Raw genomic sequence first — 115,343 nt, forward strand, 5'->3', positions numbered from 1 at the left:
TCTAAATTACTTTTGTTGGTCCGCAGCTTGGTGAGCCGCTCTGACCGCGCTTTCCTTAAAATAGATGCGGTTAGCTGTCCCATAATAGACATCGTTCAACTCATGCTCAGTGAACAGTCCACTCTCTGCCAACCAAGTTGCTAAATGGCCATATGAATTAAAGGTGGCAGACCATGGTGAGTCAGTCCCCCAAATAAGGCGCTTACTCCCTAAAACTTCTTTGGCCAGTGCCACTGCTCGCTGACTTTTTTCATATGGCAACGCCGTTTCGTCTAGGATATCCTGAATGGCTGACAAGTCCATTGCAATATTTGGCTGTGGTACGAAGAGTCGCAACGTATTTTCCAAAAAATTCAACTGATCGTCATTTGGAAAGGATAGGTGGCAAACAACAAAGTCCAACTGTGGGTACCGGGAAGACAAGATTGCAATCGCTTCTGGCTGGTGACTAATCTGATCAGCACTGCCGTAATCGACTGTCACAGTAAAGCCAGGATAATTGGCCAAGTAATGAAAAATTTGCCCCAGTCTTATATCCGTATCCAAACGGAACGGTGTTGTTTGGTGGTAGCCATGAAGGCCGCCATCCTGGCTAATTTCTAATTTAATAGCTCGAAAACCGAGGTCCTCAACATGCCGTCGAACAATGGCTAGAGCATTTTGAACAAACGGATCAACGGCAAAGGCGCCAATAAAACGCTCCGGGTAACGCTTTACTGTCTGATAGGTGTAATAATTTTGGTAGCCGTTTAAGCTCCCCTGCAGCAAAACCGCCTTTTCGATACCGTGATCATCCATAACTTTTAAAAAAGAATCAGCAGTCAAATTAGTGTCACCCCAACCATCAGGAATCAACTTAATCTTGGTCCCATCATCCCAGATAGCTTCACCATTTCCCAAGGCATTTAGCCGTCCCCTCCCATTAAAACCAGCAATTTCTTGAACTAAGTGCACGTGTCCATCTATTTTCTTCATCGTGATTATTCCTTCCCTGCAATTTACATTAAAGCCAGTATAACGCAATTTACCGGCAAACAAATCAGAGCAAACGGTTTTGCCAGCAAACAAGGAGAACTATTATCGATCAGCAATGCAGAGAATAATAATGGTCAAAAATATTAGCGTGCTTGCTTTTAAAAACACACCATCCATCAACAATCAGCATTAGCCAGATAACCATGACGAAATAAGCCACCAGTGGTTTTATTCATTAAGATAAGACAAAGAAAACAAAAAAAGGACCAACACAGCCATTGTTAGTCCTTTCGATATTGGATGGGCAGCTGTTCAAAACTACGTTTCTCCTGATAGATAACATCAGGCTGGACATCCTGATTGACGACCGTCCCAGCAGCAATAATTGCCCCTGAACCGATTATCACACCCTTTAAAATAGTCACGTTTGATCCAATCCAAACGCCATCACCAATCATCACCGGTGCTGTCTTAAAAATATTTGGCTGCACGCCATCATAGTTTTTACCAAAAGCATGGTTATGATCATAAATTTTAACATTTTCACCAATCAAGACGTTGTCACCAATTGTAATCAACTCTCTTGCATTATACGAGGGAGACTAATTCACTTCCGATATGATCTACTAATGATTTTAACTAGCCACAAATCTGTCTCCAGAGTAAATAATGGCGTCATTTAATTCGTCAGCCTCCTTTTTCTGGGCGTTACCATCTGCGGCTTTAGTATCCAAACTGCCTCAATAGTGCATGATTAGCTTACCGCTAAAACCAAAAGCGGATAACTTTCCTTCCTAATTTAATTCAAGTCATAACTTTACCTATACACAAAGAAGAGCAAACGGAAAAACCGTTTGCTCTTCTTTTAAACTGCTTTAAATTAACGAAAAAAATCGAAGTTTTAATCAACTACACTTCTGATCATAAAGACTAATACTGTTTAAATATCAACTCTAATGACCTCTACTACCTGGTATCTGGCAAAGTTCAAATTAAAAATAATAATTTTATACTGAATTAAAACAAGTGCTTAAAAAATTTACCAATACTATCGAATACTGCTGAAACCGTATGGCCAATTGCAGCCAGCGCATGGCCAATAGACTTTCCAACCGCACTAAATCCCTTAGCAATCGAATTGCCAATGTTGTTCAAAAATTTACCGACATGACCGACCGCTGAATTATCATGAGTATTCTTCGAATTATCATTTGAAGAATGATTTCCCTTCCCATCAGACGCTTTCGGTGCTTTTGAATTAGAAGTTGCTTCTTTTGTAGCATTATTAGTTTGTCCAGCAGTTGCTATGCTAGTAGCTGCTGACTGTGCTGCAGAAGTAGAATTTTTTCCAATTGGATTGTTAGCCACTATTGTTGACGCTTGGGAAGAAGAACGCCGAAGAATGGCTGAATCAACAGCCAAATTAGATTCATTAACATAGGTAGCAACATTACTATTACCACTAGTTATGGTACCGCCATTATCTGACGGCGCCGGTGTTGTTGTTGTCCCACCACCATTATTAGTGATTCCGCCATTATCTGACGGTACTGTTGGCGTTGTTGTTCCACCACCGTTATTAGTGGTGCCGCCGTTATCTGACGGTACCGTTGGCGTTGTTGTTCCACCACCGTTATTAGTGGTGCCGCCGTTATCTGACGGTACCGTTGGCGTTGTTGTTCCACCGCCGTTATTAGTGGTACCGCCGTTATCTGACGGTGCCGTTGGTGTTGTTCCACCACCATTATTAGTGGTGCCACCGTTATCTGACGGTGCCGTTGGCGTTGTTGTCCCACCACCGTTATTAGTGGTGCCGCCGTTATCTGACGGTGCCGTTGGCGTTGTTGTTCCACCACCGTTATTAGTGGTTCCGCCATTATCTGACGGTGCCGTTGGCGTTGTTGTCCCACCACCGTTATTAGTGGTGCCGCCGTTATCTGACGGTGCCGTTGGCGTTGTTGTTCCACCACCGTTATTAGTGGTTTCGCCATTATCTGACGGTTCCGTTGGCGTTGTTGTTCCACCACCGTTATTAGTGGTGCCGCCGTTATCTGACGGTACCGTTGGCGTTGTTGTCCCACCACCATTAGACAAATTTCGAAGCAAAACACCTTCTGCTGTAAATTCGTAAAGTTGACCATCAATAGTTTGTAGGCCAGTCAGTGCATTTCCAGATCCAGGAGCAAAATAGTATTTCTGGTTATTAACCGTCTGCCAAGCTCCCTTAATTTGAGCACCTCCTGGTGAACTAAAGTATTGAATATTACCATCGATTGTATATAAACCAATCACAGGTAAACTATTATACTTCAAAATGAACTTTTGATTGCCGGCCGAATCAGTAATGTAATACCCATCAACAGTACTAGTTAGTGTATTTTGTAATACGATACTTTGGCCCGTTTGACCACTATATCTCAAATTTCCATTCGAATCTAACCAAGTATGGTTCTGCAATTCAATCCCATTCGACAAAAAGAAATACTTAATACCATTGATTTCTTGTTCGCCCGTCACCATATATCCATCGGTATTGAAATAATACCAATTACCGTCACGATCTTGAATAAAGCTATCCTTTGCTTGATAACCACTTAGTGAATAATAAACAATACCACCAGCAACTTTGTTAAATCCCGAAAATGATTCCTGATTAAGCAACTGTTTCGGTAAGAACGCTGTGCCAGTTTGACTGATATTCAAATATTGGTTGCTAGACCAATCTTTTAAGGTGAAATAAGCACCACGACCTAGAATATTTGTACCATTCAAATATTTGGCTGACCATTGTGTTATTTTTTGGCTACCATCAATTGGAACACCGGTGGAGATTTGATTTTTTTCAAATAATTCAGGATAACGATTTTTTAAATCAGATAGGAAGGCCCCTCCGTATTTGGATTGATAATCAGAACCACTACTTTTGGTATTCGTAATATAAACCAAATTATTAAAAGTAGAATCAGTCAAAGGATTACCGTATTCATCAGTCCTAGTAACTGTTGTCGCTTCCTGTCCTGGCAAATTATAGACCTGGTTAGGCACCCAATCAGCCATTGCCTGTAAGCCTACCTGATGCAATGCTTCAATAGCCGAACGCAGTTGTTCAGCTGTACCGTATTTGGTGGGGTTTAGTGTGCCATCAGCATTGTCAAATCCCAAATCATAACGATCACTAAATGCATAACCATTTTTTACAATCGAGTCTAAGAAGCTTGCATCAGTACTTGAACGGTATTGAGGTGCAAATTCAAAACTAGTAATCCCCCAAGATTTGAATAAGTCAGCATTTGCCGCAATTTTAGCATTAGCAAATTCATCAATTTTTGTAGGCAGTGCTTGAAAGTTTGAAAAGCCTTCATAAACAACATTTGAATCTAATGCAGCATTTGAATGAAATGTTTTTCCATCAGTTGATGCTGACGTATCCGAACTAGTTCGAGCATCTTGATCAGCTGCTGCACCAACTGGCACCCAGACCGCCAAGTAGCCAGAAACTTGTGGGTCGCTGACACCGTAAATCCAAGATGAATCAAATACTAAATCACCATTTTCATTCGTCATCATAGTTGGTGCACTATCATCAGAATTATAAATTTGCAAACCATCTTTGGTTGAAAGCAAAGATGCTCGGAACAATTGATTTTTATGAGCGGCGCCCATATGCAAAACTACTTGTTCATTTTGCCCTAATTGAAGGTCCGGGTTGTTACTTATAATCACCCCCATACCATCCGTATGATTCGTGCTATCCTGATCAGTCTCATTAAGTAATCCCTGACCGAAACGAACGGTAGTTAAAACATCATTATGATTAATTGGCTGTTTAGTCAATGTGTCTACTACACCAACAGACGTTGTTTGACCACCCGCAACATACTTAATGCGATCCTTCAAAAGAGTCGTAATCGCATTATAATATGGTGTTTGTTCAGCCATGTACTGACCATCTTCTTGATATAAATCACCATAATAAACCCGCGGAACCGTGTCTTTATTTGTTAATAACATTGCATAACTAGCTGGAATGTTATACAAGGCATATTTTTTAACGGTTGACTCTTGATCTGCACGAAAAACTTCAAAAGCAGCTTTTAACTGACTGTCCGTTGGCATTAAACCGTTCGAGCCTGGATACAAGTCATTAATAATTTGAGCAATAATTGTCTGTGATTGACTATCATGTGACCGAACAAATGAATAATTCGGAATTGCTTGATTTTCCGTATTATCAACCTTGCGATTAACGTTGTACCATGCTAAGAAGCGATCCATTCCAGCACGATTGTTTGGGTCTTTGGACAATGAAAATAGCAGTTGAACTTGAGACTTAAAGTCCATTGTTAATTGGTTACTACCCTGTTCGCCAACATAATTGAAATCATCATAACTCCAATCTTCCATAATCGAAAGATGCTTATTTGCTGACTGATCACTTTGATTAGTACCATAGACACTTTTCATGTAGTCGGCTGCAATCTGTAATAAATCAGCATCTACATTATCAACAGCATCAATCCGAATGCTATCGAAGTTGGCGTTACTATTATTGGCTGTAATTGTGCCAAAATTCATTAAATAATGTAACCAATTTAATTGTTCAGCTTGGACAACTGGATTGGAATTATCAATATCATTTGCTAGTAAAAACTCATAGCCACCATTGGGATTGGCTCCTTCTGAATTAACAGCAGAAGTTTCGGGTGTCTCATTTGTTTTACTGTTTACTCTAGAAGAATCCACATTATTTTGATTGGTTGGATTGCGATTCAAGTAACGATAATCAGAATTTGTATCCGGTGTTATATTGCTATTTTGATAAGCTAAGGTTCCGCCTTGAAAACCGGTACTGGGCATTTCACTGATTATATTCCAATTGGGCTGAGTAATAATAAACTGAGAAACTAGTTGTTTCAGCCAGTCCGTTGACTGATCACTACTAATTTTTTGCTCAATGGCTACCTGAATTTGATTAGCAGCCTGATTTAGCTCTTCTTGCGAATTTTTTAAAACGTTGACTGGATCACCCTGACCAATATGATTGCTTAACATAAAATTAATATAAGCTGCCTCAGTCTTAGCATCCGGCCACCAAGTCATCAATAGTGGACGACGATCATTGGTAGTTGATGATACCCATGTTTTTCCTTCTTGCAAAATATCTTTTGGTTGATACCACGCATTAGCAGTGATAAACCCATCAGTATTATCAATATCCTGGCGGTCAATTGCCGCAATTTGATTATGAACTGAAAATTCATTATTTTGTGAATTCAAGCCAATTGCAAATTGTTGTTGATTAGCAATAGTGGCATGACCATCAATTGCATCAAAAATATATTCAACACCATTAATCAAAACAGCAGAATCGCCACCTTTTTTCATAACGCCTGATGGTGCAAAATAGTAAGTTTTTCCATCAATGTTCTGTAATCCAGTTACATTCTTACCGGTTTGATCAAAATAATAAGTCGATCCATCATAATTGGTCACAAAGCCATTCTTAACTAATTTGAATTGCTGATCAAATCCAAATAACAAACCATCTACGTTTTGTGTCCCCGTAATAGCATTTCCTGAATTAGCTGCAAAATAATATGTGTCAGAACCAATCGTCTTTAATGTTCCCTTGACTTGCGCAGTGGTAGTTGGATCAAAGTATTGCAAATGCCCGTCAATCGTTTGTAATCCAACTACTGATTGACCAGTGGCATTTACAACAAAATGCTGCCGACCATCACTATCAGTTATATAGTGTCCATCTGTCCCGCCAGTCCAAACAGTTTTATTGATTGCATCCGTTACTGATTGAGTATTTGTTGTCTGCTGGGTATTGATATCATCAGCATGGGCAACGTTAGTGCCAATCGTTACAGCAATACTTCCTGCTAATGCAGCGACCCAAATCTTACCAGATTTGTACATTTTCTTTCTCATTTTAACCTCTTACATAAGTAAATATTTATTTTTAACTAATACCAACCAACAAAGTAAACATAATTACATAAAAAGGCTAGATTATCGTTGATTAAAAAAAATCTGAAAAACCGATAATCTAGCCTCAACAGTATTCAAAGAGCTTTGCAGTTTGTGATTTATTAATGAATATAAATTATTTTGAATAACTTATAGACCAACTGGCTGACTCATTTGTTCTCTAGTTCGCTCACCACTATTAGCATCATAATATGACCAGGTCTTATCTCCATTTTGGACCCATGCCCCTTTAATCTGGATTCCCTTTTCATCAAAATACAGTATCTGATTGTTAACTGTCTGTTGGCCGGTTAATCGAGCACCTGTTTTTTGATCATAATAAGACCAGGTATGATCTTGATTTTCAACCCAGTTTCCCTTCACTTGAATACCATTTAAATCAAAATAATACGTTTTATTATCGATTGTTTGCACACCAGTCAAGCGCTTACCTGTATCTAAGTCATAATACGAATTCGTACCATCAGGATTTTGGACCCAACTATTGAACTTAATTGAGCCAATCGATTGAGCATTTTCAACTTTTTCACCACTAGCCAAGGAATAGTATGACCACGTATGATCCTGATTTTCAGCCCAGTTTCCCTTAATTTGGATACCGTTTTGATTAAAATACAGAGATTGATTGTTGATTTCTTGACTGCCGGTCACTCGTTCACCATTCAAAGCATCATAATATGACCAAGAGCCATCACTATTTTCAACCCATGCTCCTCGAGCCTGAATGCCATCAGCATTGAAATGATAATATCGCTGATTGATCACCTGATCACCAGTTAAACGATTACCATTATTAGCATCATAGTATGACCAGGTGTTATCATCATTCTTGACCCAATTTCCTTTCACCTGAATGCCATCGTCATTAAAGTATACATGTTGCTGGTTAATCACTTGCTGACCAGTTAGTCGTACTCCTGTATTTGCGTCATAATAAGACCAGGTAGAATCGGCATTTTCAACCCAACGGCCTTTAACTTGGACGCCGTTATCTGTAAATAACAAGTGTTGATTGTCAATGATTTGAGCACCAGTTAATTTTTGACCATTGTTAGTGCCATAATATGACCAAGTTAAATCAGGATTTTGAATCCAGAAATTAAGATGTTGATTATCCATTGTTTGGCTAGTAGCTAAACACTCACCACTATTAATGTCGTAATATGACCAAGTATGGTCGCCATTATCAACCCAATTTCCTTTAACTTGAACACCATTTTTATCAAAATAAAGATGTTGACCATTAACAGTTTGTGCCCCTGTCAACCGATCACCACTATTTTCATCGTAGTATGACCAGGTTCCATCACCATTGCCGACCCAGGCACCTTTTATTTGAATACCATTATCATTAAAGTATAAATGTTGATGATTAATCAATTGCGCTCCAGTAACCCGTTGACCATTGGTAGCGTAATATGACCATGTTTTATCAGAATTTTCAACCCAACCCTCTAGGCGCTGCTGCAAATCAACTGGCACAGACTGAATTAACTGACCACTTTTTGCATCATAGTACGACCGATAGCCATCTACACGATTAACCCATTGCCCTTTAATTTGAACCCCATTTTCGTCAAAATATAATTCTTGCCCATCAATTTTTTGCTGGCCAAGCAAACGATCACCAGTGTTTTTATCATAGTAAGACCAAGTTTCATCAGGATTTTCTGCAAATCCTCCCTTAACTTGAATGCCATCATGGTTAAAGTAAACTTTCTGGCCATTGATTACCTGATTACCGGTCAATCGGTTGCCTGTCTTCACATCATTGTAAGACCAGGTCCCATCACCGTTGTCAATCCAACCAGTGGTTGTATAAATCAGAGATTTTGGTAATTGACTACCATTATTTTCTAACTTAATGTAATTTCCTGTACTCCAATCTTTCAAAACATAGCCCATTCCACGACCCAAAAGATTGGTACCGTTCATATATTTAGCTGACCATTCTTTAATTGGTTGATCAGATGGAATAGCCTCTCGAGTCGCTGTTTTAGTTTGAATATAGGCTGACCCGTTTGAATATTCTTTCTCATAATATTCATATTCTTTCGATGTAAATACATTGGGATATTTTTCTTTAATTAATTGAAGGTACTCACCACCATATTTTTTTTGATATTCCCCCCCTCCCAAAGAGTTCACAACGTATAGTTGTGTTGCAAATGGAACATCTACATCATTACCAAATACTCCGGAGCGATTAGTAGACACAACCTCTTTACCTGGTAAGTCATAAATTTGATTGTAAACAACATCAGCCATAACTTGAATATCACTTTGATGCAAAGCTTTCAAGGCTTGACGCAAATCTTCATCAGTGCCGTACTTCGTAGGCGCATTAAAACCTAAGTCATACCTATCCATTACTGCATAACCGTTTTCAATTGTAGAATCTAAAAAACTATGATCCGAACTAGAACGGTATTGTGGTGCCATTTCAAAACTTGTCACACCCCAAGCAGTAAATTGTCCAGTATTTTTAGCAATCACTACATTTGCCATTTCATCATGACTCGTAGGCATTGGCTGGAAATTTGAAAATCCTTCAAAAATGACATTAGAATCAAGAGCATCATTTGAGTGCAAAACTTTTCCATCAGTATTTTCAGCCGTTGATGGGGCAGTCCTAGCATCCTGCTTTGAACTTGCACCCACAGGAACCCACACAGCAAGGTAGCCAGAAACCTGTGGGTTCAAAGTCCCAACAATTTTTGTATTAGCTTGACCATTAATATCTTGATTTGAAAAGGTCAAGATTCCATTGTCATCCGTATATACAACTGGTGTGTTCTCATCACTATCGTAAGTTTGAACGCCATCACTTGTCGTCAAAATTAATGGACGATAAGCCTGATTTTTATGAGCAATACCCATATCTAAGGTAACTGTTTGGCCATCAGCAACATTCACCGATGGATCATTACCAATAATGACACCGACACCTTCCGTACGAGTTTCACTATCACCTGCATCTTGAGCTGAAGATGCTCCCTTACCAAATCGAACGCTCTTTAATAGTCCATTACTATCAACGCTCATCGTTTGGCCACCGCCAACATACTGCTTTCGAGCCAATAATAATGAATTTATAGCCTCATAATAAAGACTTTTTTGCTGCATATATTGATGATCATCTTGGTATAAATCACCATAATAGACACGAGGAACAGTTCCCTTATTAGTTAATAACAAGGCATAAGTACTTGGAATATTATAGCTATTATATTTTTTATTAACTGAACGTTGATCTTGGTAATAGAGATCTAATCCTTTTTGCAATTGATCATCAGTAAAACTCGTCCACGAAGCTCCAGTGGCTTCATGAATTGCTGATCCAACATCATCTTGAATCCCTTTATCATGGGAATGCACAAATGAATAATTTGGAATATCACCATCACCGAAATAATTCAAACGATCTGCAATAAGCACATTAGAATCTTTATCTTTAATTAAATTCGACAAAGATGCATTTTTACCAGGCGCATTCAACAATGATACGTTAACAGAGTCTCGCATAGTTGATTCAACTAATGCTTCACTTTGATTAGCTGTTGGACCAGAATCGACTCCAGCTTCAACTAAGGAAAGATGTTTATTAGCAACACTTTCGCTTGATGTTAAATTGAATGCTTGACGTAAGTAATCATAAGTTCGTTGATTAGCATCATTATTTACAAAATAGATAGCATCTAGTCGAATACTATCAAAATTAGAATCATTATCCAAACCATTAGTCGTAATAGAACCGAAATTCATCAAATAGTAAAGCCAATTAAGATTTTCAGCCTGAACAGCAGGATTGGAATTATCAATATCGTTAGCTAACAAAAAATCCATAAAATTTCCTGGTATACGATAATTGGAGTTACTTGTTGGTGTTAAAACACTATTACCGTATTTCAAGTAGCCATTTTGGAACCATTGATCTCCACCTTGCCCAGGGTATTCTGAATCAGAATTCCAAATAAATTGCTGCTTAACAAATGAAGGATGACTATCATCGCCACCAAATAGCAACGTATTTAACCAGTCTGTACTACCTTCTGACTTAATTCGCTTTTCAATGGCAATTTGTGCCTGAAAAGCGGCTTGATTTAAAATCGCCTGGTCCGTAAAAAGGCTATATTGAACCGTACTTGATAGCAAATTATTATTTTGCATGAATGTTAGATAATTAACTTCAACATTTTTATTAGGCCACCAATTCATAATGAAAGGACGGTATTCCCCCTCATTTGATGCTCGCCAGTTTTCACCATTATCTAAAATATACTTTGGTCGGTACCAAGTATCAGCCGTTAAAAAGCCATCAACTGTATTTGTATAATCTTTTGTATCGGTGCTATTAACTGCATTTTGCTGACTAGCCTCAGTTTTCGAGACACTATCGCTATTCGTAAACAAATAGGTTCCAATACCGCTATCATTAAAATAATAAGTAGCCCCATTTGTAACCACTTGTTTACTTTTTGCTTGTTCTCCCGTTGTTGGATCAAAATAAGTTAATTGTCCGTTGGTGCTAACCAAACCGCGTTTTGGACTATCATCTTGCTTTTGAGCAACACTGTCAACTGTACTAATGAGGTTGCCCTTTCCAGCATCAAAATAGTAGTTAACCCCGCCTAAATAGACTGATCCACCTTTCAGCTGAGCTCCCGTTATTTCATCAAAATATTGAATGTTTCCATTAATATTTTGCAGACCCCGAGCATAGCCGCCTGTACTAAGCTTATAAGCCCAAACAGTATTTCCATTCACACTGTCTTGGCAATAGGTACCACCATTTTGCGCAGTGATTTGATGTCCCTCACCTGAACCCGCATCAAAATAGTAAGCAACACCACTAATGTTTATAATTTTGCCTTTAACCTGCGTACCATCATCAAAATTAAAATACCGAAGTTGTCCTTGACTATCCTTATATAAGCCCATTATTGGAGCATTATTGACAAAGTATTTCCATGATTGTCCACTATCAGCAGTCACATATGTTCCATTAACCGGGAAATCTTTAACAAAACTAGCCTCCGATTGCGAAATTTCATCTGCCGACGGGTTAATTGAATTACCAGAACCAGCAGTTAAAAAAGCAGCGATTGCCACACCAGCAAAGAGCCAATTTTTTCCGGATTTATACATCTTTTTTCTCATCATTTAACCTTATACCCTCGCAGTTCACGAATAATTTCTTAACAAAAATCATTTTTTCACTTGTGACAAAGATATCATAACAAGGCATTAAAAATTTTTCTATAAAAAGCGCTATTTATTAATATAAAAAATTTTAAATTAATTTAATTTAAGTTTTATATTCATTTAATATACAATTTGTTGCTAAAATGCAATAAATTATTTCAAAAAGTTTATTCTATTCTAACTATTTAAGGGGTATTTTTCTTTTTCTGCACAAAAAAAGCCAAAACCGCTTTCGGCCTTGGCTTTTACATATTATCTATTTAAGGAGCTAGCGGGATTTGAACCCGCACACCGCCATAAGACGGCTCGACGGATTTCGAGTCCGCTGCAGTACCAGATTGTGCCATAGCTCCAAAATAATAGTGACATGAAGGTTGGTCCATGCCACTACGAGTATTTGTTTGTTTCAGATGATGCTTAAAGGCTTACTTACGACGCTTAGCAGCCTTTTCACGCTCAGCAGTGTTCAAGATGGCCTTACGGATTCGAACGTTTTCTGGCGTTACTTCAACGTATTCGTCATCATTCAAGAATTCCATTGATGCTTCCAAGTTCATCTCACGTGGAGTTTTGATTGAAGCAGTTTGGTCCTTGTTTGAAGAACGAACGTTTGATTGTGGCTTCATCTTTGTCACGTTGACAGAGATGTCGTTATCACGAGCATTCATACCGACAACCATTCCTTCATAGACGTCAACACCGGCGCCAACAAACATTTGACCACGATCTTCAACACCCATGATGGCGTAGTTAGTTGTTTGCCCTTGGTTGATTGAGACCAAGGCACCATTACGACGGCCTGGTTCCCAATTCTTAACCATTGGACGGTATTCAGCAAATGTGTGGTTATAGATACCATAACCGTGAGTAGCTGTCATAAATTCAGTGGCGTAACCAATCAAACCACGTGAAGGTGCCATATAAGTCAAACGAGTTTGACCATTTCCGACAGCTTCCATATTTTGCATTTCACCCTTACGTTGGTTCAATGAGTCGATCACAGTTGATGAATATTCATCTGGTGTGTCGATCTGGATTGATTCGTAAGGTTCAGTGGTTTGACCATCTTCCTCACGGAAAATAACTTGTGGACGTGAAGCTTGCAATTCGAAGCCTTCACGACGCATGTTTTCAATCAAGATGGAAAGGTGCAATTCACCACGTCCTGAAACCAGCCAGGCACCAGCCTGGTCAGTGTCTTCAACACGCAAAGAAACATCAGTATGCAATTCGCGCAACAAACGATCTTCGATTTGGCGAGCAGTCACGAACTTCCCTTCACGACCAGCAAAGGGGCTGTCGTTTTGACGGAAAGTCATTTGTAATGTTGGTTCATCGATACGAAGCAATGGCAATTCATCGTGATGAGCTGGGTCAACAACTGTTTCACCGACTGAGATGTCTTCCATACCAGAAACGGCGATCAAATCACCGGCCTTTGCTTCTTGGATTTCAACTTGATCCAAAGCGATGAAACCAGAAAGCTTTGTAACACGGAAGTTTTGCGATGTACCGTCAAGCTTCAAAACATCAACGTTGTCACCAACTTTGATTGTTCCACGCTTAACACGACCGATACCAATACGACCAACGAAGTCATTATAGTCCAACATGGCAACTTGGAATTGCAATGGTTCGTCTGAGTTATCAACTGGAGCAGGAATCGTTTCGAAAACCGTCTTAAAGATTGGTTCCATTGTATGTTCTTGCTTTGAAACATCTGGATCAAATGAAGATGTTCCGTTCATTGCTGAAGCAAAGATAACCGGGAAGTCCAAGTCATCTTCATCAGCACCCAATTCAATGAACAAGTCCAAAACTTCATCAACGACTTCTTCGGGGCGGGCACCTGGTCGGTCAACCTTGTTAACAATCACGATTGGTGTCAAGTGTTGTTCAAAGGCCTTCTTCAAAACGAACCGAGTCTGAGGCATGGTTCCTTCAAAGGCATCAACGACGAGCAAAACCCCGTCAACCATTCCCATGATTCGTTCAACTTCTCCACCGAAATCGGCGTGGCCAGGGGTATCCAAGATGTTGATCTGCTTGTCGCCAACGCGAACGGCAGTGTTCTTAGACAAGATCGTGATTCCACGTTCTTTTTCAATATCGTTGGTATCCATCACACGGTCACCCAAAGATTCTTCCTTACGGGCGTCCAATGTGTCAGACTGCTTTAACAGTTCGTTGACCAACGTCGTCTTTCCGTGATCGACGTGGGCAATAATAGCGATATTACGAATATCTTCGCGAAGATTTGCCAATTTTATGTGCTCCTTTATCTTTGCTACTCACAAGAAAGACTAGGGATTGTCTCCCTAGTCTTTCACTATCTTGACTGACTCGCGATACGTCTTGGTTGTAGCGATTAATACTGTGTTTGATGATAGCATATTTAGCGGCCTTCCGTCAAGTGATTTGACCACGTAACGAAGCGTTTCGGCTAAGACCCGACCGGCTGCTAAATCCCATGGAGATAGCTTAGAGAAATACCCTGTTGCCTGTTGTAGCAACAAACGACTAAAGGAAATCCCAGCCGAACCCAAAACCCTATAAGCTAAGGCTTCAGAGGCAATGGTTGCATAGGGTTTTTCCCCGCAAATTAGGCGGCGACCGGATACAATCAAAATCGATTCTGCTAGTCCCAGGTCTGCTACCGGTGCTAATTTTTGGTCATTAACGAAGGCACCAATTGTCGGACCGCCATGGAAGACCTGATTGGTCATCACTTTGGCAATCCAGCCCAGTTTTGGCTCACCGTCAATATAAAGGGCCACCATAATGGCAAAATCAGTCTTTTCATGGACAAAATTCAGTGTGCCATCAATAGGGTCGATAAACCAGACATGACCAGCCATGGTTTCAGGTCGTTGCAGGTCCCCCTCTTCAGCCACAAATTGAGCATCGGAATCGATTGACCGAATATGGTCAAGCAACCATGCCTGGTTGGTGGTATCCAGGTTAGTAACGAGGTTGCGAAAATCGCCCTCTTTTTCACCAACGTGTAAATCTTGGTTCTTAGTTTCTCTGGCATCACGACCCAGTTCGACCAACCAGCGTCGCACTGTTTGATCAACCTGGATTAATTGATTGTTCGTCCACTCAGTCATTGACCAAAACCCGCCTAACTGGTTTTTCAGTCAGCTTCAGCGTCTGATAGATTGACCGACCAGTTTGTTGTTCAAAATCACGGTCAAAAGCCTTTTGTTCTGATTTTGATGGAATAACCGTCAAAAACTGGCGGTAAGCCGTTAAGAGGTATTCACGATCACAACCACCCTCATAAACCTGCAAAACGGCGTCAATCAAATTTGAAACCGCGATGATATCGTCCTGATTCCAATTGCCGTCAATTGGAAGCTGGTATTGCTCTGCCATAGAAAATCCTTTCAAATGCAAGATGAACATATCATCTACATTCTAACAAGCTTTCACTCCCCTTGCCAGCAAAGACGACTGATTTAACAAGCAACTTCCAAGCCCAACCAACGAAAAAAAAGGAAAGTCGAAGAGCAAAAGCCCGTTATCAACTGATTTCTGCTATACTAAAAGTTGATAAATTGTAAGTAGGAGTTAACCAACATGACAATTCGTTTCACCATGGACAAAATTACGCGAGACGGTGATCCCGTTCTACGTGACCAGGCTAAGGAAGTTCCTTTCCCGCTCAGTCCTGAGCACCAACAACTCGCCAAAGATATGATGACTTACTTAGAAGTCTCACAAGACGAGGAAGAAAATGAAAAGTACGGTCTGCGCCCTGGCGTTGGCCTGGCTGCTCCACAAGTGGGGGAATCTTTGCAAATGACGGCCATCTTGATCCCATCTGCCGACCCAGCCGAAGATGTCGAAGACAAGCCATTCTTCAAAGGTGTTGTTTTTAACCCGGTCATTGTGTCTGAAACAGTTGGACGAGCTGCATTAGAAACCGGGGAAGGCTGCCTCTCAGTTGACGAGGATGTTCCTGGCTTTGTCCCCAGGTCAAAGAAGATTACCGTTCGCTACCAAGACGAATCTGGTCAAACTTTGACAAAGACACTGCGCAACTACCCTGCCATCGTCTTCCAGCATGAAATTGACCACTTACATGGTAAATTGTACTACGACCACATCAATCGTCAAGATCCATGGCACGTGGACGATTCAACAAAATACCTATAAAAGTAATGATCAATCAAAAAAGCCGACTCATCTGAGCCGGCTTTTTTGATTGATCAAATTAAGACTAAAGATAGCTTAACTGCTTTTAAATTGTCTTATTTATCAAAAATTGATTTCTTCTTAGAAACCTTAGACCCCGAAGCATTAGCAAAGGCCTCTAGGGCAGCTTTCTGGTCCTTATTCAGTTTTGTTGGAACCACAACGTTGACCACAACGAATTGGTCGCCATAGCCGTTACCATGCAAACGGGCAACGCCCTTGCCCCCTAAGCGGAAACGACGTCCATTTTGCGTTCCAGCTGGAATCTTCAACTTAACTTCACCGTGAACGGTCTTAACGGGAATTTCAGCCCCCAAGGCCGCCGTGATAAAGTCAATATCTTGTTGAAGATAGATATCCGAGCCATCACGTTCAAAACCGTCCTTTGAAGCCGCAACGGAGAAGACCACGTACAAATCACCCTGCGGACCACCATTAACGCCGTCTTCACCTTGGCCAGACAAACGCATCTGCTGACCACTTTCAACGCCGGCAGGCACCTTTACCTTAACTTCGTGTTGTGAACGATCAGCCTGTGAACGCGTATACTTAACGTTCTTTTCAGTTCCAAAAACGGCTTCCTCAAAGGTCAAATGCATCCGATACTGGAGGTCGCGACCTTTCCGTGGTGCATTTGGATCCTGAAATCCACCACCAAACATCTGAGAGAAGATATCACCCAAATCAGAAAAGTCACCAAAACCACCTTGGGCACCACCAAAGCCGCCTTGACCTCCAAAGCCACCCTGGGCCCCAGCAGCACCATATTGGTCATACTGCTGGCGCTTTTGTGGATCACCGAGTATCTCAAAGGCTTCTTGCACTTCCTTATACTTATCTTCTGCCCCTGGTTCATGGTTCAAATCAGGGTGGTACTTCTTTGAAAGTTTGCGGTATGCTTTTTTAATTTCATCTTGACTAGCTGTTTTAGAAACTCCAAGACGGTCGTAAAATTCAGTATTATTCACAAGCGGACTCCTTTGATTCAAATATGTACGGACCAAGCCATAGCCGGTCCATTTTATCAGTTTTCACTGGCAAAGAAAAGATTACTTCTTGTCATCTGGGTTAACTTCTTCGAAGTCACCATCAACTGTGTTGTCATCCTTTTGAGCACCTTCGGCACCACCCTGTGCTTCCTGGGCTTGTTGTGCTTGCTGGTACAACTTTGTTGCTAATTCAGTAGCTACCTTTTGCAAGTCGTCTGTCTTGGCCTTCAAATCAGTCAAGTCAGCGTCTTCAGCAGCAGCAGCTTCCTTAGCCTTCTTCAAGGCATCCAAGGCCTCTTGTGTTGGCTTTTTATCATCATCTGACAACTTGTCGCCAACTTCTTCCAAGGTCTTTTCAGTCTGGAAAATCAATTGGTCAGCGTTGTTACGCGTTTCAACCGCTTCCTTTTTCTTGTTGTCGGCTTCTTCGTTTGCCTTGGCGTCGTTCATCATCTTTTCGATTTCTTCGTCAGACAAACCACCGGCAGCTTGGATGGTGATCTTTTGTTCCTTTTGCGTTCCCAAATCCTTAGCAGAAACATTAACGATACCGTTACGATCAATGTCAAAGGTCACTTCGATTTGTGGGACGCCACGCTTTGCGGCAGGAATGTCAGACAATTGGAACCGACCCAAAGTCTTGTTGTCAGCAGCCATTGAACGTTCCCCTTGCAAAACGTGAATATCAACAGCTGGCTGATTGTCTTCTGCAGTTGAAAAGACTTGTGACTTTGAAGTTGGAATAGTCGTGTTACGATCAATCAACTTTGTGAAGACACCACCCATGGTTTCAATACCAAGTGACAAAGGTGTAACATCCAACAAAACAACGTCCTTAACATCCCCAGTAATCACACCACCTTGAACAGCGGCACCCAAGGCAACGGCTTCATCAGGGTTGATTGAGTGGTTTGGTTCCTTGCCAGTCATCTTCTTCACTGACTCTTGGACAGCAGGAATACGAGTTGAACCACCATTCAAAATCACTTCATCGATGTCATTAAAGGACAATCCCGCATCCTTCAAGGCGTTCATTACAGGAGCTTCGGCCTTCTTAACCAAATCAGCTGTCAATTCGTTAAACTTTGCCCGAGTCAAAGAAGTTTGCAAGTGCAAAGGTCCCTGGTCACCAGAAGCGATAAATGGCAAGTCAATTTGTGCTTCAGTTGCTGAAGACAAAGTCTTCTTAGCAGTTTCAGCGGCATCCTTCAATCGTTGCAAGGCCAACTTGTCTTGCTTCAAGTCGATGCCGTTTTCCTTCTTAAATTCGTCAGCCAAGTAATCGATAATCTTGGCATCGAAGTCATCACCACCAAGGTGTGTGTCACCGTTTGTTGACAAAACTTCAAAGACACCATCACCTAATTCAAGGACAGAAACATCAAATGTTCCGCCACCAAGGTCATAAACCAAGATTTTTTCATCCTTGTCTAACTTATCCATTCCATAAGCTAATGAGGCGGCTGTTGGCTCGTTGATGATTCGTTCAACTTCCAAACCAGCAATCTTACCAGCATCCTTGGTAGCTTGACGTTGGGCATCGTTAAAGTATGCAGGAACTGTAATAACAGCCTTGTCAACTTTTTCACCCAAGTAGTCTTCTGCATAGCCCTTGATATACTGCAAAATCATGGCTGAGATTTCTTGTGGTGTGTAGTCCTTACCATCAACGGTTACCTTGTAACCTTCTTCGCCCATGTGAGACTTAATTGATGAAATAGTGTCCGGATTTGTGATTGCTTGACGCTTTGCAACATCACCAACCTGGGTTTCCCCATTCTTAAAGGACACAACTGAAGGTGTCGTCCGACCACCATCAGGGTTCGTAATAATTTTTGGCTTGCCACCTTCCAAAACGGCAACAGCTGAGTTAGTAGTTCCTAAATCAATTCCGATAATTTTTGACATAGTATATCGACCCTTCCTATTTTTTAAATCATATTCTTAAACTTTTTAAGGTGTGGTGCCAAAGGGCTGAGTCACCAGATATTTACTGTTTAATATTATTGTGCAACCGCGACCATTGCTGGACGAATTACTCGATCTTGAAGGACATAGCCCTTTTGCAAGACTGTCGCCACTTGATCGGCCTTAATCTTACCTTCTGCTGGCACGGATTGAACACCCTGCATCGTATTTGGATCAAAGTCATCACCTACTTGACCGACTTCTTGAATGCCGTTGGTTGTCAACGCCTGCTTCAAAGTCTTTAAAGTGATTTCAACTCCCTTGTGAATTTGTGCCACCTGGTCGTCATCTCCCACTTCAACAGCAAGGGCGCGCTCCAAGTTATCAACCACTGGCAAGATGGCTTCGGCTAATTTCTGACCATCATACTTGCGAATATTTTGAATTTCGCGAGCATTACGACTTTGGATGTTTTGAATTTCAGCCTGAGCGCGAAGTAATTCATCATCCTTTTTCTCAAGGGCTGCTTGCAAATCAGCTAATGGATCCACTGCTGGTTCCTCTTCTGATTTTGCTTGCGACTCTTCTGATTTGTCCTTTGCTTCTTCTTGAGTTTGGTCAGCGTCAGCAAACTCCTTTGCCTCTGTTGCTTCCTCAAAATCAGCTTGCTTCAAATCTTTTTCATCTTCAGACTTCGCCACGGGCGTTCCTCCTTTTGGTTAAACATATTCAAGTAATTTTGTATCTAATGCCTTGGCAAAGGTTGATAGTAACCTAGCAACCTTGGCATATGGCATCCGAATCGGACCTACTAATGCAATCACCCCGCCAGCATCGCCACCGACCGAAAACGGTGCGGCAAGAATAGCGTAGTCCTGCAAAAGAGATGTTGGCAACTCTTGACCCAAGCGAATCGTCACCGATTGTTTTTGTGTCACAGCCAATTGGCGCACCACCTCAGGCGAGTCAAACAACTCCAAGACCGACCGGGCTTCCTTCAGGTTCAAGTAGGCATCATCGGCAACCTCTAAGAGATTGAACCGACCACCAATGTGGACCTGCTCTTCAACTGACCGAGCCAAAACTTCGCCAAAGAGCTGCAGGAAGGCCGCTGGACTTTCAACATTCCGTGAAAGCGTAACCGGTAATTCCTCTGAGTTCATTAACGAAAGGACCTCTTGAACTGGTCTGCCGACCATTTGTGCATTGATATAGGCCACCATATCCGTTAAGGACGAGACGCTCATTTCCTTTGGTAGGCGAAAAGTTTGTGAAGTCACCTTGCCATCAGAAGTTGCCAGGACAGCCAAAACCTGCTGGCGTTCCAATTGAATCAACTGGAAGGACGAGATTTTTAGGTTAATGGCCTTTGGCTTTAGCACCAAGGCTGTTAGCCCCGTCATCTTTGCCAATTGTCGAGCTGTTTGGCCAAGTAAATCATCCAATTCGTGGAAATTACCACGAATTTGTTGGGCAATTAGCGCAACATCTTGTTTTGAAACTTGGTCGGCCACCATTAAGTGATCAAGGTAGTAACGGTAACCAGCCTTCGATGGAATTCGACCAGCGGAGGTATGAAGCTTCTTAATCAAATCAGCTTCCTCTAAAAAGCTCATCTCATTGCGAATCGTTGCTGGTGAAAATTCCAAGTTCAACTGGTCATGTAAGGTCTTAGACCCGACCGCTCGGGCGGTCTGGGTATATTCATAAATAATCGCCGCCAAAATTAATTGCTGTCGATCAGTTAGCATTAACCCAAACCTCCCTGCAATTTTGTTTAGCACTCAAAACTCTTAACTGCTAACAACTATATTATACAAAATATCAGAAAAAATGCAAACCCTTTTTAGCACTCTTTGTAAAAGAGTGCTAATTTTAGATAAAATCCCCTTCTATCAGGCTTACCAACAAATACTGTTATAGCAAAAAAAGCAGATTAAAATTAATCTGCTTTTTCTTGAAAGTATTCACGTGTATTTTGTTGATCAATCAGCAACTGATCAATTAAGCCTTCGGCGGAGTTGAACTTCACTTCATTTCGCAACTTTGCATACCACTGAACCTTCACCGGTTCCCCGTAAACTTCATCAGCAAAGTCAAAGAGGTTAATTTCCACCGTCACCGGCCGGTTTGGTTCAAAGGTTACATTACGGCCAATAGAGGCCATGCCGTCAACCCAGCGACCATCAACATAGGCGCTGACAGCATAGACACCGATACCAGGAAGAAATTCAACTTCTGGCGTCCAGATATTAATCGTTGGGAAGCCCAAGGTCCGTCCCCGTGCATCCCCATGAACAATCAGCCCGGTCGTCTCGTGGACACGGCCAAGACTTTTTGTTACGGCAGGCATGTCACCTGCTGCTAAGTCCAATCGAATCTGGCGCGAGGCCACCTTAGCAGCCGATTGGCCGAGAGTCTTTTTGGCAACGGTCAGAACATTAAAGCGACCAGCGGCAAATTCAGGCAAGTGAGCCATGTCAGCTTGGTATTCCTTCCTGCCATAGCGATGGTCAAAGCCCGCAACCACCGTATGAACCTGGAGGGGCAAGAGGATTTCTTTAATAAATTCTTCTGGATGAAGGGCCGAAAGGTGTGATGTCAATTGGAGGCAGTACACCCGATCAACGCCCAGCTTTCCAAGCAGCTGAACCTTCTGGTCCAATGGTGTTAAATCGTGCCAGGGTTGAGGCAGCTTTTTAAACACCAATCCCGGATAGGGACTATAGGTCAAAACGGCCAGTGGTAGTCCGTTTTCGTGCGCCACCCGCGCAGCTTCCTGGATTACCTTTTGGTGACCCAAATGGACCCCGTCAAAAAAGCCCATTGCCAGTACTTGCTTGCTAGTCAACTGGGGCAATTCTTTTAGTGGATAATGCAAAGATATTAATTCAGTCATGGGCATATTATAGCAGAGTTTTTACCAATACAATCACTTTGCTTCTTTCAATTTTGGGCAAAGAAGTAACGCGACCGCCAAACATTTTGGTCAGTATCAAAAGCGTAGACTGCCAGCAACCGGTCTTGGTCATATACTTGATAGTAACCAACATCATTTTGTGGCCAAGCACTGGCCGGAATTTTTTGACCATTCTTAACCGCAAAGATCTCCTCTTGGGTCAGCAACTTCTTTGGCCAAGTCAAAACGGACTCAAGTGAATGCACTTGGTTTAAAATTTCAGGATAGTCCATCGCCAATAAGTCATCAAGCAAAACAGCCTGATCGATGGTAAAACCAGACCCAGCTGTCCGCTTCAAAGCCGTCATCGCCGCTGGCAATCCTAATTTTTGACCAAGGTCATAGGCCAAAGTCCGAATATAAGTTCCCTTTGAAACTTGAGCTAAGAAGTCCATTTGCTGGTAAGGTTGCCCCTCAACCCAGGTTAACGGACTAGTCTGGTCGAAGCGGTAAATCGTCGCCTCCCGCTTAGGCAGCTCAACCTTTTCTCCCGCTCGCGCATATTCATAGAGGCGCTTCCCGTTGACCTTGACCGCCGAATAAATTGGTGGAATCTGGATAATGTCCCCGGTCAAATCAGCTCGAGCGGTGTTGAGCTGACTCTGGTCAATGGCCGCTGTCAAAGGCTGCTGCACAACAACCGCCCCATCAGCATCCTGGCTCTCCGTTGCATAGCCAAAGGTAACCGTACCCGTATAGGTTTTTGGCCGACTTTGCAAAAGGTCAATTAACTTGGTTGCCTTCCCTAAGGCGACCACCAAAACGCCCTCGACGTTTGGATCCAAGGTCCCCGCGTGGCCAATTTTTTTCTGTCCGGTTATCCGCCGTAATCTCGCAACCACACCAAAGGAGGTCATTTCCTTTGGCTTATTGACGACCAGCAGACCGGATAGTTCGGGGTGTTTTTCTATTGCCATCATTGTGGCCTCCATTTGTGCAATTAAAAAACCGACCAAAGCACGAAATGATTTGAACCCCAAAATTTATCCAAATTTCGAGGTTCATCAGCAAAAGTGTCTTTTTAGTCGGTTCTTATTTTACCGATTTGCCCGGACCTTTTCAATGTAGTCCCGCAATTTTGCAAAGCCAATTTCTAATTGGTCTTGAGCCGTTGCATAAGAAATCCGGATATAAGCGTTCGCCTCTTTAAAGTGCGAGAATGCTACTCCAGGAATGACTGCAACCTTGCCTTCTGCGGCTAATTTTTCAGCAAAAGTCCATCCATCCGTGCCAAAATCGGCCGGTATCTTAGCAAAGAGGTAAAAGGCTCCTTCAGGATCAACAACATCAAAACCAAGATCCTCTAAGGCCTGCTTGGCAAAGTCGCGCCGGTCTTGGTAACTTTCCTTCATATAATCCAACTCTGCTCGCGTCATCTGCAAGGCTGCTTCTGCTCCATCTTCAATAAAGGTTGGTACAGAGTAGGTCAAAGAGCCATGAACCTTTTGAATATATTGCATCACACTCGCCGGACCCAAAATAAAGCCAAAGCGGTACCCCGTCATGGCGTGCGACTTGGAAAGACCGTTAACCACTAGTGTTTGTTCTGGCAACAACTTACCAATCGAGTAATGATCACGACCATAAGTTAATTCAGAATAAATTTCATCAGAAATGACCCAAATTTGATGCTTCTTAAAACAAGCAGCCAGTTCCCCCAACTCTTCCTTTGAGTAAGTAACACCAGTTGGATTATTTGGATAGTTCAAGAGAATGGCACGAACTGGGACCGTTACTTGGGCCAACGCTTCATCAACAAGTGCTGGCGTCAATTTAAATTTATTTTTGGCTGTATCAATCGGTACCGCAACACCATCGGCCAGGCTCAACGAAGCAAAGTAAGAACCATAGGCTGGCTCTGGAATCAGCAATCCCTCACCTTTAGCAAGCAATGTTTTAAAGATTGCTTGCATGGCTTCCGTTACACCAACAGTCACGACAACATTATCAATACTTGGATAATCAAGGTCGTAACGATCCTTCATATAATCGAGAATTGCCTTACGGACCGCAGGTTCTCCCTGGGAATTGCCATAATGAGAACGATTGTTATTAATGGCGGTAATCGTGGCCTCCTTGACAACAGCTGGTGTATCAAAACCCGGCTCTCCAAAGGTCAAAAAGGTTAAGTCCTCAATTCCTGAAACTTGTTGTTGGAAGCCCAACAATTTATCGGGGGCGATTGAAACAACCGCCTGGTTGACTGGTAAAAGTGGTTCTGTCATTTTCCTGGTTCCTTTCGTCTTGCTGGTGAAAGCAGCCATTCGCATGGCATCCATCGCACACTTCAGTTTACACGAAAATGAATTTTTTTGAAAGTTTTTATGGCATTTTTATGAGATTTTTACTCATTTATCCTTTATAACTTAACACAAAAAGGAACTTGTCAATCAAGTTCCTCTTTGGTGTTTATATTTCGCCATGGTAGGGTCCGTCTCATCGATGGCAAAAACTGATTTTTTAATGAAAACCAAGGACTAATCCGCCAAGGCCTCCATATCTTCTGACAACGCCTCAGCAGTTGCTTGGGCTGCCCGTTGTTTGTCTACATATTTTTTTAGGCGCTGAAGACCTTCTTGCAATTGTGCCATATCGGCCGCGTAAGAAATCCGGATAAACTTCTGTGCTTCTTCAAAGAAGGAGAAACCGGCGCCGGGAATGACTGAAACCTTGGCCTGATGAGCTAAGTCTGTCGCGAAGGCCCAGCCATTTACACCCAAATCAGCTGGCAACTTGGCAAAGAGGTAAAAGGCTCCCATTGGCGCAACCAGTTCGAAGCCTAAATCTTCTAAGAACTTCTTAGCGTAGTCACGACGCCTTTGGTATTCAACCTTCATAAAGCTCAAGTCTTCCTTTGGAATTTGCAAGGCAGCAACCGCGCCGTCTTGGATAAAGGTTGGCACAGCAAAGACCAAGGGACCGTGCACCTTTTGAATTTGCTGGATTAATGTGCTTGGCCCCAGGATAAAGCCGAGTCGATAACCCGTCATGGCGTGCGACTTCGACAAACCGTTTACAACGATCGTTTGGTCAGGTAAGAGCTTGCCCATTGAATAGTGATCACCCTCATAAGTCAATTCTGAATAAATTTCGTCTGAAATCACCCAGAGGTCATGACTCTTGAAAGCTTCTGCTAGCTCTTCCAGCTCTGATTTTGTGTAAGTAACCCCGGTTGGATTATTAGGATAGTTAAAGAGAATGGCATGCACATCCTCTTTCGTCTGAGCCATTGTTTCGTCAATCAAGGCGGGTGTCAATTTATAAGCGGTCTTAGCCGTGTCAATTGGAACAGCCGTGCCACCGGCCAAACTCAAAGCCGAGAAATAAGACCCATAGGCTGGGTCTGGAATCAAGAGGCCCTGACCAGGTGCAAGCAAGGTCTTAAAGATTGATTGCATCGCCTCTGTGACCCCAACAGTCACAATCACGTTATCAATACTTGGGTAATGAAGGTCATAGCGATCGGCCATATAGTCTAAGATAGCTGAGCGGAGCTTTGGCTCTCCCTGTGAATCACCATAGTGGGACCGGTCTTCCTCGATGGCTTGAATCGTTGCTTTCTTTACCGGCGCGGGCGTCGCAAAACCAGGTTCTCCAAAGGTTAACGAGACCAACCCTTCAATATTAGCAACAGAGTGTTGGAAGTCTAATAACTTGTCGGGTGTCAAGCTTAAAACAGCATTGTTTAATGGTTTTGGCATGGTGAAATCCTTTCAACTAATTCATTTTCCAAGTGGACCAACAACGGTCTTTCTTCTTAGTTTCTTAGTCTACACAAAGTGCTTGGCTTTTCATAGGTGATAAACATGAAACTATTGTAAGTTATCATGATTTTTAATCACTTTCTACTAGTCAGCGTAACAAAAGTGCATACAAAGAAAATAAAATTGCCTGTACTGGCGGATGCAAACATATTTTTTTAGCGTAGCATGCCCGCTGAAGTTGATTTTGCAAAGCAAACAAAAAAGGACCCGCTCATCGCAAGTCCTTTTTCAATCAAGTTTCCTTGACCTTAATCCTTCTTATGCAAGCCGCGAATCAACTCTTCAATATGGTCACCATACTGAATTGAGTTATCCAAGACGAAATGCAATTCCGGAATTTTATAAACAGTTAACCGCGCGCCTAATTCACGGCGAATCAAGCCTGAGGCGGCTTCTAAGCCAGCTTGAGCCTTTTTCCGATCCGAGGCGTAGTCTGACAAAATTGAGTAGTAAATCGTGGCGATTTGCAGGTCACCGGATACTTCCACAGAAGTTACCGTTACATCCTGAACTCGCGGATCATTCACTCGCTTTAAAATCAGGTCAGTCACGTCTTTTTGAATTTCCTGGGCCAAACGCCCAGCGCGTTGTGCATTTGCCATCAAGACCTCCCATCAGTAAAGCTTACTTAGGCTTTACTTCTTCCATGATGTAAGCTTCGACTGCATCACCCGGTTGAATATCGTTGAACTTGTTGACAGTGAAACCAAATTCATAACCGAACTTCACTTCGTTAACCGCATCCTTACCACGTTGCAAAGAAGCTAATTGACCATCGTACATAACCGTACCATTGCGGATAATGCGAACCTTTGAATCCTTGGTGATCTTACCTTCCTCAACACTGGCACCAGCAATGGTACCAACCTTAGAAAACTTGAAGAGCTCCTTAACAACGATTTGGCCAATAACCTTTTCTTCATAGACGGGTTCAAGTTGGCCCTTCATTGCGGCCGTCACATCATCAATGGCGTCATAGATAACTGAGTAGAAACGCATATCAATTTTGTCGTTATTAGCCTGCGACTTAGCAAACGGTGTTGGTCGAACATTGAAGCCTAAAATAATGGCACCAGAAGCTTCCGCCAAAGAAACATCGGATTCGTTGATTGCACCAACAGCAGAATGAACAACATCTACTCGAACGCCATCAACTTCAATCTTCTTCAATGAACCAGTCAAGGCTTCAACAGAGCCCTGGACATCGGCCTTCACAATCACTGGCACTGTCTTCATGGCCTTTTCAGCCATCGTGTTAAACAAAGTATCCAATGTAACAACAGAACCGGCATTACGGACTTCTTCACGAGCACGCTTTGCACGTTCTTCACCAGCGGCACGGGCAGTCTTTTCATCCGCCATGACGATAAAGCGGTCACCAGCCAAAGGCACTTCGTTCAAACCAGTGATTTGAACAGGTGTTGCTGGCTTAGCAGCAGCAATGTCTTGTCCCTTTTCGTTGGTCATCGTTCGAACACGACCATAGGTGTTTCCAACAACGATTGGATCACCCACATGGAGCGTTCCTTGTTGAATCAAAACAGTGGAAACAGGACCGCGGCCCTTATCCAAACGAGCTTCGATAACCGAACCACGAGCAGGTTGTGTTGGGTCAGCCTTCAATTCCAAAACATCAGCTTCCAACAAAATCATTTCCAGCAATTGGTCAACGTTTTGACCAAACTTAGCTGAAATCTGAACGAAGATGGTATCGCCACCATACTCTTCAGGAACCAAATCATAGGCCATCAACTCGTTCATGACTTGATCAGGGTTAGCCCCTTCCTTATCAATCTTGTTAACAGCAACAATCACCGGCGTACCAGCTGCCTTAGCATGGTTAATCGCTTCGATTGTCTGTGGTTGCACACCATCATCAGCAGCAACAACCAAAACCGTGATATCCGTCACGTTGGCACCACGAGCACGCATTTCCGTAAAGGCCGCGTGACCAGGAGTATCCAAGAAGGTAATTAACTTATCGTTCAAACGCGCTTGGTAGGCACCAATATGCTGCGTGATTCCGCCAGCTTCGCCAGCAGTCACGTTGGTCTTACGCAAGTAATCCAACAAAGTCGTCTTACCGTGATCAACGTGTCCCATGATGGTCACGACCGGCGCACGCGGTTCTAAGGCCTCTTCGTTAATCGTTTCATCATCGAAGAAGCGGTCGATGTCAGCTACATCCTCTTCTTCTTTTTGCTGAGCTTCAATGCCGTAATCAGCTGCCAAAACTTCAATGGTATCTTCATCCAATGATTGGTTTTGGTTCGTCACAACACCTAGTAAGAACAACTTCTTAATAATTTCAGTAGCGTCACGGTGCAAAAGCTTAGCCAAGTCCTGTACGTTCATACCGACCTTGTATTCCAAAACTGCTGGCAATGGTTGTTCCTTACGAACGGTCACTGGCTTCTTTGGTGCTTGCTTAGCAGCAATTCGACGAGCCTTCTTTGAGCCATGTGGCTTATCATTACGGCGTGGTGTTTGTTGACCAGTACCGTTAGTATTGCGCTTGCGCGTGTTATTTCGAGCAGAATTATTGCCTGAAGCAAGCGAACCACCAAAGCGGCCTTGGCCTGAATTGGCTTCCGTCTTAGCACCTGCAGCCGCTGGCTTCTTTGCTTCAACTGCAGGCTTTTTTGCTTCAACTGGTTTCTTAGCAGCTGGCTTTTTCTTTGCCTGTTGCTTTGCTTCTTGGACCTTCTTGTTTTCAGAAACGTATTCCTTCAAACTGTCATCTTTTTGAGCAGAATAGTTAATCTGCCCTTCCCGTGGCTTGGTTGACCATGACTTCTTTTCACGAATCATTGGCCGACCGGTATTATTGCTGCGGTTTTTGTTATTATTGCGACGATTTCCGCCCTGACCCTGCTGGCCATTACTTGGGCGATTGTTATTGTTGCTGCGGCGGTGTTGCTGACCACCTTCTTGTGTCTTTGGACGAGGCTGGTTTGAATTTTGCAGCTTAGCTTCATCTGATAATTTAGCGGCATGCCGACGCTGAGAAGCAGGCAATTCTTTTCGTTCTGGTACTGCCTGTTTGCGGGTCGGCCGGTTGGATCCTGAAAACTTTTTTTCTTCTGCCATTAATTCCGCTCCTTTTCTTCGAGTAATTGTTTGATTTTTTTCGCAAAGCCATTATTGGTAATCGCCATAATCGACCGATTTAAGCCAATTGCTTGGCTTAATTCATCCTTGGTGAAATCTTCAACCAAGGTCACCTGATAAAAGCTGGTTTTGTCCCGAAATTTCTTTTGCTGGCTGACACCACCATCTTTTGGGAAAAAGGCAACCTTCGCCTTTTGTCCTTGAATCGCAGTTAACGTGTCGTTGGTCCCGTAAACAAGACTTTTAGACATACGCGCCAAACCAAGTAAGTGTAAGACTTGTTCTTCTTCACTTTTCATTTTCAAATAACTCTTTTCGGGCTTGCTGATGGTCAACATAAGCAAAGAGTTCTTCATAAAAAGCCGGATCAATTGGCATTGAAAAGGCCTTTTCAAAGACGCGCTTTTCCTTTGCTTCCTTAGCAACCTCACGGTTTAAGGAAATATAGGCACCGCGACCGTTTTGTTTACCAGAGGGATCTAAGAAGACCTCCCCTTCCTTATTTTTAACGACCCGGACCAGGTCCTTTTTGGCAAACATTTCGCCAGTCACGATATCTTTTCTTAAGGGAACCTTCCGTGTTTTCATGAAAGAACCTCCTCTAATACTTAGTCTTCTTGGTCTGTTGCTGCCTGGTTGTCATCTGCTAGTTCAACAAGTGCCTGGTCAGCAATATCAGCCGTTTGGTTTGCTTCTGCCTTTTCAACTGCTAAGTCGCCGGCTTCACTTTCAGCTTTAATATCAATCTTAAAGCCAGTCAAACGGGCGGCCAAACGAGCGTTTTGCCCCTTCTTACCAATGGCCAATGACAATTGGTCGTCTGGTACAATCACAGTGACAGATTGCTCGTTGTTGGCATCAAAAATCACGTCCGTTACTTCGGCTGGGTTCAATGCATTGGCAATGTACTGGGCCTCGTCTTCCACCCACTCCACGATATCCATATGCTCGCCGCCCAATTCAGTCACAACGGCTTGCACACGAGCACCACGTTGTCCAACTAAGGCACCAACAGGGTCCAAATCAGCATCGTGCGTGTAAACAGCAATTTTTGAGCGATCACCTGCTTCACGGGCAATGGAAACAATTTCTACTGTACCATCATAAACTTCTGGTACTTCTTGTTCAAACAAACGTTTGACCAAATCAGGAGCCGTCCGTGAAACAAAGATTTGTGGTCCCTTCAAGGAATTATCAACCTTGTTTACCAAAACCTTGATGCGATCACGCATGCGGTAGGTTTCATTTGGCATTTGGTCACCCTGCGTCATCACGGCTTCCTGCTTACCTGGCAACATCACATACAAGAAACGGCTGTCTTGACGCTCAACCTCACCAGTGATGATTTCATCTTGATAATCTTGGTACTTATCATAAATTGCTTGACGAGTTGCCTCGCGCATTTTCTGCACGATCACCTGCTTAGCTGCCTGGGCAGCCATCCGGCCGAAATCCTTTGGTGTCACATCGAAACGAATTTCATCACCTGGTTCGTAGGCCTTGTTAATTTCCAAGGCTTCTGTCAAAGGGATTTCAGTATCGGGGTCGACCAAGTCGTCATCCAAAACAACCAGCTTGACCTGCTTAATGGTCATTTGGCCCTTCTTATCATCAAAAGTTGCTTCAACATTTTGAGCCGCGTTGTACTGTTTCTTGTAAGCGGCCTTCAAAGCATTTTCCAAAGCTTCTACAACAACCGCGCGGTCGATTCCACGTTCTTGTTCTAAGGCATCTAAGGCTTGTACTAATTCTTTACTCATTTGCTTTCTCCACTTTCAATTAGTTTAAAATTGAACGGCCACAATGGCTTTGGCAATTTCATCAAAGGTAACATCCAACTTTGCTTGATCACTTTGTAGTGACAAACCGTTTTCATTTAAATCAGTGATTTGACCGGTCCATTGCTTTTGACCATCCTTGGCCGCAAATAAAGCAACGGTCACTGCTAAATCGCCATCCTTCGCCCAGGCAAAGTGCCAAGGTTCAGCCAGGCTGCGGTCCATCCCAGGAGAAGCAATGTCTAACATATACTCACCCGGAACCGGATCAACTGCTACATCATCCAAGGCTTCGTTGACCAGCTGAGTAAACTCAGTAATCTGCGCCATGGAAATGTTTTGGTGGTCTGGTAAATCAACTAATACTTCGACTGTTTTTTGTCCACCAACCTTCTTGATGTTTAAATCCCAGAGCAAAAGTCCCTGTTTTTCAATGATCGGATTTAAAATTTCAAGCAAGGCTTGATTCTTTGCCTGTGCCATCCAAACTCCTTTTTAGTTTTCTGCCATAAAAAATGAGCCGGTCAAATCCCCCTGACCCGCTCATTTACAACCTCTATGTAAATTAACTTACCCATATCATAGCTGATTTTATTAGAAAAAGCAAGGCAGACACAAAAAAACCACAGCAAAGCTGTGGTTGAAAGGGTATTAAATTCTTACCAAGAAGCCTTACGAACACCAGGAATCTGGCCCTTGTGTGCTAATTGACGGAAGTTCAAACGTGACATACCAAATTCACGCATGTAACCGTGTGGGCGACCATCAATTTGGTCACGGTTGTGAAGACGAACAGGTGATGAATCCTTTGGCAAAGCTGCCAATCCGATGTAATCACCAGCAGCCTTCAAAGCAGCACGCTTGTCAGCGTACTTTGCTACCAAAGCTTCACGTTGCTTTGCCTTTGCAATCTTTGATTTCTTAGCCATTACTTGATCTCCTTGAATGTTACCACTTTACGAAGTTTTGGTGAGTACTTCTTCAACTCCAAACGGTCAGGCGTATTACGACGGTTCTTTGACGTCAAGTAAATACGCTCCCCAGTTTCATCATTGCCTAATACAACATGAATACGCATATTCCCTGCTCCTCGAATGTTAGATTTTTTTATAAAAATTATTTGCTTGTCAATACAAAATAATATTATACATAGAATTTAGACGGCTGTAAAGCCCATTTCTTAGATTTATCGAAATAATTCTAAGCTTAGAATTGACCTTGCAATGGTGGGACCACTTGCTTTTTACGGGAAACAACTCCTGGCAAGTCAATCACATCATTTTCAAGCTTGGCACCAAAGGCAGCCTCGATGGCTTCTGGAGCATCTCCAACATAAAGACCCTTTGAGTTTGAGTTCAAAATATCTGTAATTACAAACAAGAAGTCCTCATAGCCAGCAGCCTTGATTGCCTTTTCTAGGCCTTCCTTACGAGCCAAAACGTCGTCAATATCAACCGTATTAACCTGGCCAATGCGAAATTCATGTGAACCCATGGTAAAGGACTTGGCATCCCCTTCCAACAATTCTTCATCTGTCCGCGTTGACAAATCGGTACCAGCCTTCAACATCGCCAAACCATAGCCATCCAAGTCTTCGATACCAGCAATCTTAGCAAGTTCTGGCAAGGCCTTACGATCAACATCCGTTGTCGTTGGGCTCTTCAACAGTAAAGTATCTGAAATCAAACCAGAGGCCAACATTCCGGCGACCTTAGCAGGAATCGTTAAACCAGCTTGCAAGTATTCATAGTACAAAATTGTTGAAACAGAACCCCATGGCTTAGCCGTGATATACAACGGGGTGGCATTTTCAAAAGCAAACTTGTGATGATCGTAGATACCATAAACCTGGACGTCAGCCAAATTATCAACTGACTGTGCCGCTTCGTTGTGGTCAACCAAAACAACCTCTGCTGTTTGGGCCTTGTCAATAATTGGCAAAGCCGTCAAGCCAAAGTAATCCAACGCAAATTGCGTTTCGGCGTTAGGCTTTCCTTGCGCAACGGCTTGGGTTTCCAAACCTTGCTGTGCCAACAAATCAGCAGCACCCATTGCAGAAGCAACGGTGTCAGTATCTGGGTTCTTATGTCCAAAAACTTGAATCTTTGCCATGTCTTTTCACTCCTCTAGTGCCAATTCTTTTGGCAACTGTCAATACTTAGATTGTAACCCGAATGGGTTACATTTGACTAGTCATTTTCCTTTAAATTCAAAGGGAAAATAGCTGTCGCTTGCCCATCGCTCTTCACATCCAATAAAGCCTGACCATTGCTAGTCCGACTCGCTAATGAATGATCAGCTAATTGGATATCAAAGTCCTTTAAGTGGTCGGTTTCAATCCGCAAAGCCCCCTGGTTCGGATCAACAGCTGTCGCAGCAGCAATTTCATAAGAAACGGTCTTCCGTGGACTAAGCACTTGCAAGCCCTTGTTAGCTCGGTGGCCAAGGGTTATGTCGTCTAACAAGCTATACTTAAAGGTTCCCTGATTTGTTACCAAGGCCAAAAACTTATCTTGTGGTGCCAAGGCTAATACCGTAACCACGGTATCACCCTCGGTTAACTTGATGGCCTTCACCCCGGCGGTCCGAGCACCAACGACTGGCACATCGGCCAATTCAAAGCGCAGGGCCAAGCCAGTCTTTGCCAACACTAAGGCTTCTTTCTGATTGGTGACCAGCGCTGCTGTGACTACCCGTGCCGCTTCTGTTTTCAGTTTCATCACAGTTGCTGATTTCTTCTTGTAGGACTTTGGCACAAGGTCCTTAAGTAAACTCTGCTTGATAAAGCCATCATTGGAAGCAAGTAAGAAGGCTTGGTTGCTATCCGTTTCTGCAACCACATAGGCCTGGATAATACTTTCCTGGCTATCCCAGTTCGACAGCGCCTGCGAGAAGTGTTCTCCTGGTTCCTTCCACTTGTACTCCGCCAACTCATAAATTGGTCGGTAAATCAGGTTCCCAAAGTTCGTAAACATCAGCAAATGTTGGGTTGTGTTGGCCGTTTGATTCAAGACAACGGCGTCATCTTCGGCTAAGCCGTTTTCGGCAGCAGAGGCCTTGTAAGAACGCAATGATGACCGCTTCGCATAACCATTCTTTGAAACCAAGATGCGGACATCTTCATCTGGTACCGTCACTGCTGTGTCGATTACCAACGATTGGATTTCTTCTTCGATTTCCGTCAAGCGTGGGCTGGCATATTCCTTGGTGATGGCCTTCAATTCAGTGCGGATCACATCATGAAGCGCTTCTTCTTCATTCAGGATCTTTTCCAACATAGCAATCTTTTCAGCTAATGCCTTGTGTTCCTCTTCTAGCTGGGTCACATCAGTATTAGTCAACCGATATAACTGCAAAGCCACAATCGCTTCAGCCTGTTCCTTGGTGAATTGGTACTCCTTCACCAAGTTCTCCGTCGCATCCTTGCGGTTCTTCGAAGAGCGAATCGTTGCCACGACTTCATCGAGGATGGACAACATTCGAATCAGCCCCTCCACAATGTGTTGGCGGGCCTTGGCCTTTTTCAAGTCATAGGCTGACCGCTTGCGAACAACTTCTTTACGGAAGTCCAAAAAAGCGGTCAAACCGTCCTTCAAAGTCACTAAAACAGGACGTTGGTCATGAATGGCGACCATGTTGAAATTATACGAAATCTGCAAGTCCGTCTTCTTAAAGAGGTAGGTCAAGATTCCATCGGCCGAAGCATCCTTGGCCAACTCGATCACAATTGACATCCCCTCGCGGTCAGATTCGTCACGAACTTCAATAATGCCGGCAACTTCTTTGTTGGCACGAATCGCATCAATCTTAGCGACCAAGTTCGATTTCACGACTTCATACGGCAACTCCGTCACTTCAATCTTTTTCTTGCCACCCTTTAGACTAGAAACTGCCGTCTTCGCCCGGACAACAACCCGCCCTCGACCGGTCTTATAAGCCTGCTTAATGCCGTCGATTCCTTGAATAATCCCACCCGTTGGGAAATCAGGTCCCTTAACGTATCGCATCAAAGCTGACAATGGCGCATCGGGATGATCGAGCAAGTAAACCAACGCTTGGTTGATTTCCTTTAAGTTATGAGGGGGAATATCGGTCGCATAACCAGCCGAAATGCCAGTTGCTCCGTTGACGAAGAGATTTGGTACTCGAGATGGGAGTACCGTCGGTTCGTAGGTCGTATCATCAAAATTTAAGACCATTTCAACCGTATCCTGAGCTAAGTCTTTCAGAATTTCACCGGATAACTTCGTTAACCGCGACTCGGTATACCGCATCGCAGCGGCTGGGTCATTATCAACTGACCCGTTATTTCCGTTCATATCAATTAATGGTTCGCGGACCTTCCAATCCTGGGACAAGCGAACCATGGCCTCATAGATTGAGGAATCCCCGTGGGGGTGGAAGTTTCCCATCACGTTTCCGACTGATTTAGCCGACTTACGATATGGGTGGTCATAGGTATTTGAATCCTGGTCCATGGCGTACAAAATCCGTCGTTGAACCGGTTTGAGACCATCACGGATATCCGGAAGGGCACGTTCCTGGATGATATATTTTGAATATCGGCCAAAGCGCTCACCCATCACGGCTTCCAATGAAAGCTCAGTAATGCGGTCTGCCATACTGACAATCCCCACCTTTCTAAATTAGTTATTAAAACAAGTCTAAGTTCTCAACATGGTCTGCTGTTTTGCTTGCTTGGTCACCAGCCTTTTTTTTAGCTGCTTTTCCCTTAGCAACAATCACCTGGTCATTTTGTTCATCATCGGTACGATTATGACCAGCAATTGCCTGTTCGAAGACTTGGGCATTTGCTTCGTCACCACCGGCAACGTTATCCAAAATTGAGCCGTCTTCTTCCAGAGTAAACTGAACGTTGCTTTCAATCCATTGGCGCCGAGGGTCAACCTTATCACCCATCAACGTTGTGACCCGCTTTTCAGCCAAAACAGCGTCATCAATCTTAACCCGAATCAGTGTCCGCGATTCAGGGTCCATCGTTGTTTCCCAGAGTAATGGTGCATTCATTTCGCCCAAGCCCTTAAAACGAGTTAATTCGTACTTCACCTTAGCGGCTGCTGTGATTGTTGCCAATTCATCATTGGTCCACGCAAAAGAATCTTCCTTCTTGCCACGGTACTTCACTCGGTAAAGTGGTGGTAAGGCAATGTAGACACGCCCGGCCTCAATCAAAGGCCGCATGTACTTATAAAAGAAAGTCAGCAACAGGGTTTGAATGTGGGCCCCATCATCATCGGCATCGGTCATAATAATAATCTTATCAAAGGCCGCATTTTTAATATTAAAATCAGGGCCGACTCCGCCACCAATTGCATAAATCAGAGTCGAAAGTTCCTCATTTTTTAAGATGTCCGCCAATTTCGCCTTTTGGGTGTTTAAGACCTTACCACGCAAGGGCAAAATTGCCTGGAACTTACGATCCCGGCCTTGCTTAGCAGAGCCACCGGCCGAATCACCCTCAACTAAAAACAGTTCGTTCTTATCAGCGTTCTTTGACTGGGCTGGTGCTAACTTACCAGACAATAAACGGTCACGCTTACCTTTGGACTTACCTGTCCGGGATTCCTCACGGGCCTTACGAGCAGCTTCACGGGCTTCGCGAGCACGGAGTGCCTTACGGACAATCTTTTGACCAAAGTCACCGTTTTCCAGCAAAAAGCGCGACAGGGTTTCATTAACCACCCCATCCACAGCTGCCCGGGCCTCGGTTGTTCCTAATTTATCCTTTGTCTGTCCTTCAAATTGCAAAATTTCTTCTGGGACACGCAAAGAAATCACGGCCGACAATCCTTCTCTGACGTCTGAGCCTTCAAGGTTCTTATCCTTTTCCTTTAAGAGGTTAACCCGGCGGGCATACTCATTAAAGGCCTTAGTCCAGGCCGACCGAAAACCAACCTCGTGGGTTCCACCGTCCTGTGTCCGCACATTGTTAACAAAGGACAGCAGGGTTTCAGAGTAGCCATCATTATATTGGGCAGCAACGTCGACCAAAATACCATCAGCTGTTCCCTCAAAGGTCATCACTGGACCTAAGCCCTCTTTTTCCTCATTTAAAAACTGAACAAAAGACTGCAGACCATGGTCATAGTGGTAAACTTCTTCGCGAACGGGCGTTACCCGCTTATCGGTCAGGGTAAACTTGACCCCTGACATCAAAAAGGCCGACTCTCGTAGGCGTTCAGCCAAAGTATCAAACTTAAAGACAGTGGTTGAAAAAATGCTTGCGTCCGGTTTAAACGTCACCGTTGTCCCGGTATGGTCCTTAGTGGGGCCTAAATCAATCAGGGTGCCAACTGGGTGGCCCCCATTTTCAAAACTTTCTTCAAAGCGGTGGCCATCGCGAACGATTGTCACCTTCAGATGTTCCGACAAGGCGTTCACAACAGAGGAACCAACACCGTGCAGGCCACCAGAAGTGGCATAACCACCCTGGCCAAACTTTCCACCAGCATGGAGAACCGTCAAAATCACTTCGGGCGTTGGTTTTCCAGAAGAGTGCATTCCAACCGGCATGCCACGGCCAAAATCACGAACAGTAATGGCATTATTTTCTTCAATTGTCACCGCAATATCGTTTCCGAAGTTCCCTAGGGCCTCATCAACGGCGTTGTCAACAATTTCATACACCAAATGATGGAGTCCACGTCCATCAGTCGATCCGATATACATACCGGGGCGTTTCCGAACTGCCTCCAATCCTTCTAAAATTTTAATTGAATCTGAGTCGTAGTGTGTTTGCTTTGCCACGGTCTTCTTCCTTCTCGTCATTTCGTCTAAGATAATGTATTCTGTTCAGTTAAAACAAGTAATGCTATTATCTTAGACAATCAATAATTATCATAGATTAAAATTTACAAACTGACAATAGGAAAAAAGAAAAGTTCTAAAGCCTAAAAACCAACCAAATCCCACCCGTCCTTTTCCCCTAGGGTTTCTCAGAAAAATTTAACCAGGAAAAATAAAATCCTATGGTAAAATATAACGTGCTGTTTCTTTTTAGAAAAAAGGAGTTTTAAAAACTATGTTAAAAATCGCTTTCATCCTGGTCTTGGCCTATCTCTTAGGGTCAATGGTTCCAGGATATTGGTTAGGTAAGGTCTTTTACCATAAAGACATCCGAACCGAGGGCTCTGGTAACATCGGGACCACCAATGCCTTTCGAATTCTGGGCCCCGTTCCGGGAACGATTGTCTTATGTTTAGACATTCTTAAGGGCGCTTTGGCAGCGTCTTTGCCAGCACTCTTTGGCTGGCAGCACGTCAATGTGATGCTTGTTGGCCTTTTTGCTATCTTGGGACATACCTTCTCAATTTGGATTGGCTTCAAGGGTGGCAAGGCCGTGGCGGTGTCAGCCGGTGTCTTATCCGTTTATAATCCCCCACTCTTTTTGATGGTTTGTACCATCTTTGTTACCTGCCTAATTCTCTTCTCCATGGTTTCGGTGGCCTCCATGGTCGGCTTTACCTTCGCCACTTGCATGTCCGTCTTTTACTATCACGATTGGATTTTATCGATTGTCGCCATCACCTTAACGATTTTTGTCTTCTACCGCCACCGTAAAAACATCGGTCGCATCTTTACGGGAACAGAATCAACGATTCCCTTCGGCCTGGTTTACTGGTTAAAGGCCCGTTAAAAATCAGTTTCCCTTAGAACTAAAAGGACGCCCTGCTCAGTACATCAAGACTGGCAGGACGTCCTTTTAACGTCTAATCATTTAACTGATAAGTAGCTGAATCACAATAGCCATTGACTAAGAACCAGCGGCCTCGAAAACCAACCATAGCAACTAGCAGCACTTCAATGGATTGTTCGCTTCACATCATAAACCGAGTGATCTGCTAACAAAGCATCGATTATGCCATTCAATTGAGCTAAGTTCGCTACTCCAATTGATGCTTGAACCTGCACCATGCCCCCCTTGGTTACATGTCCGTTGATTTCTTTGATAAAGCGAGTCTTGGCATTCAAAGACCGCAAAATGGCATTCAAAATACCCGGTTCATTTTCGGCATGAATGGTTAAATCAGCAGTGTAATCTGGTCGTTGACCATTGACATCTGCCCAAATAACATCCACCAATCGCTGACCCTTTTGCTGAGCTGCATGAATGTTTGGACAATCAAAACGATGGACGGCAATGCCCCGCCCTTGGGAGATATAGCCCATCACGGGATCCCCCGGCACTGGTGTACAGCAACCAGACAAACGAACTAAAAGGTTATCAACTCCGGCAATGACCACGTCGGACTGCTTATCGCGGTCACGACTTTTTTGCTTCGGCACCTGAGGTTCCTTTTTAATAGCCTGGCCATCTTCCAATAAGCTTTTTTGCAGTTCTTCGGCATCCGCCGCCTCACGTTCTTCACGAACATGACGGGTCAGTTCCTTGGCAACTGCTAATCTTGAAATATCACCATAGCCAACAGCGGCCAACAAATCTTCACGAGTACCGGCCTGCATCGTTTCCGCCACGGCCGCAATTTGTTCATCGGTTACGAAATCAACTGGGTTAAAGTGCATTTCAAAAAGTGCACGTGAGATGGCTTCAAGGCCATTTTCAATATTATCGGCTCGGTCTTGCGACTTCAAGAAGTGCTTAATCTTGTGTCGCGCCTTACGCGTTGAAACCAAATCCAACCAGTCTCTTGAAGGACTCGCATTAGGGCCGGTCAAGATTTCCATAATGTCGCCATTTTGAATTTTGTAGTCCAATGGCACAATGCGGCCATTGGCCTTGGCCCCGGTCGTTTTAGTTCCCAAATTAGAGTGAATAGCAAAGGCCATGTCCAAAGGGCCGGCACCTTTTGGCAATTCATAAACATCGCCTGCGGGTGAAAAGGCATAAACCCGGTCAACGAAGAGATCGGCTTGAACCGAATCCATAAAGTCCTGGGCATCCGTTGCCGATTCCTGCAATTCCAAAATCCCCTGAATCACGTTCAAAGCCCGTTCGCTTTGGTCCTTGACATCGGCTGATTGGTTAGAAGTTCCGCCATGTTGCTTATAAGCCCAGTGGGCCGCAACCCCGAATTCAGCGACTTGGTGCATCGCATGGGTTCTGATTTGCACTTCCAAAGGTCTGCCAGAAGGACCAATCACCGTTGTATGCAACGACTGGTAGCCATTTGGCTTTGGCAAGGCAATATAATCCTTGAAACGTCCTGGAATTGGTGTCCAATGCGCATGAATGGCACCCAAAACGGCATAGGTATCAGGAATTGAGTTAGTTAAAACTCGAATAGCTGAAAGGTCATAAATTTCGCCAAAAGACTTATGTTTGTCAACTAATTTGCGATAAATTGAATAAATATGCTTTGGCCGTCCATAAACGACAACATTTTGCAAACCAAGGTCATGAATACTGTCTTCAATCTTATCAACAGCGATTTGGATGGCCTTTAACCGTTCCTCACGCTTCATATCCATTTGACCAGCAATTTGATGGTAGGCGTCTGGTTCCAAAACTGCCAAGGAAAGGTCTTCCAATTCCCATTTAATTGCCGAAATTCCAAGTCGGTCAGCCAAAGGCGCATAAATTGAAAGCGTCTCATGGGCAATCCGGCGTTGCTTATCAGGGCGCAAAGCATCGAGGGTGCGCATATTGTGCAACCGATCGGCTAATTTGACGATAATGACCCGAATATCCTTTGCCATTGCTAAAAGTAACTTGCGATGGTTTTCGGCAAGTTGAACCTTGGAATCCTGGTACTTAATTTTTGAAATTTTGGTCACACCATCGACAATACGGCCGACAACAGGATCAAAGTGCTCCGTCACATCTTCCAAACTAACTGGTGTGTCTTCTACAATATCATGCAAAAAACCAGCCACAATTGTTGCTTCATCCATCTTTAACTCGGCCAAAATACCAGCAACTTGGATTGGATGAATAATGTAAGGTTCGCCAGAATGACGCCTTTGTTGGGCATGCAAATTCTTAGCCCAATCATAGGCCGCTTGCACCTTGACAACCTGGTCATCCGGCATGTAAGCCCTGACCATTTCCATGACATCATTGGCAGTGTATTCCTTGTACTTGGTCATTGAAAAAGACCTTCCTTTAAATCAAGATTACCCAGCAGCGGCCTGAGTTAGCTAAATGAAAAAAAGAACAATAGCTGTCCTTCTTTTTGGAAACGTGTTTAGGTATTCCCTATTATAAAATACTTTAACCTGGCAAACAAGCCTTTAGCCAGGAATCCAAACGATTGACCTGCTTGCTACCACCAATTAAAATCAGCATCATAATCATGGCCCATAAAGCCAATGAAAACAGCACTTGTCGCTACTCGACGGTCCCCATTCCACTAATTTTCGAACATTTAAAATAGCAGTATCTTTACATTTTTCACGAAATCGTCATCTGCCTTTCGTGCAAGTCTTTTTAAAAAGGAGTAAACTACTAGATTAGCGGATTATCAATTTTGACAGTCAAGGAGGTAATATATGACTGAATCTGATCGAGAAACACCTGATCAAGCGATTAACTGGCAACGAAATATTTGGATTGTTTGGCTCGCCGTTTTTATGACCGGCGTCGCTTTTTCTGAAGTCTTGCCATTTATGCCCTTGTACATCGATACATTGGGCCACTTTTCCAAATCAGAATTAACTTTTTACTCCGGTGCGGCTTTTGCCATCAACTTTTTAGTGACCGCTGTCGTCTCACCCATTTGGGGGCGTGTCGCCGATAAAAAAGGCCGCAAATTAATGATGATGCGGGCCGCCCTTGGCCTGGCAATTTCTCTCTTTTTAATGGGTTTTGCCCAAAACGTCTTTGAACTACTGGCTTTGCGAGCTTTACAGGGGGCATTAGGTGGCTTTGTGTCAAATGCCAACGCCCTCATTGCCACCCAGACACCTAAGGAAAAAGTAGGTCGTTCATTAGGAATTATCGTCACTGGCTTTACTGGTGGCCAGTTAATTGGTCCACTTTTCGGTGGTGCCATGGCTTCGGTCGTTTCTTACCAAACGCTCTTCCATATTACTGGTTTGATTCTGTTAATCGTTTTCTTCTTTATTTGGTTCTTGGTCGAAGAACGGCCAGTTGCTACAGGTCAAGAAGAAAATCCTGTCATCAAGGTTAGTTGGAAGACACTCCCCAAAAAAACACTCTTGGTCTCCCTGTTCTTGACCACCATGTTGATTCAAACCGTCAATATGTCGATTAACCCTATCGTGTCCCTCTTTGTTCGCGAAGTCGTGCACAACCAGGGCAGCGTCACCTTTATCGCTGGAATCGTGGCCGCTATGCCTGGTTTGGCCACAGTGATCTTTGCCCCAGTCTTTGGTCGCTTGGGTGATAAAATTGGGACCAAGTACCTGATTCAAGCCGGTTTCGTCATGGCCGTCTTCGCTTTTATCCCAACAGCTTTCGTTACTTCCGTCATCGGATTAATCCTCCTACGTTTTGCGGTTGGCATTTCGGATTCGACAATGTTACCCGCCATTCAAACATTGTTAACCAAGAATTCACCGGCCGGCATGGTTTCTCGGATTTTCTCCTATAACCAATCCTTCCAAGCAGTTGGATCCGTAATGGGTCCAATGCTAGGAGCTGCTATCGCCAACATCTTTGATTACCGTGCCATCTTTATTGTTTCAGCGGGCATCGTTGCCATTAACGGCTTGCTTTTCTTCTTTAATGTCAACCGCAAGTATGACTTAAATTAACTTTTTTCAACCAGCAAAAAAGGCTGCCGAACCATTTTCGATTCAGTAGCCTTTTTATTGTCCTTCATTTTATTCTTGAAAATCAGCTGGGACAACCATCATTTCACTAGTAAACCGACCCATCGGCTGATAGTTGTGACGGTTTTTGAAAGCTAACGGTACCGTTTTAATTAAAACGACCTTCTGATTTTTTTCGGTCAAAAAGATTTGTCCAGGACCGACAACCTGACCTTTCGTGTGTTTACCGATTCGCCAGGGGTGCAGTTTTTGACCGTGTTTGACTTGGTAATCACCAGACTTACCCTCAGTGACCATTACCCCATAAAGGATTTCAGTTGGATACTGATTACTTTTGCCCATCGCTATTCTCGCTTTCATACGGGACTACCTTGGCGCCCATTTCAAAGCGAGTTAAATCAATAGCTTTATCGGGGTGCAAGTGTAAGTCAAAGTCTGTATTTTTTGCTGCCATCGCCAATTTAGCCGTTTCATGCTGGCCCTTAATAGCAGCTAGGTATTGGCGGTCAGCTTCATTTAGCTGCCCAACCCAAGCTCGCACAATCATCCGGCCCAATGGAATGCCCAAAGCCTTAGTCAGGTAAGCAATATGTCCGTATGGCATTGGCCGCAGCCAAGTATCCACGCGTAAGTCAGGCAAAGGAATTTTGCTGACCCAAGCATCCAAGTCGACGCGCCAAATAATTTGATACAGACCTGGACTCGCTAATACCAATCCATCCAGAAGAGCCGGATCAATCGCTTGGTCGAGAATGCGAACTTCACCAGGTCGGTGCTGCGTTACGACCAATGGGTGCTTTTCTTCGCCATCATAGAAGAAATTCAAGCTAAACTCTGATTGATGCTTCTCGGGTCCGCTCGGATGATGCTTTTCTTTCGGGAAAACAATCACGTGTTGACCCATTGCCTGCAATGCTTCAATCAATTTTTTACGATTACCTGGAACCAAAATAGCATGAGGTTGTTCCTTATCAACCACCGACATGACATCCGAAACTTCAAGAGGTTCCAAATACTGTTTATCTGACAGGTGTGGCAACAGAGTTGGATCCGCCGCATTGTTGTTCATGATAATCGTTTGATAATCCAATCGATGCAACTCGGACAGCGTCACGCTGGTCATATAACCAGCTGATGCCCCGTCCCCCATGCGAAAGGCCCCTGGCCCAATAATCAAAACCGACTGGGCGCAAATTGGTTCGGACTCATTTTCTTCTTCAAAGGTGGCAAAGAATTGCCGTGCATGCTCGGGAAATTCACCAGCAGATGGCTCCAAGGCCTTATAAGTTGGCTGGATATTATTTTGTCGCGCTAAGGTACGAATTGCTTGAAAATCAGTTTGCCAAAAACGGGCAATCAGGCCATCCGAAAGGCCAAATTTCTTCGCTCGTCGTAGTGCATCGGCATCAATTTTATCCTGGTCAACCGACCGCTCAATGTCGATTAGACGATTCAGTTGGTAAAAGTAAAACTCATCAATATTAGTTAATTCAGCCAGTTCATCGACTTCATAACCACGACGTAAGGCCTCAATTAAGAGCAAAACTCGGTTATCTTGCGGATGAATCAACTGTTGAATCAGTTCATCATCCGAGACATCGGCCATATATTTTGGGGAAAACGACCGGTTATTGAAGTGGGCCGAACGAATGGCCTTTTCCATCGCTTCCACAAATGTTCGACCAAATCCCAAAGCCGATCCAACTGATTTTTGCACTGAATTCAATTGACGATTAACTTTAATGCCCATCGCTTCCAGGTCACCAAAGGAGAAAACCGGCAACTTAACGACAATATGGTCCATCACCGGCTCCATAATAGCCGTTTTTTCATGGAAGGCATTTGGCAAATAGACCTCGGTAATTTTCTTGCCCATGGCCAGCTGCGCTGCTACCAGCATCACAGGATAACCAGTCATCACAGCCATCCGGTTCGCCAAATGATCAAGATAAGGCGAAACCTTAATTACATAAATTTCACCCGTCTTTTCATCAAGAGCAAACTGAACGTGTAACACACCACGAAGGCCAATTAAGTCAGCAATCGCAAAGGCTTGAATTCGCATTTGCTGCAAAATTTGATCGGAGACCGTCAAAACCGGCGCAACTGAGAGTGAGTCGGCCGTATGAATGCCAATTGGATCCATATCTTCAGAGGCTCCGACCTGAAGACAGTTACCATCACGGTCACGAACAACCAAGACAGAGACTTCTTTGAGACCATTAATTGCCTTAGCAATCAGCACCTCGTTAGTTAATGATTGACCCATGACCCGGTTAACAACGCGGTCAAAGTCATCCAAGCGCTCAACAATTTGTCTCGTCGTGCCCTGAACTGGGTTGTGTGCCCGAATGACCAAAGGCAATTCCAAATCGCGCAACATTTCATTCGCTTCTTCTTGGTTTTGCACCACGGCCGAGGCGGTAACACTTAGGCCTATTTCCTCAATTCGGTCAAAGAGTAAAGCCCCATCGTTAACCTCGTGCAGTTCGCTAGCCGCTAAACCAAGCGTTTGTGGCAAAACACCATCTGCTTCACGCCACTCAGAAACAACCTGGTCCCATAAACGCAACGCCCGCACACCACCAAAAAGCGGCATCACACCATCAATCTTTTGAGACTTAATAATTTTCTTTACGTTTTGGACAGTCAAAGTCCGCAAAAATCCGGTAGCCGCTGGTGATTCCAGGGCCAACGAATAGGGATTATCATCCAAAACTGTCACTGTATAACCAAGGCCATTTAAAATTGGCAAAACTTGGTAAATTGCGGCATCACTTTCGCCTTGGAGGCCAAAGTCTGTTTCGCCACCACCGATAAAAAGTACTTTTTTAACCGGCGTTTCAACTATTTTTTTGTACATAATCTGCTACCGTTTCAAAAAAGTCCGCAAAGATTCCGTTTGCTTCAAGAGGACCAGGTGCCCCATCCGGAAAGAATTGCACAGAAAAGGCTGGATTGTCGCGCAAACGAATTCCTTGGATTGATCCATCAACCAGATCGCGGTGGGTCACAAAGAGTTTCTTGCCATCTAGTGAATGCTCATCAATCACATAGCCACGCCCCTGCCGGGCATAAAAAAGCTGTTGCGAGATAATTTCTTGGATCGGATGATTCATACCATGGTATTCAGCCGGTAAGGCTTGAATTTCAGCCCCATTGGCCAATGCCAGGAGCTCGTGTCCAAGACCAAGACCTAACAAAGGCATTTTCGTCTGTAAGACTCGAATCAAAGTCAGGACCGAATCAGGCAAATCCTCGGGATTACCAGGACCAGTTGATAAAATAATACCATCGGGGTCCAGTGTCAACACTTCATCAACCGTTGTTGTATAGGGCAGGACCGTCACATTGGCATCGTAGTCACCAAGGACTCGCAGAATCCCGTGTTTTAAACCAAAATCAATCACAATAATGTGAAAACCATGGCCAGGGTTGGCATAGGCCTTCGGGGTAGCCGTGCTTTGAACCTGCTTGTTTGTCAACACGGTGGCCACCAACTGGTCAACTGCGTGGTCATCGACAACATCAACGATTGTCGCTTTTTGCGGGCCCGTTTCGCGAAGGTGGCGGATTAACTTACGCGTATCGACCTCATACAGTCCCGGAATATTATGATGCTGCAAAAAGCGGTCCAGGTTCATCCGCCGCTGCCGATTAGTGGATACTTCCGCCAAATCGTGAACAACTACACCACGAATTTTGGGTGTAGTCGACTCATAGGCCTCCGCATGAATGCCATCGGCGCCAACAACTGGCATCGCAAAGACAATCATTTGCCCATCATAAATTGGATTTGTAATTGTTTCCTGATAGCCGGAGGTAGCGGTATCAAAAATAATCTCGCCAAAGGTTGTCGCTGGTGCGCCAAAGCCTTGGCCAGAGAAAACCGTTCCATCCTCTAAAATTAGGTGCCGTTCCATACTTTTTCTCTCATTATCTACTATTTTCGAAAAAATCAGGTTCTCTCCAGCCCTGATTTTCAAAGGCACGACGAACTAACTTGTCCTAATGGACAATTTCAACCGAGTCTTCCCCATCAAATTCCTTGACTTTTACCTTAATTTTTTCATTTTGGGCAGTTGGGATGTTTTTACCAACGAAATCAGCCCGGATTGGCAATTCGCGGTGACCGCGGTCAACCAAAACTGCCAAAGCAATCGCCTGAGGACGTCCAATTTGAATCAAAGCATCCAAAGCAGCCCGAGTGGTCCGACCGGTAAAGAGCACGTCATCAACCAAGACAATGTTTTGATTGGCAATGTTGAGTTTTTCAGCTGGGTCCAAGCCCAAATCATCACCACTGTCCAGGTGATCATCACGGTAATTGGTGACATCAATCGCCATCACAGGAATTTGAACCTGTTCCAGTTGTTCCAAGCGGTCAGCAATCCGGTGGGCCAAGTACTCGCCACGAGTCTTAATCCCCACTAAAATGAGATTTTGACCACCCTTATTCCGTTCCAAAATTTCGTAAGTGATGCGAGTCAATGCTCGTTGCATCGAATCCTGGTCTAACACTACTTTATTTGCCATGTTTCGTCCTTTCTGTCGGGCCTATTAACACGATTAACTGATTTTTTCACCGATTATAAACCTTGGTTTTCACGCAATTCTTGCAATACCTGGTCAAACAGAGCCGGTAGTGCTGAATCAAATCGGAGTTCTTCTTGTGTCTTTGGTTGGGTCAGCACAAGCGTTTTTGCGTGAAGAAGCTGACCTGGTAATTTGATATTAAAAATCTTGTCCTGGTGACCATAAACACTATCGCCAACAACGGGATGACCAATGTAAGCCAGGTGCACCCGAATTTGATGCGTTCGACCGGTCTCTAATGCTAATTCTAACAGTGTATAACCGCCAAAACGCTCAATCACCTTGAAATGAGTCACGGCCTCACGGCCATCTCCAATCACGGCTTGTTTCTTACGATCCTTAGGATGACGACCGATTGGTGCATCAATCGTTCCTTCATTTTCCTCAAAGTTGCCCTTGACCAACGCATAGTAAATTCTTTGCGTTTTATGAGCCTTTAATTCAGCAGCTAAGGCATGGTGGGCTTGGTCATTTTTGGCCACCATCAGCAAACCAGAGGTATCACGATCAATCCGGTGAACAATACCAGGACGGAATTCACCGTTAATTGTTGATAAGGGGGCATGGTAGAGTAAAGCGTTCACCAGGGTTCCCCCAGAATGGCCTGGCGCTGGGTGGACAACCATCCCTTGCGGCTTATTCACAACCAATAAATCATCGTCTTCGTATACAATATCAAGGGGAATATTTTCTGCCTCAAGTGCCGTTTCTTTCACCGCTGGCGGGTTAATGCTAATAACATCGCCCTTCTTGACCACATAAGACCGTTTCACGGCTTGATGATTGACTAATACGAGTCCTGCTTTAATCCAGTTAGCCAGTGTTGACCGCGAATATGGTAGTTTTGCCTGTCCCAAAACGGCATCTAATCGGCCCTGTTCTTGATCAATTGTCAATGTGACCAGTGTTGTTTCAGCCATTTAGGCCATTCCTTTCAGCGCTTGCGCCATTCTCTTCGAAAGGTGATAGGCCCGTGGCCGACCGCCAATGACAATAATGAGTGCCTTTTGGTCAAAAAACCAATTAACTGCTGAGTCATTCAGGTTAATGACTTGTTTTTTCATCATCCAGGCACTACTAATCGTTAAGGTTTGATTTTCAAGTATGACTTTGCGTCCCAAAAAAGTCCATAGGCCAATCAAAATCATAAAAATGGTATAGGTTACCCACCACCAATTAATATTATAGAAAAGCTCACTAGCCCAAATAGGACTAATGATTAAAACGGATAGCCACATAATCCAAGCAATATTGGACCAGTCTGCCTTCGGTTGGTAAAAACCGCGAATAATACGCATGAAACGTTCTCCTTGTTCCGTATCTAAACATCTATTATTTTACCATTTACTGGTGCATTCTGGTATTGTTAGAATTGAAGAAAAGTCCCAGAAAGGATAAAAATGTGATTCGTTTAGCAATCGATGCTGCTTTCCAAAAGGACAGCCACCATGCCAGTGCTGGTCTTGTTCTCGTTCAAAATGGTCAACAATACCAAAAAAAAGTTCGCTTAGCGGACTGTGAGGATAACCACCAAGCTGAATTTTTAGCTTTACTTTGGGCAATTAAATCAGAATTAGCCATCCTCCAAGCCAGCCAACTTGTTGAAATCGTTTCGGATTCAAAAATTTTAGTCAGTTCCATGCAAAAAGGCTATGCCAAACACTACCAAAAAGAAGTCGATTTAATTTTAGCCCTCTTACCCAATCCTGATTTAACCTTTTACACATGGGTTGCAGATCGAAAAAATCAGGGGCCCCACCATCTGGCCCTCCAGGCCCTACAAGATTAAGGACACTATTAGTTTAAAAAAGTGAATTTAAGCCAAGATTATAGCTCAAAAAAACCGCCAATCAGCTGATTGACGGCTTTTTCTTTAATCATTAATAAGTAGTTGGTAGGCAAAACGCTTTGTTGAAATATGTTCTGCTTCAAGCATATCAACTGAACCACGCTTTTCAAAGCCATTATTGGCAATCACCTTTTGCATAGGGAGATTCCCCGGATGGGTATCGATGCGAAAATCGCGGGCACCCCGTGCATAAAAGAATGAAATTAACGCCGTGAAAAAACGTGGTGTTAGTCGCTGGCCACGGAACTTATCCGACATCGCTACCCGATGGAGTGAGGCATAGTCGTGTTCGTGACCACTATCGGCCCAACTACCCTCTTTAATATCCGTGTAGAGTGGATCTTCCCCTTCAAAGGCAGCAGCGTATCCTGCCACCTCATCACCGACTACTAAGACAAAACCCTGTTGCGCATCCAAATCAGCTTGGATTGTCGCTTCATTCGGGTAATCGGATTGCCACTGGTCAATCCCCTGCTCCTTTAAATAACCTTTGGCGGTCTGCAAAATCGCAACGATTTCAGAGACATCACGAGCCTGTGCTCGTCGCATAAATACTGCTGGCATATGCGTAATATCGCGTACTAATATCAGTACGCTACTCCTTTCCAAATGTCATCAGGCATCAATTATAGCACAACAAATTTGGAAATAAAGTCTCTGAAAACAGATTTCTTGATGAATTTTTGCATGAACATTGCTAAACAAAAAAGCTCGATTACTCTGTGACTAATCGAGCTTTTCTGTCCGGCTCCTCAAAAGACTTTTTCATTCAAAAACACAAATTTCAATCTAATTGCGTGAATTTTTTAATTTTATCGCAAACTGTGCCAATTACCCAATGTCATCGGGCTGTTTTTTGGTCAAACCAAATCCTGTTAAGACAGCTAACCAAACGGTCAAAATAAGTGCTTTCACCGACTGACGATTATTCACCTGCTGATTCGTTTGTGGTAAAACGCTAACCAAATTGGACTGGCTGAAGCTGCTACCAATTTCATTATTTGGAACTGGTAAGTCATTGTTATGAATCACCGGCTCCTGCTTTTGCAGGCTTTCACTGACATTGGTTTTTGTATCGTTATTTTCTGGAAAACCAAGGGGCAACTGTTTAGTTTGAGCAGTGACTTTTGTTTCTTCAACTGGCTGCAGCACTGAGGAAACCGGCTTTTGATCATTCCTTTTCACCAATGCCACCATGCTTTTCTTAGAGCTGCCTATTAGGTCGGCTGCTATCACCACTCCGCCAACTCTAGTGACCTTAGTGCCATCTTTAACAGGACTAATAGCCAACTTGGTGAGAGGAACCTTAGAATTAGTAGTTGCTTTAATCGCATCCAAAATAGCCTTTACAGTCTCATCAAGGTCTTGTTGGTTTTTTGCCTGGCTAATTTGCTGGTGCGCATGTGCAAGTATTTTTTGTAGTTGAGCCATAGCTGCTTCCTGTTCTTGTTGATTGGCCTTCAGGGCTGCTCCAATGGTTGCTTGCTGCTTGTCACCTGCCTGATCAACTTGTTGCTCAGCTGCCTGAATTGCTGCTTGATCCGGGCGCTTTTCAGTCGCCACTGGTAGCGTTAAAGTATTCATCATCTGCCAGAATTTTGTTAATTGCTCAGCTAAATCCTGGACAGTCTTTGCCTGGACGACTGCTTGGTGAGCCTGCGCTAAGATGGCCCGTAACTGAGTGACAAGAGTTTGATAGGTTAATTTAACTGGTCTTGGTAGCAAGTCAATTTCCGCCTGCTTCTTTGCACCAGCCCAGTCAATTTGACGATGTGCTTGTTCCCGTATTTCACGCTCAAGCGTTAATGCGCTTGGCGCGGCAATCGAGACCAAGTCAGCCAAAGTTTCTCCCTGAATCTGATCAACTGCAGTATTCGTCTTGGCACCATTCAGCCGTTTCTTAGCAATAGTAATCACCTGATCAATGCGGTTTATTTGTTGCTGCAAATTAACCGGATCAACATTTTCAATCGCATTAAACTGCTCCTTCAAACCATCTCCAACAACTTGGATTACACTTTCAGCACGGTTAACTTCATTAACATCAATTGTCTGGAAAGAACGTAGCAGATTTGGTTGATTAACCGTTCCAATAGCCTCCAAGGCACTCTGTTTAATCGCTATCAGACCAGCATTCACCACAGCTTCATCTAATTTTTGCTTGGCCCGTTGAACGATTCGATCAATCGTGGCGGCTTGCTTTGCTACTGACTTAGCATCGACACCTAGCAACTTTTCAAAAATCTGTTTTTGCTCATTTGCTTTTTGGTGAAGATTATCTTTAGCTTTCTGCCGATCTGCCTTCGTCGGCTGCCGGAAAACCCATTGTATTTGTGGTGATTGAACCTTCTGAATCGCGTTCTTAATGCTTTGAACCACTTCCTTTAATTGGCGATGATTCTTGGCCAAGTTAATCGCCACCAGACCATCCTGGACAGCCCGGCTCACTACTTGCTGTTGCTGAGATAACGCGGTTGGATCGACGCCTATAATTTGCCCAAAGTCCTGCATCCGGTTTTCCCCTGTCGCAGTTACATCTTGGCTCGCAGTTTGAATTTCATCTTTATTAACCGCTTGATCCTGCCAATTTTGCTGTGGCTGTTTTATATGGTTGACATCCTGCACCGCCTTGTTGAGAAGTACATGCAGATCGTGAACAGTTTCTACCTGATCAACTAAAGCCGAGTAACGCTGCACTATGTCCGCTAACAGTTCCTTTTGTATCATCAAACTTGATTGATCGACACCATCCAATTTTGCAAAATAATCAACCTTTTCTTTAGCTGCTAACAGTAATGTCTGCTTCGCATCTACTTTTTGATTTGCCCTAGCTAAACGGTATTCTGAGGCGATACTTGGCTGGGCTACTGACTGTATATCAGCTAAACTTTGCTTAACTGCTGCATCAAATTGATAGCGTACTTTGGCCTGCTGCATTAATGACTGGCCTGTCCGCAAAACATCAGCTAGTTGTTCCAACTGCTGTTTCAAGCTCTGCTGATCAACGTGCTCGATGGCCCAAAAATCTGCCCGCTTTGACTGGCTAACAGCGGTAATTTTTTGCTCTGCCACGGCTCGCTCCCGGTCTGTCACTAGTTGATAAGCCGATAGCAAAACTGGATCGGCAACTAAATCAATCTTAGCCAACACCTGCTTTTGTACCGTCGTTAACTCTTGATTCACCTTAACTTGAGCTAAGTTCTTGTTGACTTGATCAAGGATGTGATCAATTTGCTGTTGCTGTTGCTCGAGGCTATCTGGGTCAACCTGGGCAATCTTAGCAAATCGTTCCTGCTTAGCACGGCCATATTGAATCAACATCTTTTCAATATCGATTTTATCAGCCGCACTAACTGGTTGATAAGCCAACTTTAACGTTGGTTCGGCTACTTGACCCAAAGCACCTAATCCTGCTTGCAGAGCGGTATGCAACTGTCCTTGGTTTTCAACCGCTGACAGCATCAAAACTGCTGCCTTTCGAGCAGCTTTTAAAGCCGCCATTTGGCCCTTGTAACTATTAGGAACCACATTTTGCAGGCCAACAAAATATTTTTGTTTTTTCAAAAAGGCCTGATTGACAATGGCCAATGCTTGCTTCCGGTCAGCTTTGACAACTGGCCGGAATTCTACTTGAATAACCGGTTGGGCGACGTCTTGAATCCCCTGCAATCCAGTCACAAAGGCCCGGTTTAAATCAAACTTCGTCTTAGCCTCGGCAACTAAGTCCTTTGCTTGTGCCAAGGCTTGATCAATAGCCTGCTGTTGTTGGCTGAAACTTTCTTGGTCAACATGGACAATCGCAGTAAACTGGTCCTTTTTCAAAGTAGCTTGATGTACCAGAATATCATCAAAAGCGGCTTTCTCATCCTGACTAACTGGTTGAAAAAGCGGGTGTAAGCCAGGTTGACTGATACGGGTAATCGCTTGCTCAGCATGGCTAAGCACCTGATTCAATGCCCCCTTCGTCGTCGCTTCGTCAATACTTTTTTTGCCTTGCTCACTAGCTTGGTTCAATAACTGCAATTGCTGGGTCAGGCTAGTTTGATCCACATGATTAATTTGACGGAAGGATTGTTGACACTTAGCCACAATCTGATTCAAATAATCCTTAGCCAACTTTTTGTCTGTAATTGAGGCTGGCTGAAGTTCTTCCAGAACATGTGGTGGTGCAATTTGACGAATTGCTGCCAGTCCCTGTTGGCAAGCAGTTTTCAGTTCCCCATCAGTCCGGGACTGATCGACGCTGTGATTGGCAAGTGCTTGCTCTTGGTCAACTAAAAGTTGCTGTTGGGCCAAACTTTCAGGATCAACTCCCACCAAAGCTGCAAATTTTTGTTTTTGATTCTCAGCGGCAATTTTCAATTGATTCTTGGCATCTGCTTGATCACTGACTTCAACTTGACGGTAACCAATTGTCTTCAGCGGATCAGCCACTTGATCAAAGTGCATTAATGTTGTCGCCAATTTTTGACGAAGGTCCTTCTTGTTTTTCGCACCTAACAGCAATTCCTGACCATTCGTTCTATTTTTTTCAATCAAGCTGACCTGCAGTGACAAATTCACTGGATCAACATGATCAATAGCTGTAAAAGTAGCTTTTTTGTTATTAGCTGCTTGATTTAGGACAAGAAAGGCTTGGTTTCGATCAGCTAAAGTGACTGGTTGGTAATCAAATTCTAATACTGGCCCGGCAACCTTAGCAAGCAACTCGAAGCCAGTCTTGACCGCCCGTTCGACTTCTCCTTGAACCGCTGCTCGAATAATGGCTAGCTGCGTTTGTGCAACGGTTTTTTGTACTGCTTCCACTTGCCGTTGAACACTCTTTTGTTCGCCGTGCTTGACAGCAAAAATAGCTTGTTTTTTAGCCTGACCAGCATAATTAATCGCCTGTTGTGCTAAATAACGGTTCATATCAGTAACCGGTTGGTAGTCTTTTTGAATTGACGGCTTTTTAACCCTTTGAATACGGTCAAGGTTAGTCGCCAAAGTCTTTCGGAAGCTGGCATTGGTTTTTGCTTGTTGCAATTCCTGTAATCCTGTTGCTAAAACCGAGTCAAGAACTAATTTCTGAGCCTCTAATCTCTCTTGATCAACATGGTTAATGGCTGCAAAATCAGCTTTTTTCTCTGTACAAGCATTTTGCAAGGTCCGTTGACCCAACAGGCGTTCTTCTGACGTAACCGGCTGGTATTGATTTAAAATTTTTGGCACTGCAACTAAATTAAGCGCCTTAGCTCCTTTATTGTAGGCATTCCGGATGTCTTTTTGAATCATTGATTGATTCAATTCGATTGTCGTGGCTTTCATAATGGTGTCTAACAGTTGCATTTGCTTAACCAAACTCATTGGATCAACATGCAAAATCTGCTTAAACTGCTTCTGCTTAGCTGAAACAATGTCTAAAAGTTTGCTATAAGCCTGACTCACAGCCTGAACATTGACCTCTTGGTAATCAAATTCCACCACTGGTTTGGCGACCGCCCTCACTGCGGTTAATGCCTGCTCGCTAGCCTTAGCAAAATCTCCCTTTGTCTTTGCTTGGTTAATCAATTGAGTTCCGGCTTTGAGAACCTCATCTAGAACCGACAGTTGTTGGTCCAGACTTTTTTGATCAACATGAGCAATTTTTTTGAAAGAGTCACGCTGACGTTGAGCTGCTTGCTCTAAGAAGGCAACTGATTGAGTTTTCTCAGCTGCTGTTACCTTCTGCAGTTCTCTTTGAATTGTTGGCTTGGCAACCGCGCGAATAGATTGGCAGATTCCTTGAAAACTCTGCTCAAATTCGCGGTTAGTTTCTGCCTGTTTTAATTGCACGATACCATTCGAAATTACCCGCTCCAATTCAGCTTGCTGTTTTGCCAGACTTCTTTGATCAACACCAATAATTTGATTGAAGAACTCGCTTTTTTCTTGCCCAATCTGTTGCAAAACCGCAAGCGCGTGACGAACGTCATTTGGACTAACTGGCTGATAATCAATCAACTTAGCTGGATTAGCGACCGCATTGATTTCTTTGAACGCGTTAACCATTATGCTAACTAGTTCCCGGTTTGTTTGAGCCTGCTGCAAAGAAATCATTGCTTTTTTCACTAGTTGATCAACAAAGTTGATCTGCTGATTTAAACTATCAGGTTCAACGTGCACTACTTTCTTAAAAAGTTGCTTTTTTTGTTGACCAGCAGCTGCCACTGCATCAATGGCACGTTGACGATCAGTTGCTGCAACTGCTTGAAATTCTTTGATTAGCTGTGGCTGTGCAACCCCGTCAATTGCCCGCAATGCTCTGTCGAGTGCTTGCTGCAATTCTCGCTTAATTTGTGCTGCACGGATAGCCATTAAGCCCCGGTTAATTTCCTCAGTCACCAACTTCTCTTGTCTGCGCAGACTCACTGAGTCTGTATGGGCAATTTCGCGAAACCGTTTTTTGGTCCCCCACCCCTTTTCTTGAAGAGCCACAACTGCAATCTTTACTTCATCAGGACTGACTGGTTGATAATCAATTTGCAATTCAGGCTTGGCCACATCATCAATGGCCTGTAGGCCATCCGCCAATGACCGAGCTAAGTCAGCTACTGTTTGAGCTTGACTGACCTGTTGCCGATAAACGGTTACCTCATGGTCAACCCTTTTTTCTTGTTCGTGTAAACTTTGTTGGTTAACATGAACAATCGCAGCAAATTCCTGTTTCTTTTTTTGCCCAGCCTGTACCAAAGTCAACCGAGCGTCCTCCTTGCTGGCTTGACTGACAAAAATTGCTCGCAATGCTTCGAGATTTCGTAGTAAAACACGACGCACTGCTGGCACATCGGGCGCAAGACCAATCTCATTCTTTCCAGTCTGAGCAACTACTCCTACCTTGGCGAGCAAAGTTCGCTTTTGCTCTTGATTAAGCCTCTGGGCATTATTAATGCCGACCTTCGTTGAAAGTGCCTCTTGGTCAAGCTGTTGGTAAGCTAAATCACGATTTGTATTGAGTAATGCTGGAGCCAATGGTTGGTTTTGCGTTGCCTGATTTTGAATGACCATTAATTGGTCAAGGTGGTCTTTTTGCACCAGCTGAATTTCAGTAGTTGTTTGACCTTGGTCTAATTTCTGGTTGGCATCACTTACCACTGTTTGAATTTTTTGACCATAGTCAGCAGTCACTTGATCCAATAATTTTGGTTTCAAATGCTGAATCAAACTAAAGAGGTATTCTCCCTGCTTTTTGATTGTGGCAAAAGCAGCGCGCCGCTGACTATCTAGCGGTGATTGCTGGTCGAGATTTTCCTGAAAAACCGTTAATTGTGTTGGCCTCAATGGAATTGTTTCACCGTTGTTCAATGTCATTTCGCCGTGATAGTAAACCGTAAATGGACGATTATAAATAGCGAAATCCTGCCGGCTAGTTTTTTGACCCGCCGGATCCACTGACCGTACCAAACGGATCGATTGTACATTTTTGCTGGGGTGAAAACCCTGATCATCGAGCAACACCTGGTGATCAAAATAGTCAATTACTCGGTCAAACCGCCCTGCTTGATCATAAAAATTTTGCCCATTCGACAATTTGATAACGCGGTGGTCAAGGTCTTGACCAGGAAGAACTTGTTCTTGGTGTAGAACTTCTGCCCATTCTTCAGAATGCCCAGCTACTTTCTTTGTATTCAAAACTTTTTCTTTATCAAAGAGTGAAATATAGGCCCGCCATGTTGGTACCTTTGATAAAGGTAACGGATGGACGGTTTTTTGATCGGCCCGTCGCAGTGCGATATCACGACCCAAATCCCCATTTTCACCATAATCATGGCTCGAGCGAGCAAGCATATCATTACTATCCATTAGGTTTAAAGACAGAAAAGCATGACCAGATTCTTGTGGGGGTAGCTGGTGTCGCGTCAAAATTTTATATGGACTATCGTCAGCATAAAGCTCCATATCCGCCAGCTGTTGCTGGTGTTGACCATCGGCATTGTAACGTTTTTTCATTTCTTGACTACTCATATTACCGGAGTAACGGTTTAAATCGAAGTTCAAGTAGCCATAAGCGCTACCCTGAATATTGCCAGCCCATGACAGTGTTTCCATAAAGAACTTCGTCAGTAAAATTTTTGCCTCAGTCACCGCACCGCTATAGTGATTCAATTCATCACCTCGAACCAGTAAGTAGAGTGCATTGGGATCCTCTTGATCGTTGACCTTGGTTGCTTTTGGGTAAATTGTAATTGGATAAAACGGGCTATCTGAATTTTTAAAGGACAAATTAGTGCCGTATTTTTCATTTAGCTGACTAACTGTATTCCCTAAGACCAAATCGACAATAGAACCAATATTCCCACTAACTGGCAAGCCCAAACCTTGCGACAAAATTTTGCTCAACCCTGGGATCGTACTGACTAACCGGTCAATGCCTAATGTTGCATTAAAATTCATTTCCGCCGCAAAACGGCTACTGTCTAAGTTAAGGGTCTTCAGAAATTCATTTGGATCAACACCAGCTGGTACCGCTACACGTAAGTAAACTCCGTATTGACCCTGGTCGTAGTTATTTGTCAACTTATCATGAACCATACCAACACTGAGAACATTGGCAACGGCACTGAGGGTTGCCTGCAACATTTTATAATAACGTTCCGGATTTAAAGATGATTCATTTGAAGAATAAATATTGGCTGTTAATGGCATGCCGCCACCCAAGACAAGAGCATTTTGATTTGGGAAATAACTCGTTCTCGATGCTTTCTGCTCTTCACCAAGTAATGACCTGACTTGATCCGTTAATTTTTGGGTATATGAGTCATCAACCATTAATCGCATTTGGGAAACATTCGAGTAGTCATTTTTAGCACTGCCCAAGCCCAGTAACGAATTGTCTGGTTCACCAAAAATCATCTGGCCAGCTTTAGCAATGTGACGCTGGTCACTGTCTAACACGGCATCTCCACCGCCATTTAAATTCGGTTCGCTTGTTTTTAAAGATCTGACTAATTTTTCATAAGCATCAGTTGTTTGCTCATACAATGAAAGTAATGGCTGCTTGGCTAAATTAGTTTCTCCTAAGTCCTTTTCCTGATCTTTTGTATTGGATGGCTTTTGGTTCTGCTCTGGTCCTTGTTTATCTGACTCCAGTTCTATCTTATCCGTACTCTTTGTCGTAGCGGTTGCCCCTAAGGTTCTTCCCGGACCCTGGTGACGACTCTCAGGACGACGTTGATCAAAGAGAAAATTAGTATGATCATCATTACCTTCAGCAGGCTCTTGGTTCTTTTGATTACTTTCTGTTCCGGAAACATTCATCCCCAAGTCAGCTTGATTCCAATCCTTCTTGGCAGCTTCCGGATACTTTTTTTGCTCCCGATTGTCATTGACTTGAATATTTTGTGCCGTCCGAACTTCTGCAGCATGGCCGTTAATTTGGTAATGGCCATCTACCACAGTTAAAACACTCGAAACGAAGATAGTCGATGCTACCAACCAGGCGTGCCGCGATTGATAGATTGTATACTTGTTATTGATATCCATTATTTGCTATTCCTTTACTTTATTTGCTTTTATTACAATTTGATTATATAAGCAGTTTGTATAAAATACAAATTAATAAAAGAAAGCGTTTTCTTTTAAAATATTAAAACAAAACTTTTGTTATCGTCTTGTTGGCATCCATAGTTAAGGAAGTCAGGAACTTAATTTTTATTTTTTATTAATTTAAATGAAGAAAATTAAAAAATAACAACAAAAAAAGATTGTCATCTGACAATCTTTTTCACGGATTCTTTATTCTGATTTGGAATACTCTACTTTTTTTCAGCTTTCTTAGCCCAATACTGGAAGTAATCAACCCGCAACTGCCCGTTAAACAGTTTGCGCTTTTTCGTTGCTTTTTGGCCAAACACTTTTTCAAATGATAAATCAGAAGTTAAAATATACTTCGACCAGTAAGGCAAACGACTATAAACCGCTCCCATTTGCTGATAGAGACCCTCGGCTTCTTCGAGTTCCCCGAGTCGTTGACCGTATGGTGGGTTTGCTACTAAGACACCACGCTCTTCTTTTGTTTGCCAATCACCAGCAGCAAGGGTTTCAAAAGTAATGTCTTGCGACAAACCGGCATGCTTAGCGTTTTCTTGGGCAATTTTAACCATTCTCGGATCAATATCATAGCCGAAAATATTCAATGGCGTGTCGTAATCGGCCTGTTCTTCGGCCTCATCCCGAATCGTATCCGAAAGGCTATGATCAAACCAATCCATCTTTTCGATATCAAAGTCACGAGTCAGACCTGGTGCTAAGTTACGACCAATCAAAGCAGCCTCAATTGGAATTGTTCCAGAACCACAGGTTGGATCGACAAGGGGCAAGTCCTTCTTCCAATTGGTCAGGAGCACTAAGGCCGCTGCAAAGTTTTCCTTCAACGGTGCCGGTCCCTTTTCAACTCGGTAACCACGCTTAAAAAGCGACGGTCCGGTTGTATCCAAAGTCAACATGACTTCATCTTTAGTCACCATAACTTCCAATTGTGCAAAAAAGCCGGTTTCTGGCAGACGAGTTCGAACGTGAAAGGCTTCCTGCAAGCGGGAGACAATCGCTTTTTTCGTAATTGACTGGACATCTGGCACCGAGTGCAAGGCTGATTTTTGTGAACGACCGGCGACAGGAAATTCCGAATCATAATTGAGGTAATCTTCCATTGGCAAAGCTTTGATCCCCTCGAAAAGATCATCAAAAGTTGTCGCATGAAAGGAACCAATCACAATTTTCACTCGGTCGGCGGTCCGGAGCCATAAATTAGCCCGTAAAATATCGGCCTGAGTCCCTTCAAAGAAAACTCGGTAATTTTCAACCTGAACATCAAAGCCCAGGTCTTTTAATTCTTGGCCTAAGACGGACTCTAAGCCCGCTGCAACTGTTGCCATTAAACGATATTTCTTTTCCATCATTTTCCTTTTATAATATAAATACTATGATAATCAGTGAATTCTTTGCCCTGACAACTTACCTACCAAATCAAACCGAAGTGTTTGGCCAAGTCAAAGACGACCGCGACCAAATCAGGCCCTTAACGCAATTACGCTTTTTCAACCAACAAAGCGAAGTCGCCTTCGTTGCTGGGAAAAAACCACTGACGCTTGGACAATTGCAAACGAGACTGAGTCAAGTCAGCCCAAAAACAAAACTTGTTTGTCTGGTCGACCAGACTGGTCCCAGGCCACTATTAGGCTTTCACCAGGATAACCTCGGTCGCTTAATTTTACAATAAAACCGACCGATTCTCAGCCTGTCCATTCGTTTTCAACCATTTAGAGGTCATCTAACTTATTAGAGGTCATCTAACTTAAAGCTTGGCACAATTGGTTGCTTTTTTTCAGGTTGATTTTGGCCCTGACCATTGGCAGGTCTTGCTTGATAAACCACACCACGACGCTTTTCTTTAGCAATTTGGACCGCCTGGGGCGAAGTTAAATTATCACGTTGCCAATTCACCAGAATAGCCTCAATATAACGCAAACTCCGAGCATTGTTGGCTACTGCTTCTTGAATCGCCAAGACCATCATGTTTGGATCGAAATGATCTTGGTCAAACCACTGAGCCACCGTTTGCATTTCCAATGGTGACAGATTGCGGCCAAATTCGCCCTGTAAAATCCGAACCACTTCTTGACGACTTTTTTCACCGGCCGAAACAACATTATTGGCTGGTCTAAGCCCCTGACCATTGAGCAGGCGTTCGTAAAGTGGTAAGAAATCATAAATTTCGCCCTGACGTCCTTGACCGGCAACCTTCATTAAGCCTCGATCAACCATTGACATGAGCCGACTCACAACGGTTTTTTCTGTGGCCTTCATTATCCGGGCAACTACCTTCGGATCGGCCTGGTCACCTTGATCTTGAAGGCGTTTAACCTGCAAAAAAAGGACCAAGTCATCATTATCAAAACCCAAATCTTGATAATGCACTAATAAAGCGTTTTCAAGATTAGTGCTCCCAGCCTGCAAGAAGGCCTGTAATTTATTGTCCATCAAACCCTCCTCGTCAATCGTGACAAAAGCGCCCAAGAAACCCTTGGGCGCTTTTTTGTCTACTTTATGGACGCAAACGATGCGTCATCCGTGGAAATGGAATGGCTTCACGAATATGTTCTTCGCCAGTCACGAAGGTTACCATTCGTTCCAAACCAAGACCAAAACCTGAATGTGGTACAGAACCATATCTGCGCAAGTCTAAATACCAACCGTACTCATCCATGTCCAAACCTTCTTTTTCAATCTGAGCCTTCAAATAGTCGTAGTCAGTATCACGTTCCGATCCACCGATGATTTCACCATAGCCTTCTGGCGCCAACAAATCAGCGGAAATGACCACGTCATCACGATCTGGATGGCGCTTCATGTAAAAGGCCTTGATTGCCTTGGGAAAGTTGACAATAAAGACGGGCTTTTGAAAGTGGTTGGCCAAGAATGTTTCTTCAGGTGAACCAAAGTCAACACCCCATTCCACGTCAAAATCGTTTTCTTGCAACAACTTAATCGCATCATCATACGAAACACGTGGGAATGGTAACTGCGTATAAGAACGCAACAAGTCCTTGTCACGATTTAACAAGTCCAATTCCTGCTCATTTCTTTCCAAAACCTTTTCAATCAAGAAAGCAACATAGCGTTCCTGCAATTCCAAGGATTCATCCTGGTGCATAAAGGCCATTTCAGGCTCAATCATCCAGAATTCTGTTAAGTGGCGACGTGTCTTTGACTTTTCGGCACGAAAGGCAGGTCCAAAAGTAAAGACCCTTGAGAAGGCCATGGCACCCGCTTCAGCATACAACTGTCCCGTTTGTGATAGATAAGCTGATTGACCAAAGTAATCTGTCTCAAACAATTCGGTTGTTCCTTCAGGGGCAGACCCTGTCAGCAAAGGAGCATCCAACTTAATGAAGCCTTCCTGGTTAAAGAATTCGTAAGTTGCTGCAATCAAGGTATTGCGGATTTTTAATGTGGCAAATGGCTTGATGTGGCGCAAGTAAAGGTGGCGTTCATCAAATAAAAATTCCGTACCATGTTCCTTGGGTGTGATTGGGTAATCATGGCTCTCACCAATGACTTCTAAGCCAGTAATGCTAATTTCGTAGCCAAATGATGACCGATCGTCTGCATGAATCTCACCGGTCACATACAATGATGTTTCCTGTTTCAAATCCTTGGCTAAATTAAACAATTCCTCTGAAACGTCAGCCTTGGCAACCACACCCTGGAAAAAAGCAGTTCCGTCACGCAATTGCAAAAAGGCCATCTTTCCTGACCCACGCTTTTGCCGTAACCAAGCACCAATTTTTACTGTTTGGCCGACATACTTCGGTGCATCAACAATTTGGATTGTTGGAATCGTTGTTTCACTCATAAATTATTCGGGCTAATGCCCGACTCCTCACATTTTACTTATTAACTTTATTATGATAAAAATTTTGACAGCCGTCAACTAGGACAAAAAACTACTGAACAAAAGCCATGATGCGGTCGAGGGCTTCATTAATTGTTTCTTGGTCTTGCGCATATGATAGGCGCAAATAGCCCGGCATTCCAAAACCTTCACCGGCCGGAATAGCAACGTGGGCCTGTTTTAAGAGCGCAGTAGCAAAATCAAGCGTTGACTTTAGGCCCAATTTGTCCAAAAGGTCTTGATCAACCTTAAAAAATAGGTAAAAGGCTCCTTCTGGTTTTTGCGCAACAGACAATCCTGGGATAGCTATCAGCTTAGCATATGTTTCATTTAAGCGACTTTCAAAGGTAGCCCGCATATCCTCAACCATCTTTTGGTCAACTGTTAGGGCAGCCAAGGCAGCGTATTGACTAACGGCGGCTGGATTAGAAGTCATATGACCCAAAAGCTTATTCATTTCGGCAATGATTTTTTCATCGGCAATTGTCCAACCAATACGCCAACCGGTCATCGAATAGGACTTTGAAACCCCATCGACAATAATCAAGCGCGAATTCTTGATTTTTTTCAAAGCTAAAGCTGAAGTAAACGTCTGCCCATTGTAAACCAATTGGCCATAAATTTCATCAGACAAGAGGAAACTATCGTGAGCATCAGCCCAGTCCAAAAGAGCCAACACTTCGGCTCGGCTATAAACCTGCCCAGTTGGATTTGCAGGATTATTCAGGATAATCAACTTGACGGGTCCGGCTACATCATCGAGGTCTGCTGGCGTCAACTTCATCGCTGCCGTCTTAGGCTTCACGGTTGTGGCAACCCCACCCGCCAAACGAACCTGTTCAACGTAAGAAACCCAATAGGGTTCGGGCATGACAACTTGGTCACCAGGATTTAAGAGTACCTGCATGATCGTGTACAAAGACAACTTGGCACCGGAAGTAACCGTCACCTGGTTAGCCGACAAGGCCTGGCCCGTTTTCTTAGTTGTTTGTTCAGCAATGGCCTCTCTTAATGGCAAAATACCACCAACGGGCGTATAGAAAGAAGTTTGGCCGCCTTTGATAGCTGCAATCGCCGCTTCACTAATGGCCTTTGGCGTCGTAAAATCAGGCTCCCCAACACCAAGGTTAATCACGTCGATTCCTGCGGCCGCCATCTGCTTCGCCTGTTTAGAAACGGCCAATGTGGCTGAGGGTTGGACGGCTTGAGTCCGTTTTGAAAAATCACTTGCTTGCAACATCATTTTCTCCCTAAATTCCATTAATTGCCCGATAAACAGTGCCGGTCTTGTAATCCATTGTCAAATAGTTCATGTCACCATTTTGGCTCTCGTAGCTGATTTCCCAGACCAAAGTCTTTTGGTAAAGTGACAAGTTAGCCGAGTAAACCTTTTTTGGATTGTACTTGGCCTTAATCCGCTTTAATAAATCAGTCCGTGACAGGCCATTGCCAAAATCAAAAGTGGTCACAGTACCATGCTTCCCCTGAACGAGCGCCACCTTTTGTTGCCCAGCACTATCCTGACCAAGAACGGCATAAACCATGCCATTGCGATCATCCACCGTGACATTATGTAGGTTGGTCAATGTGGTTTTTTGGCTAACCGTTTTTTGCACATTTGATTCAGCCTTGGCCATTGGCTGTAACGCCATGTAGGCGTAAGCATAAATAGCACCGGCTACAATCAGGAAAATTGTCACCAAGACGATTAAAAATTTAACCCAAGAAAACCGTTTGGGCCGGGCCATTCTGACTCGTAAGTTATCGTGAACTTCCATAAAAATTCTTTCTCCGATTTGTCGTAACTATTGTTTATTATAGCAAAAAAATAGCCAAGAAATTGGATAATATCCGAGCTCATGGCTATTTAATCGTTATTCTGCTGGTGAAAGTTCAGTTGCTTCCTTAACAGTCTTGGCATAAGCAATGACTCGTTGCATCGCCTCTTCTAATTTTTCAGTCGAAGTTGCGTAAGAAATACGAATATGCCCCTCTCCCCCAGCGCCAAAGACGGAACCTGGTATCGTCCCCACCTGAGCCTTTTCACCTAATTCATAAACGAAGGCTTCGTCATCTTGTGGTAAAAAATCAGGAATCTTAGCAAAAATATAAAAGGCGCCCTTTGGTGTTGGTGCCGTAAAGCCCGCCTCCTGCAAGCCAGCGAGGACAATGTCGCGACGCTTTTGATAGGTATCGCGCATTTTCTTTGGCGCGTCTTTAGCTACCGTTAAGGCAGCCAGAGCACCAGCCATCATTGGTCCTGGCGCCGTCGTCACAACACCGGAATGCGCCAGGCCAACCATCTTCATCAAGGCCTTTGGACCGGCAATAAAACCAACCCGGTATCCAGTCATCGCATGTGACTTGGACAAGCCACTAATCAAGATCGTTTGTTCAGGAATATATCTTGTAATCGACTGGTGTGTCTGGCCATAGGTCAACTCAGCATAAATTTCATCCGACAAAACCAAGACGTCCGTCTTCTTGATAGCTGCAGCAAGTTCCTGGAGCTCTTTTTCATCATAGGTAACACCCGTTGGGTTACCAGGAAAGTTCAACACCAATCCCTTTGCTTCGGGGTGTTCTTGAATTGCCTTTTCAAACATTTCAGCCGTAAACAAGTAGGAAGGTGCCGTGTTGATTTCGACCACCTTCAAGCCAAGACGCAAGGCTTCAGCTTGGTAAAAGCAAAATGTTGGTGTTGGTACTAAAATCGTTTCGCCGCGGTTAAAGAGTGCGGACAATGAATCATAAATGGCTTCTGAAGCTCCGATAGTCACTGAAATTTCACTTTTTGGCTCATAAATCGGGCCAGACAAGCGTTCATGAATATAATCAGAAATGGCTTGACGTAAGGCTAAAGTTCCTTGTGAAGGCGCATAATGGGAGTCGTTATCATCAACTGCTTTTTTAACGGCTTCTTTGACGACATCCGGAACAGCAAAATCAGGCTCACCAAGGGTGAGTTTGATGATATCTGGAACTGCTGACAACTTAATGTCAACTGCTCTGATGGCCGCCGGTGGCACGATATCGAACAATTGGTTATACTGCTTCGACAAACTTTCTTTGACTTGAACCATGAAAACCACTCCTATTCTAAACAAATTTTTTTACATTGCTTTGCACCATTCTACCATATTATTAGAAAAAAATTAGAGAACTTTATCTAAACCAATCTCTAGTCCAACAATTTCATTGACATTTCGAATCGAACGAGCAACACCAGTCATGAAAGACGAACGATTATTAGTTGATTGTTTTATTGTTAATGTTTCTCCAGCAGAACCAAAGACAACTGTTTCTTCGGCTAAGATACCTGGCAAACGCATCGCATGAATTGGCACTCCCTGACCTTGGTCACCACGGGCCAAGGCAGCCGAATGTGGAATAGCAGGTTCTTTTTGACGGGCAGAAACAATCAGATCAGCAGTCGCCTTTGCCGTCCCAGATGGTGCATCAACCTTATCCTCATGGTGTGCCTCGATAATTTCGGCAGCGGGCAAATATTTAGCCGCTTGGCCGGCAAATTGCATTAATAAGACTGCCGTCATTGAAAAATTAGGAACAACCAATGCCGATTGGTCGTTTTCCAAAGCCAACGCCCGTAATTTTTCCAAATCGTCTGCCTGTAAGCCAGACGTGCCCATCACCAAGTCAAAACCATGAGTTAAGGCGTATTGGCCATTTTCAAAGGCAGCTGCTGGATTGGTCACGTCAACCCAAACATCGGCACTGACATCAATGGCTGATAAGTCAGTAAAGGTTGGCACAGTCCTTGCTTGCTTTTGCGACTGTTGGTCCAATGCTTTTTTCGTCGTTAAGCGACCAGCCAATGAAAAATCGGCTTGTCCTTCAATCAGTTCTTCAATTGACTGACCCATTTTTCCTTGGGCTCCTGCGAGAAAGACGGTTTTCATGCGATAACTCCTTGTCGGCCTAATACGGCTTCTACTTCTGCTGTTTGCTGCTCAGTCAAAGGCAGCAATGGTAAACGTAACTGATTTTCAACCAAGCCCTGCTTAGCTAAGATGGCCTTCACAGGACTTGGCGATGGATGAGAGAACAAAACGTTCATCTTCGGCGTCAAAAAACGTTGGTACTGACCTGCCAAGGCCACATCACCAGCCTCAAGAGCCGTAAAGAGCGCCTGCATTTCCCGGCCATAAAGGTGGGAGGCAACTGAAATTGTCCCGGCACAACCAACGGCCTTCGCTGCCAATGTTTGGCTATCTTCGCCAGTGTAAACGGCAAAGTCCTCTGGCGCTTGATTGACCAAAACGGCCAAATCGTCGATCGAAGTCACTTGCTTCACCGCATTAATATTTGGGTGATGGGCTAAGAACAAGACGGAATCATTTGTCATCGAAACGCTTGACCGACCAGGGATGTTATACAACATCAATGGTACTTGGCTGGCATTGGCAATTGCCGTGAAGTGGGCAATCATGCCATCCTGATCAGGCTTATTGTAGTAAGGCGTAACCGCTAAAATACCAGTCACACCCTCAATTTGGCTTGCAATTTCGGCTAAAGCCACAGACTCTGTCGTATTATTTGTGCCAACATTGGCAATCACAGGTCCTCGACCGTCCACGTACTGGGCAAAGTGACGGTATAAGGAAAGCCGTTCTTCCGTCGTTAACGTAGGTGACTCACCGGTCGTACCACCGATAACAAAGCCCTCCGTTCCTTCATTCAATAACTTGTCCGTTAAACGGTCCAAGGCCTCATAGTCAATTTCATTCTGACTGGTAAATGGGGTAATTAATGCGGTAATTAAATTTGCTGTCATCATCAAAAGCCATCCTCTCTCATCTCTAGCTATAGCGACTGCTTGCATCTCTTTAATCATTTTTTAACTGGCAAGCTGAAAAATCAGTTTACCTAGGTATTAGCTACTGGGCCATTTGCTGGTTAAAATAAGCAACCATCGCTTGAACACCAGCATTTATGGCTCGTTCATCGGGATTTAACCGGGCATCATGGAGGCTGTGTTCGGGATCTCCAACCCCAAGCCAAAACATCGTGCCTGGAAACTGCTGGAGTAAGAAGCCAAAGTCTTCGCCAGTCATTGCTGGTTGTGCTTCAACAAAGTCAACTTCCGGATTTTCTTCCATGAAAGCCATCAAGGCTGCCGTGGTCTTTGGATTATTTTCAACCGGATAGTAACCACCCTGAATGAGTTCCAAGTTCATTTGAACATCACAGGCCGCGGCAATTCCCTCCGCAATCGCGCGGACCCGTTTTTGCATCAGCTCCAAGTCTGTTTGGGTAAAGGCCCGAATTGTGCCGGCCAACTTAGCTTCACCAGCAATAACGTTGCCAATGGTACCGGCGTGAAAGGAACCAATCGTCACGACCCCACCATGGATCGGATTAACATTACGGGAAACCACGGTTTGCACCTGATTGACAAAGGAGCAAGCAGCAAGCAAAGCATCCTTTGCTTGCTGTGGATAAGCCGCGTGACCACCCTGGCCAACAACTTGTAAATGAATCTCCGTTGTTCCAGCAAAGAGCGTCCCCATTTTGGTCGCAATCTGACCGGCAGGCAAAGCTGGCTGGTCATGCAAAGCGTAGAGCTCATCCGGTTTAAAATCACCCGTGAGCGCACCGGCTTCATACAAACGTTTACCCCCAGCCTCGGATTCCTCAGCCGGCTGAAAGATAAAAATGAGATTATCTTTCGGCTGATTTTTCGCAAAGTAAGCCAAAATTCCCAGTGCAACCGTCATATGAATATCGTGGCCACAGGCATGCATCACACCTGGATGCTTTGAAGCAAAGGGTAAGCCCGTTTCTTCCTTAATGGGTAAGGCATCAATATCAGCCCGGTAACCGATTGTTTTTTTCGGATGCGTCCCTGCTAAGCGAACTAGCAAGGCCGTTTCAACTTCCGGCACCTCTTTGATTGTTAAGAAGTCACTGGCAAAGGTGGCAATTGTTTTTTTCAAATATTGTTGCGTTTGCACCTCGTGCAAGGCCAACTCTGGAATGGCGTGTAAGTCACGCCGAACCTGCACTAAATTAATGGTTGAATCGGACATCAAAGCCTCCCTTTCATGGACCATGAAACTATCTCTCTAATCGGCTAAGGCGCGCGGCCAGCTCCCAGACTTTTGCAGCATCCCCCTTGTTTACAAATCGCGTAAGGCAGCAACCAAGGCCGTCTTTTGCTCAGTTTGAGCATCAATTTGCTTAATGACCCTAGCCGGTACACCGGCAACAACGGTTTTTTCAGGCACGTCTTCTGTCACGATCGCACCGGCGGCCACAACCGCTCCGGCACCAACTTGAACCCCTTCAATGACCACTGCGTTGGCACCAATCAAAGCCCCATCACCAACACGAACAGGTTCTGCTGAAGCAGGTTCAATCACACCCGCTAAGACGGCACCGGCACCAATGTGGCAGTTCCGGCCAACTTCAGCTCGGCCACCTAAGACAGCGCCCATATCAATCATTGAACCGGCACCAATTTTGGCACCAATATTAATTATTGCCCCCATCATGACGACAACCTGGTCATCAATTTGAACTCGGTCACGAATCAAAGCTCCTGGTTCAATCCGGGCATTCAAGTGTTGAGTGTTCAACAGCGGCACCCCGGAGTTACGGGCAATTAATTCAACATGGTAGTCAGTAATGGCTGCTTGGTTGTCGTCCAAAATTGTTTGGATAACTTGCATATCACCAAAGACACTGCCAGTCTTCTCTCCAATAAAGGCTTGTACATCATTTGGCCATGTAATTTGAGTCAAATCACCCGCTAAGGTCACCTTGGCCGGTGTCTTCTTTTGAGAAGTTGCCAGATAGTTAATAATCGCTGCTGTGTCCATTTCAGTCATGTTTTGTTTTCCTTTTCCGGTTATTTTCTTTTTATTTAAATCCCATTGTTTCTTTCAGCCAAGCAAGGCGGGTTAATAAAATTAAGCATGCCCTACATACGCTTTTTTACCACTTACCAGGTAATTGGTAAGGCCGGTCATGGCTGGTTAAATCAGCTAGACTTTCGCCCCTAACTACCAGTTGTGAAAGGCCGTTTTCAACAAAAACCACGGCCGGTACAGGATTGCGGTTGTAACGAGAAGCCATGGAATAACCATAAGCACCTGTATTCAAAACAGCTACCAAGTCGCCTGGCTCAGTGACGGGCAACTCCTGGTCCTGAATCAAGACATCGCCTGACTCACAATACTTACCAACTAAGCGAACATGTTCTGCCGGCTTTCCGTGAACATTGTTGGCCAAGACTGCCTGGTAGTCGGCTTGGTAAAGAGCCGGACGAATGTTATCACCCATCCCCCCATCAACAGCCAAGTAAGTCCGAACACCCGGGATATCCTTTCGTGAACCGACGGTGTACAAACTGTAACCGGCCGGTCCGGCAATTGATCGACCCGGTTCAATCCAAATATCTGGTTGACGCATGCCCTTTTGAGCCGTTTGTTCCTGAACGCTGTTCAGCAATGCCAAAACGAGCTCTTCTGGTAAACGTGGCTGATCAGCATCCGTATAGGCGATTCCAAAGCCACCACCAAGGTCCAATACTTCTGGTTGGTAATCCCAAGAAGCACACAGGTCAACTAATTTCTGGCCGGCCAATTCAAAACCGTCTTCTTCAAAAATCTGAGAACCAATATGAGCCGATAAACCAAGGAGGTGCAAGCTTTGGTCATTTTCAGCCAATTCATATGCCCGCTTAGCTTGACCGGATTCCAAATCAAAGCCAAACTTAGAATCAACTTGACCGGTTTGAATGTAATCGTGAGTGTGGGCTGAGACTCCTGGAACCACACGCAAGATGACGTTTTGCTGTCCCTTTCGATCCGCCATTACCTGATGTAAAAGATCAAGTTCCAAAAAATTATCAATAATAATCGTGCCGACTCCGGATTCAACAGCAAAGGTTAAGTCAGAAAGTGACTTGTTATTCCCGTTATAGGAAACATTGTCCATCGGAAAGCCCGCAGCCACTGCTGTAAAAATTTCACCGGCGGAAACCAGGTCTAGGTGCAGACCTTCTTCAGCAACCACCTGATACATTGCCTGACAAGCAAATGCTTTTGAAGCGTAGGCAACGGCTCCTTTTTGACCAGCTTGGTCAAAGGCCTTCTTAAAGGCGCGCATCTGCTTACGCATGGTCAATACGTCATAAACGTACAATGGCGTTTGATATTCCTTGGCCAAATCAGTGGCTAACACGCCACCAATGATGAGCTGGTCTTGGTCATTTACTTGCAAGTGGTTTGACATAAGAATCTTTCCTTCTTTTCTTTTTTCAATCAAAATATTATTAGGTGAAGCCTAGAGGTTTAATCAACCAGGTACCGTGCTAAGCGGTCTTGGAAGCCAATCGTGATTTCCCATGGATCAATTTCACAATAGTGGGAAAAAGCAATCAGCGTGTTTTCCTGGTCCCGATTTTTACCAATAAAAGTCACCTTAGTTCCAACCGGGACAGGTTCTTCAAGAGCAATCATTAGTTGGTCCATGGCTAACTTACCAACAATTGGCGCCTTTTGGCCATTAACCAAAACCTCAAAGCCAACAGCTTCTCTGGGTAGACCATCACCATAGCCGATTGGCAAAGTTGCAATCCATTGATCCTTGGTGGTTTGATAAGTAGCACCATAGGAAACGGAAGCACCGGCCGGCAGTTGTTTAATCATCACAACCTCGGATTCAAGCGTCAAGACCGGTTCTAGGTAGTTGTCAGGCTTTAGCACCCCTTCGGAGGGCTCAATACCATAGACCGAAGTCCCTGCTCGAATGACATCCATTGGCATCTGGTCAACCCGGTATAAGGCTGCAGCCGAATTAGCCAAGTGGACCATCGGTGGCATTGGCAGACCATCAGTGAGCTCGTGCCAAGTTGCCAACTGACCTTCAAAATATGTTGTGTCAACAGCATCAGCCGTGGCAAAGTGGGTCATAATGCCCTGGTAAAGTAAGAAATCAGCATCTTGTACATCGTCGATTGCTGCACTCAATTCTTCCCGGTCACGAAAACCAATCCGTCCCATGCCCGTATCAACCGCCAAGTTAACCGGAAGTTTAGGACCGCCAAGACGCAAATTTGCTTCGGCCCGTTTCAACGTTTCACGATCAGCAACTGTGGCAATAATTTGGTAATCGGCCATTAGTTGGGCAAAGTCAGGAGACGTGAGGCCCAAAACCAAGATTGGTTGGCAAAAGCCGGCTTTACGTAAGGCAATTGCCTCATCCATCACAGCCACAGCAAGGCCATCGGCACCGCCTTCAACGGCAGCCTGACTCATTTCTAACAAACCAAAGCCATAAGCATTGGCCTTCACCGTCATGAAAATAAAGTTGGCGTGACTACTTTCACGCATGACTTGCAAATTTTTGGCCACCGCTGCCTTTGAAATCAATAAACGACTTGGACGGTGATTAGCGACAACCATGTTAGCCTCCTTAGGCAATAAAAAAATCCAAACAACGGGGGTTCATCCCTGTCGTTTGGATTATTGTCTAAAAATAGTCACAAAAAAAACAGTTGAATAGCTCCCCGCTGCATTAGCAGCGACAGTCCAATAGCTCTTAACTATTGGCCCAGCAAAATGGCTTTAACCCCATCAGCTTCGGCAACCGCCCCTTTCACGAACATTGTTCGGTACTCTTGTTGGTTGCGACCTCTATTACTTATTAAGTTGCCATTAATATACATGAGATTTTTTCTCATGTCAACACTCCTAACAAAATAAATTATCTTTTTAACAAAAAAGACAGCCGAAAATGGCTGTCTTTTCTTAATTTTATGAAAGATTTTTTTGATAAAAGTTCGCCTTTACCCGTTTGTACCGACTATTAACAGTTGCCAATCGATCCGAAAGCGCCTTAACCTGGTCCTGGTTAAAAGAAGCAAGTAAAACGGACTTTTCTTGTTTTTGAAGGGCAATCAATAGTGGGGTAAGCGTGGTGACATCAACCCAGCGATGGGCCTGCGAAATCACGGCCACTGCCGGCACTTGCAAGCTTTGTTGCCAAATAGCCGACAAATATTCTGGCAGGACAATCAAAATCGACCGGGCCTCTTGACTGCTTTGCCGGACAGCCTTAATGAGGGGAGAAGAAAGGTCCTGAGCATAAACAACGTAGTCATCACCATACCGATCTGATAACTTATAATACCAATGCTTCAAAGCGGCATGATCCTCAACAATCAGAACTATGTGTTGAACCTTGGCTAAAATCAGCTGTCCAATTTGCTGGTCTTCGTTTCGGCTCGTGGTCAGCACCGTCGTTAATTGGTTATCCGTCGTCCCCTCGAATTCACTTTTTTCAGGCAAGAGAGCTCCTGGCGTCTGAGCGAGGAACGTTGCTAAATCATCCGGTAAATAAGACGAAACAACGAGGACTTTGTCGACCTGCTTTAAGAAATATTTTTGGTAAAGCAAGTCGTTCTTGACCTCAAAAATCAAGTTTTGAACAGCCGGTTCCTTTTGGAGATGCCACGAGATATGGGCCAGATATTCCTGGTGCGCCGATAACCAAGACAATTTGGCTAATTTAGCCGTCAAATCAGCTTGTGTTAATTTGTGGTGAAAATTAGCTTCGGCTGCCAAATCAACTAAGTCCAACAAGCGATTCAAGACCGCCTTACCGGTTTTCACCAGACCAATTTCTTCCGCTTGGCCATCAATCTTGTTGCTGGCCTCTTCCCAGTTGTGAAGGGCTACTTTCCACTGGCCCTGGGTCTTCTTCGGTAGACTAGCAGCCAAATCAGCTAAGCGGGCTACTTGGTCTTGGTAGAAGCTCAAGGGCAACGTCAGACCAAAGCCCTCTTGAATAGCAGTCAAAAGCGCAATTGGCTTTTCCAGTATGGCTACGGGCCGATCCTGGTACTGGCTTGCCCTTTCCAGATTTTCCGAAGTGGCAAAAAATGCCGCAAAGGTCAAAAGAACCACATTCGCACGGGCCGCCTTGTCAAAGGCTTTGACAAAGGCCGGACCAGTTTCATCAGAACGAACGGCTGCTAAGCCAGGCTGATTTTGCACACCCTTTGGCAAGTCCACGAGGGCCAAGTCGGCACTTTCGGCTAACCAAACGAGGACTCGTGCTTGCCAAAAGATACCGCCTTGCTTTTTAGCCGCCTCCAAAACTTTTTGAAACTTTTTCTCGTCCAGATAATCTCGTGGCGCATAGAGTTTTGCAATCGACAAGTTGGCTCCAGGTAGCCGATCCTGCAATTCTGCTAAAATGGTCTCCTGGTGGTTCAAGAGCGTAATGTCGTGAGCCAGTAGGTAGGTCGCTTGTTGGCGATTTTGATAAAAGAGTGGCAATAGATACGACAACGTTTTCCGAACTTCTGGTGGTGTTGTTAACTGCCAAACCGCTCGTTTCCGCTGCTGCAAAAAGCGCTGCACCTGGTCCATCACCTGACTCTGGTCTTTTTCGACCGCAAAACTAGGCCCTAAAGCGGCAGCTTTATCAGAAAGCGTCTTGGGATAAAGCAAGTTACCAGCCGGTTTGTTCCGGTTGGTAACTTTTTGGTGACCGGACTGGCGGCCCAAGTTCTCTATGCGTTCGGCTAAAAATGCCGGAGCCGAGGACCGGTCCTTCATGGCCATAGCCAAGAAATCCTGGCTTTGACGCAACAGGTTCCAATCCACACTCAAAAGTTCCTTCTTCGTCTTGTCAGGTAGGCCCTGCGCCTTGTGCCAAAGCGATAGCATCAGATACGCCGTGGCCTCTGCATCAGCGTTGGCTCGGTGAGCCTGAACAAGAGGCAAATCGAGGTACTTTGTCAAATCAGACAAGCGATAGCCTGGGGCCGTTGGGTAAAGAATTTGGGCTAGTTGAACAGTATCGATTGCCATTAGGTCCAGTTCAGGCAAACCAACCCGGGCAAATTCGGCATTCAAATAAGGGTAATCAAAGTTCACGTTATGGGCAACAAAAACCTGATCCTTTAATAACCCGCGCAAAGAGGGAGCAAGTTCCTCAAAGAAGGGTGCATCCCGCACATCTTTTTGACTGATATGGGTTAATTGTTGAATTTTTTTATCGATTGTTTGTCCTGGATTCACGAATGAATCGAAGTGTTCGACAATCTTTTTATTTTTTACAAAGGTCATCCCGATTTGAATAATCCGCCCTCCTTTTTCAACGGAGGGGTTAGTGGTTTCCAAATCGACAATCACAAAGGCGGCTGATTTTTTCATCAGGACTCCTTTCTCATCTCGAGACCAAGACATAATTGGGCCCAAAACTGTCTTTTTTAGACCTAAATTTCATTTTGCTCTAGTAGTTATTTTACACTACTTAGCCCAGTGCGGTACAATATTAGCAGTAATTGGAGTCTTTTATATGGAAAAAAATCATGCCGGCTTTGGCCACTCACACGCCAAAGCCATTCTCATCGGCGACCATGCCGTTGTTTACCAACAACCGGCCGTTGCCATCCCCCTGTTAAATCTCGAAGTGACCGCCAGTGTGCAAGCGATTGCTAGCGGCCAAACGGTTATTTTAGGTGACCAAGCCTTTGACATTGCCAACCTTGGTGCTGATTTAGAAGGCTTACGCCAGTTAATAGTTGCCTTACTGGCCAACCTCGTCGAACCTGACCAGCCCTTCTTATTAGAGGTGCAATCACTCATCCCCCAAGAGCGGGGCTTTGGTGCTTCAGCCGCCCTGGCAACTGCCATTACCCGGGCCTTCTTTGATTGGACCGGGCAAAGCTTGAGCCAGGACCAACTGAATTTTTATACGAATTTAGCTGAAAGTATTTCCCACGGTTCACCTTCCGGCATTGATGCGGCCACAGTCTCGGCCGTTGAGCCCGTCTGGTTTCATCAGCAACAAATCGATTCCTTCCAGACAAACTTGGAAGCAACCCTTGTCCTTGCAGACACTGGCGTTCGTGGTCAAACTGTTCGAGCCGTTAATATCGTTAAGGACCAGCTCAAGAAAAATTATGAACCAACCTGGGGAGCCATTAACCATCTCGGACAGCTAGCTTTCTTGGTTAAAGAAGCTTTGGCCAATAACGATCCCAAAACTTTGGGCCAGCTCTTTACCGACGCCCACAAGGACCTACAAACCCTTCAAGTTTCACACCCCAAGCTCGATACCCTCGTCAATGCCGCACTAGCGGCAGACGCACTGGGTGCCAAATTAACCGGGTCTGGCATTGGTGGGGCCATGTTTGCTCTGGCAAAAAATAACGACCATGCACAAAAAATTGCGACCGCTCTCAAGCGGGCTGGTGCCAAGGAAACTTGGATTCAACCGCTGTCAGCAGCCCATTAAAAATCAGATTAAGGTCCCTCCTTGCTCAACTGCGTTTTTTCAAAACAAATAAGCACGGACCGTTTTTTAACTACTGATAAACCACTAATAAATTTAAATTTTACCAAGGAAAGCACTGTGACCGATAAAACAACTACTGCCAAAGCGCACACCAATATTGCTCTCATCAAATACTGGGGCAAAAAAGATAAGATACTCAACCTACCAACCACCTCATCATTGTCATTAACCCTGGATGAATTTTACACTGAGACCATGGTTACGGCCGGTAAAGAAGATACGTTGTTGATTAACAACATGATGCAGGACCCAACTCGGATCCACAACTTTCTCGACTTTTTACGTGAGGAAATTGAGGACTTTGGTCCCCTCACGGTTGTTTCCAAGAATACTGTTCCGACAGCTGCGGGTCTCGCCTCTTCGGCTTCATCCTTTGCAGCCTTGACAGCCGCCGTCGCTCGTTACCAAAACTGGGATTTGTCCTTAACTGACCTATCTCGCCTGGCGCGCCGTGGGTCTGGCTCAGCAACCCGGTCATTTTTCCCTGGTTTTGCCGTCTGGCACGAAGGACATGATAACCAGTCTTCTTTTGCCGAGGCATTACCGGCTACTGATTTACCAATTGCCCTGGTGGTTTGTGAAATCGCCGGAACTGTCAAAAAAGTTTCTTCTTCTGACGGCATGCTGCGGGCGATGACTTCACCCAAGTACTCAGAATGGGTTGAACAATCACATGTCCAATTTACGGCCATGCAGGAAGCCATTGCCAATCAGAATTTGCACAAAATTGGCGAACTAGCCGAAGAAAACGCCTTAGCCATGCATGAGTTAAATATTACGGCGACTGACCGGCGCTTCACTTACTTTAACCAAATGACTCTCGATGTTTTGGACTTCGTTAAGGCACTCCGGGTTGAAGGCTTCCTGGCCTATGCCACGATTGATGCCGGACCAAACGTTAAGATTATTACCAACCAAGATCAGGCTGAAACCATCAAAGACAAGCTTCAAGAAAAATTCCGCAAGTTGCGCCTCCAAATCGCAACACCGGGTCCGGGCATTAGCTTTGAAGACTAGAGGACGTCCACTATGAAAACAACCACCGTCAAAATTCCCGGCAAACTTTTTTTAGCCGGCGAATATGCTGTCACCGAACCCGGTCAACCGGCTCTTTTGGCTGCTATTGACCGTGGTTTAACCATTCATGTCGCAGAAACCGACCGCCTCATGCCGGGTTCCTTGGTTGTTCAATCGGACGCCCTGCCAGAACCACTCGTTTTGACCTGGGCTGCCTTAGCTGAACTGACAAAGGAAACAAATAGCTCATTTTTGGGGACTTGGTCCTTTGTCAAGGCGGCTTTGGTCCTTTTCTACCAAGAGCACCTAGACCTTAAACTCACCGAGCAACCTGGTTTATCGTTGACCATTTCCTCGCAAATGGCGGTTGACCACAATAAGCTTGGTTTGGGTTCATCTGCTGCCGTTTCGGTCGCAATCATCAAGGGCTTGGTCGCTTACTTTAATCAAGAAGACAGCCTACAAGCAGTTTTCCGCCAAGCAGCCTTCGCCCACTACTTTATTCAAGGTTCAGGTTCCCTTGGCGATTTAGCATCGGCTACTTTTACCGGTGTGATTTTCTATCAGGCTCCTGACTGGCTGAAGCAAGTGGAAGCAACGACCCTCACCCTAGCTGATTTTTCCAAGCTCGACTGGTCGAAGCTCGCTATTAAGCCGCTTCCTTGGCCCCAAAATTGGCAAATTGGCATCGTTGCCACTTTCCAACCCGCTTCAACAAAAAAAGCGCTCGCCAAGGGCTTTTGGCAGACTGACTTTGCCCGTCAATCAAAAGAAGCTGTGACTCAGGCAGCCCTCGCGATTGAAAACCACGATTACCATGGTTTGCTACAAGGGCTCAAGAACAATCAGGACCTCTTGAAAAAGGCCTTGCCAACCGGCTACCTGACCCCTGCCCTTCGTCAATTTTTAACGCTCTTAGGACAAAGGAGCCTCGCCGGTAAGGTCTCTGGTGCCGGCTATGGCGACAATGGCTTTGTCATCTTTGAGAATGAAACTCAAGGACATGGTTTTCAACAAGCTAGCCAAGGAACCACCCTCCACCTTCTCTTACCAGCACTCTGGCAAGATTCCGTGTTACTGTGAAAGATTTTTAAGATGGCCACTACTCATTCAAACCGTAAAAACGAACACCTGTCGCTTGCAACCAAGTTTTGGCGAGACCAGGAAAACCCAGTAATCGGACCTGGCTTTGACGCTGTCCGTTGGGTTCCAGGACCCCTGAAAAACAGCGCGGTCGCTGACGTTCAAACAACCACTCAGATCCTCGGCGCAGACTTTACCTGGCCCTTTTATATTGAGGCCATGACTGGTGGATCTTCTGCTAGTACCAAGGTTAATGCTGATTTAGCCACCGTTGCCCAAAAAACGGGCTTAGCGATGGCAGTCGGTTCCCAATCCGTGGCCTTAAAGGATAGCAGTCAAGTTGAATCCTACCGGGTTGTTCGGCAAAATCATCCCGAAGGCTTTTTAATTGCCAACCTCGGCGCTGACCACCCCATTCAAAACGTCCAAGCGGCAATAGACATGATTGATGCCAATGCCATCGAGCTCCATGTCAATTTAGGCCAAGAATTGGCCATGGCGGAAGGTGACCGACGCTTTTACTGGATCGACAATTTGGCTACCGTGATTGCTAAATCGTCCGTACCCGTCATCATCAAGGAAGTTGGTTTTGGCATGGGCCCAGACCTCCTGAAACAGCTCTCAGCCCTCAAACCAGCGGCCATTAACGTCGGTGGTGCTAATGGAACAAATTTTGCCCAAATCGAGCAACGCCGTGACCGGCAAAATGAGAACCCTTTAGATCTGAGTCCCTTCGGGCTCAGCACGGTTGAAACACTCTTGGCGGGGCAAAAGGCAGCGATTAATTCACCGTTAATTGCCACAGGTGGAATTCAGACCATTAACGATGTTGTCACCGCCCTGATTTTAGGAGCAAAAACAACCTCATCTGCCGGTCACTTCCTGCAAGTCTTAATGACGGAGAGCCCCTCAGCCTTACAAAAAGAAATCACGAACTGGCAACAGGCCTTACCAGAACTAATGACCCTCTTGGGCGCCAAGACTGTTGCCGATCTCAGTCAAGTTCCACGGCTGTATCGAGCAGACCTACAAAATTTCTCTGACCAGCTTTAACAAAGCCAAACATCCTATTTTCAAGTAAAAAAGAAGTTAGCCACAATATTTTTCGACTAACTTCTTTTTAATTTCATTATCTGTTATGAACAGGCTACCTAACTAATCTTAATTGCTAAATCAGCTAAAATTTGAGAATAGCGAAAACTGTTCAAACGGGCCGTTTAGATAACCCTGGTAGTTTTTCTCGTTAGTTTTAATTTTATTCCTGCACTGGACCCAGATAGCCCATCACTGGTACAATTCGAACAAAAAAGCCCCACCAATAATGGCAGAGCAACTCAGTTATTGCTTTTGTGTGACCAAATCTAGCAAGCGCAAAACATCTGCTTGATTAACCAAGCGATGTTCGGCCACGTTATAAAACATTGGTTGATAACGAGCAATCTGTTGTAAATCATGCTGGTTGGTCGTGCTATATTGCACATCACAGGCATCTTCAATTCCAGCCAACGCTGGGAAATTAGCTGCACTCATAATCGATCCCATCACAGTATCGGCTGATTCATATTGCAAGGCCTCCAGATACTTTAAAACTTCCATTGAACCCCCCTTCAGCCGTTATGCTTATTGAACGGGCTTATTCAGATATTCTTCAACATCGTCCCAGTGAGAAACTTCGTCCTTTACGCCAGTTGCTTCACTACCCTTATGCCAAGCAAAGTTTTGGTACCAGATACTGTGCTTTTCTTGGTTCAATGCCTTAATTTCAGCCATTTCATCAGGTGACAAAACAAAGTCATCAATTTGACTGTTAGCAATAATCCGCTCTTCGTGGGCAGACTTTGGAATCGTGATGGCCCCCATTTGGTAGTCAAAACGTAAAATCACCTGAGCAACTGATTTGGCATGGGCTTGCGCAATCTTTTCGACAACTGGGTTTGCGAGTGCTTCACCACCACCCAATGGTCCCCAGGCTTCCATTGCCATCCCGATTCCGTTCATATAGGTGAAGAGTGATTCTTCTTGAACCAATGGGTTAAATTCCATTTGGTTGACTTGTGGCATCACGGTACCGGCTTCCAACAATTCCTGAATTTTTTCTTCGTTAAAGTTTGAAATTCCAATGGCACGAACTTTGCCTTCACGGTAAAGCTTTTCAACAGCGTGCCAAGTGTCGACATACTTGCCATCAACCGGCCAGTGAATCAACAATAGGTCCAAGTAAGTTAAACGCAATTGCTTCAATTGCTCTTCAAAGACTTTCAAAGTACTTTCATAGCCTTGGTCACCGTTAAAGACCTTGGTGGTAATAAACAAGTCCTTACGATTCAAACGGTTGTCCTTCAAGGCCTGTTGAATCCCATAACCAACACCTGCTTGGTTACCGTACTGCTTAGCTGTATCAATCAGCCGGTAACCATTTTTAATTGCTACCTGGACGGAATCGGCGGCCTCCTTATTAGAAGACTTCCAAACACCGAGACCAAAAACCGGCATTTCAACACCGTTAGCGAGCTTCGTTGTTTCTTGCAAAATTGACTTTTCCATTGAACAAATCCCCTCTTTTTTTTACTTTTGTAACTACCCTTAGTGTAAATCAAAACCACCTCCAGTTTCAAACCGAAGTCAGTAATTCTGACTGCATTCTGCGCAGATGAAGTCTTTTCACTCCAATTCAGCTATGATCATCATTACCAAAGAAGTGGCTGCTTCAATTATCATTTCCCTCACAAAACTGTAAAACGGTAACTGGCTAATTTTTTGACTACCAATGTTTTGGATTCGATCAATTACCGTAATAATCACTTTAAAATCAGCATTCCAAGGGGAATAGTATCATGATAATTTCCGTAACGGATACCTGGCTGTTCCTTTTTCAAGAATGTGCATCAACAGTTGGCCCACCATCAACACCCCCCACTTTGAACAGGACAGTCACACCTTCACTCGTTTCTGATCCTGATGTCATATCATCAACATCAATTCAAAGGATTTTTTATTAAAAAACGTCCATTATTTAATGACCGAGTGTCCAACCGCCATCGAGCGTCACAACCGTGCCATTCATATAACTCGCTTGTGGGCTGGTTAGGTATAGGGTCAAATCAGCGACTTCCTGAGGGTCTGCCCAGCGCTGTGCTGGCGTCTGTTTGGCGACCTCTTGTGCCATCTTTCCCTCACCGGCAAAATCAGCTGCATTCATCGCAGTTTTAATCGCACCTGGAGCAATGGCATTCGCCCTGATGCCGTCTTTGGCATAATCAAAGGCCACCTGCTTCGTTAAACCAATCAGGGCATGTTTTGCCATGGTGTAAGCAGCCCCGCCGCCACCAGCCTGCAGACCGGCGATGGATGCCATATAAACCAAGATACCATGCCCTTGACGAATCATCTTTGGTAAAACAGCTTGTGTTAGAGCAATGGCCGGCTGCAGGTTAATTGAAAGAACTTGATCAATGGTTGCTTGGTCTTGATTTAGCAGTGGTTGAAAGCCATCCAAGACGCCGGCCGTATTCAAGAAGATATCAAAGGCTTCTACCCGCGCTGAAAGCTGATTTACCAAAGCGTCCAGTTCCTCTTTCTGGCCTAAATCCGCCTGAATTTTGGTTAACCGGTCTGACTCATAATCAATTTCTTGCACATCGACCGCCACAACTTCGGCACCAGCAGCTAAATAGGTCTTCATTTGGCAAAAACCGATGCCAGAAGCGGCACCGGTTAGGAATACTTTTTGATTGTGATAATTTTGTTCAATCATTATTTCTTTAAATTAACGACCTTTGACAAGGCGTAGATGACAATTCCACCAACAACCAAGGAAACTAACTCGCCCGGAACTAATGAAACATAGTAAGAGAGCCAGTTAGTCAGTAATGAAGCTGATGATTGAACCGGAGCGAAGGCCCCGTGTGCGTGAATGGCAAAGGCAAACGTAAATTCTGCCGCCAAAATCCCCATTCCAATCGTCAAAACAACAATCGTTGAGATAATAATTTTGACCAATGGCTTTTGTACCTGACGAGTTAGCAAGTAAGTCAACCCGGTCATAATCACTGTCCCCAATGTTCCAAAGACCCAATCAATCCAGCCCAAAGGTGAAACCAGATTGGCAATCAAAACCCCTAAGCCAAGGGCAACAACATAGCGTTTATTCCAAGCTGCTAAATGGTTCAGCCCTTCGGATAAACGTAATTGGACAGGACCAAAGCCGATGGGGGCGACTAGCATTGTGATTGCCGCATAAAGGGCAGCCACAACGGCAGTTAGTGTGAGGCTTAACGCTTTGGAAGTTGATTTTTGGTTAAATTCGTTCATATTGTACTCCTAGTTTTGTTCAAGCGGGATGGTTGATGAACCGCTAATTGTTTGATTAGTGCCAATTTGCCAGCCGGTTAGCTGGCGTTTGACATGAAAAAGATTCGGTAAAATACCGAATCTTATCAAAAATATTCTAACGGATTGATGGGTAAATAAAGTCCTAGTTTTCGTCCATAAAATCCTTTAAGTGCTTTGACCGTGATGGGTGGCGCAACTTACGCAACGCCTTGGCCTCAATCTGACGGATACGTTCGCGGGTAACCCCGAAGACTCGCCCGACTTCTTCCAAAGTCCGTGTCCGTCCGTCTTCCAAACCGAAGCGCAAACGCAAGACGTTTTCTTCACGGTCAGTTAGCGTATCCAAAACAGACTCCAATTGGTCACGAAGCATCTCATAAGCAGCAGAATCTGCTGGCGAAACGGCTTCATTATCCTCAATGAAGTCACCCAAGTGGGAGTCATCCTCTTCACCAATTGGTGTTTCCAATGAAACAGGCTCTTGAGCAATCTTCAAGATTTCGCGAATCTTGTCAGCTGTCAAGTCCATTTCAGCTCCAATTTCTTCAGGGAGTGGTTCACGCCCCAAATCTTGCAGCAATTGGCGCTGAATTCGGATTAACTTATTAATCGTCTCAACCATGTGAACAGGGACTCGGATTGTCCGGGCCTGGTCGGCAATGGCACGTGTAATGGCCTGACGAATCCACCAGGTAGCATAAGTTGAAAACTTAAAGCCCTTAGTGTAATCAAACTTGTCTACAGCCTTCATCAAGCCCATGTTCCCTTCTTGAATCAAGTCCAAGAATTGCATACCACGGCCAACGTAACGCTTAGCGATGGAAACAACCAAACGCAAGTTAGCTTCCGCTAATTCCTGCTTGGCTTCTTCATCCCCAGCTTCAATTCGCTTAGACAATTCAATTTCTTCATCACCTTGCAAAAGGTTAACACGACCGATTTCCTTCAAATACATCCGGACAGGGTCATTAATTTTAATGCCAGAAGTATCTTCAGCGTTATCTAGTTCATCTTTCGATGGCTTGTTTTGCTTGGCTTGCAGAACTTCTGGTGCGGGCTCACCTTTTTCATCAACAATGGCAATACCAGCATCTTCAACCTTTTCCATCAAACGTTCGATGTTTTCAGTATCCAGGTGGAAAGGTTCCGCAATTTTTTCAGACAATTCACGGTATTGAATTTGCTTAGCCGGCTTGTATTCCTTCAATAATTCACGAACAGCCTTGTCATAGGCAGCCGACTTAATTGGGCCAGACTTCTTGGCTGGCTTTTTAACAGGTTGCTTGGCAATTTCAGCCGCCTCTTCAGGCGTCTTACCTTCAGCTAAGGCCAACAGTTCCGCTTTACGAGCTCGACCATGGTAAGCAATATGCTGCTCATCAAGGTAAGCTTTAATTTCGGAAATTTTACTTGAACTTGAAATTTTTGCCATTATATCTCCTATTGCTGGGAATACTTTCTTCTTAGGTTAATAAGCTCTGTCCCTAGTTGAATCAGAGCCATTTCATCGTGCTGATTTTTAGCTAAGGCAATCTTCTTATTTAACGCCTCAACTTGGCTTTCATAAGGAGCCTCTTTCATAATCACACGAAGATAGTCATTAACCGCATCCCGTTGAACTTCTAGTGTACCAAATTCTCGATCGATTGCCATCATTTTTTGGTTTAAATCAGGCTTTTGAACAAAGTCTAAAAAGCTGGCTAAATCAAAACTTTGCTGCCCCTGTTTCATATATGCTTCATACAGCATCATTAACAGTTGATATTCTGGATGGACAAAGGCAAAATCAGGCAACCCCTTGACCACATTCATGGCCACTGGTGACTTAATCATTGCCATTAAGAGTCCCTGCTCTGCCCGCTCCGTCCGGGTTAACCCAGCATTTAAATGCCCAGCTAAATCATCAGCAGAAGCTGTTTTGCTGGTTGGTGCGCCAAGAGCAGCTAACGATTCAAAGCCATCCGAATAATCCGGTTGCCATGCAGCATCCGCCCAGCTATTCTGATCAGTTTCAGGCTTTGGCCACTGCTTCTTTGATGGCGCCTGTTGAACAGCCTGTATCGGTCGATGAGCAATAAACTCCTGGAACTCTTGCCGGAGTGCCGCAAGGTCAGACCCATATTCTTCACTGAACTGCCGTAAAAAATAATCCTGTTCAACCGGACTTGCTGCAGCCAAAATCGGCCATGTCTCCTTTAAGAAATCGAGATACTGAGACTGATTTTCCAGGTTTTTACCATTTTTAGCTGCTTGAATCAAAAATTCAGTCGGTGTCAAAACGCTGTGGCCAAGATCTTGCTTTAAGACCTCTAACCCCTGGTCACGCCGGACCTCATCAGGGTCACGGCCATCCGGTAAAGAAACAACCCCAATTTCAACTTGAGGGGCAACTTGACGAATTAACGGTATCGAACGTTTAGCTGCCTTTTGGCCAGCCGCATCACCATCATAGACCAAGAGAATTTTATCCGTGATTTTACTTAAATCAGTCACATGGTGCTCGGTTAACGCCGTTCCCATTGTGGCAACGGCACCAGTTGCCCCTGCCAGAGCGGCCGAAATCACATCCATAAATCCTTCAAAAATCATGGCCGGTTGACCAGATCGAATAGCCGGTTTGGCTTGATCAAAATTATACAGCAAGTCTCCCTTATTAAAAAAGGGCGACTCTGGTGAGTTCATATACTTAGCTGGGTTATTCGGATCGAGTGACCGGCCCGAAAAGCCCCGAACCTGACCTCTAACATCCTTAATTGGCCAAACAATTCGATTATTAAAGCGGTCGCGGCTGATTTCACCATCCTGATCAATAAATAATTGACTTTCTAAGAGGAGCTTATCAGCCAAATTATGTTCCTTGGCATAAGCCAATAACACATTGTTCGCTGGGACAAAACCCAACCCATACCGTTTGATCGTCTCATCATCGAGCTGACGGTCATCATGCAGGTAAGCCAAAGCCTGTTCACCCGCTGTTGTATTTAACAGAATATGCGTATACAATCGCTCGGCGTTTTGATATAAATCGAAAATCGCGGCAAACTGTTCTTTTCGCGCCGACGGCTGACCCTGGTACTTATCTAAACCAGATAAGTTAAGATCCTTCGCCAAGGATAGGACAGCTTCCGGATAGCTATAACCATCTTTTTCCATTAAAAAAGAAAAAACGGTTCCCGAGCGTCCACAGGAGAAACAATGAAAAACCTGCTTTTTATCATCAACAAAGAGTGAAGGGCGCCGATCCTCGTGAAATGGGCAAGACCCGTTCCATTCGCGACCGCGCTTCACTAACTGGGTATAATTTTGAATGACATCGACGATGTTGGTTTGCGACCGAACTTCATCGATTACACTTTGTGGAATCCGTTCTGCCATAAGCCTCCTTCAAACTGGCAACTACGCCAGTCCGCACTTCTACCCAATACAATGTTGTCTACTATTATAGGAAGATTTCGAGTATTTGTCAAAGTTTTTTGTTCAAAAAAAGACCAGTTTAGCCCCCGGTCTTCCTAGCTGTGACACAGGATTCACTGGATTAAATCAGCATTGATTTTCTCGTACCATTAGTGTTGACAGCCAAAAGTTTTCTTACTTGCCAAGCCACACGAGAGCATGATCGGGTTATAGCTATCAACATTTTTTCGCCAAAATAAATTAACCAGTCTTTGTGTGTTAAAGCGGTTGGCCATATAATACAAGCTTTTGTTTCACTAATCGATCACTAGCCGGAATAAAAAACGGTACCAGCAGTCCTGCTAAACCCCGAACGATATATTATTGATCGACCATTTGAATTTGCTTAACAGCTTGAAAAGCATTAGGCAGGCCTTTTTTAAAATTTGATTTTTAACATTGAGCGCTCCAGTGCCTAAAATAACCAGACTGCTCCTTTGATTAAGAGGACAAAAAAGTGTCCAGAAACTACTAGCAGTTGTCGCTAGCACCATACCTTCCGACCATCCCCCTGCTGATTGGTCGTGAATCAGCAGGGCCTCTTTTACCATACACTCCGGTCTGATCACAACAAAAAACCATCTTCACATAATGTGAGGACGGTTAACAAAGCAATTTTGCAAATTAATGCAAAACCGTAATCAAGAGGCCACCTAAGATCAAGATGATAGCGCCACCGATTCGGTTACCCATTTGGGCGAAGGCAATCAAGCCCATCCGGTCAGAAGCTGACAACACAGCAACGTTTCCGGTTCCACCCATTGAGTTGTTAATCATACCGGCTGAAACTGCTGATTCAACTGGGTACAAGCCAAAGAGCTTACCCAAAAGACCACCCGCAATTCCAATCGTTACGACTGAAACTAAAGCACAAACAACCAACTGCCATGACAAAGTGGCCAGCAACTTGTTCATATCCACCAAAGCTAATCCGATACCAGCCAACAAAGCTTGTGTTGTTGTCGAAACGATCAGATTTCCAAACATCACGGCTGATTCTTCGTAAAACTTAGGAACTAAGTTCAAAGCCTTGGCGACAATAACTGCTAAGATCAAAAATGCGAAAGCGTTAATACTTGGTACCAAAGCGTGTAACAAAGTACCAACCATGTAAAATGACAACGCCACCATCATTCCAACTAACATTTGTGAGTAGTTGAGGGCTGGGGCATCATTTTTCTTGTCGGCGGCCATGTCACCTGCTGTTTTCAACAATTGACCTTGACCATTCATCTTTGACTTGGCGGTAAACTTAACCAACAATGACGAACCGATAATGGCCATCAAGTTTGCCAGAACAACGGCTGGGAACAATTGGTTCAAGATTGTACCGGCTGAAACATGAAGGGCTGACCCATAAATGTTTGACAGTGGCACAATCCCGGCTCCAATTCCACCGGCCATCATTGGGAAGGCAACGTACAACGCTGTGTGATTAAAGCCAAGACCGAGCAATTGCCCAACAAAGCTAACCACAAAGAATGAAATAATCATTGCCCCAAAGGCTACTGGTAAGAAACGCACAGCTGATTTCAACAACAACTTACGGTCCATCTTCAAAATGGCTGAGGTAATCAAAGCCACGATATAGAACTCCAAGAAGTTGACATCAGAGACAAAGGTATGAATACTTGTTACGGCTTCCTTAGGCACAATCCCTGTACCGGCTAAGATCGAACCGGCAACAACGGCGAAGGCTGACCCTCCACCAAGGTATGAGCGCATGATTGGTAGGTTGTTTCCAACATAGAAGAAAACACCACCAAGCATAACTAAGGAAAACATCGCGCCAGCAATGTTATTTGGCAACAAACGTAGGCTCAAGACGGCTACCAACAAAATAGCCATCAGGATAAAGGCAACACCGCCAATACCCGCTACTTGAAACTTGCTTTCGATTTTTGAAAAGATTCCGGTGCCTTGCGACGCCTGTGATTCTTCAGACATTATAATCTCCTTTAGCAAAGCAACTTTTTAATAATACCACTCTTTAATTCAGATTTAAATAAAAAATGTATGTTTTTTTCACAAAAAAAGCAAACATAAGATTTGATTAGATTTGATTAGATTTATTTTAAATTATTAAGCAAAAACCGTAATAAAAAACCCAGCAATGACCAAAACGATGGCACCACCAATTCGATTTCCCATCTGTGCAAACGCAATCAAATTCATCCGGTTAGCGGCCGAAAGAACTGCAACATTACCGGTTCCGCCCATTGAATTGTTAACCAAACCAGCAGTTACAGCCGACTCAACTGGGTAGAGACCAAAGATTTTACCTAGGTAGCCCCCTGCTAATGCAATCGTTACGACTGAAACAATCACACAGATGGCCAATTGCCAAGTCACCGTCTTTAGTAAGGCGGACAAATCAAGTAAGGCCAATCCAACACCAGCCAATAATGCCTTGGTCAGTGTCTGCACAATTAGTTGACCAAAGAGGACTGCAGACTGTTCATAGTAAGTTGGTACCAAGTTACTAGCCTTAGCAGCAATTGCCACCAAAATCAGAAAGGCAAAGGCGTTGACGCTGGGCAGCAAATGGTGGAGCATCAAACCAATTAAATAGAAAGCCATGGCCACCATCATCCCCACCAATAGTCGGTTAAATTCAATTTTATTGGTCAGCGTCTCGGTAGATCGCATCTCACCCGGTGTCTTTAATAGATCGCCATGACCATTCCAAGTAGATTGCTCGGTATTTTTAACTAAGAGACCGGCACCGATAATAGCCAGCAAATTCGATAACACGAGGACTGGGAAAAGCTGCGATAAGATGGGACCGGCTGGTATTCCCAGCGCAGAACCATAAATGGTCGATAGCGGCACAATGCCAGCTCCCACACCACCGGCCATGACCGGGAAGGAAATATAGAGCGACGTATGCACGAATCCTAACCCTAATAACTGCCCCACCAGGCCAACGACGAAGAAATTAACGACCATTGCCAAGAAGGCAACTGGTAAAAACCGTACCGCTGATTTTAATAATAGTTGTCGGTCCATTTTTAAGATAGCCGAAATAATCAGCGACACAATATAAAATTCCAAAAAATTGGAGGTCGAAATAAAGTTGTGCACTGTGCCAATCGCGCTATTCGGTACCAAACCCAAGCCAGCGATAATAGCTGCGCCCACAGTGGCAAAAACCGATCCACCACCCAAATAGGACTTAAAAATTGGCAAATGACTACCAAGGTAGTACAGGGCGCCACCGAAAATAACCAGAGTGAACAGTGCCCCGCCCATATTATCGGGTAAGACATCCATCCAAAGAACCACAAATAATAAAAGGGTCATCAAAAAGAATGCTGTTCCCCCTAAACCAACGATTTTCAGCTTGGCTTCGAAATTCGAAAAGAAGCTGATAGCACCAAACGGTTGTCTATCTTTCTTCATCTACATTCTCCTGCAACAATGGCATCTGTTATCGTATCTAGAGGTATTTTATCATAATTTTATAAATTTAATCAATAAATTCAAAAAATACTTGATTAAATTCTTCAGGAATTTCTAAATGAGGCAAATGACCTGCTTTTTGGATAATTTTTAAATAAGACTGATGGTTCAATAGCTTTTCGAAATCATGGTAATAACCGATTTTACATAAAGGCGAAGCCCCACCAGCAACAAAAAGTGTTTTCAACGTACAATCAGCTAGGTCCTGGCGCCAATCTTCCAGCAAGTGGTTTTTCATCAAAGGATAGGCCAAATCAAAATCGAAAGGATTTTTCAGCTTATCTTCTTTCAACAAAGCTTTAAATTCTGGCGCAACCGGCACAGCGGTCAAGTGTTGTTTAATAAAGGTTTTAGACACTGTTCCAAAAGTCGACCAAGTCAGATTGCGGATGCCGGCCGTCCAGTTTCCTTCGTTGAGCAGCTTGGGGCTTTCATCAACAATAACCAACTGTTTCAACTTTTCTTGTCCAAATAGCGACAGATAGGCCCAAATAACCGATCCACCCATCGAGTGGCCAACCAAAGTCACTTGATCAATTTTTAATAATTCAAAGAGTTCCTGTAGATCAGCCGCTAGGCGAGAAACACGCAAGTTTTTCGTTGTTCGTTCCGATTGCCCGTGTGACCGCCAGTCCATGGTCACGACCCGGTAACCACGCGCTGTTAATCCTGGAATTTGATAAGACCATTCGGCTTGAATGCCTGAAAATCCCGACAGTAAAACTGCAACGGGACCAACCCCCGCTCGATCAGTGTAATTAATTTGAACACCATCACTCGTTGTAAAAAAAGCCATTTTCCCACATTCCCCTTTTCTTTTGCTTATGATGACAACAATCCCGATAAGCGACCAATAAAAATAGTTAAGATCAGGTAATCTGCCGCCCCACCAATGCTCAAATTTTGTTCAATCATCGTTTGATTCAACGTCGTTAAGTATTTTTGACCGGCTGCTGTCTCAGCACCACCCAGGGTGAAAAATTCATCGACCCAGTCTTGCATTTGTTGAACAATTGCTTTCGTCTTGGCACGTTTAATCAGCGTCGAATCCTGTATTGCCCCCGCCAGTGCCATTAGCGTATCCAAAAGACGATTTGTCATGGAGCCCGGCCGGTCCCGTAATGTCGGCAGACCAACCTGTGCTAACGCTTTCAGGCCGGCAGCAACCTCACCCCGAACTCCTGTTAACTGGTAAGTCCGGTATTGGTAGGAGCCAGCTGTTTCTGCTTGCCGGTCACTGGGGTGCGGGCTGACCAGGTCATTTTCTAAGATATTGGCGCTGATTTTTCGAACAAAATGTAAGACCTTGTGCAAGGTCGTTGCTTCTTTACCTTGAATTGCCAAGCCATAAGCGGCAATGAGAATCCCCAACGTAAAAATCGCACCCTTATGCGTATTCACCCCGTTTGTGGCCAGATACATGGCCTGTTCGGCTTCAACACCTGCTGGGCGCAGAAGCTTTAACAAATCGATTGCCTCCGCCTGACTACAGTCTTGTCCCAATTGAAAAGCCCGCTCAAAGTATGGCCTTAGTGCTACGGCTGAATCAACAAAGGTCATTACCGTCATGTCGTGATGGGCCCCGGCTGAAAGCGGGTCAACCAAACCTGGCTTTGGTGCTAAAACAACTTCTTGCAAACAAGCAGCAAGCGCTGCATCCGCCACAAAATCTTGCGACCATTTTGGCAAGATTAAATCAGTCACAAAATAATTTCTATACAACTGATTGCTAGCAGCCTGAACAGCAGCAAGCGAGTGATGCCCTTTTTTAGCGCAGACCTTGGCATCGTCATCACAAACCAGACAAGGCCGAGGAGATAAACCAAGGTCTCGGCGTGAAAATTGGTAGCTTTCCGCCGAATCAATCATAACATCACAATCAAACAAACGGCCAAGAGCAAAGTTGTCCTCGAAGTGCACCAACTTCTGCTTCCATTTTTTTAGCTGGCCGTCTAGAACCAAAAAGGCCTCCGGACCGGTTATGCGCTGTTCATCCACATAAACTTTTTTAATGGCAGCATCCGCGCAAGCCCGCTGAATGACCTGCCAGCCAGCCATAAAAACTTGCTGAATCTTTGGACTATTTTTAATTGGGCCGGCGATATTTAGCTTCACCGCCAAAACAACCTGGTCAGGAAAATCAATCGCCAATTGTTGCTGTACGGCTGACCGCCACTCGCGATTAGTTAAAACTTGGTCTAAGGTAACTGCCTGACCATCGGCAAACAATTCAAGCATCTTCTTTCCTTCCAAACTGATTTCTATTGTCTATTCTAACAAAAACAACAAGCACCGACTGCAATAGAAAAGAGGGCCGGTTTCCCAGCCCTCGAATCTAACTGTTAATCTTGCACTTCCTTAATAACATCAATTAAAGTGCCATCACGATATTCAGCCAAGGCTACCACCCGGTCTTCGAAGGCCAGTGGCTTAGGTCGACCAACCAATTTCTCCGCGCGTTGTTGCAGCTCTTCAATTGAATAGATTGGCAGACCCGGCACCTTTGCCAGAGCGTCCTTTAAATCCTGACGTTTTGGATTAATCGCAACGCCAATTTCAGTCACCAAAACATCAATTGAATCACCCGGTGTAATCACCGTAGTGACCGCTGGAACGACCGTGGCAATCCGACCGCGGACCAAGGGAGCGGAGATAATCGTCAACTTAGCCGTTGCCGCATCCTGATGGCCACCGATTGCTCCGCGGATGACGCCATCGGAGCCTGACATCACGTTCACGTTAAAATCAGTGTCGATTTCCAAGGCTGAAAGGATAGCCACATCCAACTTATCAACCATGGCGCCCTTGTTAGCCGGGTCAGCATACCATGATGCATCGATTTCCTGCTGATTAGGGCTCTCTCGCATCGAGAAAGCAGCCCCCTTGTCAAAGTCTTGAACGTCCATAACTTTAGCAACTAGGCCCTCTTGCAAGAGGTCAACCGTTGGCTTGGTAATGCCACCCAGAGCAAAGGATGCCTTAATTTGCTTTTCAAGCATTGACTGACGCAAAAAACGGGTCACGGCCAGCGCCGCTCCACCAGAACCAGTCTGAAAAGAAAAGCCATCTTGGAAATATGGTGAGTGTGTGATAACTTCGTTCACCATTTTAGCAATTTGCAGTTCCTTTGGGTCCTTGGTAAAGCGGGTCGCCCCAGAACCAATCTTATCGGGGTCACCAACCTTGTCCACCTTGACCACATAATCAACCTGCGTTTGCTGAATGGAGGCCGGGGTATTGGGATAAGGCTTTAAATCATCTGTGATCAAAACTAATTTATTGGCATAACGGGCATCCATCAGGGCATAACCCAAAGAACCAAAGGCAGTTTCCCCATCCATTCCATTGGCATTCCCCATTTCATCAGCATTCGGCACACCTAAAAAGGCAACGTCGATTTGAATGTCACCGGACTCAATTGCCCGTGCTCGGTTTCCGTGTGAGCGGAAAATCACAGGATTTTTAAGGGCGCCGTGGGAAATGGCATTCCCCAAAGTCCCCCGCATCCCAGAAGAAGTAATATTGGTGACCACACCCTTCTCGATTGCTTCCACCACAATATCATTCATCACATTCGTCAATGATGAAGGGGCTAACGAAAGATTTTGATAACCGCCATCAATAATTTCGCGCATCACCATATTAAAGACAAAGTCACCTTCACGAAAATGGTGATGAAAAGAAATTGTCATGCCATCATGAACAGTATCATGGACAACCTGGTGAATTGAATCAACAACCTTACTAGGGCCAGTCTGCGCTTGCACCTTTGGTGCCACCCTTTGAATTGTTGGATGACCAAAGTCAACTGATTCAAAACCACCATCATGGTATTGGTTCAAAATTTCATCTGGAATTTCACGCTGAACTTTATTCTTCAATGTTATTTCCCTCCTGATCAACAAGGTGGTTTGCCTGCGCCAACGCCATTACTCGTTTTGCCCGTAACGCAACCGGTCGGTCAACCATCTGACCGTTAATGGCGATCACACCTGATCCCTTTTGTCGGGCAGCCTTAATGGCCATAATCACATTTTGTGCGTTAGCAATTTCCTTTTGACTTGGTTGATAAACTTGGTTCACTAAAGGAATCTGCCGCGGATTAATCACTGATTTGCCATCAAAACCAAGCTGATGAATCAGCTTGGTTTCCCGGATAAAGCCTTCCTCATCATCTAAGTTCGTAAAGACTGTATCAAAAGCTGCAATCCCTGCTGATCGAGCGGCATGCAAAATAACATTGCGGGCGTACAATAATTCTTGGCCATCCGGATAGCGGTGGGTCTTCATATCAGTCGTATAATCTTCGGCAGACAGTGCAATCCCAATCATTCGATCAGAAGCAGCAGCAATTTCATTGGCATTGACAACCCCCTTGGCCGATTCAATTGCGGCCATCAAGTTCGTCGAGCCAACTTCTTTGCCAAATTCCTGTTCTGCCGCCGCTACCAAGTTTTCAAGTTCTTGGACCATCTCAGCCGATTCCGTTTTTGGCAGACGAATCACGTCAATGCCGGCCTTGACCATCGCTTTAATGTCGTTTTGATAAAAGGGGGTATCCAAACCGTTGATGCGGACAACTCGTTCAGCATCACCGTAATCAAAACGGGATAATGCCTCATAAACTAGGTAACGGGCAGCATCTTTTTCAGGCAGTGAAACCGCGTCCTCCAAATCAAACATAATCGAGTCCGCCCCAAAGATTCCGGCATCCTTGATTAATCCCGGATTATTACCAGGAACGAACATCATGGTTCTTCGTAAACGTTCACTTGTAACCATTAGAGCACCTCCCACTGTGGCTGGTCAACTTGGTTCAAAGCCCGTTGGCAAACAGTAATCGCCCGCGCTTTAATAACAGGATCTAAAGCCCCCTGGTCAACGACCTTAATGACAGCATTTTGAATATCATAGGCAGCAAACACTGCTTCAATTGTTGCTTGAATTTGATCTCCAAATTGCTTGGCGACAGCTGAAACCAAGTCAAATTCCAGGCCATTCGTGCCTTGACTGACCACGATTTGAACATCCGAAGATTCGAGCGTTCCTGCTAAGGCAGTTTTCTTAATTTCCATCGATTTTTTGTCCTTTCTTGATTCTTGCTTGTAAGTCGGTAAGGTGATTTTCGATAAAAGAGACACTCGACGCTGGTAACATATCAACTACCTCCTGAACCCGTCCAGCTGCAATCGCCTTTCTTACTGTTCGGGCACTAATGACTTGCTGACTACCTGCCGGTTCCAGCATTCTAGGCACCAGCACAAGTTGAACTTCTGGCGGCAAGACTTCTTCTAACGCCTGGTTATATTGACCCGTTGTTTGCGATAACGGTTCCGTGCCAACATAACGGCTTGTGATGGCCAGTGGTTTGGCAATTTGTTCTTTAAACAAAGTGGCATCGAGCCGAGTTTGATAAAAAACCCGCTGACTATCGTCTTTTAGAAAATAAGCCGGAAAAGATAGACTGGAGACCATGTAGGGGCCACCGGTTGCTACCACAATATTAGTTAAATCGCTCGTCCCTTCTTGAACTAAGCCCAATCGTTCTTCAGTCGTGAACAATGATTGGTCTTCCTTAACCACAAAAACATACACGAAGTCATTCTGCTGCGCCGCTTTTTCGATCAAGTACCGGTGTCCCTTGGTAAACGGATTGGCATTCAAAACAACCGCTGCTACCCGCATTGCTGAGGCTGGTTTTTTAGGTAGTGCTGCCCGAAAACTAGCGACATTGGGTAAGCCCTTTTCTAAAATCAGACCCGTATTCGTCTTCGCCAAAGTCGTAAAGCCAACATGGACAAAGCTTTGTTCATATTCCACTTTGGTGAAAACAAATAAATGAAAGATTCCTTCTTGCGCTAAAGTCGTTTCTAACATTGAAACCAAGCGATTAAACCGAGCTCCCTTGGAGGCACCAGCCGTCGAAACGGCCAAATATTTTAGCGTCTGCCCAGCAATCGAGCCAGTTCCAACCATTTGTTCTTGGTCATCATAGATTGCAAAGGTTTGATCGAGTCCAGCCAATTCTTGGTTGGAAAAGTTATCAAGGCCTTGACTGGTCAAAAACTGTTGCCAAGCTTTTTTCGTAGCTGGATTAGTCAAATAAATTTGTTGAATATTTTCCACGATTGTCGCCCCACCTTTTTCCCTGAGCTTGCTACTTTAATGTTCCTGTTTGGCAAAAACTAAGACCGCCTTTTCAACTGCTGCAACCACACCAGCATCAAAGACAGCGGGCACAATTTTTTCCGCCCTTGGCTGTTCGACCAAGTTAGCCAAGGCAGTCGCAACATGGAGCTGCAGTGCGATTGAAACTGATTTTAAATCAGTCGCCAAGAGGCCCTTAAACAGACCTGGAAAGGCCAAAATATTGTTCACCTGGTTAGCCCACTGAGAAGACCCAGTCGCAACCACAGCAGCACCACCCGTCTTGGCTTCCTCTGGTAAAATTTCAGGTACCGGATTGGCTAGCGCCAAAATAATGGCCTTGTCGGCCATCCGGCGAACTTGGTTAGTCGACAAAAGATGTTCATCTGACAGACCAATAAAGACGTCTTGTTGGTCGATAACATCATCTAAACTTTCCCCCTGGACTTGCTCAACTTGCTTTGCTAAATCGCGTTGAAAACGGTTATAAACTGAATTATCTGCTCGAATGACGCCATGAATGTCAACGAGCGTTTGCTTTTTTATTCCCGCAGCTAATAAGAGTTTGGCAGTCGCAACCCCGGCAGCACCGACACCATTGATCACTATTTTCAATTCTGTCAAGGACTTGCCCACGACCTTAGCAGCGTTAATCAAAGCCGCCAGCACAACAATGGCCGTGCCAGTCTGGTCATCATGGTAAACAGGAATATCCAAAGCCTTTTGTAGTTGTTGCTCAATTTCAAAAACACGCGGTGCAGCAATGTCTTCCAAATGAATGCCTGCAAAGGATGGTGCCATTGCCTTAATTGTTGCCACAAATTCTTCGGTTGACACCTGGTTCAAAGCCAGCGGTATCGCATCAACACCAGCAAACTCTTTATAAATCAGTGCCTTACCCTCAACAATTGGTAACCCAGCCCCAGGGCCAATATTTCCCAGCCCCAAAACGGCCGATCCATCGGTAATGACCGGTACTAATTTACCCGAAATGGTGTACTTCTTTTGGTCCGCCGGATGACGCTCAATTTGTTTGGCTAAAGCTGCCACCCCTGGCGTGTAAGCCTTGGCTAAATCAGTCGCATTCTTAATGGAAAAGGTCCCTTGAATCGTCAGGGCTCCTTGGTGGTGCTCATGAAGTGCAAAGACTTCATTCATATCTACCATATTGGCCTCCTCTGTTTTTGAAGACTTGAATTAAATCCTAAATTCATTTTAAATTGTGCATTGTCGATTGTAAAGAAAAAGATTTAATATTTTTACAAATAAAATGTATAATTAATCTTTTTTCAATATTTTAAGTTTTTTGCCATCTTTGAATTTATCTTACTTTTAAAATATTTGACACTTTGATTGTAAATATCTTGAATTTTGTAGTAGAATCAATTTAATGATTTCTTGTTTAAGCCAAAAATCACGGATTAAATTAAAGAAAATCAATAATAGAAGGAAAAGGATGACAATATGTCCGCAACGGATCCAAATTTACTGGCGCAAATTTCTGAAGACTACTATTTAAACAAGTTGTCCTTTGGTGAAATTTCGACCAAGTACGACGTTTCCCGGTACCTCATTAACAAGTACCTGACAGAAGCCGTGAAAACCGGTGTTGTGAAGATTGAAATTGCCACCTCTGCTAACCGTAATTCACAGTTAGAGCAAGTTTTTAAGGAAAAATTTCCAAACACAAATTGCTACATCATTCAAGATGACACCACGACCAGTGCCACTGAAGACCTGATTTCAAACTACGCAGCCAATCTAGTGGTCAAACACTTGGAAAATGGTCCCCATATCGTCGGTATGACTTGGGGTGACACGATGTACTCACTGATTGATGCCATCACGTCCAATCCCTTAGATCAGATTAAGTTTACCCAATTCGTCGGGGAAAACATGAAGTACAATTCCACGGCCGGTTCCGTACGCATCGTCGAACGGGCTGCCAAAAAGGTTGCCGGTGAATTCTTAACGCTCCCTGCTCCACTCTATTTAGCCGATGATGCTGTCCGCGATGGTCTGTATGAGGCCGTTTCAATCAAACAGACCATTGACTTGGCCAAACAAATGGATACAGTTTTGACTGGCATGGGCACAATTGCTTCGCTTGAATCCATCGCCATTTGGAACCAAAACATCAACCGTCTCTTCCCCAACGTTAAGTTAGGCGAAGTTGCGGGCATGATTTACGGTCGTCCATACGACATCAATGGCAATATCTTAAACGTTGGTTCCGACAAAGTCGTTGGTTTGGATATGAATTCTATCCTTGCAACACCAAAGCGAATTGGTGTGGTCCGTTCTAAGGCCAAATCAAAATCAGCCCTTGGTGCCCTTCGTGGTGGCTTTTTAACTGACTTAGTGATGTCAGAATCGTTGGCATACCGAATTATCAACGAAGAAACTGAATAAAGCATGACAAAGTCTATCCCAGTGATGGGCTTTTTTTACTGGACAATTATTCCAATGCACAAAAAAGGAGTGAAAACGAAATCGTTTTCACTCCTTTTTTTATGACTTTGTTTTTGTTTCAAAAAACTTTTGACAAACCAGGCCAAGCACAATACCAAAGAAGGCAAAGCCAATCCAACCAAAGCCGGCACCAGCACCAAAAATATGGGCCTGGTACCAACCGACGTGAGTCGTTGTCCCAACATTATAGGAAACTAGTCCGCCGAGGTCCTTAGCAAAAGGTGCGTTTGACAAGCCGTCAAACACAGCCGCAATCAACGTCAAGCCCAGTGCCCAACCGTAAAGAAAGCGGCCTTGACCAAGCCATGGTGACAGCAGGCTCAGTAGAATCAGCACAATCGCAATGGGGTAGAGGAACATCAAGATGGGCACAGCCCAAACAATAATCTTGTCGAGACCTAATGTTGCGACAATAAAGGCCAAGAGTGAGGCAAAAGCCAACCATCCCTTATAAGAGACCTTCGGCCAAACGCGGTTTAAATCGTGTGCAAAGGATGCTGTCAGACCCATGGCAGTGGTAAAAACAGCCAAAGTTCCCATCACAGCGATAAAGATTTGACCAAAGCGACCAAAATAATACAGCATCACATTGGTCAAAGCAACGGCACCGTTACTAGAAATCGGCATATGGGCTAAGGAAGTGGTTCCCAGCAATATCAACCCAATATAAACCACAGCCAAAACAACCATCGATAAGGTGCCAGTCTTAATGATTACCTTCGCGATTTCACCAGGCTTTTTGTAACCTAATTTTTGAATAGAGTGCACAATCGTCACCCCAAAAATCAGCGCTGCCATCGCATCAACCGTGTTGTAACCCTCAATAAAGGCCGGTGCAATCGCATTGCCTTGGTAGGCCGTCGTCACCATTTGGTGGGTGGAACCCATTGGTGCGATAATGGCCAAAATAAAGATAAATGCTAACATGACCAAGAAAATTGGGTTTAAGTAACGGCCAATAATATCCAATAGCTTCGTTGACTGAGTTGATGACCAATAAACGAGGATAAAGTAAATCAAAGTAAAGACAATCAGACCAATTTGTTGCTGACCCTTTGGCAGCCAATTAGCAAAGGAAAACGAATAAGCAACCGTTGCCGTTCGCGGCGCCACGATGATTGGTCCCAGGCAAAGCTGTAAGGCAACCAAGAAAATTGTGGCTGGTCTGTGTCCTAATGGTCGAATCAAATCAAAAACGGATTCAGACCGAGTAACGGCTAAAGCAACCAAAGCTAACAGCGGCAAGAGAACCGCACTCAGCAAAAAGCCAACCGTAGCCGGGCCCCATTGCGCACCTGCAACTTGTCCCAAGTGAACCGGGAAAATCAGGTTCCCGGATCCAAAGAACATTCCAAAAATCAATGAAAACAAGAGTAGCGCTTGTTTCCAACTAAGTTTCTTTTCCATTAATATTAAACTCCATTCATGGTTATCTAAACAACACAAGTTTTTTAGATAACAAAATACCTATCAATTTTACAAGAAAAAGTCTTGACTGGCTAGTAAAAAATTATTTTGAACTGCTTAAGAACACTAAAAAAAGACCAAAAATTGGTCTTTCAATTTTACAAAATTACTGGTTAATAATTTGGTCAATTTGTGCCAATTCATCAGCAGAAAAGTCCAAGTTTTTCGTAAATTCAAGGTTGTCCATCAAATGATCAACGGATGATGTTCCAATCACCACGGAAGCAACCCGCTTGTCTTGGAGCAACCAGGCCAATGACATTTGGCTCAGCGTCTGTTGGCGACCTTGGGCTAATTCATTGAGCGCCCGCAACTTAGCGGCCAAAGCATCGCGACCATTTTCAAACAAGAAACCATTCGTCTTGTGGATTGGGAAGTCCTCTGGTACACCGTTTAGATAACGATCGGTTAGCAAGCCCTCTGCCAATGGCCCATATGCAAAGAGTCCGGCATGGTGCTGGTCCAAGATATCCAGCAAGCCTGAGTTCTTTTGCTCCTGATTTAACATGTTATAAGAAACTTGGTTTCCGATGAAGGGTGTCTTCAGTTCCTTGAAGATTTCAGCAATGGCTTGCGTTTGTTCTGCGGTATAGTTGGACACCCCAACATACAGGGCCTTTCCCTGGCGAACCAAGGTATCTAAGGCCAGAGCAGTTTCTTCCAAGTTCGTATTTGGATCAAAACGATGAGCATAAAAAATGTCTACGTAATCCAAGTTCATCTTTTGCAGTGAGGTATCTAAGGCGTTAATCAACGTCTTTCGACCAGAAAATTCGCCCATTGGTCCAGGCCACATATGGTAACCAGCCTTCGTTGTAATCACCAATTCATTTCGGTAAGGCTTCAAATCTTGCTTGTAGACCTGGCCAAAAGTTTCTTCAGCGGTTCCGTTGTTGGGCCCGTAATTAAAGGCATTATCAAAAGAGAAAATCCCTTCATCAAAGGCTTTTAAAATGACTTTACGAGAATTTTCCAGTGGCTTGGTATCGCCAAGGTTACGCCACAGGCCAAAGGAAACGGCGGGGACAATCAAGCCAGAATCAGCGACTCGACGATAAGGCAACTTTTCATAACGATCTTCTGCTGCTTGGTAAACCATGTCTATTCCTCCAATGCTGCTACTAACTGTTCTGCAATTTTCTGATGAGCTAACACATCAGGGTGGTAGGGTCGTGTCTGAATCCCCCACTGGTCCGCTCGAACAACGGTAAAGTTACTAAAGCGAGCAACTTCTGCCAAAACGATGTCCACAAAGGCACCATTCCAAGGGGTTAATAAATAAAAATTAGCACCATGGAACCGTTTTACTAATTCTAACAAATAGACGCGCAAACCAAAAGCGAATTCTTGGTCACTAGCGCCATAGTTAGCATCGTTTAGTCCGTAGGCCACGATCACTCGGTCCGTTGCCACCCGTCGGCGGCTAATGCCTTCACCGACTTGCCAGAGGGCATCAATGGCCTTTGGTTCCTGGAATGGCGCTCGGGCGGTCAACCCTGTTCCGCCATAGGCGATTCGGTTTAACGGACGGTCAAAGTGCTCGGCCACCAAAGCCGGAAACGATAACACCGGTTGGTGGTGGTCATGATTGGAACCGGACATTGATTCACCGGCAACAATTGAATCACCAACAAAAGTCAAATAAGGCTTTGTGACCGCACCATCCTTTGGCAAAACTGTCAAAAGATCTTCGTCACCTGACCAAACGAGATTGGTTAATACCAGGCCCGTCCGCCAAAAATCAACCTGCCCCGTCTCCCACTGGTCCAAAGTGAACTGGTAGTCGTGACCAGCCTGCAGATGAACGCTAACGTGGTCAGCAACGACCAAGAGGTCTTCTGATTTTTCACCGTCAATCGTCACCGTCCAAATCAAGTTAGGATAATGCTTTGCAAAAGTCAGTGTCAACGTCCCCTCATCTTGGGTTTTCACGGACAAATACGCACCATACTGTGAGGTCAATACCCCACCCTCTTCTAGCGCCGACCATTCCGGCGAGGCAAACTGTAATAAATCAGTTTTTATCATTCGGCATCCTCACGTTGATCTGGGCTCAACAAGACCTTGGCCATCGATTTGTGGGCAATCACTTGACCAATTGCTTCAGCAAAGAGCTTAGCCACTGTAATGACCGTCAATTTATCAAACTGCTTTTCAGCTGGAATTGGTACTGTATCAGCGACAATTACCCGATCAATCACTGACTCCTGAAGTTTCTGAGAAGCATCTCCTGATAAGACCGCGTGGGTTGCCAAGGCGTCAATTGTCTTTGCGCCCGCTTTTTGAACGGCAATGGCCGCCTTGACCGTTGCCTCACCAGTATCAATCATATCTGACAAAATGATGGCATGCTTACCAGCAACGTTTCCAGTTACCGCGGCCTTCACCCGCGGATCCCGGTCTTGATCGACAATCGCCCATTGAGCGTGCAAGACTTCAGCCAATCGCTGAACTAATTTCAAAGTCGACGAACCAGAGGCAACCACGACAACATCCGGTCCAACCAAGCCTTGATCCTCGTAAAATTTGGCTTGGACAGGCATGGCAATTAGATGGTCAACAGGAATGTCGAAGAATCCCTGCACCTGACTGGTATGGAGGTCCATCGTCATGACGCGCTTAACACCTTGACTTTCCAACATATTGGCCATCAGGCGGGCAACAATTGGTTCTCGCGACCGCGTCTTGCGGTCTGAACGAGCGTAGCCAAGATAAGGAATAATCACGTTGATTGACTTGGCTGACGTTCGCTTTGCGGCATCGATAAAAATCATCAACTTAATAAAATTATCATTGACTGGTTCACTGATTGGTTGGACAACGTAAACGTCAATCCCGCGGACAGAATCCACGATTCTTTCATAAATCTCGTTGTCAGCAAAAGTCTGAATCTCTACAGGTGCAATAGGCGTGTGCAATTGTTTCGCAATCGCCTCAGTTAAAGCTGGGTTGGTACCCAAATCAAAGAGACGGTATTTCGGATTGGCGGTCATAAATACTCCAAAAAATTCAAGTTTGTTATGTTATTGACTGTGACCACTGCCAAAAGCAATCTGGTCGAAGACTTAATCTGCTTCTATTATACAAAAATTTATCGCAATTCGGGCATAAAATCAGCCGGCTTTAAATCAGCCATGCCAATCATTGGATTGGCCATGGCCTGTGTCAAAGTTGCCGCTGTCAATTCACTTTCGCCAACAACTTGGTCGGTAGCCAGTGACGCTTGAGCTGCTGATTTTTGCTGGGGGGAAGAAGTTAGTGATTGCTGGTCCATTTCGACAAGACTAGCAGTCACTGCTTGAGCCTGCGAGGCGAATTCCCGCTTAACTGCTGCTTCCTTAACTCTTTGCTTGGCCGGCTGACCACCACGAGTAGGAGATTGATGATGAGCACTAACCGGTTGACCGTCACCAGAAGTTAATCGTTCATCTAAATGAGACTCTTGGCTACCAGATTGTGCTCTTTGTTCAACACGGTCAACCGTTTCCCCCTGACGCTTCACTGTTCGCTGGTTATGGCGATCGGCCTGCAAGGCCTGGGTACCTTGGTGACCATTGTGCCGGTCGATCAGCAACCCCTGTAAGAAGGTTTGCCGAACCGGTACTGGGTGAGTGGCAGCGTAATCGTATGCACTGTAATCGCCCACCATGACCAAGGACTCCTTGGCCCTGGTAATGGCAGTATAGACTAAGTTTTGATTCAGCATGATTTTAAATTGACCGGTTAAAACCAAAATGACCAACTTGAACTCATTTCCTTGCGCCTTATGAATCGTTGTGGCATAAGCGAGGGTCAGCTGATTTAAAGTCTTACTGGTATACCAGACCTCTTGACCAGCAAAATCAACGACCAATGAATCAGCAGCTACGCCAGGTTCCTTCTTATAGTGGATGGCAATTACCTGGCCCATGTCGCCATTATAAATGTCTCGTTCCGAATCATTTTCCAACTGAAGAACCTTGTCGCCCAGGCGAAAGATAGTCTCCCCCTGTTGTAAGGTCTTTTGACCAGGCTTAACAGGGTTAAAGAGGTCCTGGGCAATTTGATTTAAAGCCAAGACACCGGCCGACGTCTTATACATCGGTGCCAAAACTTGGACCTGATTGGCCGTAAACCCCTTCTTAACCGCCGCCTGCAATACCTGGCTAACAGCTCGTGGTACTTGGTCAGCTGTTGTTAAGAAAGTTGACCGGTCCAACTGATTTTCCTGAAAGTCCGGTGGTAAAATCCCAGCATTAATCGACTGGGCCAAAGTTGAAATACTGGAGCCCTTACCCTGACGGTAAATTCGTTCCAAGGCAATGTGTGGTACGGCCTGGCTTTGAATCAAATCATACAAGACGTTACCAGGACCAACGGAAGGCAATTGATCTGCATCCCCAACTAAGACGAGATGCATGTCCTTTGGCAGAGCAGCAAAAAGGCTTTCTGCCAAGGAAATATCCAGCATGGAGGCCTCATCAATGATTAAAAGGCCACCAGAAATCGGGTTATCGGCATCAAATTCGGCGTCATCGCCATCTGTAATACCGAGCAAGCGGTGAATGGTAGTCGCCTCATAACCCGTAATTTCGGTCATCCGCTTGGCCGCCCGACCTGTCGGCGAAGCCAGCCGGACACGATTTTGCTTAACCCAGTCTTTGTCGCGCCCTTGGCCTTTTGCCTGGTGGCGAACCAAAGCTTCCCAGGTCGCAACCAGCGTTTTCGTAACTGTTGTTTTACCCGTCCCCGGACCGCCTGTTAAAACAAAGACTTGGTTTGTCAAAGCTGCTTCAACCGCCCCCCGTTGGACCGCATCTAAGTTCAGGTTTTCTGGGACCACAAAGGTGGTATCAACCAAGTCCGGAGTCGTCAGAACGGCCGATTTAGCCTTTAATAGACTGTTGACCTTTGAGCTGACCAGGACTTCCGCTCCTTTTAAATCCGTTGGGCTGTAGTTACCGTCCTCATAGACCAACCGCTCTTGGCTCACCAAAGCCCCCAAGGCCTGGTCAATGGCCGCTTGCATGCCTGAGCCATTGTTCTGCAAGGTCGATTGGGCAGCAAAAAGCGCCTGGTCAACCGTTAGATAGGTATGACCAGCCGAGTAACAGGCATTTAAAATTCCAGCGTAGACACCGGCTTGAATCCTATCTGGATGATCGTCAGCAAAACCAGCCTGTTTAGCAATCGCGTCAACTTTTTTAAAGGGCAAACCATCAAATTCATATACTAAACGATAGGGGGTCTTCTGCAGAACTTCCTGTGCTTCCTCTCCATAATGATCAAAGAGCCGCCCCGCTACGTCTGCGGAAAGTCCGATTTGGTGACCAAGCAAAAATAGTTTCTCCAAGCCCAGGTTTTCCTGGAGCTTTTCGGCCAAATCAGCGGCAACTTTTGGCTTAACGATGCCCTTTAAAACACTCGAATCGGCCAAAATTAAGTCAATTGCATTCTGACCCAAGTGGTCAACGATTTTTTCCGCAGTTTTCTTCCCCACGCCCGGAAAATCACCGGATGCAAAAAAGGCCACAAGTCCTTTCTCATCCGCTGGCATCTGATTTTCATAGCGAGCGGCTTGGAACTGTTGACCATATTTTGGATGCGTCACTAGTTGCCCATAAAAGGCATAGGTCGAACCGGGTTTAACCGAGGCGAAGGTTCCGGTAACAATGATTTCTTCTTCGTCCCAGTCCTCTAAATCAGTCTCGTCAACCGTAACAGACAAAATCTTAAAGTAGGAATCACTGGCCGAAAAAATCACATTTTGCAAGGTAGCCGTTATTTGATTGTCCTCTCGAATTGTCCTTACCATTGCCCTTCACCATCTTATGTATCCGCTCCGATCAGAGCGGAACCAGTTTTAATTTGCCAAATGTTGGCCCGATTCCCCAACTTAAATAGTTGTACCGGCATCCTGGTCTTTATGCAAATAACTGGTTTCATTCCATTTTACCAAGTCAAAATCTTGGCCGTTCTTTGTTTCAATAATTGTCGTCGACGTATTCGACAGGCCACCCAAAGACCTAATTTGGTCACGAGGGATTCCCAGCAAGCTTGTCACCCCAAAAGTTAAAATCAGCCCATGGGCAACCACTAAAACGGCATCTTCTGGATGGTTGGCGATAATCTCTTGCATCATCTTTTGAAAACGAGTAACCGCCTTTGTATAGCCCTCACCGTTAAAGCCCTGGCCTTCAAAACTCTCCAAATGGTTCTTATAAACATCATAAGCTTCCGGATAGTTTTTCTGCACGTCCGCCATGGCCTGGCCTTCCCATTCGCCCAAGCCAACCTCAACGAGGTTGGAATGCAAAGAAAGCCGTGGCTCGTTTGGCAAATCAGCCTGAATCCGTTCGGCAGTAACCTTCGCTCTTGGTAATGGTGAAGCGTAAACCCGGTCGATGTGCTTGTCTTTTAAGAAACCGGCAACCTTCTTCATATCCTCATAAGAACCAGGCAAAAGTGGAGAATCCCCCTGTGCCCCTTGAAAGCGCCGTTCCAAATTCCATTCAGTTTGCCCGTGACGGACGAAATAAAAAGTTGTCATGATTGCTTTTTTAATACCTGCCGGTCTTCTAATTCTTGTAAGTAGTAGCGATAAATCTTCACCACTTCGTCTTTATCTGTGCGAGCAAAGATGTCGACTGGGGCGGCAGCACCGGCTGACACCACAACCATCTTAAAGCCGGTCAAATCTTGATTAACGGTCACCTTCAGTCTAATTGATTGATCGACCGGAAGGTCTGGCTGCAATGGCCGCTTTAAAACAAATGCACCAGCATTGTTTGTCAAAAAGCCAAGATCCAATAAGGCAAATTTTTTAATTTGCGGATTAATTTCATATGTGCCATCGTGGGGGATGGTCACAGACTTTGCAAAAGCCATTGTTTTCTCCTTTAATAACTTTTATTTATTCAGCTAATTTCTTGACTGAGTTTGAGTCTGAGTAGGTCGAGCGAGCTACCAGTCCAGACTAGCTCCTCTGAATCACTACCCTTTCACGACAAAGTCAGTAACGCAATCCCTTCGGAAAAAAGTTTTTCAACTGACCATTAACAAACTTGGCCCAGCCTAGTCCGTTACCATTGGCCGTCATCAACACAAAACCCTTTTGCAGCTTCTCTTTTGTATTGATCACATCACCATGAATGTAGGTTGCCAAGTCGTTATGAGCATCGAGGTCATAAACCTGCTGACCCGCCTGGCTCGGATCAACTGCCAAAGCCAGGGCGTGGTCTGGTTCAAAACGATTCTTCTTTAGGGTTCCTAGGCACAAGCCAGCTCGCAAAACCTTTGTCTTACTCAAATCAGGGCAGTCAACTGGCAGCAAGAATACCCGATCACCAAACGTCCTTAGTCGACTTTCATCTAGGTCAAAGCCAGGCAACGATTCTTGAAAGAAATGTTCGATCAACGTCACATCGGCTTGAGACATCTTACTTGGTTTTTGTACCCTTGGCGGCTTAACGGGGCTTTCATCCTCCGCCAGCTCAGCCTTCTTCATCCGAGCCACAAAGTGACCCTCGCCAGGCAAATCTTGCGGCCATAAACGGGCAGTCTTTGCTAAATCAGGGTTGTCGTCAGCCCATTGTGGCCGCCCAGCCTGAATACCAGATCCGGCCGGCCGGTCAATCATCTCAATCGTAAATTCTGGATAGTGTTCAACCAACCAAGCGATTGTTTGTTCGTCCTCTTCTGGCGCGAAGGTACAAGTTGAATAAATCAGCTCACCACCAGGCCGAACCAGTTTCACCGCCGCTGTCAAAATTTCATGAGAGCGAATGGCACATTCCGTCGGATAATCAGCCGACCAGTATTGGATGGCATCATGATCCTTACGAAACATCCCTTCACCCGAGCAAGGGGCGTCGAGAAGCACCTTATCAAAGTATGCTGGTAAAGCCTTGGCAAGGTCGCTGGCATCCATCGATGAAACCACGGCATTTTTCACGCCAAACCGTTCAATATTTTCAGACAAAATTTTGGCTCGAGCAAAAAAAATTTCATTTGTCCATAATAATCCCAGGCCATTAAGTTGGCTAGCGATATGCGTTGACTTGCCACCAGGAGCGGCAGCCAAATCTAAAATTTTTTCACCCGGTTGTGCGTTGACTACTTCACCAACAAATTGAGCCGATGGCTCTTGTGAATAAACCAGGCCGGTTAAATGATCAATCCCTTTTCCAGCCACTTGACCAAAGTACCCCCATTGACCATATGGAACCTTCTTGGTCAGCGATAAATCTCTTGGTATCTGCTGGGCCTTCAAGGGGTTAATCCGAAAACCCTTCTGACCGGGTTCTTGGAGTGCCTGCAAAAAAGGCCCACTGGCGCTCCCGAGCAGGTCTTGGTATTTATCAATAAAGGCTTGCGGTAAGTCCATTGGGGCCTCTTTCTTTTACATGTGATTTGCACGGATTAACCAAATTGTCTACAAATACTTGGCATCCTCTACTTCATCCTGACTGGTCAAAATCTTTGGACCATCCTTGGTAATCGCCAATGTATGCTCGTATTGAGCTGACCATGAGCCATCCAAGGTACGCACCGTCCAACCATCTTCTGGCGTATCATCGGTTTCGACTTCCCAGCCACCCAAGTTGATCATTGGTTCAATGGTAATCACCATTCCTTCCTTAAGGCGCAAGCCATGACCTGGTTTGCCATAATGAGGCACCTGTGGGTCTTCATGCATCGTTGGACCAACCCCGTGACCAATATACTGGCGAACATCACCATAGCCATTCTGATTTTCAGTGTAGTCCTGAATGGCCCAACCAATATCACCAATTCGATTACCAATCACTGCCTGGTCAATACCCAGATACAGTGATTTTTTTGCAACTTCCATCAACTTTTTAACTTCGGGTGAAACATTGCCGACAGCGTATGTCCATGCTGAGTCGGAGACAGCTCCATCTAAGCCAACAACCGTATCAACTTTGACCAAGTCACCATCTTTTAATTTCAGGCCCTTACGAGGTAGACCATGAGCGACTTCGCTATTGACCGAAATCGTCGTTGCATACTTAAAGCCTTCAAAACCAATTTGCAGTGGCACACCACCATGATCTTCAATGTAAGCTTTACACTTTAATTCAATGTCCCAGGTATCAACGCCCGGCTTAATAAAGTCGCGCAACATCAAGTGCATTCCGGCAATAATTGCACCGGATTTCTTCATGGCCGCAATTTCTCGCGGTGACTTCAAACTAATCATCAGTTACCCCTTTTTTCCAATGTTAAACTATTTTCATTATATCATTTTCCGGACCCTTTTGAGTCCTTGTCGCTTTTGACATTTTTTTGTAATATTGGTTGACAATCTCTGGGCACTTGTCGATAATGGAGCTAAGAATAAGAAATAAAGGAGATACCGTTATGAAGAACTTTTTATTGGGCGCTTCCCTCTTTGGTAATGCCGCCCTCGCTTATCTTTTATTGAAGGATGACGATCGCATGGCTGACTTGAAAAAGAAGGCCAACGAATTCACTGAAGCTGGCAAACAAAAGGGAGAAGAACTCGTTTCCCTTGGCAAGCAAAAGGCCAGTGAACTTTCAGAAGCTGGCAAGCAAAAAGCCAGTGAGCTTTCAGAAGCTGGTAAGGAAAAAGCAGAGCAAGTAGAAACTGCTGCTGATGATTCTTTGGATGAACAATTGGCCAAGTTAAAGGAACGTGCCGGTATCAACCAAGCAAAATAAGCAGTAAAAAAGGAGCCCGAAACGGCTCCTTTTTTTGATGCTTACCAGAACTTCAACCAGTGATAAATCTTTTGCCACCAGTGTCCAAGATGATATGTTTGTTGATTGACCAGTTGAAGCGTCTGCTCCTTTGCACTTACCTCTGGTAAGAACTCGGCCTTCAGGGTTGGCTGAACAGTCAGGACTGTCGCCTGTTTCTTGGTAACAGTCGATTGCAGACGACTTGGTCTTTGGTAGCCCAATGCAGTCTGATTTTTGGTTAACCAAAAGGTCCTGTTTTGTCCGATAACTAGGCTTTGATGACCACCAGCCAAATTTTTATTTTTGAACTGATTTTTTGTTACCGCTTGCCCCTTTTGATAGGTAACAGGCGTGTAGTGATCGAGGACTTGGTTGACCACATCAATCGTATTTTGGTAGCGTTGTACCTGGTCCGTATAGCGACCAGCGCCAGAAACCACGGTGATAAATTCATGACCACTTTGATCTTTAATCAACCCAGTTAGCGCACCACCTGATGCCGGCGTCGAACCAGTCTTCAGCCCCTCAAAAGTCAGATTTTTAGAATTCGTCAGTTTTGACTTGATTTCTTGATCAAACTTGGCCCCCTCCGTCAGCTTAATCTTGGTTTCATTGGCCGATGGATGGTAAACCAAGCCCCGTTTCTCATAGTAAGAGCGAATCTTCGGATCTGCTCGAATCACTTGATAGGCTAAGATAGCCAGCTGTTTCACGGAAGCGGTGTTTTCTGCATCCGGATTGGCATCTTGAACTTGATAGTCAAAGGCGTCCTTGTTAACTTGACCTGCGGCATTGTACCACTTTGATCCAGTTAACTTCAAATCCTTTGCCCAGCCCTCAAGGGCCTGCTGCTGTGTCTGGTTTTGTTCTTTGGCAAAATCAGCCAAGGCCAAGGCCGCATCATTCGCACTGGAAGTAAACATTGCTGCAAAAAGCTCCCTGACAGCTAACTTTTGACCTACAGAGATTTCTAGGTGGGCGAAAGTTGCGGTATCCTTTTGTGACCAATCGGACTGCTGAGTGATCGTCACCAGACTGTCCCAGGTAAAGCGCTTCTGTTTTATTCCTTGCAAAATACCATAAGCGGTTAACATCTTACTTTGGGAGGCAATACCAATTTGTTTGTCAGCTCCCTTTTCACCAAGAACTTGTCCCGTTTGTGCGTCAACCACAATGGCATTTCTGGCAGCAACCTGAAGCGTCATCGGTAAAGCTGTCTGCTTTGGCCCAATAGATTGTATTTGAACGTTATTTTCTAATGCAACAACCGTTAGAAAGAGCGATAATATTAGCACCAAGATGGCACTAATGGCTGCCATCTTTTTTGGCGCTGTAAAATCAGTTCTAACTTGTTTCTGAAAAAGGGCTAATCGGGAAGACGGTCGGACAAGGGCAGCGTCTTCATCATGTTTATGCTTTCGTTTCCACATCATTTAATTCAATTTTTAGTGCGTACCGAAGAGACGGTCCCCTGCATCCCCAAGACCGGGAACAATGTAGCCATCCTCATTTAGGCCTTCATCAATCGAAGCCGTGTAGACATCAACATCAGGGTGGGCAGAAGTAACTGCTTGAATTCCTTCTGGTGATGAAACAAGGGTAATCAACTTAATCTGTTCAGCGCCGCGCTTTTTCAAAGCAGAAATCGCATCCTTAGCTGATCCACCAGTTGCTAACATTGGATCGACCAACAAAACTTCACGTTGGTCAATGTCTTCTGGCAGCTTAATGAAGTATTCTACCGGTTCCAATGTTTTTTCATCGCGGTACATCCCAATATGACCAACCTTAGCAGCCGGAATCAATTGCAAAATCCCATCAACCATACCCAAACCAGCACGTAAAATTGGCACAACGGCTAATTTCTTACCAGCTAATTGTTTCTTAGTTGTTTCTTGAATTGGTGTTTTTACCTGAACTTCTTCCAGTGGCAAGTCGCGACTGGCCTCATAGGTCAACAACATCGCCAATTCATCGACTAATGCTCGAAAGTCCTTTGTTCCGACCTTCTCATCGCGAATGATTGTCAACTTGTGTTGGATCAATGGATGGTTTACTTCAACGACTTGTCCCATGATTGTAACTCGCTTTCCAAATAAATGTGAATTTAACTCATATCCATTATAGCAAAAACTAGGCATTCACTTTAATCTTTTTAAAAATCAACAACCGAACTTTTTTCCGGTCTGATTTAAATTGAAAGGCCCCCTCTTTTTTTGTATAATAATAGAGTTCGCGCTTATAGTTTAACAGGATAAAACGGGGACCTCCTAAGTCTTTGCTCCCAGTTCGAGTCTGGGTAGGCGCATTAATGAATATTGATATATAGCTGTTTATAGCCATTATGATACAGTTTTGATACAGCGAACAAAAAACACACTCGATTAGGACAAATCGGGTGTGTTTTTTCTTGTCATATGGAAGCCGACACAACAGTGCCCACAAGATTATTATAAAAAAATAGCCAAGCAAAATGCTCGGCTATCTCTCGGACAGTTTTTGTTATTCAATAACTAAATTATATCATAACCACTAAATGGCGATTTATTTTGTTCGCCTTTCCTGAATAAGTTGTTCTAACTCATTGAGGTCGTCTTCTGTTGCTAACTTGCGAATGAACGATCGTGAATAGGTTCTATATGATAGATACTTTTTGTGTTCTTTGTTCTTTTCAGCCCAGCGCTTATTAGCTTCATTTTGTGCAGTCGTTGAACTCTCATAAACTGCAGGACGACCCATTTTTTTATCTGCCATTTACATCACCACCATTATTATTTTCATTACTAAAGTTATCAAAGCCAGTACGAATAATGTTAACCAAGTCTTTGTATTTCTTTTCATAACCATGTTAAGATAAGTGTACAGGAAAAGCCCTTGCGGGCTCTTGACTATCTAAGATATATAATCTTATTGATAAAGCCAATCAAAGTATTTGCAAAGTATAGGATAACCATTGACCCGGTAAGCCATATTAGCAAATGCTTTTTTGTTTCCTTTTTGCTTGACATACCTGGTCATTTGCTTATGAAAAAAGCAGCCACTGCTCTGGCTGCAGAAAAATCAAAATTATTCAGGGCGCAAGTTTGGTAACTTGGCCAAAAGAACTCGACCAATCAAGAGTACTAACAGGCCGTTGGCGATCATTTCAAAACCAGCGTTAAAGCCCAGAATACCAACTAACCAGGTAAACAGGTGAGCATGTGGAATGCCCATACCACTAACAGGAAAGAGCTTAAAGGCCACTGTCGTACTCGCAATTACTAAGGCGGTGTTCAAAAAAGATCCAAAAGCGCCAAGGAGGAAGAATCCCCACCATGGCGACCGGGCCTTTTTCAGCACTAAGAAAGCTAAGTAACCGGACAAAAGACCAACCATTAATCTTGGTACTAAAGCCGTCACTGGATTGGAAAAAATTAGTGAACCAATGGTTCCAGGGTGCATTAAATTGCGAATCCAAGACGTCATCCCCCAAAAGAGACCAACCACTAGCCCCGAACGTGGGCCAAGTACTAGACCCGCTAAAACGGCGGTCATCGGTACAATCGTGACCGAAGCACCAATAATGAAAGCTCCTAAAGGTAAGGAGCCTAAGAATGGCACGAAACTTTGTAATAGTACGATGGCCACAAAAACTGTTGTCGCCACAAAACGCTTCGTTTTCATTGTTGACATAACTGATTTTCTCCTCACTTTGGACGTCCCAGAAATTATACAGACTGCCCGAAAAGATGTCAACAATACGGTCTCATGTTGTTCCACTTAGAAAGTGATCAATAACCGGTTTAATCGTGGTGCATAGATGTCACCAAAACGGACAAAATGAAGTAAAACATAATAAAATTCATACCACTTGAACCGCTCTTGATAACCATCCTCGAGCGGATAAACGGCTTCATAAGCACTATAAAAGTCTTCATTAAAACCCGGAAAGACTTTCGAAACGGCCAAATCGTATTCACGATCACCGTAAAAAGAGTTTGGATCAATGAATACTGGCTGGTCATTGGTATCAAACATAAAATTCCCAGCCCACAAATCACCATGTAACAATGATGGTTCTACCTGGCAAACATGGTCATCTGCCAAAATCGTTTTTTTAAGATTTTCAAAGTGATCACCGCGTTGACTTAACCATAAGGCTTTCTTCTGTGCTAGAGCCATTAAAGGTTCTAGGCGTTGATGCACAAAAAATCCCCCCCAAGAGCTTGACCAAGCGTTATTCTTTGGAAAATAATCATGATCCGCATTAACTTCAAAACCAAAGGCTTTCCCTTTCACGTGATGAAGCTTAGCCAAAGCCTCTCCTAGGGCCGACTGATTGTTCGAACCGGCTTCAATCCAATTCATTAACAAGTAAGCACTTCCTTGGTTTTCTCCCTGCTTGATTACCTTTGGCACTTTGACCCACTCACTCAAAGCTTTCAAAGAAGTCACTTCGTGGTCAAAATAATGTCGGTCTTGATTAGGTTGAACCTTCAAAAAGTACCGCTTGTCACCCGAATAAAGTGAGTAGGTTGTGCTGGTATCGACACCATTAACCGGCTTTACGTCGTGGGGATTTTGCAAATTTAATCGGGTGATGAAATCCATGCTAATTTTACTAACTGCTGCCATCGTATCCTCCTAAATCAAATAAAAAAACAGCTTTCCATTAAAACGGAAAACTGTTTTTGAGAAAAAAGAGGCCTGTAAAGTCTGATCAGTAACTGGTAAAAATGTCTGCCACACAAATTCGACCATCAGGTTCCTCCTTTGTTGTTCGTGACTTAACTGTACCACATTTATTGCACTAGCAACACTCAATTTCACTAATTTAGTCTCACTGATCTGATCCATTCAAACGAATTTACATTAAATCAGCACCAGCAGCACGGTTAACAATCGTTTGACCATCTTCCATTGTTAGTCGGCCATCCTCATAAACTGTTTGCAGTAAATCTTGTCCTGGTGTATCGAGACTAACCGTGTGGATTCGGCCCTTTTCATCGGCCACAACCTTTTGCAAACCAGCCTTCGAGGCCTTTGACGGATCAGTCTTTGGCTGCTTTTGAATAACTAAATTCTGACCATCGGTCGTATGCGCATAGGCTGCCTTAATGGCAAAGCGTTCGGTATCACGAGTAAAGCCCTCTTGGAGCAAACCGCCACCAGAACCAACCACCAAATTATCCGTGGACCAACCATGTTTAATCAGCGCCTCGTACAATGCAATAATGGTCTCGGCCTTCATCCCATCTCCCTGAATCAAACCAACATTGTGCTTCAAAACTTTATAACCTTTATCGTTGGCTTCCGTACCAAAAATTTCGGCCAAAAGCTCCAAAACAGCTAAGTCGATTGTTTCGGGGTCGCCCGAATCAGGACGCAAAACCACCCGCCCAGCTCGGTTCTTAATCCGTTCCACCAATTGTTCAGACCCAATGACGTTCCGAACAAAATTAAAGGTATCGTAGGAATCAATCACAATTGAAACCAATGCGTCGTCTGGCGTACGATCCAATTGAGCATTGACATAGTTGAACTCTCCTTCACCAGGACCATAAGCAGTTGCCACCGAATGCTCCGTTGCCCAAATTGATAAGGCCCGACCCGCAACACCATACACATGCTCAAAGTAGTTTGAAGCCAAGAGGTTATCTGAGCCACGGAAGTGCAATAAGTGAGCAGCACCTCCTTGAGCGCCAGCCTCCACGCCTGTTGCGCCACGAAAACCAAAGTCGTTCACCATCAAGGGAAGCGAGGTCACGGTTCCCGTCTTCTCAACCAGTGGTAACAAACGCTTTTTGATATACATCGAATTGGTCGCAATCGTGGTTGGATACCAAACATGCATCAACAGTGATTCCAAAGCATTTAGTGAAGTAGCAAACCAATCACGAGTTGACTCCAACGTGAACAAGGCGTTTCCTGCAGGAACTTCCATCCCTTCTGGCAGAGCCTTAATTTTAACCGGGAAATAACCCAAATCACGGACCCTTTCCCAAACTTCGCGGTTAAAGTATTTCTTGGTTCCAAAGGTTTCTTCTGAAACCCGCTCCGCCTCGTCAATCATCTCATCCGTCACCGGCGTTTGAAAGTAGTCATGCAGAATCATCGAGAGTCCAAACCAGGATACAGTTGGGTATTTGCCACCAATTCGAGCTTCCCCATAAGAATACAACTTATCGATGTTTTGTGGGTACTGTAAATGATGAGTCAACTTATAGGCGTCAGTTGCTAAAATCAAATTAATGGTCATGCTTCAATCTCCTTTAGTGGCGTATTAGCAAGTTCATTCGTAATATCTTGAAAATCAGCCTGCGACCGATATCGTAAAATCCGCCAATCATAATGAACATTGTCATGGATTTCATCAATATAGGGGGTAAATTCACCCTCAAGGGCTAAAATTAGGTAACCAGCAAAGGCCT

General features: G+C 44.5%; 89 protein-coding genes, 2 tRNA genes, 1 pseudogene and 1 riboswitch (1 of these 93 cut by a window edge). Of the genes and pseudogenes, 12 read left to right on the plus strand and 80 right to left on the minus strand.

Annotated features, from left to right (window positions below; genetic code table 11):
• Positions 1 to 6: 6 nt before the first annotated feature.
• The 8 genes and pseudogenes from ACSYSR_RS00390 to ACSYSR_RS00425 form a co-directional block, all read right to left on the minus strand.
• Complete coding sequence (locus ACSYSR_RS00390; protein WP_489816457.1) at positions 7 to 975, minus strand: amidohydrolase family protein; 969 nt, start codon at positions 973 to 975, stop codon at positions 7 to 9.
• 344 nt (positions 976 to 1,319) lie between these two features.
• Positions 1,320 to 1,430, minus strand: a pseudogene (locus tag ACSYSR_RS00395) (DapH/DapD/GlmU-related protein); the annotation flags it as partial.
• Positions 1,431 to 1,992: 562 nt separating this feature from the next.
• Complete coding sequence (locus ACSYSR_RS00400) at positions 1,993 to 6,912, minus strand: glycoside hydrolase family 70 protein (RefSeq protein ID WP_489816456.1); 4,920 nt, start codon at positions 6,910 to 6,912, stop codon at positions 1,993 to 1,995.
• A gap of 189 nt (positions 6,913 to 7,101) precedes the next feature.
• Positions 7,102 to 12,135 (minus strand): glycoside hydrolase family 70 protein, encoded by a 5,034-nt coding sequence (locus tag ACSYSR_RS00405; RefSeq protein WP_491706396.1) that lies wholly within the window; start codon positions 12,133 to 12,135, stop codon positions 7,102 to 7,104.
• Positions 12,136 to 12,440: 305 nt separating this feature from the next.
• Positions 12,441 to 12,530 (minus strand) — tRNA-Ser (locus ACSYSR_RS00410).
• A 72-nt stretch (positions 12,531 to 12,602) separates the two neighbouring features.
• The gene (typA, locus tag ACSYSR_RS00415; RefSeq protein WP_252774042.1) at positions 12,603 to 14,441 is read right to left on the minus strand and encodes a translational GTPase TypA; all 1,839 of its coding nucleotides are present in this window, start codon (positions 14,439 to 14,441) and stop codon (positions 12,603 to 12,605) included.
• 54 nt (positions 14,442 to 14,495) lie between these two features.
• Positions 14,496 to 15,287: an inositol monophosphatase family protein gene (locus ACSYSR_RS00420; RefSeq protein WP_252774043.1), complete on the minus strand. Its 792-nt coding sequence runs from the start codon at positions 15,285 to 15,287 to the stop codon at positions 14,496 to 14,498.
• Positions 15,280 to 15,555: a UPF0223 family protein gene (locus ACSYSR_RS00425; RefSeq protein WP_489816455.1), complete on the minus strand. Its 276-nt coding sequence runs from the start codon at positions 15,553 to 15,555 to the stop codon at positions 15,280 to 15,282. Before ACSYSR_RS00425 ends, ACSYSR_RS00420 begins: the two co-directional genes overlap by 8 nt.
• Before the next feature lie 204 nt (positions 15,556 to 15,759).
• Between ACSYSR_RS00425 and def the strand changes: the two genes are divergently transcribed.
• The gene (gene def / locus ACSYSR_RS00430) at positions 15,760 to 16,338 is read left to right on the plus strand and encodes a peptide deformylase (RefSeq protein WP_489816454.1); all 579 of its coding nucleotides are present in this window, start codon (positions 15,760 to 15,762) and stop codon (positions 16,336 to 16,338) included.
• 95 nt (positions 16,339 to 16,433) lie between these two features.
• Here the strand turns inward: def and ACSYSR_RS00435 are convergent, their stop codons facing one another.
• The 19 genes from ACSYSR_RS00435 to parE form a co-directional block, all read right to left on the minus strand.
• Positions 16,434 to 17,345: a DnaJ C-terminal domain-containing protein gene (locus ACSYSR_RS00435; RefSeq protein WP_489816453.1), complete on the minus strand. Its 912-nt coding sequence runs from the start codon at positions 17,343 to 17,345 to the stop codon at positions 16,434 to 16,436.
• An 81-nt stretch (positions 17,346 to 17,426) separates the two neighbouring features.
• On the minus strand, positions 17,427 to 19,274 hold the full coding sequence (dnaK, locus tag ACSYSR_RS00440) for a molecular chaperone DnaK (protein WP_489816452.1): 1,848 nt from the start codon (positions 19,272 to 19,274) through the stop codon (positions 17,427 to 17,429).
• Positions 19,275 to 19,369: 95 nt separating this feature from the next.
• Positions 19,370 to 19,975 (minus strand): nucleotide exchange factor GrpE, encoded by a 606-nt coding sequence (gene grpE / locus ACSYSR_RS00445; protein WP_489816451.1) that lies wholly within the window; start codon positions 19,973 to 19,975, stop codon positions 19,370 to 19,372.
• An 18-nt stretch (positions 19,976 to 19,993) separates the two neighbouring features.
• Entirely contained in the window at positions 19,994 to 21,025 is a 1,032-nt protein-coding gene (gene hrcA / locus ACSYSR_RS00450; RefSeq protein WP_489816450.1) for a heat-inducible transcriptional repressor HrcA, read from the minus strand.
• A 191-nt stretch (positions 21,026 to 21,216) separates the two neighbouring features.
• Positions 21,217 to 22,173, minus strand: coding sequence for a riboflavin biosynthesis protein RibF (gene ribF, locus ACSYSR_RS00455; protein WP_489816449.1), 957 nt, complete (start codon positions 22,171 to 22,173; stop codon positions 21,217 to 21,219).
• Between the two features lie 47 nt (positions 22,174 to 22,220).
• On the minus strand, positions 22,221 to 23,144 hold the full coding sequence (truB, locus tag ACSYSR_RS00460; RefSeq protein WP_489816540.1) for a tRNA pseudouridine(55) synthase TruB: 924 nt from the start codon (positions 23,142 to 23,144) through the stop codon (positions 22,221 to 22,223).
• 126 nt (positions 23,145 to 23,270) lie between these two features.
• Positions 23,271 to 24,458 (minus strand): aminotransferase class I/II-fold pyridoxal phosphate-dependent enzyme, encoded by a 1,188-nt coding sequence (locus tag ACSYSR_RS00465; protein WP_489816448.1) that lies wholly within the window; start codon positions 24,456 to 24,458, stop codon positions 23,271 to 23,273.
• A 252-nt stretch (positions 24,459 to 24,710) separates the two neighbouring features.
• A complete protein-coding gene (locus ACSYSR_RS00470) occupies positions 24,711 to 25,934 on the minus strand; it encodes an aminotransferase class I/II-fold pyridoxal phosphate-dependent enzyme (RefSeq protein WP_489816447.1) in 1,224 nt (407 codons plus the stop codon).
• Between the two features lie 311 nt (positions 25,935 to 26,245).
• Positions 26,246 to 26,599, minus strand: coding sequence for a 30S ribosome-binding factor RbfA (rbfA, locus tag ACSYSR_RS00475; RefSeq protein WP_047974837.1), 354 nt, complete (start codon positions 26,597 to 26,599; stop codon positions 26,246 to 26,248).
• Positions 26,600 to 26,621: 22 nt separating this feature from the next.
• Entirely contained in the window at positions 26,622 to 29,087 is a 2,466-nt protein-coding gene (gene infB, locus ACSYSR_RS00480) for a translation initiation factor IF-2 (protein ID WP_252774054.1), read from the minus strand.
• Positions 29,087 to 29,407, minus strand: coding sequence for a L7Ae/L30e/S12e/Gadd45 family ribosomal protein (locus ACSYSR_RS00485; RefSeq protein ID WP_252774055.1), 321 nt, complete (start codon positions 29,405 to 29,407; stop codon positions 29,087 to 29,089). Before ACSYSR_RS00485 ends, infB begins: the two co-directional genes overlap by 1 nt.
• A complete protein-coding gene (gene rnpM / locus ACSYSR_RS00490; RefSeq protein ID WP_047974834.1) occupies positions 29,397 to 29,696 on the minus strand; it encodes an RNase P modulator RnpM in 300 nt (99 codons plus the stop codon). The genes ACSYSR_RS00485 and rnpM overlap by 11 nt, the downstream gene beginning before the upstream one ends.
• A gap of 20 nt (positions 29,697 to 29,716) precedes the next feature.
• On the minus strand, positions 29,717 to 30,868 hold the full coding sequence (nusA, locus tag ACSYSR_RS00495) for a transcription termination factor NusA (RefSeq protein ID WP_489816446.1): 1,152 nt from the start codon (positions 30,866 to 30,868) through the stop codon (positions 29,717 to 29,719).
• A 24-nt stretch (positions 30,869 to 30,892) separates the two neighbouring features.
• Positions 30,893 to 31,369, minus strand: a complete 477-nt coding sequence (gene rimP / locus ACSYSR_RS00500) for a ribosome maturation factor RimP (protein WP_252774057.1) — start codon at positions 31,367 to 31,369, stop codon at positions 30,893 to 30,895.
• A gap of 176 nt (positions 31,370 to 31,545) precedes the next feature.
• The gene (rpsN, locus tag ACSYSR_RS00505; RefSeq protein ID WP_047974832.1) at positions 31,546 to 31,815 is read right to left on the minus strand and encodes a 30S ribosomal protein S14; all 270 of its coding nucleotides are present in this window, start codon (positions 31,813 to 31,815) and stop codon (positions 31,546 to 31,548) included.
• On the minus strand, positions 31,815 to 31,964 hold the full coding sequence (gene rpmG / locus ACSYSR_RS00510; protein ID WP_002815032.1) for a 50S ribosomal protein L33: 150 nt from the start codon (positions 31,962 to 31,964) through the stop codon (positions 31,815 to 31,817). The genes rpsN and rpmG overlap by 1 nt, the downstream gene beginning before the upstream one ends.
• A gap of 128 nt (positions 31,965 to 32,092) precedes the next feature.
• Positions 32,093 to 32,998, minus strand: coding sequence for a manganese-dependent inorganic pyrophosphatase (locus ACSYSR_RS00515; protein WP_489816445.1), 906 nt, complete (start codon positions 32,996 to 32,998; stop codon positions 32,093 to 32,095).
• 77 nt (positions 32,999 to 33,075) lie between these two features.
• On the minus strand, positions 33,076 to 35,508 hold the full coding sequence (gene parC, locus ACSYSR_RS00520; protein ID WP_489816444.1) for a DNA topoisomerase IV subunit A: 2,433 nt from the start codon (positions 35,506 to 35,508) through the stop codon (positions 33,076 to 33,078).
• 31 nt (positions 35,509 to 35,539) lie between these two features.
• Positions 35,540 to 37,654 (minus strand): DNA topoisomerase IV subunit B, encoded by a 2,115-nt coding sequence (parE, locus tag ACSYSR_RS00525; RefSeq protein ID WP_489816443.1) that lies wholly within the window; start codon positions 37,652 to 37,654, stop codon positions 35,540 to 35,542.
• 274 nt (positions 37,655 to 37,928) lie between these two features.
• On the opposite strand from parE, the gene plsY reads away from it, so the two are divergent.
• Entirely contained in the window at positions 37,929 to 38,543 is a 615-nt protein-coding gene (plsY, locus tag ACSYSR_RS00530; RefSeq protein WP_489816442.1) for a glycerol-3-phosphate 1-O-acyltransferase PlsY, read from the plus strand.
• A 164-nt stretch (positions 38,544 to 38,707) separates the two neighbouring features.
• On the opposite strand, the gene ACSYSR_RS00535 is transcribed toward plsY, so the two are convergent.
• A complete protein-coding gene (locus ACSYSR_RS00535) occupies positions 38,708 to 40,954 on the minus strand; it encodes a RelA/SpoT family protein (protein WP_489816441.1) in 2,247 nt (748 codons plus the stop codon).
• Between the two features lie 402 nt (positions 40,955 to 41,356).
• Between ACSYSR_RS00535 and ACSYSR_RS00540 the strand changes: the two genes are divergently transcribed.
• A complete protein-coding gene (locus ACSYSR_RS00540) occupies positions 41,357 to 42,583 on the plus strand; it encodes an MFS transporter (RefSeq protein WP_489816440.1) in 1,227 nt (408 codons plus the stop codon).
• A gap of 69 nt (positions 42,584 to 42,652) precedes the next feature.
• Here the strand turns inward: ACSYSR_RS00540 and ACSYSR_RS00545 are convergent, their stop codons facing one another.
• The 6 genes from ACSYSR_RS00545 to ACSYSR_RS00570 all read right to left on the minus strand — a co-directional run bounded on the left by ACSYSR_RS00545 (position 42,653) and on the right by ACSYSR_RS00570 (position 48,495).
• Positions 42,653 to 42,943: a DUF7671 family protein gene (locus tag ACSYSR_RS00545; RefSeq protein WP_489816439.1), complete on the minus strand. Its 291-nt coding sequence runs from the start codon at positions 42,941 to 42,943 to the stop codon at positions 42,653 to 42,655.
• A complete protein-coding gene (locus ACSYSR_RS00550) occupies positions 42,930 to 45,464 on the minus strand; it encodes an ATP-binding protein (protein WP_489816438.1) in 2,535 nt (844 codons plus the stop codon). Before ACSYSR_RS00550 ends, ACSYSR_RS00545 begins: the two co-directional genes overlap by 14 nt.
• Complete coding sequence (locus tag ACSYSR_RS00555) at positions 45,445 to 46,524, minus strand: carbamoyl phosphate synthase small subunit (protein ID WP_489816437.1); 1,080 nt, start codon at positions 46,522 to 46,524, stop codon at positions 45,445 to 45,447. The genes ACSYSR_RS00550 and ACSYSR_RS00555 overlap by 20 nt, the downstream gene beginning before the upstream one ends.
• An 85-nt stretch (positions 46,525 to 46,609) precedes the next feature.
• Positions 46,610 to 47,137 (minus strand): bifunctional pyr operon transcriptional regulator/uracil phosphoribosyltransferase PyrR, encoded by a 528-nt coding sequence (gene pyrR, locus ACSYSR_RS00560; RefSeq protein ID WP_047974823.1) that lies wholly within the window; start codon positions 47,135 to 47,137, stop codon positions 46,610 to 46,612.
• 53 nt (positions 47,138 to 47,190) lie between these two features.
• Positions 47,191 to 48,117: an RluA family pseudouridine synthase gene (locus tag ACSYSR_RS00565; protein ID WP_489816436.1), complete on the minus strand. Its 927-nt coding sequence runs from the start codon at positions 48,115 to 48,117 to the stop codon at positions 47,191 to 47,193.
• Positions 48,118 to 48,495 (minus strand): EbsA family protein, encoded by a 378-nt coding sequence (locus ACSYSR_RS00570; protein WP_489816435.1) that lies wholly within the window; start codon positions 48,493 to 48,495, stop codon positions 48,118 to 48,120.
• Positions 48,496 to 48,599: 104 nt separating this feature from the next.
• On the opposite strand from ACSYSR_RS00570, the gene ACSYSR_RS00575 reads away from it, so the two are divergent.
• Entirely contained in the window at positions 48,600 to 48,986 is a 387-nt protein-coding gene (locus ACSYSR_RS00575) for an RNase H family protein (protein WP_489816434.1), read from the plus strand.
• 84 nt (positions 48,987 to 49,070) lie between these two features.
• On the opposite strand, the gene ACSYSR_RS00580 is transcribed toward ACSYSR_RS00575, so the two are convergent.
• The 3 genes from ACSYSR_RS00580 to ACSYSR_RS00590 form a co-directional block, all read right to left on the minus strand.
• Positions 49,071 to 49,595 (minus strand): GNAT family N-acetyltransferase, encoded by a 525-nt coding sequence (locus ACSYSR_RS00580; protein ID WP_489816433.1) that lies wholly within the window; start codon positions 49,593 to 49,595, stop codon positions 49,071 to 49,073.
• Between the two features lie 282 nt (positions 49,596 to 49,877).
• Positions 49,878 to 58,547: a hypothetical protein gene (locus ACSYSR_RS00585; RefSeq protein ID WP_489816432.1), complete on the minus strand. Its 8,670-nt coding sequence runs from the start codon at positions 58,545 to 58,547 to the stop codon at positions 49,878 to 49,880.
• A 272-nt stretch (positions 58,548 to 58,819) separates the two neighbouring features.
• Positions 58,820 to 59,959: a THUMP domain-containing class I SAM-dependent RNA methyltransferase gene (locus ACSYSR_RS00590; RefSeq protein ID WP_489816539.1), complete on the minus strand. Its 1,140-nt coding sequence runs from the start codon at positions 59,957 to 59,959 to the stop codon at positions 58,820 to 58,822.
• Positions 59,960 to 59,985: 26 nt separating this feature from the next.
• On the opposite strand from ACSYSR_RS00590, the gene ACSYSR_RS00595 reads away from it, so the two are divergent.
• Complete coding sequence (locus tag ACSYSR_RS00595) at positions 59,986 to 60,282, plus strand: hypothetical protein (RefSeq protein ID WP_489816431.1); 297 nt, start codon at positions 59,986 to 59,988, stop codon at positions 60,280 to 60,282.
• Between the two features lie 59 nt (positions 60,283 to 60,341).
• On the opposite strand, the gene ACSYSR_RS00600 is transcribed toward ACSYSR_RS00595, so the two are convergent.
• The 12 genes from ACSYSR_RS00600 to ACSYSR_RS00655 form a co-directional block, all read right to left on the minus strand.
• Positions 60,342 to 61,043, minus strand: a complete 702-nt coding sequence (locus ACSYSR_RS00600) for a DnaD domain-containing protein (protein ID WP_252774080.1) — start codon at positions 61,041 to 61,043, stop codon at positions 60,342 to 60,344.
• Between the two features lie 64 nt (positions 61,044 to 61,107).
• Positions 61,108 to 62,418, minus strand: a complete 1,311-nt coding sequence (gene asnS, locus ACSYSR_RS00605; RefSeq protein ID WP_252774081.1) for an asparagine--tRNA ligase — start codon at positions 62,416 to 62,418, stop codon at positions 61,108 to 61,110.
• A gap of 91 nt (positions 62,419 to 62,509) precedes the next feature.
• Complete coding sequence (locus ACSYSR_RS00610; protein ID WP_489816430.1) at positions 62,510 to 63,697, minus strand: pyridoxal phosphate-dependent aminotransferase; 1,188 nt, start codon at positions 63,695 to 63,697, stop codon at positions 62,510 to 62,512.
• Positions 63,698 to 63,707: 10 nt separating this feature from the next.
• A complete protein-coding gene (locus tag ACSYSR_RS00615) occupies positions 63,708 to 64,235 on the minus strand; it encodes a hypothetical protein (protein WP_489816429.1) in 528 nt (175 codons plus the stop codon).
• A gap of 96 nt (positions 64,236 to 64,331) precedes the next feature.
• A complete protein-coding gene (locus tag ACSYSR_RS00620; RefSeq protein WP_489816428.1) occupies positions 64,332 to 65,540 on the minus strand; it encodes an aminotransferase class I/II-fold pyridoxal phosphate-dependent enzyme in 1,209 nt (402 codons plus the stop codon).
• Between the two features lie 72 nt (positions 65,541 to 65,612).
• On the minus strand, positions 65,613 to 66,377 hold the full coding sequence (gene dapB / locus ACSYSR_RS00625; protein WP_489816427.1) for a 4-hydroxy-tetrahydrodipicolinate reductase: 765 nt from the start codon (positions 66,375 to 66,377) through the stop codon (positions 65,613 to 65,615).
• Entirely contained in the window at positions 66,374 to 67,255 is an 882-nt protein-coding gene (dapA, locus tag ACSYSR_RS00630; protein WP_252774086.1) for a 4-hydroxy-tetrahydrodipicolinate synthase, read from the minus strand. Before dapA ends, dapB begins: the two co-directional genes overlap by 4 nt.
• A 100-nt stretch (positions 67,256 to 67,355) precedes the next feature.
• Complete coding sequence (locus ACSYSR_RS00635; RefSeq protein WP_489816426.1) at positions 67,356 to 68,507, minus strand: N-acetyldiaminopimelate deacetylase; 1,152 nt, start codon at positions 68,505 to 68,507, stop codon at positions 67,356 to 67,358.
• Between the two features lie 90 nt (positions 68,508 to 68,597).
• Positions 68,598 to 69,308 (minus strand): 2,3,4,5-tetrahydropyridine-2,6-dicarboxylate N-acetyltransferase, encoded by a 711-nt coding sequence (gene dapD, locus ACSYSR_RS00640; protein WP_252774088.1) that lies wholly within the window; start codon positions 69,306 to 69,308, stop codon positions 68,598 to 68,600.
• A 106-nt stretch (positions 69,309 to 69,414) separates the two neighbouring features.
• Positions 69,415 to 70,716: a diaminopimelate decarboxylase gene (lysA, locus tag ACSYSR_RS00645; protein WP_489816425.1), complete on the minus strand. Its 1,302-nt coding sequence runs from the start codon at positions 70,714 to 70,716 to the stop codon at positions 69,415 to 69,417.
• Positions 70,717 to 70,775: 59 nt separating this feature from the next.
• Positions 70,776 to 71,888: an alanine racemase gene (gene alr, locus ACSYSR_RS00650; RefSeq protein WP_489816424.1), complete on the minus strand. Its 1,113-nt coding sequence runs from the start codon at positions 71,886 to 71,888 to the stop codon at positions 70,776 to 70,778.
• Between the two features lie 89 nt (positions 71,889 to 71,977).
• A riboswitch (Lysine riboswitch) is annotated at positions 71,978 to 72,130 on the minus strand.
• A gap of 109 nt (positions 72,131 to 72,239) precedes the next feature.
• Positions 72,240 to 74,648, minus strand: a complete 2,409-nt coding sequence (locus ACSYSR_RS00655) for an exonuclease domain-containing protein (RefSeq protein WP_489816423.1) — start codon at positions 74,646 to 74,648, stop codon at positions 72,240 to 72,242.
• 145 nt (positions 74,649 to 74,793) lie between these two features.
• On the opposite strand from ACSYSR_RS00655, the gene mvk reads away from it, so the two are divergent.
• The 4 genes from mvk (at position 74,794) to fni (ending at position 78,948) form a co-directional block, all read left to right on the plus strand.
• Positions 74,794 to 75,735: a mevalonate kinase gene (mvk, locus tag ACSYSR_RS00660; RefSeq protein WP_489816422.1), complete on the plus strand. Its 942-nt coding sequence runs from the start codon at positions 74,794 to 74,796 to the stop codon at positions 75,733 to 75,735.
• Between the two features lie 117 nt (positions 75,736 to 75,852).
• Positions 75,853 to 76,812 carry a diphosphomevalonate decarboxylase gene (gene mvaD, locus ACSYSR_RS00665; protein ID WP_489816421.1) on the plus strand — a complete coding sequence of 320 codons (960 nt, stop codon included), beginning with the start codon at positions 75,853 to 75,855 and terminating at the stop codon, positions 76,810 to 76,812.
• Between the two features lie 12 nt (positions 76,813 to 76,824).
• The gene (locus ACSYSR_RS00670; protein WP_489816420.1) at positions 76,825 to 77,895 is read left to right on the plus strand and encodes a phosphomevalonate kinase; all 1,071 of its coding nucleotides are present in this window, start codon (positions 76,825 to 76,827) and stop codon (positions 77,893 to 77,895) included.
• A 12-nt stretch (positions 77,896 to 77,907) separates the two neighbouring features.
• Positions 77,908 to 78,948 (plus strand): type 2 isopentenyl-diphosphate Delta-isomerase, encoded by a 1,041-nt coding sequence (gene fni / locus ACSYSR_RS00675; protein WP_489816419.1) that lies wholly within the window; start codon positions 77,908 to 77,910, stop codon positions 78,946 to 78,948.
• 285 nt (positions 78,949 to 79,233) lie between these two features.
• On the opposite strand, the gene ACSYSR_RS00680 is transcribed toward fni, so the two are convergent.
• The 15 genes from ACSYSR_RS00680 to ACSYSR_RS00750 all read right to left on the minus strand — a co-directional run bounded on the left by ACSYSR_RS00680 (position 79,234) and on the right by ACSYSR_RS00750 (position 96,456).
• Positions 79,234 to 79,491, minus strand: coding sequence for a hypothetical protein (locus tag ACSYSR_RS00680; protein ID WP_252774096.1), 258 nt, complete (start codon positions 79,489 to 79,491; stop codon positions 79,234 to 79,236).
• Between the two features lie 24 nt (positions 79,492 to 79,515).
• Complete coding sequence (locus ACSYSR_RS00685) at positions 79,516 to 80,439, minus strand: aldo/keto reductase (protein ID WP_489816418.1); 924 nt, start codon at positions 80,437 to 80,439, stop codon at positions 79,516 to 79,518.
• 469 nt (positions 80,440 to 80,908) lie between these two features.
• A complete protein-coding gene (locus tag ACSYSR_RS00690; protein WP_489816417.1) occupies positions 80,909 to 81,649 on the minus strand; it encodes a 3-oxoacyl-ACP reductase in 741 nt (246 codons plus the stop codon).
• Complete coding sequence (locus tag ACSYSR_RS00695; protein ID WP_489816416.1) at positions 81,649 to 82,206, minus strand: QueT transporter family protein; 558 nt, start codon at positions 82,204 to 82,206, stop codon at positions 81,649 to 81,651. The genes ACSYSR_RS00690 and ACSYSR_RS00695 overlap by 1 nt, the downstream gene beginning before the upstream one ends.
• A gap of 163 nt (positions 82,207 to 82,369) precedes the next feature.
• Positions 82,370 to 83,659: an RNA polymerase sigma factor RpoD gene (gene rpoD, locus ACSYSR_RS00700; RefSeq protein WP_181014002.1), complete on the minus strand. Its 1,290-nt coding sequence runs from the start codon at positions 83,657 to 83,659 to the stop codon at positions 82,370 to 82,372.
• Between the two features lie 8 nt (positions 83,660 to 83,667).
• The gene (gene dnaG / locus ACSYSR_RS00705; RefSeq protein WP_489816415.1) at positions 83,668 to 85,602 is read right to left on the minus strand and encodes a DNA primase; all 1,935 of its coding nucleotides are present in this window, start codon (positions 85,600 to 85,602) and stop codon (positions 83,668 to 83,670) included.
• 702 nt (positions 85,603 to 86,304) lie between these two features.
• The gene (locus ACSYSR_RS00710) at positions 86,305 to 87,627 is read right to left on the minus strand and encodes a 2-hydroxycarboxylate transporter family protein (protein ID WP_489816414.1); all 1,323 of its coding nucleotides are present in this window, start codon (positions 87,625 to 87,627) and stop codon (positions 86,305 to 86,307) included.
• Between the two features lie 135 nt (positions 87,628 to 87,762).
• A complete protein-coding gene (locus tag ACSYSR_RS00715) occupies positions 87,763 to 89,082 on the minus strand; it encodes a 2-hydroxycarboxylate transporter family protein (protein WP_489816413.1) in 1,320 nt (439 codons plus the stop codon).
• 67 nt (positions 89,083 to 89,149) lie between these two features.
• Positions 89,150 to 89,938, minus strand: a complete 789-nt coding sequence (locus ACSYSR_RS00720) for an alpha/beta fold hydrolase (protein ID WP_489816412.1) — start codon at positions 89,936 to 89,938, stop codon at positions 89,150 to 89,152.
• Positions 89,939 to 89,964: 26 nt separating this feature from the next.
• The gene (gene citG / locus ACSYSR_RS00725) at positions 89,965 to 91,380 is read right to left on the minus strand and encodes a triphosphoribosyl-dephospho-CoA synthase CitG (protein ID WP_489816411.1); all 1,416 of its coding nucleotides are present in this window, start codon (positions 91,378 to 91,380) and stop codon (positions 89,965 to 89,967) included.
• Between the two features lie 104 nt (positions 91,381 to 91,484).
• Positions 91,485 to 93,023, minus strand: a complete 1,539-nt coding sequence (gene citF / locus ACSYSR_RS00730) for a citrate lyase subunit alpha (protein ID WP_489816410.1) — start codon at positions 93,021 to 93,023, stop codon at positions 91,485 to 91,487.
• Complete coding sequence (gene citE, locus ACSYSR_RS00735; protein WP_489816409.1) at positions 93,013 to 93,924, minus strand: citrate (pro-3S)-lyase subunit beta; 912 nt, start codon at positions 93,922 to 93,924, stop codon at positions 93,013 to 93,015. The genes citF and citE overlap by 11 nt, the downstream gene beginning before the upstream one ends.
• Positions 93,924 to 94,217: a citrate lyase acyl carrier protein gene (gene citD / locus ACSYSR_RS00740; protein ID WP_252774107.1), complete on the minus strand. Its 294-nt coding sequence runs from the start codon at positions 94,215 to 94,217 to the stop codon at positions 93,924 to 93,926. The genes citE and citD overlap by 1 nt, the downstream gene beginning before the upstream one ends.
• Positions 94,207 to 95,271 (minus strand): [citrate (pro-3S)-lyase] ligase, encoded by a 1,065-nt coding sequence (citC, locus tag ACSYSR_RS00745; RefSeq protein ID WP_489816538.1) that lies wholly within the window; start codon positions 95,269 to 95,271, stop codon positions 94,207 to 94,209. The genes citD and citC overlap by 11 nt, the downstream gene beginning before the upstream one ends.
• A 33-nt stretch (positions 95,272 to 95,304) precedes the next feature.
• Entirely contained in the window at positions 95,305 to 96,456 is a 1,152-nt protein-coding gene (locus tag ACSYSR_RS00750; RefSeq protein ID WP_489816408.1) for an NAD(P)-dependent malic enzyme, read from the minus strand.
• 297 nt (positions 96,457 to 96,753) lie between these two features.
• Here ACSYSR_RS00750 and ACSYSR_RS00755 point away from each other — a divergent pair, with 297 nt between their 5' ends.
• Positions 96,754 to 97,701 carry a sugar-binding transcriptional regulator gene (locus tag ACSYSR_RS00755; RefSeq protein WP_489816407.1) on the plus strand — a complete coding sequence of 316 codons (948 nt, stop codon included), beginning with the start codon at positions 96,754 to 96,756 and terminating at the stop codon, positions 97,699 to 97,701.
• A 99-nt stretch (positions 97,702 to 97,800) separates the two neighbouring features.
• On the opposite strand, the gene brnQ is transcribed toward ACSYSR_RS00755, so the two are convergent.
• The 9 genes from brnQ to map all read right to left on the minus strand — a co-directional run bounded on the left by brnQ (position 97,801) and on the right by map (position 108,430).
• Positions 97,801 to 99,168, minus strand: a complete 1,368-nt coding sequence (gene brnQ / locus ACSYSR_RS00760) for a branched-chain amino acid transport system II carrier protein (protein ID WP_489816406.1) — start codon at positions 99,166 to 99,168, stop codon at positions 97,801 to 97,803.
• A gap of 166 nt (positions 99,169 to 99,334) precedes the next feature.
• A complete protein-coding gene (locus ACSYSR_RS00765; RefSeq protein ID WP_489816405.1) occupies positions 99,335 to 100,327 on the minus strand; it encodes an aldo/keto reductase in 993 nt (330 codons plus the stop codon).
• 2 nt (positions 100,328 to 100,329) lie between these two features.
• The gene (locus ACSYSR_RS00770; RefSeq protein WP_489816404.1) at positions 100,330 to 101,256 is read right to left on the minus strand and encodes an SGNH/GDSL hydrolase family protein; all 927 of its coding nucleotides are present in this window, start codon (positions 101,254 to 101,256) and stop codon (positions 100,330 to 100,332) included.
• Positions 101,253 to 102,221: a ribose-phosphate diphosphokinase gene (locus ACSYSR_RS00775; RefSeq protein WP_252774113.1), complete on the minus strand. Its 969-nt coding sequence runs from the start codon at positions 102,219 to 102,221 to the stop codon at positions 101,253 to 101,255. Before ACSYSR_RS00775 ends, ACSYSR_RS00770 begins: the two co-directional genes overlap by 4 nt.
• Before the next feature lie 98 nt (positions 102,222 to 102,319).
• On the minus strand, positions 102,320 to 105,022 hold the full coding sequence (recD2, locus tag ACSYSR_RS00780; protein WP_489816403.1) for an SF1B family DNA helicase RecD2: 2,703 nt from the start codon (positions 105,020 to 105,022) through the stop codon (positions 102,320 to 102,322).
• A gap of 81 nt (positions 105,023 to 105,103) precedes the next feature.
• Positions 105,104 to 105,757 (minus strand): histidine phosphatase family protein, encoded by a 654-nt coding sequence (locus ACSYSR_RS00785; RefSeq protein WP_489816402.1) that lies wholly within the window; start codon positions 105,755 to 105,757, stop codon positions 105,104 to 105,106.
• Positions 105,754 to 106,095 (minus strand): DUF1831 domain-containing protein, encoded by a 342-nt coding sequence (locus ACSYSR_RS00790; RefSeq protein WP_252774116.1) that lies wholly within the window; start codon positions 106,093 to 106,095, stop codon positions 105,754 to 105,756. The genes ACSYSR_RS00785 and ACSYSR_RS00790 overlap by 4 nt, the downstream gene beginning before the upstream one ends.
• Before the next feature lie 124 nt (positions 106,096 to 106,219).
• The gene (locus ACSYSR_RS00795; RefSeq protein WP_489816401.1) at positions 106,220 to 107,593 is read right to left on the minus strand and encodes an RsmF rRNA methyltransferase first C-terminal domain-containing protein; all 1,374 of its coding nucleotides are present in this window, start codon (positions 107,591 to 107,593) and stop codon (positions 106,220 to 106,222) included.
• Positions 107,594 to 107,641: 48 nt separating this feature from the next.
• On the minus strand, positions 107,642 to 108,430 hold the full coding sequence (gene map / locus ACSYSR_RS00800) for a type I methionyl aminopeptidase (RefSeq protein WP_047974386.1): 789 nt from the start codon (positions 108,428 to 108,430) through the stop codon (positions 107,642 to 107,644).
• A 161-nt stretch (positions 108,431 to 108,591) separates the two neighbouring features.
• Here map and ACSYSR_RS00805 point away from each other — a divergent pair, with 161 nt between their 5' ends.
• On the plus strand, positions 108,592 to 108,912 hold the full coding sequence (locus ACSYSR_RS00805) for a hypothetical protein (RefSeq protein ID WP_489816400.1): 321 nt from the start codon (positions 108,592 to 108,594) through the stop codon (positions 108,910 to 108,912).
• 41 nt (positions 108,913 to 108,953) lie between these two features.
• On the opposite strand, the gene ACSYSR_RS00810 is transcribed toward ACSYSR_RS00805, so the two are convergent.
• Together ACSYSR_RS00810 and upp are read right to left on the minus strand one after the other, a co-directional pair.
• The gene (locus ACSYSR_RS00810) at positions 108,954 to 110,366 is read right to left on the minus strand and encodes a D-alanyl-D-alanine carboxypeptidase family protein (protein WP_491708341.1); all 1,413 of its coding nucleotides are present in this window, start codon (positions 110,364 to 110,366) and stop codon (positions 108,954 to 108,956) included.
• Positions 110,367 to 110,378: 12 nt separating this feature from the next.
• Positions 110,379 to 111,008 carry a uracil phosphoribosyltransferase gene (gene upp, locus ACSYSR_RS00815; RefSeq protein WP_489816398.1) on the minus strand — a complete coding sequence of 210 codons (630 nt, stop codon included), beginning with the start codon at positions 111,006 to 111,008 and terminating at the stop codon, positions 110,379 to 110,381.
• 160 nt (positions 111,009 to 111,168) lie between these two features.
• Between upp and ACSYSR_RS00820 the strand changes: the two genes are divergently transcribed.
• A tRNA-Arg gene (locus ACSYSR_RS00820) sits at positions 111,169 to 111,241 on the plus strand.
• A gap of 236 nt (positions 111,242 to 111,477) precedes the next feature.
• On the opposite strand, the gene ACSYSR_RS00825 is transcribed toward ACSYSR_RS00820, so the two are convergent.
• The 5 genes from ACSYSR_RS00825 to ACSYSR_RS00845 form a co-directional block, all read right to left on the minus strand.
• Positions 111,478 to 111,687: a hypothetical protein gene (locus ACSYSR_RS00825; RefSeq protein WP_252774121.1), complete on the minus strand. Its 210-nt coding sequence runs from the start codon at positions 111,685 to 111,687 to the stop codon at positions 111,478 to 111,480.
• 312 nt (positions 111,688 to 111,999) lie between these two features.
• A complete protein-coding gene (locus ACSYSR_RS00830) occupies positions 112,000 to 112,605 on the minus strand; it encodes an ECF transporter S component (RefSeq protein ID WP_489816397.1) in 606 nt (201 codons plus the stop codon).
• 87 nt (positions 112,606 to 112,692) lie between these two features.
• Positions 112,693 to 113,547, minus strand: a complete 855-nt coding sequence (locus ACSYSR_RS00835; RefSeq protein WP_489816396.1) for a fructosamine kinase family protein — start codon at positions 113,545 to 113,547, stop codon at positions 112,693 to 112,695.
• A gap of 232 nt (positions 113,548 to 113,779) precedes the next feature.
• Positions 113,780 to 115,171, minus strand: coding sequence for a nicotinate phosphoribosyltransferase (locus ACSYSR_RS00840; protein WP_252774125.1), 1,392 nt, complete (start codon positions 115,169 to 115,171; stop codon positions 113,780 to 113,782).
• Positions 115,168 to 115,343, minus strand: partial view of an XRE family transcriptional regulator gene (locus ACSYSR_RS00845; protein ID WP_489816395.1) — the end only. The gene runs 385 nt beyond the window's last position; 176 of the gene's 561 nt are visible here — the last part of the coding sequence; its start codon lies off the right edge, out of view; the stop codon is at positions 115,168 to 115,170. The genes ACSYSR_RS00840 and ACSYSR_RS00845 overlap by 4 nt, the downstream gene beginning before the upstream one ends.

It is taken from the genome of Fructobacillus sp. ESL1096, from assembly GCF_058511985.1.

Excerpts from the sequence above, each read along its gene's own strand:
- ACSYSR_RS00400 (WP_489816456.1), bottom strand. The coding sequence starts at position 6,912 with ATGAGAAAGAAAATGTACAAATCTGGTAAGATTTGGGTCGCTGCATTA.
- ACSYSR_RS00580 (WP_489816433.1), bottom strand. The coding sequence starts at position 49,595 with ATGCGACGAGCACAGGCTCGTGATGTCTCTGAAATCGTTGCGATTTTG.
- asnS (WP_252774081.1), bottom strand. The coding sequence starts at position 62,418 with ATGAGTGAAACAACGATTCCAACAATCCAAATTGTTGATGCACCGAAG.
- ACSYSR_RS00610 (WP_489816430.1), bottom strand. The coding sequence starts at position 63,697 with ATGTTGCAAGCAAGTGATTTTTCAAAACGGACTCAAGCCGTCCAACCC.
- dapB (WP_489816427.1), bottom strand. The coding sequence starts at position 66,377 with ATGAAAACCGTCTTTCTCGCAGGAGCCCAAGGAAAAATGGGTCAGTCA.
- citE (WP_489816409.1), bottom strand. The coding sequence starts at position 93,924 with ATGGTTACAAGTGAACGTTTACGAAGAACCATGATGTTCGTTCCTGGT.
- ACSYSR_RS00655 (WP_489816423.1), bottom strand. The coding sequence starts at position 74,648 with ATGAAAAAATCAGCCGCCTTTGTGATTGTCGATTTGGAAACCACTAAC.
- fni (WP_489816419.1), top strand. The coding sequence starts at position 77,908 with ATGGCCACTACTCATTCAAACCGTAAAAACGAACACCTGTCGCTTGCA.
- rpoD (WP_181014002.1), bottom strand. The coding sequence starts at position 83,659 with ATGGCAAAAATTTCAAGTTCAAGTAAAATTTCCGAAATTAAAGCTTAC.
- ACSYSR_RS00390 (WP_489816457.1), bottom strand. The coding sequence starts at position 975 with ATGAAGAAAATAGATGGACACGTGCACTTAGTTCAAGAAATTGCTGGT.
- ACSYSR_RS00635 (WP_489816426.1), bottom strand. The coding sequence starts at position 68,507 with ATGTCCGATTCAACCATTAATTTAGTGCAGGTTCGGCGTGACTTACAC.
- ACSYSR_RS00810 (WP_491708341.1), bottom strand. The coding sequence starts at position 110,366 with ATGATGTGGAAACGAAAGCATAAACATGATGAAGACGCTGCCCTTGTC.
- citG (WP_489816411.1), bottom strand. The coding sequence starts at position 91,380 with ATGCTTGAATTGTTTGCCGATGGTCAGGCAGTTACCTTAGACCAAGTT.
- ACSYSR_RS00785 (WP_489816402.1), bottom strand. The coding sequence starts at position 105,757 with ATGACAACTTTTTATTTCGTCCGTCACGGGCAAACTGAATGGAATTTG.
- ACSYSR_RS00835 (WP_489816396.1), bottom strand. The coding sequence starts at position 113,547 with ATGGCAGCAGTTAGTAAAATTAGCATGGATTTCATCACCCGATTAAAT.
- ACSYSR_RS00590 (WP_489816539.1), bottom strand. The coding sequence starts at position 59,959 with ATGGAAAAGAAATATCGTTTAATGGCAACAGTTGCAGCGGGCTTAGAG.
- ACSYSR_RS00470 (WP_489816447.1), bottom strand. The coding sequence starts at position 25,934 with ATGCCAAAACCATTAAACAATGCTGTTTTAAGCTTGACACCCGACAAG.
- pyrR (WP_047974823.1), bottom strand. The coding sequence starts at position 47,137 with ATGGCAAATAAAGTAGTGTTAGACCAGGATTCGATGCAACGAGCATTG.
- ACSYSR_RS00720 (WP_489816412.1), bottom strand. The coding sequence starts at position 89,938 with ATGGCTTTTTTTACAACGAGTGATGGTGTTCAAATTAATTACACTGAT.
- dnaK (WP_489816452.1), bottom strand. The coding sequence starts at position 19,274 with ATGTCAAAAATTATCGGAATTGATTTAGGAACTACTAACTCAGCTGTT.
- ACSYSR_RS00545 (WP_489816439.1), bottom strand. The coding sequence starts at position 42,943 with ATGGGCAAAAGTAATCAGTATCCAACTGAAATCCTTTATGGGGTAATG.
- ACSYSR_RS00770 (WP_489816404.1), bottom strand. The coding sequence starts at position 101,256 with ATGATAAAAACTGATTTATTACAGTTTGCCTCGCCGGAATGGTCGGCG.
- ACSYSR_RS00570 (WP_489816435.1), bottom strand. The coding sequence starts at position 48,495 with ATGCGTATTATTCGCGGTTTTTACCAACCGAAGGCAGACTGGTCCAAT.
- alr (WP_489816424.1), bottom strand. The coding sequence starts at position 71,888 with ATGGTTGTCGCTAATCACCGTCCAAGTCGTTTATTGATTTCAAAGGCA.
- ACSYSR_RS00695 (WP_489816416.1), bottom strand. The coding sequence starts at position 82,206 with ATGAACGAATTTAACCAAAAATCAACTTCCAAAGCGTTAAGCCTCACA.
- ACSYSR_RS00465 (WP_489816448.1), bottom strand. The coding sequence starts at position 24,458 with ATGACAGAACCACTTTTACCAGTCAACCAGGCGGTTGTTTCAATCGCC.
- ACSYSR_RS00600 (WP_252774080.1), bottom strand. The coding sequence starts at position 61,043 with ATGGACAATAAATTACAGGCCTTCTTGCAGGCTGGGAGCACTAATCTT.
- ACSYSR_RS00405 (WP_491706396.1), bottom strand. The coding sequence starts at position 12,135 with ATGATGAGAAAAAAGATGTATAAATCCGGAAAAAATTGGCTCTTTGCT.
- ACSYSR_RS00615 (WP_489816429.1), bottom strand. The coding sequence starts at position 64,235 with ATGGAAGTTCACGATAACTTACGAGTCAGAATGGCCCGGCCCAAACGG.
- brnQ (WP_489816406.1), bottom strand. The coding sequence starts at position 99,168 with ATGGAAAAGAAACTTAGTTGGAAACAAGCGCTACTCTTGTTTTCATTG.
- ACSYSR_RS00710 (WP_489816414.1), bottom strand. The coding sequence starts at position 87,627 with ATGTCTGAAGAATCACAGGCGTCGCAAGGCACCGGAATCTTTTCAAAA.
- ACSYSR_RS00765 (WP_489816405.1), bottom strand. The coding sequence starts at position 100,327 with ATGGTTTACCAAGCAGCAGAAGATCGTTATGAAAAGTTGCCTTATCGT.
- ACSYSR_RS00670 (WP_489816420.1), top strand. The coding sequence starts at position 76,825 with ATGAAAACAACCACCGTCAAAATTCCCGGCAAACTTTTTTTAGCCGGC.
- rbfA (WP_047974837.1), bottom strand. The coding sequence starts at position 26,599 with ATGGCAAATGCACAACGCGCTGGGCGTTTGGCCCAGGAAATTCAAAAA.
- ACSYSR_RS00840 (WP_252774125.1), bottom strand. The coding sequence starts at position 115,171 with ATGACCATTAATTTGATTTTAGCAACTGACGCCTATAAGTTGACTCAT.
- mvk (WP_489816422.1), top strand. The coding sequence starts at position 74,794 with ATGGAAAAAAATCATGCCGGCTTTGGCCACTCACACGCCAAAGCCATT.
- lysA (WP_489816425.1), bottom strand. The coding sequence starts at position 70,716 with ATGTCAAACCACTTGCAAGTAAATGACCAAGACCAGCTCATCATTGGT.
- hrcA (WP_489816450.1), bottom strand. The coding sequence starts at position 21,025 with ATGCTAACTGATCGACAGCAATTAATTTTGGCGGCGATTATTTATGAA.
- upp (WP_489816398.1), bottom strand. The coding sequence starts at position 111,008 with ATGGGACAAGTCGTTGAAGTAAACCATCCATTGATCCAACACAAGTTG.
- ACSYSR_RS00825 (WP_252774121.1), bottom strand. The coding sequence starts at position 111,687 with ATGGCAGATAAAAAAATGGGTCGTCCTGCAGTTTATGAGAGTTCAACG.
- map (WP_047974386.1), bottom strand. The coding sequence starts at position 108,430 with ATGATTAGTTTGAAGTCACCGCGAGAAATTGCGGCCATGAAGAAATCC.
- ACSYSR_RS00795 (WP_489816401.1), bottom strand. The coding sequence starts at position 107,593 with ATGGACTTACCGCAAGCCTTTATTGATAAATACCAAGACCTGCTCGGG.
- infB (WP_252774054.1), bottom strand. The coding sequence starts at position 29,087 with ATGGCAGAAGAAAAAAAGTTTTCAGGATCCAACCGGCCGACCCGCAAA.
- ACSYSR_RS00790 (WP_252774116.1), bottom strand. The coding sequence starts at position 106,095 with ATGGCTTTTGCAAAGTCTGTGACCATCCCCCACGATGGCACATATGAA.
- dapD (WP_252774088.1), bottom strand. The coding sequence starts at position 69,308 with ATGACTGAAATGGACACAGCAGCGATTATTAACTATCTGGCAACTTCT.
- ACSYSR_RS00540 (WP_489816440.1), top strand. The coding sequence starts at position 41,357 with ATGACTGAATCTGATCGAGAAACACCTGATCAAGCGATTAACTGGCAA.
- ACSYSR_RS00550 (WP_489816438.1), bottom strand. The coding sequence starts at position 45,464 with ATGTACAAAAAAATAGTTGAAACGCCGGTTAAAAAAGTACTTTTTATC.
- ACSYSR_RS00515 (WP_489816445.1), bottom strand. The coding sequence starts at position 32,998 with ATGGCAAAGATTCAAGTTTTTGGACATAAGAACCCAGATACTGACACC.
- recD2 (WP_489816403.1), bottom strand. The coding sequence starts at position 105,022 with ATGGTAAGGACAATTCGAGAGGACAATCAAATAACGGCTACCTTGCAA.
- ACSYSR_RS00555 (WP_489816437.1), bottom strand. The coding sequence starts at position 46,524 with ATGGAACGGCACCTAATTTTAGAGGATGGAACGGTTTTCTCTGGCCAA.
- ACSYSR_RS00750 (WP_489816408.1), bottom strand. The coding sequence starts at position 96,456 with ATGGTAGATATGAATGAAGTCTTTGCACTTCATGAGCACCACCAAGGA.
- ACSYSR_RS00830 (WP_489816397.1), bottom strand. The coding sequence starts at position 112,605 with ATGTCAACAATGAAAACGAAGCGTTTTGTGGCGACAACAGTTTTTGTG.
- rimP (WP_252774057.1), bottom strand. The coding sequence starts at position 31,369 with ATGGCACAGGCAAAGAATCAAGCCTTGCTTGAAATTTTAAATCCGATC.
- nusA (WP_489816446.1), bottom strand. The coding sequence starts at position 30,868 with ATGAGTAAAGAATTAGTACAAGCCTTAGATGCCTTAGAACAAGAACGT.
- rnpM (WP_047974834.1), bottom strand. The coding sequence starts at position 29,696 with ATGAAAACACGGAAGGTTCCCTTAAGAAAAGATATCGTGACTGGCGAA.
- ACSYSR_RS00425 (WP_489816455.1), bottom strand. The coding sequence starts at position 15,555 with ATGGCAGAGCAATACCAGCTTCCAATTGACGGCAATTGGAATCAGGAC.
- ACSYSR_RS00755 (WP_489816407.1), top strand. The coding sequence starts at position 96,754 with ATGTCCGCAACGGATCCAAATTTACTGGCGCAAATTTCTGAAGACTAC.
- ACSYSR_RS00690 (WP_489816417.1), bottom strand. The coding sequence starts at position 81,649 with ATGATTGAACAAAATTATCACAATCAAAAAGTATTCCTAACCGGTGCC.
- ACSYSR_RS00420 (WP_252774043.1), bottom strand. The coding sequence starts at position 15,287 with ATGACTGAGTGGACGAACAATCAATTAATCCAGGTTGATCAAACAGTG.
- ACSYSR_RS00485 (WP_252774055.1), bottom strand. The coding sequence starts at position 29,407 with ATGAAAAGTGAAGAAGAACAAGTCTTACACTTACTTGGTTTGGCGCGT.
- ACSYSR_RS00805 (WP_489816400.1), top strand. The coding sequence starts at position 108,592 with ATGAAGAACTTTTTATTGGGCGCTTCCCTCTTTGGTAATGCCGCCCTC.
- ACSYSR_RS00685 (WP_489816418.1), bottom strand. The coding sequence starts at position 80,439 with ATGGAAAAGTCAATTTTGCAAGAAACAACGAAGCTCGCTAACGGTGTT.
- def (WP_489816454.1), top strand. The coding sequence starts at position 15,760 with ATGACAATTCGTTTCACCATGGACAAAATTACGCGAGACGGTGATCCC.
- rpmG (WP_002815032.1), bottom strand. The coding sequence starts at position 31,964 with ATGCGTATTCATGTTGTATTAGGCAATGATGAAACTGGGGAGCGTATT.
- ACSYSR_RS00775 (WP_252774113.1), bottom strand. The coding sequence starts at position 102,221 with ATGACCGCCAATCCGAAATACCGTCTCTTTGATTTGGGTACCAACCCA.
- ACSYSR_RS00565 (WP_489816436.1), bottom strand. The coding sequence starts at position 48,117 with ATGGCTGAAACAACACTGGTCACATTGACAATTGATCAAGAACAGGGC.
- parC (WP_489816444.1), bottom strand. The coding sequence starts at position 35,508 with ATGGCAGACCGCATTACTGAGCTTTCATTGGAAGCCGTGATGGGTGAG.
- dapA (WP_252774086.1), bottom strand. The coding sequence starts at position 67,255 with ATGATGACAGCAAATTTAATTACCGCATTAATTACCCCATTTACCAGT.
- ACSYSR_RS00595 (WP_489816431.1), top strand. The coding sequence starts at position 59,986 with ATGATAATCAGTGAATTCTTTGCCCTGACAACTTACCTACCAAATCAA.
- dnaG (WP_489816415.1), bottom strand. The coding sequence starts at position 85,602 with ATGGCAGAACGGATTCCACAAAGTGTAATCGATGAAGTTCGGTCGCAA.
- plsY (WP_489816442.1), top strand. The coding sequence starts at position 37,929 with ATGTTAAAAATCGCTTTCATCCTGGTCTTGGCCTATCTCTTAGGGTCA.
- ACSYSR_RS00715 (WP_489816413.1), bottom strand. The coding sequence starts at position 89,082 with ATGAAGAAAGATAGACAACCGTTTGGTGCTATCAGCTTCTTTTCGAAT.
- ACSYSR_RS00535 (WP_489816441.1), bottom strand. The coding sequence starts at position 40,954 with ATGACCAAGTACAAGGAATACACTGCCAATGATGTCATGGAAATGGTC.
- ribF (WP_489816449.1), bottom strand. The coding sequence starts at position 22,173 with ATGACTGAATTAATATCTTTGCATTATCCACTAAAAGAATTGCCCCAG.
- rpsN (WP_047974832.1), bottom strand. The coding sequence starts at position 31,815 with ATGGCTAAGAAATCAAAGATTGCAAAGGCAAAGCAACGTGAAGCTTTG.
- ACSYSR_RS00680 (WP_252774096.1), bottom strand. The coding sequence starts at position 79,491 with ATGGAAGTTTTAAAGTATCTGGAGGCCTTGCAATATGAATCAGCCGAT.
- citD (WP_252774107.1), bottom strand. The coding sequence starts at position 94,217 with ATGGAAATTAAGAAAACTGCCTTAGCAGGAACGCTCGAATCTTCGGAT.
- ACSYSR_RS00585 (WP_489816432.1), bottom strand. The coding sequence starts at position 58,547 with ATGGATATCAATAACAAGTATACAATCTATCAATCGCGGCACGCCTGG.
- ACSYSR_RS00620 (WP_489816428.1), bottom strand. The coding sequence starts at position 65,540 with ATGGTTCAAGTCAAAGAAAGTTTGTCGAAGCAGTATAACCAATTGTTC.